Source organism: Halomonas sp. 328, assembly GCF_015645095.1.
GTDB lineage: Bacteria > Pseudomonadota > Gammaproteobacteria > Pseudomonadales > Halomonadaceae > Bisbaumannia.
On record NZ_JADOTW010000003.1, the window covers coordinates 1 to 115,343 of the forward strand.

Genomic DNA, 115,343 nt, shown 5'->3' on the forward strand with positions numbered 1-115,343 from the left:
CTCAAGACCCAAACCGAATATCGGCCACAAACCGCCTGATGGGATGTTTGTGGCCGGTCAGGAGAGATGGTATCTAGCCGTGCCCCCTGTCCAACGCCCCCTGCCATTGGGCAGGGGGCACGAACGGACACCACCACGCTCTACTGCATACCGTGCCGAAACCAACCTTGCCCCTCCCAGGCTGGGAAATACCTACCGGGAACCGTTGCCGTTAATCAGCGTTTGATGGCCCGATAGACCTGGAAACGGCGGTCGTCGGCGAGGATCTCGAAGCCGCCGAAGCTGGCCTCCAGCAGGTCGGGATAGGGCAGGAAGGCATTGGCCACCAGCCACAGCTCGCCCCCGGGCGTGAGATGCTCCGGCGCCTCGCGAATCAGCCGCCCCGCCGGCCCATAGTCGATGGCCCGCTCCTGGTGGAAGGGCGGGTTGCTGATGATGCGCTCGAAGCATGCCCCCTCGGGAAGCCCCGAATAGACGTCCCCGGCCACCACCTCCCCGACCAGGTCGTTGGCGGCCAGGCTGCGCCGGGTCGCCTCCACCGCGAAGGCGTTGATATCGGTGGCACTGACCCTGGCTCCGCGGCGGGCCAGCCAGCAGGCCAGGATGCCGTCGCCGCAGCCCATGTCCAGGACGCGCAAGGGGCCCTCGGGCAGGCGCAGCGCCAGGGTCTCCAGCAGCAGCCGGGTGCCGTCGTCCAGCTTGCCATGACCGAAGACCCCCGGATGGCTATGCAGGGTCAGCCCCTCGGCCTCGAGGGTCTGCCAGGCCAGGGCCGGGTCGAGAGCCACCCGCCCCACCCGGGTCTCGAAGAGGCTGCAGCGCCGGGCGCTGTCGCGCTTGCGACAGCCCAGCCCCAGGGCCGCCAGCACCTTGAGCACCCGCTTGATGCCGCCGTTGTTCTCCCCCACCAGCCACAGGGGGGTGCCCTCGGGCAGGCGCTGGCAGAGCGACAGCAGCCACCATTCCCCCAGGGCATGGCTCTTGGGCCAGAACAGCACCGCCCCCGGCACCTCGCCCAGGGGGGCGGTCGAGAAGGGGTCATGGACCACGCCACCCCGGGCGCGCCAGTCGGTCGACTGGGCCGCATCGCCACTGAGCAGGGCGGCGTCTCGCGGGGTGAGCCAGGCGTCCCGGGGCGGGGCCACCCAGAGCCAGTGGCGGTGGTCCTGCTCCTGGCGTTCGAGCAGTTGGCAGACGGGGGTCTCGGCGGGCATGGCGGTCACTCGGGTTTGTGCAGGGTATAGAGCAGGTAACGCCCCAGGCGCCAGTGGGGCTCGACGTCGCAGTAGCGGCGCTCCAGCGCCAGCAGCTGCTTCAGCTGCGCCTCGTCGGGATGGCGCTCGCGCAGGTAGTCGTGGAAGACGCGGATCCCCGCCACGGCGGTGATCTCGAGCCCCCGGGCCTCGGCCCAGGTGGCGATCTGATCATGGGTCAGCGGCGAGATGGGGGTCAGGCGCCGGCGCCGGCCGGTGCCCTCCAGGCGGTCCGCCAGGGCCTTCTCCAGGTTGCCCTTGACCACATTGGAGAAGCGCAGGGCGTCCCGGTTGAAGACCATCAGCGACAACTGGCCGCCGGGGGCCAGCAGGCCCGCCAGGGTGGCCAGGGCCGCCTCGGGGTCGGCCAGCCACTCGAACACCGCATGGCAGACGATCAGCGGCCAGGGCCCCGGAGCCGCCTCGGGCAGGCGCTGCAGGGGCTCACGCAAGAAACGTACCGACTGCCCCGCCAGGGCCTGCCGGGCCCGGGCCAGCATCTCCTCGGCGGGCTCGGCCAGGGTCACGTCGTGGCCACGCGCGGCGAACCAGGCGGCCATCTGCCCCAGGCCACCGCCCACGTCGAGCAGCGGCTGGCCGCCGAGCTCGAGCTGGCGGGGCAGGCAGTGATCGAGCAGCGCCAGGCGCAGGGCGCCGCGGGGCGAGCCATAGAGGCCGGCGGAGAACTTCTCGGCCAGGCCCTCGAAGTGGCGATCGCCATCGGCGGAGAGGGGCGCGTCGCTGGGCAAGGTGGCAGTTCCTGAGGTCAAGGGGGTGCCCATTCTATCCGCTGTGCGGCTCGCGGCGAACCTTAGGCTCTGTACGAAAACTGCCTGCGCTCGCCCATACGGCGTTAAAAATCGGCTCAAAGTACTCATTTACACCGCGTAAACTCCGTCTTTTCGCCGATTTTTGCCTTGTCTGGCCATCGCTCGCCGACTTTTCGTACAAAACCTAGGAACGACCGGCGCCTCCGGCCTCCTGGTCGCTCTCGGGGCGCGGCTCAGGCCGCACCTCCAGCGGCAGGCGCGCGGCCCAACCCACCTCCCGCTCCAGTTGGGCGGCGAACTGCAGCAGCCGCCGTTCGCCGCCCATGGGGCCCAGGCACTGCACCCCCACCGGCAAGCCCTGCGGGGTGATATGCAGGGACAGCGACATGGCCGGCTGGCCGGTCAGGTTGGCTAGCTGGGTAAAGGGCGAATAGCGCAGCGACTCCCGGGCCAGGGACTCGAGCCCACCCGCCCTGAGCGCCAGGGCAGCGGCGCCGGGCAGCGCCAGCAGGCCCATCAGCGCCTCCCGCCAGCGGCTCGGATAGAGACTGCCACGCAATGGCGGTGGCCCGCTGAGCACCGGCATCAAGAGCAGGTCGAAGCGGCAATGGAAGGCGCCCATGGCGCGCCCCAGGGTGTTCCAGTGGCGCTTGGCCAGCTCGTAATCCCGGGCCTTGAGGTGACGGCCGAGACGGGCGATGGCACGGGTGGCCGGCTCGATGGCCAGCCGCGACTCACGCATGCCGGTCTGCTCGGCGATCCACGCCAGGTCGGCACTCAGGTGTCCCAGGTAGAGGGTCAGGTAACTATGGGCCAGGGCCGCGCCGTCCACCGGCGGATCGCACCACTCCACCCGATGGCCCAGGGCCTCGCAGCGCCGGGCCGCGGCCTCCACTGCCTCGCGCACCTGGGGATGCAGCTCGCCACCGAAGGGAGCACTGAACGGCTCGCCCAGGGAGACGGCGATGGTCAACGGTTCCGGGGCACGCTCCAGGGCGGCCAGGAAGCCGCTCTCGTGGCGCACCGGGTAGGGTCCCCCTTCGTCCATGCCATTGATGGCGTCGAGCAGGGCGGCACTGTCGCGCACGCTGCGGGTCAGGGCATGCTCGACCACGGCCCCCTGCCACACCTCGCTATGGGCGGGGCCTAGCGGCACCCGGCCCCGGGAGGGCTTGAGGCCGAAGAGGCCGCACTGGCTGGCGGGAATGCGAATCGAGCCGCCGCCATCGCCGGCTCCGGCCAGGGGCACCAGGCCCGCCGCCACCGCCGCCGCGGCGCCACCGCTGGAGCCCCCCGGCGAGTAGTCGCGCCCCCAGGGGTTGACCGGATGGGGAAAGGCCCTGGGCTCGGTGATCCCCATCAGCCCCAGCTCCGGGCAACCGCTCTGGCCGAGGATCACCAGGCCGGCCTGGCGGAAGCGCTTGACCAGGGTCGCGTCTGCCTCGGGTCGCCAGTCGGCCAGGGCGGCGCTGCCGAAGCTCAGCGGCTCATCGGCCAGGCCCATCAGCAGGTCCTTGGTCAGGAAGGGCACGCCGGCGAAGGGCGAGCGGGGTTCCACCTCGTCGGCCTCGTGACGGGCTCGCTCGTAGCGCCGCCGCACCACCGCCCCCAACTGGGGGTTATCGAGGTCGATGGCGGTGCAGGCTGCCTCGAGGACCTCCTCGCGACTGACCTCGCCGCTGCGTATCAGGGCCGCCAGCCCCAGGCCGTCATAACGGCGGTACTCATGATCCTTCATTGCCCTTTCCTTGCCTCTGCCCAAGCCATCAGCATGATCAAATGGGCCCGACGATCAAGTCGTTATCAAAAAAAACACCGAACAACATTAAAGCTACAATGACATACCGCCGATAACACCCTATCCCCGACTCAGGCCATTGCATTACCCAGGGAGAGACCTCTTGAGCCCATTCCACGGCGACCTCGGCACGCTGCTCGACTTCCCCAGCCTGGCGATCTGCATCAGCGAGGGCGATTCCCTCGGCGGCCGGCTGGCCTACGTCAATCACGCCTTCGAGCGCTTGACCGGCTATGCCCGGGAGGAGCTGCTGGGTGGCCGTTGCCCGCTGCTGGATACCGGTGTCCTCGAGGAGGCGCATCGCCAGGCCCTGACCAAGGCCCTGCGCGACGGCCGCCCCTTTACCCTGACCCTGGCCTGCCAGCGTCGCGACGGCGACCTCTTCCATAACGAGCTGAGCCTGTCGCGCTTCTGCCTGGGCGATGGGCGTCGCTACCTGATCGGCATCCATCGCGATGTCAGCCAGCGCGAGGCGCACCAGAACCGCCTGGAGCTGGCCCAGGCGGTGTTCAACAACACCCATGACGGCATCCTGGTCACCGATGCCGAGAAACGCATCATCGACACCAACCCGGCCTTCACCGAATTGACCGGCTATACCCGGGAAGAAGCCCTGGGCAAGAAGCCCAACCTGCTCTCCTCCGGCAAGCACGACTCCGGCTTCTACGAGAGCATGTTCGCCGCGGTGGAGAGCCGCGGCTACTGGAGCGGCGACATCTGGAACACCCGCAAGGATGGCAGCCAGCTGATCGAGAACACCACCATCTCGGCGATTCGCGACGAGAGCGGGAAGATCGCCAACTATATCGGGGTGTTCCGCGACATTACCCAGCGCCGCCTCAACCAGGCGCGCCTCGAGCGCATGGCCAGCTACGACCCCCTCACCGGGCTCTTCAACCGGGAGCACTTCAATACCCTGCTGGAGAGCCAGCTGGCCAGCCTGGAGTATACCCAGAGCGGCCTGGCGGTGCTGTTCCTCGACCTGGATGACTTCAAGCCGATCAACGACAGCTTCGGCCACGCCTGCGGCGACGAGCTTCTGATCGAGATCAGCCGCCGCCTCAAGCACCTGATGCGCGCCAACGACCTCACCGCCCGCTTCGGTGGCGACGAGTTCGTCATCGCCCTGACCGGCCTGGGTACCGCCGACAAGGCCGCCAAGGTCGCCGAGAAGGTGATGGACGAGATCATTCGCCCCTATCAGCTCGACAATGGCGAACTGGTCAAGGTCTCGGTCTCCATCGGCATCGCCTTTACCTCGAGCCACGAGATCAGCGCCGCCCAGTTGCTGGACGCCGCCGACGCCGCCATGTACGAGGCCAAGCAGCAGGGCAAGAACCGCCTCGCCTTCGCCCGCGATCTGGCATGGCAAGCCGAGAGCCAGGACGCCTACACCCTGGTCAAGGCGGCCTTCGAAGGCGGACAGATCGAGCTCTTCTTCCAGCCGATCCTGTCGCTGCATCGCCAGTGCATCATCGGCTTCGAGGCCCTGGCCCGTTGGCGCCACCCGAAGAAGGGCGTGCTCGGCCCCCAGCATTTCATGGACGTGATCACCCAGTCGTCGCTGAGCCTGCCCTATGGTCGCTGGCTGATCGACGAGGCAGCCCGGGTCGCCAAGCGCTTCCATGCCGCGGGCCATGCCATTTCCATCGGCGTCAACCTCTCCCAGGACCAGATCGAGACCGGCGCCATCGTCGAATCCCTGGCCTCGGCGCGTCACCGCCACGGCCTGACCCACCCCTTCCTGGTCGCCGAGGTGCTGGAGTCGACCCACTTCCATGACCTGGACCTGGCCTGCGGCCTGCTGCAGGAAGCCCGCAGCCTGGGGGCCCAGATCGCCCTGGACGACTTCGGCTCGGGCATCTCCTCCATCACCTATGTGAGTCAGCTACCGCTCAACACCCTCAAGATCGATCGTACCGTGACCCGCCATGCGGAGACCCGGGAGGACCGCCGCCAGTTCGTCAGTGGCATTATCCGCATGGGACACGCCATGGGGCTCCAGGTACTGGCCGAAGGCATCGAAAGCGAGGAGCAACTGAACACACTTCGCCTGCTGGGCTGCGACCTGGCCCAGGGCTTTCATCTCGGCCGCCCCATGGCGGAGAACGAGATCGTCGCGCGCTACCTGGCCCCGGAGACACCGCCGCGCTTCGCCCTCGAGGCGGAAAGTGGCACCCCCTCAAGGGTTTAACTCCCCGCCGGGGAGCCGTATAATCCTGGCGGCTCGCCCCCATAGCTCAGCTGGATAGAGCGATCCCCTCCTAAGGGATAGGTCTCAGGTTCGAATCCTGATGGGGGCGCCACGCCACCCCGCCTGATGAGACTCGTCGCGCCCCATCGGCTTCTCTGCCGCTCCGCTGGACACCGGAGAGACACCACGAGCGCTCGGCACGATCACCGTGGTGCCTCCCGATCTACTCCGCCGCCGCCACCTGCACTCCATTGCGACCCAGCCGCTTGGCCCGGTAACTGGCGGCATCGGCCCGCGTCAGGGCCTCGCCCATCCCCGTGTCTCCCGGCTCGAAGCTCGCGACCCCGAGGCTCAGGGTGATCGAGTAGCGCCGCCCCGCTTTCGCCACCGAGACCCCGGCGGCGGCCCGCCGCAGGGCCTCCGCCAATGGCAGCGCCTGGGACAGGGCACAACCGGGCATCAGCACGGCAAACTCGTCACCGCCGAGGCGCGCCACCCAGTCACTGCGGCGCACCGCCCCCGTTACCGCCCCGGCCAGGCGCCTGAGCAGCTCATCGCCCAGGGCATGGCCGCCCTCGTCATTGATCGGCTTGAAATGATCCAGGTCGAAGAGGATCAACACCGTCGACACCGATTGGTTGCGCCAGTCACTCCAGGCCTCCTCCAGGCGGCGCTCGAAGCCGCGCCGGTTGAGCAGCCCGGTCAGGGGGTCGTGCTCGGCCTCCCAGCGCTGCTGGGCCTCGATCTCGCGGCGCTCGGTGATGTCCTTGACCATGCCCACGAACCCCAGCAGGCGCGAGTCGATCTTCACCGCCGTGGCATGCACCTCCAGCCATAGCACGCTGCCATCGGCCTGGCAGAAGCGGCATTGCCGCAGGAACTCCTCGCCACTGCCCAGGGTATGGCGCCACAGGTCCAGGGCATCCTGGCGCTCCTCGGGGTGCAGATTGGCATGCCAGGGCGCGGTCGACTCGGCGCCGTGCCCCACCAGGCTGCGCAGCGCCGGGTTCATATAAGTGGTTTCGCCCGCCGGGTCGGCGACGAAGATACCGGTGGGGGTCGAGCCGAGCACCGCATCCAGGAAAGCCTGGCGCTCCTTGAGGGAGGCATGGGCCATCGAGCGCTCGCCCTCCACCCGATTGAAGGTGACGGCCACCCGGCGCAGCTCCTCCATGCGGCTATCCAGGACGACCCGGGAGCGCCGCTCCTCTCCCACCTCTTCGATCTGCTGCTCCAGTTGTCGTAGCGGCGCCAGCACCCGACCGATCCGCCACCACATCAACGGCAACATGACCAGCACGGCGACCAGTCCGCCCCACCCCAATTGACGAATCAAGGCCTGAGGGGCCGCCTCCATCTCCCGCTGGGGGAGGTAGACTCCCACGATCCAGTTCGCCGGCCAGATCTGCCGATAGGCCTGCAGGGACATCTCGTCGCTGATCAGGGGGGCATAGGCGATACCCTCCCAGCCGTCCAGGGCCAGGTCGGCCCAGGGCGCCTGCTCGGGCCCCGGCACCCGCTGCAGCACCAGCGCCGGGTCGGGGTGAAAGAGGATGGTGCCCGAGGCGCTGGCCACGGCGGCGAAACCGTGCTCGCCGAGGCGAATCCGCCGTAGCCGATCGAAGAGACTGCCCCGGTTCAGGTTCACCAGGCCGCCGAGAATGCCCTGGAAGTGCCCATCGGCATCGTGCAGGGGCAGCGTCATCATTACCAGGGTTTCGCGGCTGGCACGCCCCTGGAAAGGCTCGCTGATATAGGGGTACCGGGAATGGCGAGGCAGGCGGAAGAAGTCGCGCTCGGCAAGGTCCAGGCCGACACGCCCCGGCACCTCCGGCCAGTCGGCGATAATCTCGCCCTCGGCGCTCGACACCACCAGGCCATCGAACCAGGCCAGCAGGGCATCGTTATGGCGCAGCTCCGCGCGCAGCTCGCTGTGCGTCTGCGACGCTTCCAGCAGGGGCGCCAACCGCTCCAGGGCGGCGATACGCTTGCTCACCTCGGCGGAGAGGTCATCGGCGATCAATTCTGCCTCATAGCGCAGATGGGTCGCATTGAGCTCCTGGACCAGGTCGCGGCCCAGCTGCCAGCCGAAGGCCAGCACCCCCACCAGGACCAGCCCCCAGGTCGTGGCCAGGCCCAACAACAGGCGCCCCCTCAGCGACCCCAGTCCCCGCCGTATGGCGTTCCACCCTCTCGACAGCATCCCTTCTCCCTGATATCGGCCCCGGAGGGAATATCGTCCGAAGGCGGATTTTCCTTAGCGCCTCCGGCTAACGCTTGCGAGAAAACAGCCTACACCGCCCTCCCCCCGACACCCAGCCATGGCGGCGGCCAGGCGCCACAAAAATAGACACTAATTTGTAAACACTACCATGGTCTTTGTGTCACAAGGTTGTTATCAACGCCACCTACCGATACCTTCACCAGCTGGCGAAAAGGTTATTCGCAGAAATATCGTGGATTTCCGGCGTCATGACATCACATAACAAGAGCTGCCCCAAGGCAGTAATGACACGCAAGCAAAACAAGGAATCAGACGTGACGACTCGCAACAAGTTCAAGCAAGCCAGCCTCTTCTCCGCCGGCGCCCTGGCCCTGGCCATCGCCGGCGCCTCCCAGGCCTACGAGATCCAGGCCGGCGACACCACCGCCAATATCTACGGCTATGCCAAGCTCGACCTGATCTATGACGTGGACGTGGAGCTCGGCAATACCGTCAACCGCAGCAATATCCTGCTGGATGATGAGGCCGCCCCCGAGGGCCACACCACCCTTCACGCCTACCAGAGCCGCCTGGGCTTCACCACCGCCACCCCGGCCGGCGGCAGCGAGCTCAAGACCACCATCGAGGGCGACTTCTTCGGTGGCGGCGGCGGCAGCTTCCGCCTGCGCCACGCCTTCGGCGAGTGGAACGGCCTGCTGGCCGGTCAGACCTGGACCAACTTCGGCGGCTTCCTGGGCATGAACCCCACCATCGACTTCACCCCCCAGCCGGGCCTGGGCAACGCCGGCCGCCAGGCCCAGCTGCGCTACACCGTGGACGGCTTCTCCGTGGCCCTGGAGGATCCGGATAACCTGGGTGGTGCACCGATGGCCACTGGCGCCAAGACCACCCTGCCCGACCTGACCGCGCGTTATCAGAATGGCGTGGATGGCTTCAACTACGCCGCCTCCGCGGTGCTGCGCCGCCTGGAATATGACACCACCGGCACCACCGACATGAAGGACAGCGCCTTCGGCTGGGGCCTGGCCCTGGAGGCCAGCGCCCGGCTCGCCGAGGGGGTGACCCTGCGCGGCTCACTGACCCATGGCGACGGTATCGGCGGCTACCTGGAAGGCAACCCGGCCGCCCCCGCCTACTTCGACCCCAACACCGGCGACCTGGAGACCATTCGAGCCACCGGTGGCACCCTCGGCATCACCGCCACCGCCGGCCCCGGCGATATTACCCTGGGGTATGGCGTGGCCCGGGCCAGCCTGAGCGATGCTCAAGCCGCCGGTGCCGTAGCTGCCGGTGACAACAAGCAGTTCGAGGCCATTCACCTGAACTACCTCTGGTCGCCGATCCGCAACGTCACCTACGGCATCGAAGCGGGCTACCATACCCGCGAGGTGGTCGATGGTCGCGATGGCGACGCCCTGCGCCTGCAAGGCATGGTGCAGTACAACTTCTAAGGCGCAACACTCCTTACGAAGCGGACGACCTCGATCTTGGCCCCGGCAATCGCCGGGGCTTTTTGGTTCCAAGAGCAAGGAGAGGCAAGGAGCAAGGGGGAAGCCGCATCAATCCCAGGGGATCTCCCAGGGTGCGGGTGCCCGCGATCCGCATGAAGCCATGGCGCGGCCAAAGCCAGCGCCTGGCTTGGCAAGGCTGCTCGGGTGGTAGAAGCCTGCGTCAGCAGCGGTCCGTCGTATCGGCGATTGATGGGTTGCCGAGGTATCGAATCGCCAGACGCCGGACCGCCAAGACGTCAAATCGCCGGCTAAAGCCTGCTCCTACAATAGCTTGCCGGAGGTTGGCCATGTCGTGGCTTCACTCTGATCCGCGAAGAGCCCAAAAAATACCGTGGAAATCCGCGGTCAGACGCAAAAAGGACAGGCACAAAAAAGCCGGCCCCGAGGGGCCGGCTTCTGTCGGTCTAGCGGTAGGCGACTTCTTAGAAGAAGTAGCGGGCACCGGCCAGAACGTAGGTGTCTTGATCACGCTGGTCAGCTTCGTTGATCTCGACGAAGGTGTCCATGTTGCTGGAGACCTGGTAGTAGGCACCGAACGCGTAGGCGTTGCGGTTACGCTCGCCGGACGGAGTCTCGACGCGGAAGTAGTCGGCGGCGAAGGTCAGCTCGCCCAGGCTAACGGTGGTACCCAGGCCATAGACCTCGGTGTCCAGGTCGCGCTGGTTATCGATACCGATACGGGCGCTGACCATATCGTTAAAGGCGTAGGAAGCGGTACCGCCGAAACGGGTCTTGTTGCTGGTCTGAACCTGCTCGGTACCCTCAACAAATACGGGGTCAGGTACCGGATCGCCGTTTGCGTCAAGCAGGTCAACTTGAACCAAGGCATCGATATCAGTCACCGGAGACGGCTCGGCCCAGCCAGCGGTCAGGGTCAGACCAGAGACTTCGTAGCTTACGCCACCCTGGGTGCGGACCTTGCTGCCATCCAGAGCGTCATTGTCGTTCTGGCTGTAGTGCTTGGCCGCCACGAAGGCCTGGAAGCCTTCCAGGTTCGGGGTCAGGTAGGCGATGGAGTCGCCGCGGGCGTTGAAGTCGCCAGCGGTCATCTCGGCGCCACGATCGATATAGTAATCGAAGGCGGTTACGACACGGCTGTTGTAGAGGCTGTTGAAGTTACCGGCCATCACGGTACCGAACTGCTGGCTCTCGACACCGATATAGCTGTTGCGCACTTCGGAGAAGCCGCTGTCGGTATCCTGCTCGTCGCCGGTGAAGCGCCACTCGACATAACCGAAGGCACGCAGATCCTGGCTGATCTGGTTGGAGCCGGACAGGTGCAGACGAGAGTAGATGTTGCGGAACTCGGAACCGGAATCCTTGGTGGCGCTACCGTCGGTGTTGGAGACGCCGACGGCGATACGGCCGCCCAGGTCCAGACGGGTGCCGTCCTGGTCGTAAACGGTGGCGGCCTGAGCGGCGGCAGCGGAGAGGCCCATGGCGCCGGCGATGGCAGTCGCTAACAGAGTCTTTTTCATCTCGATATGTCCTTACTAGCTTACTGTTTCGATCGTTACTGCGTATGCAGTCGGCTTTCCCGGTGCCCGGCTAAGCTAGTCTTGCCAGCCTTCCGTAGCGGCCACCTGAGCAAGCCTTGTTATAGTCCAATGCTCGCAGGGGAAACCTTATACCGGGAATTTAGAGAACGCAACAAGAAAAAACACTGTTTTCCTATCGCTCATTCGCGGATCACGGAACTTCGTCACTCCGTCGGGGTCATCCTGCGCACCCGGCCCATCATAGCCTGCCGGCGGCCCATGACAAGCCCATGACGCTCAACGCTGTATTAGAGGGGGCTGCGACCCTGGGTCGCACCCGGGGAAGAGAGACTAGCGACCGTGCCTCTAGCGGCCATGCTTGGCCAGCAGCGCATCCAGCTTCTGGGCCAGGCGCGCCTGGGGATCGGTCTCGCCCTTGCCGCTCTCCGGCTCGGCCGACGGGGTCTGAGGAGCAGTCGCCGACGGCGCCGCTTGCATAGACCGGTCCCGGGACGATGCTTGCTTCTCCGCGCGCGGCTTGGCTGCCTTTCCTTTCCCGGCCTTGCCCGCCGCCTTGCCGCCCTTGCGCTTCTCCTTGAGGAAGGTCTCGAGCTGGCGATGGGCATAGCGGGCCTCGCCCTCGGTCACGGTCCCGGCGGGCTCGCCATCCAGCCCCACCCGCTGGGCCTCGGCCCGTACCGCCTTGAGGTAGCGAGGCAGATGCACATAGCAGGCCAGGGCCCGGCGCACCAGCTTCTCCGGCCAGGGCTCGCGAGCCATCAGCTCCTCGTGGATCCCCACCTTCAGCGGCCGGGTATGGCCCTTGAAGAAGGCCTGGGGATAGCGTTGATACCACTGGGTCAAGAGCGCCTGGGGGGATGGCGCCGTCTCGATGGGGAGGGACTCCTGGGAGGGAAGGGACTCCTGAGAAGCCAGCGACTCTTGAGAAGAGCGCGGCTCCGGGGAAGAGAGCGCCTCCTGAGAGGAGAGGGGTTCCTCGGAAGAGAGCGGCTCCGGGGAGGACAGCGGCTCCGGGGAAACGGAAACTTCCCGATCCGCCGGCGCCGTCTGCGGCGGCATCGCTGCCTCATTCTTTTCGCTAGGCTCCGGGAGACGCGGGCGGCGCCCAATCAGCGCCGCCAGCCCCTGACTGCGGGGGACACCCGTGCCGGGCCGCTCGGCCTCGAGGCGCTCGCGCAGGGCCTGGTTTTCCGCCTCCAGGCGCCGATGCCGCGCCTCCAGCTCGGCGATACGCCGCCGCGCCGCGCCGAGTTCATCGAGCCGCCGCTCGACCTGACCTTCCAGTGCCGCCAGCAAGTGTCGATTCGCTTCGCTGCTCAAGGCGCCCCCTCCCTCGGTGTCATGCCTCTGCCAAGTCTGTGCCAGCCAGGCCGCGGTGACAACTTTCCGCTCAACGGCGCCGATAGGCCACGAAGTCATAGCTCGGCTGCCCCTCCACCGGGGTACCGGCCACCCGCTGCGCCTCCTCCCAGTCCACCGCGGGCAGTTCGGGGAAGTGGGCATCGCCCTCTACCCTCAGGTCCACCTCGGTAAGGTAGAGCCGCGAGGCGAAGGGCAGCGCCTGGCGATAGATCTCGCCGCCCCCCATCACCATGATCTCCTCGGCACCTTCCAGCAGCGCCTGCTGCTCGGCGAGCTCCAGGGCACCGGCCAGGTCGTGGCAGACCCGCACCCCCGGATGGGCGAAGCCGGCATCCCGGGTCACCACGATATTGAGGCGCCCCGGCAAGGGCTTGCCGATGGACTGGAAGGTCTTGCGCCCCATGACCAGGGGCTTGCCCTGGGTCATGCGCTTGAAGAACTTGAGGTCCTCCGGCAGGTACCAGGGCAGCTGGTTGTCCACGCCGATGACCCGGTTGCGGGAGAGCGCGGCGATCATCGCCACCGGCACCTGAAAAGCATCGGCCTGGCTCATACCGCCACCTCCGCCTTGATATGGGGGTGGGCCTCGTAGCCCTCGATGCGAATGTCCTCGAAGCGGAAATCGAAGAGTTCCTCGACCTCGGGGTTGAGCCAGAGCCGCGGCGCCGCCAGCGGCTCACGGGTCAGCTGCAGCTCGGCCTGCTCCAGATGGTTCAGGTAGAGGTGGGCATCCCCCAGGGTATGAATGAACTCCCCCGGCTTCAGGCCACACACCTGAGCCACCATCTGGGTCAGTAGCGCGTAACTGGCGATATTGAAGGGGACCCCCAGGAAGATATCGGCGCTGCGCTGATAGAGCTGACAGGAGAGACGCCCCTCGGCCACGTAGAACTGGAAGAGGGCGTGACAGGGGGGCAGCGCCATCTCGTCCACCTGGGCCGGGTTCCAGGCAGAGACGATCAGCCGTCGGGAGTCGGGGTTATGGCGAATCTGTTCGACGACCCTGGCGATCTGGTCCACCGAGCCGCCCTGGGGGTCGGGCCAGCTGCGCCACTGGTAGCCATAGACCGGCCCCAGCTCGCCGTTGGCATCCGCCCACTCGTCCCAGATGCGCACCCCATGCTCCTTGAGGTAGGCGATATTGGTGTCGCCGGCCAAGAACCACAACAGCTCATGGATGATCGAGCGCAGGTGGAGCTTCTTGGTGGTCAGCAGGGGGAAGCCGCGGGACAGGTCGAAACGCATCTGGTGGCCGAACAGGGAACGGGTGCCGACACCGGTACGGTCGTGCTTCTCCACGCCCTGGTCGAGCACCTGGCGCATCAGATCGAGGTAGGGCTGCTCCAGGGCAGCGGCTTGCGAAGCGGTCTCGGGGGTCACGGCGATTCCGACGGTCAAGAAGTGGTGGACGCTATTCTACACACGCTGGAGAAGCGTTGGGAGATGCCTCCCTGGCTTGGGGCGCATGGGGAGGGAGGCTCTCGAGGTGTCGGCATGTCGGCTAAATCGCTCGACGCCCTGCCCTTACGCCACCGGGTTTTCTTCCAGCTTCAAGCTTCCGGCTTCCAGCTCCCCTGAAAGGGGGTCAGGGCGTGGGCTGGCGCCGCGACCAGAGCATCAGCGCCGCGCCGGCAAGGATCATCGGCAGCGTCAGCAGCATGCCCATGGTGACCCAGCCGAAGGCGATAAAGCCGATATGCGCATCCGGCAGGCGCACGAACTCTACGCTAAAGCGGAAGAGGCCATAGAGGGCGAGGAAGAGCCCCGAGATCAGCCCGCGGGCGCGGGGTTGGGCGGAGACCCACCACAGCACCACGAACAGCACCAGGCCCTCCAGCAGCGCCTCATAGAGGGCCGAGGGATGGCGTGGCTCGGGCCCCATGCCGGGAAAGGGCATGCCCCAGGGCAGGGACGTGACCCGGCCGGGCAGCTCGCCATTGATAAAGTTGCCGATGCGTCCGGCGCCCAGGCCGATGGGCACCAGGGGAGCGATAAAGTCGGTCAGGGTAAAGAAGGCGAGCCCTTTCTTGCGGGCGAACAACCAGGCCGCCAGCAGGACGCCGATCAGCCCCCCGTGGAAGCTCATGCCGCCGTCCCACACCTGAACGATCCACAGCGGATTCTCCAGCCACCGGTCCATGCCATAGAAGAGCGCATAGCCCAGGCGCCCCCCGAGCACCACGCCCAGGGCGGCGTAGAAGAGCAGGTCACCGATATCGTCCCGCGTCAGGCCCAGACGGGAAGCGCGGCGACAGCCCAGCCACCAGGCGGCCACGAAGCCGACCACATACATCAGCCCATACCAGTGGATGGCCAGAGGGCCCAGGGAGATGGCCACCGGATCGATGGCGGGATAGTTCAGCATGCAACATCCTATGGCAGATCGAGGAGAGAAGGCGTTGTCGGTGACGAGGATACCCAAGGGTGCCGCCGGCAAGCGACGCCTATTGATTCCCGAGGCGGCGGATCGTTCCCCGGCCCCGTTCGGAGCGGCGGACCGAAGCCGCCTCGGTCAGGATCACGAGCCCTGCTCGCGGACGCTGGCCGGCAACCAGCGGCGGACCAGCTCGATCAGGCTGTGGGGGCGGTAGGGCTTGGCCAGATAATCGTCCATGCCGGCTTCCCGGAAGCCCTGGCGATCCGCCTCGCTGGCATTGGCGGTCAACGCCACCAGCACGCTGGGCGGCTCGCCACGCCGCGCCTCATGCTCGCGCCAGCGACGACTCGACTCCAGGCCATCGGGGGCCGGCATATAGATATCCATCAACACCAAGTCGAAGCGCTGCTCACGCTGCAGCGCCAGGGCTTCCTCACCGCCGCTGGCGGTCACCACCCTCAGCCCCTCGCCCTCCAGCACCTGGCGGGCCAGCATCACATTGACCGGTCCGTCATCGACGATCAGTACCTGGGGGCGAGGCTCCACCGGCGACGGGGTCGCTTCGGGGGGCGGCAGGCTGCCATCCACCAGGCTGGCCAGGAGGTCGGAGAGGCCCTGCAGCCGCGATTCGAGGGCACTCCCCTCCTCGCCCATCTCGCCTCGGTAGTTCTCCAGCGTCTCCAGTAGCGGCACCAGCTCCTGCTGTAGCTGCTGGAGGTAGCCCGCCTGCAGGCTGGCCTCCTGGCGGGCGCGATCCCGGGCCTGAGTCAGTTGGGCCAGGCTGTGGCGTTGTTCATCCAGGTCTTCCAGCAGCCCCAGGCTGAACCCCTGGCCATCCTCCAGACGGATCAGGCGAAACTCGCGCCACCCCTCCTTGGCCAGGGGCAGACGCACCCTCAAGTCCGTTTCGGCGCCTTCCGCATGACGCAGCACATAGCCCAGCTCCAGCCCCTCCAGGGCGCTCCGGGGGCGCCCGAGCAGCTGCTCCAGGGGGCGGTTGACCTCCAGCAGGGTACCCTCATGGGCAAGGAAGGCGGGGTGGGCCAGGGACTCCAGCATGGCCTCGAGTTGCGGCCGCTGAGAGAGGCGCTCCAGCAGGCGTTGCTGGGTGTCGAGAAGGCCATGCAGGCGCGATTCGATGCCCTCGTCGGGGTCTCGTGCCGGTAGCAGGCGCTGATTCTTCAGCCGCGACGGCAGCGAGCTATAGACGTTCCGCAGCAGGTGCTCGAGCTGATCGCAAGGCGCCTCGAAGCCCAGCTCCCATTGATGCAGGCGCCGCTGGAAGAGCAGCAGGAAGGTCACCAGGACCAGGGCGGAGCCCAGCAGCAGGGCCCCCACCGTCAGCATCAGCAGGCCGAGCCCCCCCTCGGCCCGCCAGACCATCAGCCAGGCCAGCAGGCATAACAGGACGAGCCCCGCCTCGGCCGCCAGGCAGGGCCAGAGCGCCGGCCAGACCAGTCGCTTCCAGAGCACTCCCTTGCCAGAATCGAGTCGCATCCCTACCCCTGTCGTCATTCACCGATGAAGTGAGTTTACTGCCCAGGCCACGGCCTGTCATGGTCGCGCCGGGATCCCTGCGACCATGACTTCCCCGCCATCGCCTCCGAGGATAAGGTAGCAAGCATGTGCCTAATCGCCCTCGCCCATCATCCCGATGCCCCCCACTGGCTGCACCTGGTGGCCAACCGGGACGAATTTCATGACCGCCCCAGCGCGCCCCTGGCCGACTGGCCCGACGCCCCGCAGGTTATCGGCGGCCGCGACCTTCGGGCCGGCGGCTCCTGGTTGGCCCTGCACCGCCGCGGCCGCCTGGCCACGGTGACCAATGTGCGCGACCCGGCCCTGGTGGTTCCCCAGCGGGCGCCGAGCCGTGGCGAACTGGTCCACCAGGCCCTGACCTGCGACGACCCGGAAGCCTGGCTGGGGCGGCTGGCCGCCGGCGAGGCCTGGCGCTATGCCGGCTTCAACCTGCTGGTGGCGGAGGGGCGGCGCCTCTGGCACCTGCACCGCAGCCGCCATGCGCTGACCCTGAGGCGCGTCACCCCCGGCCTGCACGGTCTCTCCAATGCCGACCTCGACACCCCCTGGCCCAAGCTGCTGGCGACCCGACAGGGGCTGGCCGAGAGCCTCGACGCCGGCACCTGGCCCGACGGCGCCCTCGCCGCCATGGGCACCCCCCGGGAATATGACGATGCCCGGCTGCCCGATACCGGCGTCGGTCGCGAGCTGGAACGCCGCCTCTCCGCCGCCTTTATTCGCGGCGAGACCTACGGCACCCGCGCCACCACCTGGCTGCGCTGGCACCGTGACGGTGGCATGGAAATCGCCGAGCGGCGCTTCGGGCCCGGCGGGCGGGCAGAGGGAGAGAGCCGTCGTGACCTGCAGCTGGCCACCTGACTCAGGAGTATCGGCCGTCGCACCCGGGACTTGAGGTCAATCCTTGGGGGGCAGCAGATGGGTCAACTGCCAGGTTTCGAGGCGCTGGTTGAGCAGGCTACGCACCTCGGCGGGGCTGGACAGCGTCAGGGTCTCGGCCACCAGGGCCTGGGCATCCTTCATGGAGACACGACGGATGGCCGCCCGCACCCGGGGCAGGCTGGGGGCATTCATGGACAGCGCCACGAAGCCCATGCCCATCAGCAGCAGAGCACCGGCCGGGTCGCCGGCCAGCTCACCGCATACCGAGGTGGGCATGTTCAGCGCCGCCGCCTCATCGGCCAGCCGCGCCAGGGCCGCCAGCACTGCCGGATGGCAGGCATCATAGAGATCCGCGACCCGAGGGTTGTTGCGATCCACCGCCAGCAGGTACTGGGTCAGGTCGTTGCTGCCCACCGAGAAGAAATCGACCCGCTGGGCCAGGGCCTCCAGTTGATAGAGGGTCGCCGGCACCTCGATCATCACCCCGACCCGTGGGCGCGGCACCACCACGCCCTCCTCGGCCAGCTCGTCCCGGGCCCGATCGAGCAGCCGCAGGGCATCGTCCACCTCGTCCACATTGGTGATCATCGGCAGCAGGATCTGCAGGTTATCGAGGCCCTGGGAGGCGCGCAGCATGGCCCGCAGCTGCACCATCAGCACTTCCGGGTGGTCCAGGGTCACACGAATGCCCCGCCAGCCGAGGAAGGGGTTGGCCTCCTCGATGGGAAAATAGGGCAGGTCCTTGTCGCCACCGATATCCAGGGTGCGCATCACCACCGGCAGGGGCGCGAAGCTCTCCAGTTGCTCGCGATAGAGGCGGGTCTGCTCCTGCTCGCCGGGGAAGCGCTCGGTGATCATAAAGGGCACTTCGGTGCGATAGAGGCCCACCCCGCTGATACGCGGCTTGAGGGAGGCCACCGCATCCACCGCCAGGCCGGTATTGACCATTAGCGGCATGACGTGGCCATCCGGGGTCTCGCTGGGCAGGTCCTGCTCGTGCTCCAGCACCTCGGCCAGGGCCAGCTCCTCGTCGATCAGGGTCTGATAGTGGCTGCGCATCTCGCTGCCGGGGCGCACGATCAGCCGACCGCGGTGACCGTCCAGCACCACCGGGCTGCCATTGAGCCGCGGCAGCGGCAGATCGACCATGCCCAGCACGGTGGGAATTCCCATGGCCCGCGCCAGGATCGCCACATGGGAGGTGCTCGAGCCGCGCACCGCCACCAGGCCGGCGAGCTTCTCCCGAGGCACCTCCCCGAGGCTCGCCACGCTGATCTCGTCGCCCACCAGGATGGTCCGGGCGGGGTAGGAGTCCGGGGTCTGGGGGCTCTCCTCCTGCAGGTGGGCCAGGACCCGGCGCCCCAGGTCACGCACGTCGGCGGCCCGCTCGCGCAGGTAATCGTCATCGACCCGCTCCAGGTACTGCACATGGCGGCGCACCACGTCCGCCAGGGCCCCCGGGGCCCACTGCCCCTCGCGAATGCGCTTGACCACCTCCTGGCCCAGGGCGGCGTCGCTGAGCATCTGCTGGTAGACCTCGAACAGCGCCAGCTCCTGGGCGCTGATGCGGCTGGCCAGGCGCTCGCCGGTGGCGCGAATCTCGTCGCGCACCCGGTAGATGGCGTCCTGCAGGCGCTTGATCTCGTACTCGGTATCGGTGGGAATCAGGTCGGGGACGCTGTCCAGGTCGGCGGGGGGCATGATCACCCGAGCCTCGCCGATGGCCATCCCCGGGGAGGCGGCCACCCCGGTGAAGACCGCCTGGCCGTCGGCCCGGGCGGGACGACTCAGGGTGCCGGTGACCAGGGCATGGGCCAACACCCCGGCCAGTTGGGCGGCCATGGTGACCAGGAAGGCCTCGTCGCCCTCGTCATAGCGACGCTTGTCCTGCTGCTGCACCACCAGCACGCCGAGCATGCGGCGCTGGTGAATGATGGGCACGCCGAGGAAGCTGGAGAAACGCTCCTCGCCGGTCTCCTCGAAGTAGCGATAGGCGGGGTGGGCCGGCGCGTCCTCCAGGTTGAGAGGCTCCTCGCGCTGGCCGACCAGCCCCACCAACCCCTCTCCCAGACGCAGCGCCACATGGCCCACCGCCTGGGTGCGCAGGCCGATGGTCTCCATCAGCACCAGGCACTCCTGCTCCGCATCATAGAGGTAGAAGGAGCACACATCGGTACGCATCGCCTTGCGGATACGGCGCACCATGGTCGACAGGGCCGCCTCCAGGCTGCGGGCCCCGTTGACCTCCTGAACGATGCGGCGAAGGACGTCGAGCATAGCGTATCTTCTTGTAATGATTGAAATGGTTGAGGTTCGGTCGAGCCCCTCCGCGACTAGTCGCCCATCACGGCCAGGCGCTGGACACGCGGCGCCAGTTCACGCAGGGCCCGCCGATACACCTCCCGCTTGAAGGGCACCACCTGCCCCAACGGATACCAGTAACTGACCCAACGCCAGCCATCGAATTCCGGCTTGGGCGTGCCATCCATGCAGATCCGGCTCTCCTGGCAGCGCATCTTCAGCAGGAACCACTTCTGTTTCTGGCCAATGCATACCGGCCGAGAGTTCGTTCGTATCATGCGTCGTGGCAAGCGATAGCGCAGCCATCCTCGGGTACAGGCCAGCACCTCGACATCGGCCGCCGTCAGGCCGATTTCCTCTTCCAGTTCCCGATACAGGGCCTGTTGCGGAGTCTCGTTTGCCTTGATGCCTCCCTGGGGAAACTGCCACGCATTCTGTCCTACCCGACGCGCCCAAAGCAGCTGGCACTGGCGGTTGACAATGATAATGCCAACGTTGGGCCGAAAGCCGTCAGCGTCGATCACGGACATCACCTTATGAATTCACTATGGCAGCCATTCTTCCACAAAGCCGGAAAGCGCATCAATAAGGCATTTACGGGCGGCGCAAGGGGTGGTCGCCTCGACGAAACACCCGGGGACTCCGGCCCGCCTCGGCGATCGCCGGAAAGCCACGAAAGACGCGGGCCGCCGGAATGGCGGCCCGTCGAATAGGGATGGAGGAAGCCGGTCGTTGTGGCCGACTAGAGAGCCGGTAGAACCCGGCGGCCATCACTCCCGCAGGCTGATAATCCGCCAGCCGCGACGCTCCGCCTCGGTGCGCAGGGTCTCGTCCGGGTCCACCGCCACCGGGTGTTCGACCTTCTCCAGCAGCGGCAGGTCGTTGTGCGAATCGCTGTAGAACCACGCATCCTCGAGGCCGAACTCCTTGTCCTCGAGCCAGGCCTCCAGGCGCACCACCTTGCCCTCGCGATAGCTGGGTACGCCGGACACCTTGCCGGTATAACGGCCGTCGAGCACCTCCGGCTCCACGGCGATCAGCTCATCCACCCCCAGCCGCTCGGCGATGGGGCCGGTAATAAAGCGGTTGGTGGCGGTGATGATCAGCAGGGTGTCGCCCCGGGAGCGATGGCGGGCCAGCAGCTCCTCGCCCTTGGGCAGGATATGTGGCTCGATCTTGCTGGCCATGAACTGCTGATGCCAGGCCGCCAGCTGCTCCGGGGTGTTCTCGGCCAGGGGCTTGAGGGCCACTTCGAGAAAGGCCGCCATATCCAGGGTGCCGTTCTCGTAGTCACGCAGGAAACGGTCGTTGGCCTCGCGGTAGCTGACCGGATCCACCGCCCCCTGCTCCAGCAGAAATTCGCCCCAGGCATGGTCGCTGTCGATGCTCAGCAGGGTGTTGTCGAGGTCGAAGATGGCCAGGCTCACTGCGTTCCCCTCTCAGTCGGCGCCTCAGGCGCCGCGGTTGGTGGTCGAAAAGCCCCCGATTATGGCAGAGATCCCCCGATGGGGGGAGCCGGCGCCCCGGGATCACGCCGATAGCCATCATCAGGCATACCCCATACAAAAGTTTTATATTGCACCGCACAAACCCTGGCCCACCAAAGAAAACAGCTCAAGTAATTGTTATTTATAGATAAAAACCAATAAACCCAGCCAAAGCTATTCCTTATGCCCGCCACCACACCCATAAAGTCTAGCTTTGGCATGGATTCTCTTTGCCGCCAGAATGGCTATAATGCCTGCATCGATTCGTCGAGCCTGCCGATGGCCAACCTAGGCGGCAGGCCAGGGCCTCCGGGCAATCCCTGGAGGGTGACTCCCGCACCAGGCAAGCGAGAACCTCCCATGTCCACACCGACCTATGACGTTCTGATCGTGGGTGGCGGCGTCTCCGGCACCGCCCTCCTCTACGAGCTGGCGCGCTATACCGACCTCAAGGCCCTGGGCCTGGTCGAGAAGTATGACCATGTGGCCATCGTCAACTCCCATGGCCGCAACAACAGCCAGACGATCCACTGTGGCGATATCGAGACCAACTACACCCTCGAGAAGGCCAAGGTCACCAAGCGCACCGCGGGCATGGTGGTCAACTTCGCCACCAAGCTGGCCCCCGAGCAGCGCGACAAGATCGTCTACCAATACCCGAAGATGGTGCTGGGGGTGGGCGAGAGCGAGTGCGACTTCCTGCGCCAGCGCTTCACCAAGTTCCAGGCTCTCTTCCCCAAGATGCGTCTGCTGGAGCGGGATGACATCGCCGAGCTGGAGCCCAAGCTGGTGGAGGGACGCCGCCCGGAGGAACCCATCGTGGCCATGGGTTCCACCGACGAATACACCGCGGTGAACTACACCACCCTCTCCGAGGCCTTCGTGGAACAGGCCCAGCAGAGCGCCCAGGAAAAGGGCGCGACCTGCGACGTGCATCTCTCCACCGCGGTGGAGTCGATCACCCAGGGCGAGGACAAGCTGTTCCGGGTCAAGACCCCCAACAAGGGCACCCTCACCGCTCGTTACGTGGTGGTCAGCGCCGGCGGTCACTCCCTGCTGTTCGCCCACAAGATGGGGTACGGCCTGGACAAGTCCTGCCTGCCCATGGCCGGCTCCTTCTACTTCACGCCCCAGGTGCTCAACGGCAAGGTCTACACCGTGCAGAACGAGAACCTGCCCTTCGCCGCGGTGCACGGCGACCCGGACGTGCTGGTGGAAGGCAAGACCCGCTTCGGCCCGACGGCCCTGATGCTGCCCCTGCTGGAGCGCTACAACGGCAAGACCTTCTTCGAGTTCCTCAAGGTGCTGCGCCTGGACCGCAACGTCGTCAAGGCCCTCTGGGACCTGATGAAGGTGCGCGATATCCGCCGCTATATCTTCAAGAACTTCCTGTTCGAGGTGCCGGTGCTGCGCGAGCGCCTCTTCCTCAAGGACATCAAGAAGATCGTGCCCAGCCTCACCGTCCAGGACGTGACCTTCGCCAAGGGCTTCGGCGGGGTGCGCCCGCAGCTGATCGACAAGGAGAAGCAGAAGCTGGTGATGGGCGAGGCGAAGATCAACCCGGGTACCGGCATCGTCTTCAATATGACGCCCTCCCCCGGCGGCACCAGCTGCCTGGGCAACGCCGAGAAGGATATGTACCTGGCCCAGGAGTTCCTCGGCTTCAATGTCGACAAGGAGGCCTTCGAGCGCGACCTGCTCACCGGCGAGATCCCCCTTACCGACCTGGAGCGCCCCGAGGCCCACTCCCTGATGTAGACCGAACCGCCTCGCATCATGACGACGCCCCGACCATTTGGTCGGGGCGTCGTCGTTATCAGCGGGCGAGTCGGAGCGGCGAGCGGTGGCTCAAGGCGAGAGCCGAGCCGCGGCCTGGGAGGCCGGCGGCGGCGAGTGGGCGGCATGCAGCCGCTCGATCAGCTGATCTTCCAGGGAGAAGCGTTCGCCGAGCCCCTTGGCCAGGCGGTCGAGCCAGGCCGGCAGCCGGGACAGGTAGTGCTGGCAGCGACTCGGGGTAGAGTAGTCTTCATCGAAGGCCAGCACCAGCTCGGTGGACAGCTCCAGGCGCTGCAGCAGCTTGTCGGCCAGGGCCAGGGCGTCGTGGTCGTGGAAGGCCCTGGCCTCCTCGCGCAACTGGGGGTAGATCTCGAAGTGGCCGGCGCTGATATAGTCCATCAGCAGCTCGCTGAAGGCATCGATCTGACTCTTCTCCACCGCGTCCAGCTCGGCGTCACAGGCCTCCTTGAGGTCCATGAAGGTGACCAGCAGCTCGCGGCGCTGATCCAGCCAGCGATCGATCAGTCGGTGTACCCCGCCCCAGCGCTCCAGGGCCGTCTTGCACTCTTCCAGCATGGCTCTTCCCTCGCGACTCTCGGCTCGCCATCCAGACTCACCCGAGTCGAGGCGAGTGTCAATGCCCCGGCGTGAACACCATCAACCAACGCTCGTTTGTGGTCGAGTCAATCGCTCCGAAGGCCGCGCCACAGCAGCCCCAGGGGCGCCAGGGCCAACACCAGGAAACCGATCAGGGTCCAGCCCGGCAGGGAGATCCCCCACCACAGGAAGTCGATCTCGGCGCACTCCCCGGAGCCGGAGAGCACCATGGCCAGCACCTCCTGGAAGGGCAGCACCTCCATCATATAGTCGAGGCCGGGGCCGCAGCTGGGCACCTGGTCCGCCGGCAGCGACTGCAACCAGAGATGGCGCCAGGCCACCCCGATGCCCCCCAGCACCGCCAGCAAACCCAGGCCGCCATAGGCGAGCCGGCCGCCGCGGCCGGCGGGGTTATGAAGCGCCGCGGCGGCCAGCACCAGGGCCACGGCCAGCACCGCCACGCGCTGGAAGATACATAGCGGGCAGGGTGCCAGGCCGGCCAGGTGCTCCAGCCCCAGGGCCACCGCCAGCATCAACACACAGAACGCGAGCCCCGCCAGGCTCCAGCGGCGGGGACTCCAGGTCGCAAGGGTCGCCATCATCGGCTCAGGATTCCTTTACTGGGTCGGCGCCCCCTCCACGCGAGGGGGCAAACGCAGGGTCAGACCACGGGGGTACCGCGGGGTTCACGGGCCAGGGCGAAGTAGCGCCCCAGGAAGTCATCGAAGGAGCCATCATCGGCGGCCTCGAGCTCCCGCTGCTGGCGATGGGAAGTCTCGCCGAGCTCGGTGAAGAGCGCCTCCCGGGCCGGGTCCATGGCCTCGTCACGCCATTGAGCCGCCTGCTCCCGGGCCAGCGCCAGGGTCGCCTCGACGAAGTCGTCGCCGCTCGCCTCGAGCAGGCTCAGCAGTTGTCCCGCCGGGGTCTGGGCGGAGTCTCGCAGCCGCGGCGCCAGGGCCTCCAGGGCCTCGGCATGGGGCGAGCCGCCCTCCTGGGCATCGAGCAACTCGGCCACCTGGCCCAGTTCGGCGAAGATCGCCTCGGCACACTCCGCCAACTGACGCTCCACGCCATCGAGGTAGAGTCGCGCCTCGGGGTCGCGGCCGCGCTCCACGACCAGGCGGCGATTGTCGTCCAGGTGGTCGCACTCGGCATCGTCGATCCAGGGGCTCTCGGAGAGCAGGCACCAGAGCATGAAGGTGTCGAGGAAGCGCATCTGGGTGGCGTCGATGCCCAGCGGCAGGAAGGGATTGAGGTCCAGGCAACGGATCTCGATATATTCGACGCCGCGGGCCTCCAGGGCCTGGCTGGGAGTCTCGTCCTGACGAGCGACCCGCTTGGGGCGGATATCGCTGTAGTACTCGTTCTCGATCTGCAGGATATTGGCATTGAGCTGCTGCCAGCCCTCCCCCGTCTTGACGCCCAGGGCCTCATAGGCGGGCCAGGGGGTGGCGATGGCGTGGCGCAGGGTGCCCACGTAGTTGGAGAGGGAATTGAAACAGATCTTCAACTGCGCCTGCACCTTGTTCTGATAGCCGAGGCCGGACATGCGCAGGCTGGTGGCATAGGGCGAGAGCAGCGTCGCCTCGCCGTGGCGGCGCAGCCCCAGTTCCTGCGGGGCCTCGCGGCCATCGAGGAAGCTCTTATCGAAGGCCGGCGAGGCGCCGAACAGGTACATCAGCAGCCAGCTGTGGCGACGGAACTGGCGAATCAGCCCGAAATAGCGGCTGGAGCGGTAGTCGCTCAGGGCCTGCCCCTCGGCGCCGTCGATCGCCTGCAGCTGCTGCCAGAGGGTATCGGGGAAAGAGAGGTTGTAGTGCACCCCGGCGATCGCCTGCATGATGCGCCCGTAGCGCACGTCCAGTCCCTTGCGGTAGACGTGCTTCATGGTGCCCACATTGGAGTGCCCGTAGTCGGCGATGGGAATGCTGGCATTGCCCGCCAGCCGCGAGGGCATGCTGGCCGGCCAGATCAGCTCGTCGCCGAGCTCGCGATAGCTGAAGCGGTGCAGGTCGGCCAGGAAGTCCAGGGCATCCTCGGGGCGACAGGTGACCGGCGTGATGTACTCCAAGAGCGCCTCGGAGTAGTCGGTGGTGATGTGCGGATGGGTCAGCTTGGACCCCAGGCCCCGCGGGTGCGGCGTCTGGGCGATGCGCCCGTCGCCCTCGACCCGCAGCCCCTCCTTCTCGATGCCCCGGCGAATGCGCCCGATCAGCCCCTGGCGGGCCGGTCCCTTGAGCCGTCCGATGACGGTTTTGAGTTGCTCGGACAAGATCAACACCCCATGTCATGGGAGGCGGCCGAGCCGCCTCGAATATCGTTGGCAAGCGCTGTGATAGCCCTGGTGCCCTGAGCTCAGCTTAGCCCTTGTCGCGGGCCTTCAGCAGGGCCGCCCCCAGGGCACCCATCGGCTGGCTATCGCCGCCGCTCGACTGGCGCTGCGGCTTGCCGCCGCGCCCCTTGCCGCCATACCCCTTGCCGGCCGGGCGCTCGCCGCCGCGGCGCGGCGCCTGGCTGTTGTCCTCGCCGGGCTGGTCGTCGAGACGCATGGAGAGGCCGATACGGGCGCGCTCCAGGTCCACGCTCATCACCTTGACCTTGACGATATCGCCGGCCTTGACCACCGAGCGCGGATCCTCGACGAACTTGTCGGAGAGCGCCGAGATATGCACCAGGCCGTCCTGATGGACGCCGATATCGACGAAGGCACCGAAGTGGGTCACGTTGGTGACGCTGCCCTCGAGGATCATCCCCGGCTCCAGGTCCTTGAGGGTCTCGACCCCCTCGCGGAACTCGGCGGCCTTGAACTCGGGACGCGGGTCGCGGCCCGGCTTGTCCAGCTCCTTGAGGATGTCGCTCACCGTGGGCACCCCGAAGCGTTCGTCGGCGAAGTCGGCGGGCTTGAGCGACTTGAGGGTGGCACTGTCGCCGATCAGGCTGGCCACCTGGCGGGCGCTGCGCTGGGCGATGCGCTCCACCAGGGGGTAGGCCTCCGGGTGGACGGCGCTACCATCCAGGGGGTTGTCGCCGTTCATGATGCGCAGGAAGCCGGCGCACTGCTCGAAGGTCTTGGGTCCCAGGCGGCTGACGTCGAGGAGCTGCTGGCGGCTGGCGAAGGCGCCCTCGGCGTTGCGGCGGGCGACGATATTCTCGGCGAGCGCCGGGTTGAGGCCCGCCACTCGCGCCAGCAGGGCACTGGAGGCGGTGTTGAGGTCCACCCCCACGGCGTTGACGCAGTCCTCGATCACCGCCTCCAGGCTCTTGGAGAGCTGCAACTGGGAGACGTCGTGCTGGTACTGGCCCACGCCGATCGACTTGGGCTCGATCTTGACCAGCTCGGCCAGCGGGTCCTGCAGGCGCCGGGCGATGGAGACGGCACCGCGGATGGTGACATCCAGGTCGGGCAGCTCCCGGGAGGCATACTCCGAGGCGGAGTAGACCGAGGCGCCGGCCTCGCTGACCATCACCTTGGCCAGGCGACGCCCGCTCAGGCGCTTGACCAGCTCGCCGGCCAGCTTGTCGGTCTCGCGGCTGGCGGTGCCGTTGCCCACGGCGATCAGCTCGACGTCATGCTTCTCCACCAGCCTGGCCAGCTCGGCGAGGGAGGCATCCCAGGCGTTGCGGGGGGCATGGGGGAAGATGGTGGCCTGTTCGAGGAACTGGCCGGTGGCATCCACCACCGCCACCTTGCAGCCGGTGCGCAGGCCCGGGTCGATGGCCAGGGTCGCCTTGGGGCCCGCCGGAGCGGCCAGCAGCAGGTCCTTGAGGTTGGCGGCGAAGACCTCGATGGCGGCCAGCTCGGCGCGCTCGCGCAGCCGGCCCATCAGCTCGGTCTCCAGGTGGGTGTAGAGCTTGACCCGCCAGGTCCAGCGCACCACCTCGGCGAGCCACTTGTCGGCGGCACGGCCCTCATCGCGAATCTCGAAATGCCGGGCGATGGCCACCTGGGCCGGATGCAGCGGCGCCTCGTCCTCGCCGGGCAGCTTGAGGGCCAGGCTCAGCACCCCCTCGTTGCGGCCACGGAACATGGCCAGGGCGCGGTGGGAGGGCACCCGGGCCAGGGGCTCGTCATGCTCGAAGTAGTCGGAGAACTTGGCGCCCTCGCGCTCCTTGCCCTCGAGCACCCGGGCGCTGAGCAGCCCCTCCTGCCAGAGCCGCTCGCGCAGCCGACCGACCAGCTCGGCGTCCTCGGCGAAGCGCTCCATGAGGATCTGCTTGGCGCCATCGAGCGCCGCCTTGGCGTCCTCGATGGCCGGCGTCTCACCTTCCGCTGGGCGAAGATAGCGGGCGGCCTCGATTTGGGGGTCGAGCTCGGGGTTGGCCAGCAGGGCATCGGCGAGGGGCTCGAGGCCCGCTTCCCGGGCGATCTGCGCCTTGGTGCGGCGCTTCTTGCGGTAGGGCAGGTAGAGGTCTTCCAGGCGCTGCTTGGTGTCGGCGGCACGGATCAAGCCGGCCAGCTCGTCGGTGAGCTTGCCCTGCTCGTCGATGGCGGCCAGCACCGCCTCGCGGCGCTCCTCCAGCTCGCGCAGGTAGCGCAGGCGCTCCTCCAGGTCACGCAGCTGGGTATCGTCCAGGGCCCCGGTCACTTCCTTGCGGTAGCGGGCGATAAAGGGCACGGTGGCGCCGCCGTCGAGCAGTTCCACGGTGGCCGCCACCTGCTGGGGGCGGACCGCGAGTTCCTCGGCGAGGCGGGCGATGATCTTGGCGTGTGCGTCCATGAAATCCTTGACGTTCCAGCGGCGAAAGATCGCGTCAAGGTATCATAATGGCGCCCGAGTCGGGAGCCTTGCCGCCGGGATCGTTAGGAAACTACCTTCACGACGACGGCCCTATGCGTCTGCCCCGGTCGGCGGAGTCGACGTAGGGCGGATTGGCGCGCCCACGGCGAGGCGCATCTCGTCGGAGGCGCCTTCGACTTATCCGACCTATGCGGCCGCGGCGGGAACGAAGCGCAATGCCAGGCCGTTATTGCACCAGCGCAGGCCGGTGGGCTCGGGACCGTCAGAGAAGACATGGCCCTGGTGCCCCTTGCAGCGGGCGCAGTGGTACTCGGTGCGCGGCCAGATCAGCTTGTAGTCCACCTGGGTCAGCAGGTGCCCCTCCACGTGCTCGAAGAAGCTCGGCCAGCCGGTACCGGAGTCGTACTTCATGGCGCTGGTAAAGAGCAGCAGGTCGCAGCCGGCACAGCGGTATTCCCCCTCGCGCCACTCGTCATCGAGGGGGCTGGAGTAGGCCGGCTCGGTGCCGTGGTCGCGGAGGATCTCGAATTGCTCGGGGCTCAACCGCTCCCGCCACTCGGCCTCGCCGAGCTCGAGGGGCGCGATGTCCGGCGAGGCCGAGAGATCGAGGCGCGGCCGGGCGTTGGCCAGGGCGGGAAAGAGACCCACCAGGCCACCGGTGCCCAGGAAGCCCAGAAAATGACGTCGTTTCATGGTGCCTCTCCTTCGACAAGGTAACCAGGATACGCGGGAGACCCCGGTACGGATGCATAACAAAACGGGGAAGGCTGGCGCCCTCCCCGTTTATGACCCCGGCCTCAGGACCGAGGTTCGACCTCTGATTGCGGCGCGCTTAGCCCTGCTGCGGGCCGGCGGCGATGATCGCCGGATCGACGCCGGCGAACTTCTCGAAGTTGGCCACGAACTTGGCTACCAGCGCCTGCATCTGCGCCTGGTAGGCGGCCTGGTCGTCCCAGGTCTGGCGCGGGTCGAGCAGCTGGGTGTCGACGCCGGGCACCGCCACCGGCACCTCCAGGTTGAGGCCATCGATGCGCCGGGTCTCCACGTCGCGCAGGGCGCCGGACTGGATGGCGCTGATGATGGCGCGGGTGGTGGGAATGCTGAAGCGCGAGCCGCCCTGGCCGTAGGCGCCACCGGTCCAGCCGGTGTTGACCAGGTAGACGCGGGCGTCGTTGGCCTTGACCCGCTTGATCAGCAGGTCGGCGTACTCGCGGGCCGGGCGCGGGAAGAAGGGGGCGCCGAAGCAGGTGGAGAAGGTCGCCTCGAGGCCAGCGGAGGAGCCCATCTCGGTGGAGCCCACCTTGGCGGTGTAGCCGGAGAGGAAGTGGTAGGCGGCAGCCTCTTCGGAGAGCACCGAGACCGGCGGCAGCACGCCGCTCATGTCGCAGGTCAGGAAGATGATGGCATTGGGCTCGCCGGCACGGTTCTCGGGCACCCGCTTGTCGATATGCTCCAGCGGGTAAGCGGCCCGGGAGTTCTGGGTCAGGCTGTCATCGGCGTAGTCAGGGCTGCGGCGGTCGTCCAGGACCACGTTCTCCAGCACGGCGCCGAACTTGATGGCGCGCCAGATCACCGGCTCGTTCTTCTCGGAGAGGTCGATGCACTTGGCGTAGCAGCCGCCCTCGATATTGAACACCGTGCCCTCGCCCCAGCCATGCTCGTCGTCGCCGATCAAGAAGCGCGCCGGGTCGGCGGAGAGGGTGGTCTTGCCGGTACCGGAGAGGCCGAAGAAGAGGCAGGTCTGACCGTCTTCGCCAACGTTGGCGGAGCAGTGCATGGGCAGGACATCGGAGGCCGGCAGCAGGAAGTTCTGCACGGTGAACATGGCCTTCTTCATCTCGCCGGCGTAACGCATGCCGGCGATCAGCACCCGACGCCCGGCGAAGTCGAGAATCACGCAGGCCTCGGTGCGGGTGCCGTCACGCTGCGGCTCGCAGACGAAGTTGGCGGCGTTGAGGATGGTCCACTCGTCACGACGCGCCGGGTTGTAGGCCTCGGGACGCACGAACATGGTGCGACCGAAGAGGTTCTGCCAGGCGGTCTCGGTGTGCATGCGCACCGGCAGGTAGTGCTGGGGGTCCGCCCCCACATGCACCTCGGAGAGATAGTGCTCGCGCTCACCCAGGTAGGCCTCGACGCGGGTCCACAGCGCCTCGAACTTGTCGGCATCGAAGGGACGGTTGACGCTGCCCCACTCGATCTGGTCGCGGGTGGACGCCTCCTCGACGATAAAGCGATCCGCCGGCGAGCGCCCGGTGCGCTCCCCCGTCTTGACGACCAGGGCGCCATTGTCGGCCAGCTGCCCCTCGCCGCGCCGCAGGGCCTGCTCGATCAGCTCGGCACTGCTCAGGTTGGTGAAGACGCGGGGGGTGGCGGACGATACGGCGCTTGCGGCTTGGGTGGTGGTCATGTCGGTGTCCTGGGCCATGCGGCCTATTCTCTCTCGTGGGTCGTAGCAACGACAGGTGGGCTGCCTGCCCGGCACCCTGGACGCTGGAGCGCCTCTATTTCGTGCCGGGCCGCCTGTAAAGGGGACTCATTATGACAAAAACTGATGCGTGGACAAAGGCTCTCATTCGCCGAATTTCATGTAGTTTTACTACTACATATCGACCGTTATTCGCATTTAAAACACCGCCCGCCAGAAGGCCGCGGAGGGCGGTGATCGTGGATCGGAAAAGCTCGCGCTCAATGCACCGTGGGCGGCGGTGCATCGGGTGCCTCGATCAACCCTTCCACCTCGGCGGCGCCGAAGCGGTAGCGGGTATGACAGAAGTGGCACTCGGTCTCGATGGCCTGTTGTTCGGCGACGATCTCGCGCAGCTCCTCGGCCCCCAGGGAGAGCAGCGACTGGGCGATCCGCTCCCGGGAACAGGTGCAGCCGAAGCGCAGTGCCTTGGGCTCGAAGACCCGCACCGTCTCCTCGTGATAGAGGCGGTGCAGCAGCTCATGCTGCGCGAGGCCCAGCAACTCCTCGTCACGCACCGTATCGGCCAGGTGCACGGTACGCTCCCAGGCATCGGGGTCGTGGGGGCGACCGTCGTCGGGCAGTTGCTGCAGCAGCAGGCCAGCGGCCTGCTGGCCATCGGCGGCCAGCCACAGCCGGGTGGGCAGTTGCTCCGACTGGGCGAAATAGGCCTCCAGACAGGCCGCCAGGCTGGCCTCCTTGAGTTCGACGATGCCCTGGTAGCGACGCCCCTCCCGGGGGTCCAGGGTGATGACGATATGCCCCTCACCCAGCAGTTCGCGGAAACCGGCGGCCGCGTCGGGCAGGTCGGCCCCATCGGCCAGGCGGGCGATGGCGCGCAGCTCGCCGCCGGGGTTGGACTCCGCCATCAGCAGGGCCAGGGCGCCCTGGCCACGCACCTCCAGGCTCAGGGTGCCATCGAGCTTGACGGTATCGGTGAGCAGGGCCACCGCCGCCAGCATCTCGCCCAGCAGACGCCGCACCGGCGCCGGGTAGGCCTGCTTGTCGAGCACCTCGGCATAGGCCGCCTCCAGGGAGACGATCTCGCCACGCACCTGGGTATCGTCGAAGAGAAAACGCTGAATCTGATCGGTCATGATGGGGGGTGGTCCTTGAAACGTCGAATATCCCGGCGCTGCTTCTTGTCGGGGCGCTTGAGGGGGTGCTGCATGGCCTGGTTGGTCAGGCGCCGGGCCTCGGCCTCCCGCTCGCGACGCGCCTCGCTCTCGGCGGTCTCGCGATAGAGGGCGCGCGCCTCGGGGGCACCGCGGCGCTGGTCGGAGAGCGCCAGCACCTCCACTTCCCAGGCATCCCAGCCCTGGGGCACGCGAATCAGGGCACCGACCTCCACGCTCTTGCTGGTCTTGGCCCGGTCGCCGTTGTAGTGCACCTTGCCCCCTTCGATGGCCTTCTTGGCCAGGGCGCGGGTCTTGAAGAAACGCGCCGCCCAGAGCCACTTGTCGAGTCTTACGCTGTCCATGGGGCCTCCTTATGCCTGCGGCGGGCGCTCAGCGGGCAGGATAGTGGCGAAGCGATCCAGGGCGATAAACTCCTCCAGCTCGCGCTCCGGCTTGCGGCTGTCGGGCTGCTTGATGCCCAGCAGGTGACGAATGCCGAACTCCCGGGCGCTCTCCAGCACCATGGGGTTGTCGTCGATAAAGAGGGTGCGGGCCGGATCGAAGGGCTCCACTTCCTGGAGTTCGAACCAGAACTCCTGGGCCTCCTTGGGCACGCCGAGATCCGCCGAGGAGACGATGGCATCCAGGTACTCCTCCAGGCCGGTCAGCGGCAGCTTGAGTTCGAGGCTTTCGCGGTCGGCATTGGTGGCCAGCACCACCCGGGGGTGGGCCTGCTTGAGCCACTTGAGGAAATCCAGGGCATCGCCGCGCAGGCCGATCAGGTGCTGCACCTCGCGCTTGAGGGCGACGATATCGACCCCCAGCTCACGGCTCCAGTAGGCCAGGCTGTACCAGTTGAGGGTGCCCTGCTCGCCGATGATCCGCTCGCGCAGCTGGTGCTGGCTGGCCTCGTCCAGACGGTGCAGCTCCCCGTAGCGGCGCGGCAGGTGCTCCAGCCAGAAGTGGCTGTCGAAATGCAGGTCCAGCAGGGTGCCGTCCATGTCGAGCAGGACGGTATCGATGGCTTGCCAATCGATCATTGGCCTTGGGCTCCACGCTCGGATATAGGATGTTATTGTACAAAATCCCCCCGCCCCACGCATCGCCCCCACGGAGTCTCCATGTACCCCAGCAAGCCCCGCATCCTCTCCCAGCGCGAAGTCACCCGCAGCCGACTGTTCCGGGTCGAGGAGCTGGAGCTGCGCTTCAGCAACGGCGAGGAGCGCCACTTCGAGCGCCTGATGGGCAGCGACCAGGGGGCGGTGATGATCGTCGCCATGCCCGACCCGGAACATGTGCTCTTGATCCGCGAGTACGCCGCCGGCTTCGAGGACTATGTGCTGACCCTGCCCAAGGGGCTGGTGGACCCGGGCGAGGATATCGTCACCGCCGCCAACCGCGAGCTGATGGAGGAGTGCGGCTTCGGCGCCAACAATATCGAGCCGCTGGTGGAGCTCTCCCTGGCCCCCAACTACATGCGCCACCGCATGCAGGTGATGCTGGCCAGCGACCTCTATCCGCAACGCCTGCCCGGCGACGAGCCGGAGCCGCTGATCGTCGAGACCCACGCCCTCGACGAATTGCCGGCGCTGCTGGCCCGGGAGGACTTCCACGAGGCCCGGGCCATCGCCGCCCTCTATATCGCCCGGGACCGGCTGCGCGCCGAGCAAACCCACCCGCTTACCTGGTAGATCGACTCTCGACTGCCGCGACCATCGAATCGCTAAGGGGCGCCCCGAGCCTCGGCATCGGCATCGGCATCGGCATCGGCAGGCTAACCTAGAGGCTGACCCAGCGCCGCTGGCGATGGCTGGTCAGCCCCGCCTCCAGCAACGCCATCACCGCGATGGCCTCCTCCCCGCTGACCGGCATGGGGCCCTCTCCGCGCAGCGCCGCGGTCACCCCCTGGTAGTAGGCGAGGTAGTCTCCCGGCAGGCTGGGGTGCTCCCGGGAGACCAGGCCGCCCGCCTCCGCCGCCAGGCAGAGCCGCCCCGGCGCATCCTGCCCCCAGCCGGGGCTCGGCGAGTCACCGGCCTTGAGACGCTCCTCCTGGGGGTCGAGACCAAACTTCACGTAGCTGCCCCGGGTGCCATGCACCCGCCAGCGCGGCGTCTCCTCCGCCACCAGGGTGCCCGCCTTGAGCTCCACGCTGAGCCCCTCGTAGTCGAGCAGGGCGGTGAACTCGTCATCGACCCGGGCGCCGTCGCGGCGTGACGCCAGGTCGAGGAGGATCGCCCTGGGCTTGCCGAAGAGCACCAGGGCCTGATCCAGCAGGTGCGGCCCCAGGTCGTACCAGATGCCGCCGCCGGGGCGCGGCGACTCCCGCCAGCGGTCACGCACCTCGGGACGGAAACGGTCGAAGCGCGACTCCACCCGGGTGACCCGGCCCAGCGTCTCGTCCGCCAGCAGCGCCTCGAGGGTCAGGAAGTCGCTGTCCCAGCGGCGATTATGGAATACCGACAGGCTCTTGCCCTGTGCCTCCGCCAGGGCCTCGAGGGCCCGGGCCTCGGCCAGGTCCAGGGTAAAGGGCTTGTCCACCACCACGTGCTTGCCCGCCTCCAGGGCGGCCCGCGCCAGGGGATAGTGGGTCTCGTTGGGGGTCGGAATCACCACCAGGTCGATCTCCTTGCGGGCGAACAGCGCCTCGGGATCGGCCTCCACCGCCACCGCGGGCAGGGCCGCATTCACCTTGGCAGCGTCGCTCGTGGCCACCGCGGCCAGGGTCAGACCCGGCGTGGCCTGAATCAATGGGGCATGGAAGACCTGGCTGGCGAAGCCATAGCCCACCAGGCCGACCTGTATCGTTTCAGTCATAAATGCTCCTCCCGTCGGCGGCTTATCGCCGCTTGCGTGATCGATATCATAAAAGGATCAAAGAATGGTCATCCACCCCGCCCGGGAGTCACCCATACTGAATGGCGCTGGCTCATTCATCCAAGGCAAGGAGGATAACGATGTGCTGTGAACTGGAAAGCCTGGAAGCGATGGAGTTCTGGTACGCCATCGAGTGCGAATGGCAGGCCGAGGCCGAGAACCGGGCCCCCGAGGCGCCCCTGGATCGCGCCGCCTGATTCCGAGCGAGTCCCGAATCGCAAGACCCGCGCCGAGGCGCGGGTCTTTTTTCGTCGGGCGGATCAATCCAGCTTGGAGAGATCGCGTACCGCGCCCTTGTCGGCGGAGGTGGCCAGCAGCGCATAGGCCTTGAGCGCCGCGGAGACCTTGCGGTCACGCTGGATGCTCGGCTTCCAGGCCTCACTGCCCTTGGCCTCCATCGCCGCCCGGCGCGATGCCAGCGCCTCGTCGGAGAGCTTGACGTCGATGCTGCGGTTGGGGATATCGATGCGGATGATATCGCCCTGCTCCACCAGGCCGATGGCGCCACCCGCCGCCGCCTCGGGGGAGACGTGGCCGATGGAGAGCCCGGAAGTGCCACCGGAGAAGCGCCCGTCGGTGAGCAGCGCACACGCCTTGCCGAGCCCCTTGGACTTCAGGTAGCTGGTCGGGTAGAGCATCTCCTGCATGCCCGGGCCGCCCTTGGGGCCCTCGTAGCGGATGACGACGACGTCGCCCTCCTTCACCTTGCCTTCGAGGATATGCGCCACCGCCTGGTCCTGGGACTCCACCACATGGGCCGGGCCCTCGAAGACCAGGATGGAGTCGTCGACCCCGGCGGTCTTCACCACGCAGCCGTCCACGGCGATATTGCCCTTGAGCACCGCCAGGCCGCCCTCCCGGGAGAAGGCGTGTTCCAGGTCGCGGATGCAGCCGGTGGCACGGTCACCGTCGAGGCTCGGCCAGCGGGCGCTCTGGGAGAAGGCTACCTGGGTGGGCACGCCACCGGGGCCGGCCCGGTAGAACTCCACCACCTCGGAGCTGGGGTTGCGCATGATGTCCCACTCGTCCAGGGCGGCCTTCAGGGAGTCGCCGTAGACGGTGGGCACCCGGGTATCGAGCACGCCGGCGCGGTCCAGCTCGCCGAGGATCGCCATGATGCCGCCGGCCCGGTGCACGTCCTCGATATGGTACTTCTGGGTGTTGGGGGCCACCTTGCAGAGCTGGGGCACCTCCCGGGAGAGACGGTCGATATCGGTCATGTCGAAATCGACCCCGGCCTCCTGGGCGGCGGCCAGCAGGTGCAGGATGGTATTGGTGGAGCCGCCCATGGCGATATCCAGGGTCATGGCATTCTTGAATGCCGCCTTGGCGCCGATGGCCCGGGGCAGCAGGTGCGCCTCCTCCCCCTCGTAGTAGCGCTTGGCCAGTTCGACGATGCGATGACCGGCGGTCTCGAAGAGGCGGCGGCGGTCGGCGTGGGTAGCCACCACGGTGCCATTGCCCGGCAGCGCCAGGCCCAGGGCTTCCATCAGGCAGTTCATGGAGTTGGCGGTGAACATGCCGGAGCAGCTGCCGCAGGTGGGGCAGGCACTGCGCTCCACCTCGGCCAGGGTCTCGTCATCGACGCTGTCGTCGGCGGCCATCACCATGGCGTCCACCAGGTCGAGGCCGTGATCGAGGAGCTTGGTCTTGCCCGCTTCCATGGGCCCGCCGGAGACGAAGATCACCGGAATATTGAGGCGCATGGCGGCCATCAGCATCCCGGGGGTGATCTTGTCGCAGTTGGAGATGCATACCAGGGCGTCGGCGCAGTGGGCGTTGACCATGTACTCGACGCTGTCGGCGATCAGGTCGCGACTCGGCAGCGAGTAGAGCATGCCGTCGTGGCCCATGGCGATGCCGTCGTCCACGGCAATGGTGTTGAACTCCTTGGCCACCCCGCCGGCCTTCTCGATCTCGCGGGCCACCAGCTGGCCCATGTCCTTGAGGTGCACATGGCCCGGCACGAACTGGGTAAAGGAGTTGGCCACGGCGATGATCGGCTTGTGGAAGTCGTCATCCTTCATGCCGGTGGCACGCCACAGGGCGCGGGCGCCGGCCATGTTGCGACCGGCGGTGGTGGTGCGGGAACGATACTCGGGCATGGTGTCCTCTAGATAGTGCTGCCGGCCGTACCGGGAGGCGGTCGGCCGGTCGAATCGGTGTCCAGTCCCCCGATTTTGTCATGAGCCCGGGCATCAAGCCAGCGCCCCGCCTTTTCGAGCTATCCCCCGTTGGCAGCCCGGGGCTACCCTGGGGCAGGCCCCGGTGGCCGGACCCTCGCAAAGACGCTGTGAATCCATCCATGGACGCTCGACTTTTTCGTCCCTGAAAAAGACGCTTTGCTCCGACCTGTCCCCAGCGCCCCTTAGCCACTCAAGCGTTATTCGCTCCAGGGCGTCAGGCGACCGTCCACCAGGGCCAGGCGGCGCTGGGCCAGGGCCTCGATATCCTCCCGGTCGTGGCTGACCAGCAGCACCGCCACCCCCGCCTGCTGCTGGCGCTTGACCAGGGCCCAGAGGCCCTGGCGATTGGCATGATCGAGGCCGGTAAAGGGCTCGTCCAGCAGCAGGATAGGCGCCTGGCGCAGCAGCGCCCGGGTCAGGGCCACCCGCTGGCGCTGGCCGCCGGAGAGCTCGCCGGGCAGGCGCTCCTCGAGGCCCGCCAGGCCGACCTCGGCCAGGCCATCGCGGATGCGCCGGCGCTGGGCGGCGTCGAGTTTGAGATTGGCCGCCAGCCCCAGGCCGATATTGGCCCATACCGGCAGGTGATCGAAGAGGTTGTGCTCCTGGAAGACCGTGGTGATGCCCCGCTCCCAGGGCGGCAGCCTGAGCAGGTCACGCTCGCCCCAGCGCAGGCCGCCGCTGGCGGGCTCCAGGAAGCCCGCCAGCAGGTTGAGCAGGGTGCTCTTGCCGGCCCCGGAGGGCCCCTCCAGGGCCAGGCATTCGCCGGGGGCCAGGCGAAAGCGGAAGCAGAAGTCCGGCGTTTCCCCGGGTTCACAGCGGTCGTAGTGAAAGATCAGATCATCGCAATGGAGCATGGGAAATGCCTAGGGTCGAAACGGGTAGCGCGGGCGGCGCCGGCTCAGGGCGTCGAGCAGGCTGAAGACCAGCACCACCGCCATCAGCAGCACCAGGGCGGTGGCCGCCGCGCCCTGCCAGCGATAGCCGCCCAGCTGCTGGAAGAGCAGCATCGGCAGGGTCGGCGCCGCCGGGCTGCCGAACAGGGCGATGACGCTGAAATCGCCCAGCGAGAGGGTCATGGCGTAGGCCAGGGCCAGGGCCGCGGGGCGGCGTAGCCGCGGCCAGACCAGCCAGCGCAGCCGCGCCCGGCCATGGATGCCGAACTGCTCTGCCAGGCGCTCCTCCGGGGCCGAGAGGCCGGGAATGGCGCCGCGCAGCACCTGCATGGCGAAGGGCAGCGCCATGAAGCCGTTGACCAGCACCACCAGGGCATAGCCGTGCCAGCCGGCGCCGAGGGAGGGGCGCAGCAGCAGGAAGAGGCCGGTGCCCAGCACCAGGGCCGGGATCACCAGGATCAGCTGGCCGCTGCCCTCCATGGCCAGGGCGGCGAGACGCGAGCCGCGCCGCCTGAGCGCCTCGGCCCCGGCCAGCAGCGCCAGGGCCAGCAGCAGGGAGAGGCCCCCGGCGCCCAGCGCCATGGCCAGGCTGCGCAGCGCCGCCGGCCACAGGCTTCCCCGCCCCGGCAACTGCGGCAGGCCATAGAGGCCGGCCAGGGTCACCGCCGCCAGCGGCGGCACCAGCAGCAGGGTCAGCCCCAGCAGCCAGAGCCCGTCATGCAGCCGCGACACTCCCAGGGCGTCGCGACGCCACCAGCGCCCGCCGGGCAGGCCGCTGCCGGCGGTGGGCACCAGCCGCGGCGTGCCGCCCCGGGTCAGGGCCACCAGCCACAGGCTCAGGCAGAGGGTCAACTGGGTCAGCGCCAGCAGCGCCGCCAGGGCCAGGTCGTGGTCGAACTTCAGCGCCTGATAGAGGGCCACCTCCAGGGTGGTGGAGCGAGGCCCGCCGCCCAGGGTCATGACGATGGCGAAACTGGTGAAGCAGAGGGTAAAGACCAGGGCCGCCAGGCGCGGCAGCAGCGAGCGCAACCGGGGCCACTCCAGGGTGCGCCAGATGGCGCCCCGGGAGAGGCCCAGCTGGGCGGTGAGCCGCCAATGGGCCGCCGGCGCCGTCTCCAGGGCCTGCAGCATCAGCCGCGCCGAGAGCGGCAGGTTGTAGAAGACATGGGCCAGGACGATGCCCGAGAGACCGTAGAGGTAGTCCGCCCGGGTGGCGGTCAGCCACTCCCAGAGCGGCGCCGCCCAGCCCTGGCGACCATGCACCGCCACCAGGCCGAACAGGGCGATCAGGGTGGGAATCACCAGCGACAGCTCCATGGCCCGCAGCAGCAGGCGCCGCCCGAGGAAGCGCGGGCGCCGCGCCAGGGCCAGGGCCACCGGGATGGCCAGCCCCACGGCCAGCGCCGTGGAGAGGGTCGCCTGCCAGAGGGTGAAGCGCAGGATGCCGGCCAGCCAGGGCTCCCGCCACAGGTCGCTGATCGAGAGTGCCGGCGCCTGCCAGAGCAGCGCCGCCAGGCTGGCCAGCCCCAGCCCGGCCACCGCGGCCAGGGCCAGCCAACCAGCCGCCAGGGCCAGCGGCGAGGCCCGCCTAGCGACTGCTGGCATTAAGCCATTCGCGAATCCAGGCGCGGCGATTGTCGCGCACCTCCTCCGGGGTGAAGGTGAGGCTCGCCGGCTCGATCAGACGCCCGAAGACCTCGGGAAGCTCGTCGCCCAGGTCGATGGCCGGGTTCATCACGTTGCCCAGGGGGATATGGCGCTGGAAGTCGGGGGTCAGCATGAAGCGCAGGAACTCCCGGGCCAGCTCGGGCTCGGTGCTGCGCTTCAGCAGGGCGGCGGTCTCCACCTGCAGGTAGTGGCCCTCGGCGAACTCGGCGGCCTGGTAGCGCTCGCTCTCCTCCACCGCCATATGGTAGGCGGGCGAGGTGGCGTAGGAGAGCACCATGGGCGCCTCGCCGTTCATGAACAGCGAGAAGTAGGCCTGGCTCCAGCCCGGGGTGACGGTCAGCACCCGCTCGTTGAGGCGCTCCCACGCCTCGGGCGCCGCGTCGCCATAGACCTGCCTGATCCACAGCAACAGCCCCAGGCCGGTGGTGCTGGTGCGCGGGTCCTGGATGATCACCTGGACGTCGTCCGGGGCCTCCAGCAGCTCGGCGAAGCTCGCCGGCGGGGTCGCCAACTGCTCGGTATCGTAGACGAAGGCGAAGTGGCCCCAGTCATAGGGCAGGAAGGTGTCGTCCTGCCAGTCGATGGGCAGGGCCAGGGCCGAGGTATCGACCCCATGGGGGGCCAGCAGGCCCAGCTCCCGGGCCTCGGCCATCAGGTTCATGTCGAGGCCCAGCACCAGGTCGGCGGCACTGCCCTCGCCTTCCAGGCGCAGGCGCTGGAGGATATCCACCCCGCCGTCGAGGGCGACGAACTCGAGGTCACAGCCGCCGCACTGGGCCTCGAAGGCCGCCTCGATGCCCGGTCCCGGGCCCCACTCGGAGACGAAGGAACCGTAGGTGTAGACGGTCAGGGTGCGCTCGTCCGCGGAGACCGCTCCCGCCACGAGTCCGAGCGCCAGGGCTCTCAGGGTGATGTTAGGTTTCATTGGCAACCTTGTTGAGTCATGTCTGCGCCGCTGCGCGGCGAATCGCTCGGCACAGCCGGGCTCCCACGGGGCAGCGGCGAGCGCCGGGTCAGCCGAACACCACCCTGGCCACGTCCCGGTAGCGCTTGGCGAAATGCACCGTCAGCCCCGCCTTGAGCGAGCGCCGGGTCAGCCGAACACCACCCTGGCCACGTCCCGGTAGCGCTTGGCGAAGTGTACCGTCATCCCCGCCTTGAGGTAGTCGGGCAGCTCGTCATAGTCGCGGCGGTTGGGCTCCGGCAGGATCACCTCATGGATCTCGCTGCGCCGGGCGGCGATGATCTTCTCGCGGATGCCGCCCACCGGCAACACCTGGCCGGTCAGGGTCAACTCCCCGGTCATCGCCAGGGGTCGGTCGATGGCCTGGTGACGGGCCAGCGAGAGCAGCGCCGTGGTCATGGTCACCCCCGCCGAGGGGCCATCCTTGGGGGTCGCCCCCTCCGGCACATGCAGGTGGATAAAGGCATCGTTGAAGAAGTCCGGGTCGGCACCATACTCCCCCAGGTGCCCCTGCACATAGCTATAGGCGATATTCGCCGACTCCTGCATCACCTCCCCGAGCTTGCCGGTGAGCTTGAAACCCCGGGCCAGGGCGTGCACCTTGCCCGCCTCGATGGGCAGGGTGGCACCGCCCATGGCGGTCCAGGCCAGCCCCGTGACCACCCCTTCGCCCTTGAGCACCTTCTCGCGGCGGAACAGCGGCGCCCCGAGGAATTCCTCCAGGTTGTTCACCGAGACCTTGACGCTCTGCTGGCCGTTTTCCAGCAGCTTGACCGCCGCCTTGCGCACGATGCGGTGCAGCTGCTTCTCCAGCTGGCGCACCCCCGCTTCCCGGGCATAGCCCTCGATCACCTGCTTGAGGGCCGCATCGGTGAGGTTGATGCGCTTCCTGGGGATCTTGTCGCGCTTGAGCAGCTTGGGCCAGAGGTGGTGCTTGGCGATGGCCAGCTTCTCCTCGGCGATATAGCCGGAGAGGCGGATCTGCTCCATGCGATCGAGCAAGGGCCCGGGGATCGAGTCCAGGGTGTTGGCGGTACACACGAAGAGTACCTTGGAGAGGTCCAGGCGCACGTCCAGGTAGTGATCGAGGAAGTCGACGTTCTGCTCCGGATCGAGCACCTCGAGCAAGGCCGAAGCAGGGTCGCCCTGGAAGGACTGGCCCAGCTTGTCGATCTCGTCGAGCATGATCACCGGGTTCTGGACCTCCACCTCCTTGAGGGCCTGCACCAGCTTGCCGGGCATGGCGCCGATATAGGTGCGCCGGTGGCCCTTGATCTCCGCCTCGTCGCGCATGCCGCCCACCGAGAAGCGGTAGAACTCGCGGCCCAGGGCCTCGGCGATGGAGCGGCCGATGGAGGTCTTGCCCACCCCGGGCGGGCCGACGAGCAGCAGGATGGAGCCGCCCACGTCGCCCTTGAAGGTGCCTTCGGCGAGGAACTCGATGATCCGCTCCTTGACGTCCTTGAGGCCGTCGTGGTCGCGATCCAACACCTCCCGGGCATGGGCCAGGTCCAGGTTGTCGTCGCTGGTGACGCCCCAGGGCAGGCTGGTCAGCCAATCCAGGTAGTTGCGGGTGGTACCGTACTCCGGCGAGCCGGTCTCCAGCACCGAGAGCTTGTCGAGCTCCTCCTCGATGCGGGTCAACACCTTGGGGGGCACCGTCAGTTCCTCCAGGCGGTCGCGGAAGGTCTCCACGTCGTTCTCGCGATCGTCCTTGGAGATACCCAGCTCGCGCTGGATCACCTTGAGCTGCTCGCGCAGGAAGAACTCCCGCTGGCGCTCCTGCATCTTGGCGTTGACCTGCTCGCTGATCTCGCTCTGCAGCTGGGCCACCTCGATCTCCTTGTGCAGCAGCGGCAGCACCTTCTGCATGCGTGGCAGCACCGGCAGGGTCTCGAGGATCGCCTGCAGCTCGCGGCCCTTGGCGGAGGTGATGGCGGCGGCGAAGTCGGCCAGGGGGCCCGGCTCATGGGGGCTGAAGCGGTTGAGGTAGTGCTTGAGCTCCTCGCCATAGAGGGGGTTGATCGGCAGCAGCTCCTTGATGCCGTTGATCACCGCCATGGCGTAGGCCCGGGCCTCGTCGGCCTCGGCGTCCACCGGCTCCTTGGGGTAGCTCACCTCCACCAGGTAGGGGGGCTTGCGGGAGAGCCAGCGCTGGATGCGAAAGCGCTTCAGGCCCTGGGCGATGAACTGGATCTGGTTATCACCCTGCTCCACCTTGTGCATGCGCACCGTGGTGCCGATCTCGGGAAAATGCTCGGGGGTCAGCTCCTCGAGGTCGGTCTCGTCGACGAAGGCCAGGCCCACGGCGTGGTGGGGGGTCTTGCCGACCCGCTCGATGGTCTCCTCCCAGCGCGGACGATGGATCACCAGCGGCTGTACCTGGGCGGGGAAGAAGGGTCGATTATGGATCGGCAGCAGTTAGATACGCTCGGGCAGGCTATCGCCGCTGGGCACCATGGCGTGGGAGGGCTCCTCCCCCGCCTCATCGCCCGCTTCGGCGTCGATGTCGGCGCCCTCGACGCCATCGACAATCACGTTCTGCCGCTCATCATCATGCTCTCTCATGATCCATCCTGTCTCCGGGGTCGATGACCAGTATGGCAACAGGAATGCGGGCGGCTAACACAAACTTCAAGGCGACCCCCAGCCGACACAACGACGAGGGGCGCCCGAAGGCGCCCCTGTGACTGGCCGGATACGGCACTCGCCGAGGCGAGTCTTACCAGGGGGAGCCCATCAGGGGTTCACCGTTGAGGTAGGGCTCGCCGGCCCGCAGCTCGAACTCCAGCTCGCGGCTATCCAGCGGCAGGCCCAGCATCATCGCCAGGGTCGTCGGTACCGGGGCGGCGCGCAGGTAACCGTCGAGGCGACGCTGCAGCTCGGCGGCGCCGCTGGGACGGGCCAGCTCCTCCAGGCTCAGGGCGGTGATCCCCTCGCCGTCGAAGGTCAGCTCGCCTTCGCCCTGGGTCTCGATGCCCAGCATGCGGCTATTGAGGTCGAGTTCGGTGAGCACCAGGCGCGGCGACTCGGCCAGCAGCCCCAACAGATCCGGGAACCAGGATTCGAAGAGTGCTTCCCACTCGGCGGGTGTCAATTGCTCCAGGTCGCCGTCGCGGCGTTCCAGCTCATCCATCAGGCTCTCGTAGAGGCGCCAGGCGGCGTCGGCATCGAGGCGCTCCAGGGACAGCGCCAAACGGCCGGAGGCCACCGGTTGGTTGTCCATCTGTGCCTCCTCCAGGGAGAGCCCCAGGCTGACGTCGAGGTGCTCGCGACCGAGCCGGACATCGCTGGTATAGCCCAGCCCCTGCAGGTGCAGGGCCTGGCCGCTCCGCTCCACGAAGCGCAGGCTCTCGAACTGCATGGCATCCTGCTGATGGAAGAGACGCCCTCCCTCGCTGTAGCGGTAGTGGCTATCCAGGGTGGTGGTGCCCACCGCCAGGCGCCCCTCGGTGGCGGTCAGCCACCAGGGGGCGACCTCGGCCTTCAGGGTCAGGTCGCCGCGCTGACCGCTCAGGGTCGCCGACACGCCCCGGAAGTCGAGGCGCCAGTCCCCCTCGTCCCACTCGAAGCTGGCCAGTTCCAGGCTCGCCTCCAGGGTCTGGCCCAGGGTCTGGAAATCGGCCACCCAGCGTGGCGTGGGCAAGGCCGGCAGCTCGCCGAAGGCCTCACGCAGCTCCTCGGCGATCTCATCACTCAGGGCCGCCTCGGCGTCCCCCTCGACCCGCGTGCTGAGGATGCCGTGGTTGGCCCGATAGGGCACCGTCATCCGCCAGTCGTCGCCGATCAGGGGCCGCAGCAGCACCTCGCCGGAGGAGTGGAACCAGCCCCGCTCGCTGTCCAGGCGCTCCGCCCGGACATTGCCCTGGCGCTCCAGGTTGGCGAGGCTCGCCATCAGCTCCCGCTCGAAGATGGCACTGGATACCGCGTGGCCGGCGAGATAGCCGCCACCGATGATCACCACGGCCCCCAGGGCCAGCACTCCCTTGCGCATAGGTCGTTTACTCCTTATGAATTATCGGGCTAGTAGAGCCACAGCCAGAGATGGATGGTACCCCAGGCATAGATCCCGGCCATGACGTCGTCGATCATGATGCCGAAGCCCCCCGCCACGCGACGGTCGGCCCAGCGGATCGGCCAGGGTTTGAAGACATCGAAGATACGAAAGACGATAAAGCCCCAGAGCGCGGCTTCCCAGGAAAAAGGCACCGCAGCCATGGTGATCCAGTAGCCGACGAACTCGTCCCAGACGATCCCGGAGTGGTCGTGGACGCCCAGGTCGTTGGAGGTCTTCTCGCATAGCCAGACCCCCACCACGAAGGTCACGGCGATGATCATCAGGTACCAGGTCAGCGGCAGGTCGGCCATCAGCCAGTAGAAGGGAATCGCCGCCAGGGTACCGAAGGTGCCGGGGGCCCAGGGCACCGCCCCGCTGCCCAGCCCAAAGGCCAGGAAGTGGGTGGGACGGCGCCAGACACTGGCCGGCGCCCGGTTCATTTCCGACCTCCCGGGAAATGCTGCCAGCCCGCCGCGCCATCCTGGGTCACGCCGCGCAGGCCGGGCGCCGCCTCGCAACGCCCGATTACCGTCAGCGGCAAGGCCTGCTCGGCCAGCCGACGCTGGGCCTCGGCGAGATGCGCCGGGGGAATCGCCAGCAGCAGTTCATAGTCGTCGCCGCCGCCGAGCGCCGCCTGCTGGGCCGCTTGCGGCCCCAGGGCCTCCACCAGGCCCTCGCCCAGGGGCAAGGCCTCGGGCTCCAGGGTGGCGCCGACACCGGAGGCCTCGAGCAGGTGGCCGAGATCGGCCAGCAGGCCATCGGAGAGGTCGATGGCGGCACTCGCCAGGCCGCGCAGGGCCAGGCCCGCGGCCACGCGTGGCCGAGGCAGCAGATAGGCGCGCAACAGCGGATGATCGAGGTCGCGCTCGCCGGCCTGCCAGGCCGCGAGGCCGCCATGGGCGCCGCCCAGGCTGCCGGTCACCGCCAGCAGGTCGCCGGGACGGGCGCCACCGCGGCGCAGCGCCTCATCGGGCGGCACCTCACCATGCACGGTGACACCGATGGCCAGTTGCCCGCGGGTCACGTCGCCGCCCACCAGGCTGATCTCGGCGGACTCGCAGAGCCCGTGAAAGCCGGCCGCGAAGTCCGCCAGCCAGGCGTCGTCGGCCTCGGCCAGGGTCAGCGACATCAGGCACCAGCGCGGCTTGGCGCCCATGGCGGCCAGGTCGCTGAGGCTGACTGCCAGGGCGCGATGGCCGATGGCCTCAGGGGGCGCCGCGGCGGGGAAGTGGACTTCGGCGACCGAGGTATCGACGCTGACGGCGAGCAGCTGGCCCGGGGACGGTGCCAGCAGGGTACAATCGTCGCCCACGCCCAGCACCACCCCGGCGTCCCGGGCGGGTCGCTGGAAGTGGCGGGCGATCAATTCGAATTCGCTGGGCGCGGCGATGGCTGGGTGATATCGCATGGGCGAGGCACCTCAGCGGCGGGCGCGGACCTCGGCCGAGCGCAGCCGCCCGGCCAGCTTGTCGAGGATGCCGTTGATGTACTTGTGCCCATCGGTGGCGCCGAAGGACTTGGCCAGCTCGACGCCCTCGTTGATCACCGCCCGATAGGGCACCTCGAGGCGCCGGGAGAGCTCATAGGCGCCCAGGCGCAGGATCGCCAGCTCGATCGGATCCACGTCCTCGATACGCCGATCGAGCAGGGGCGCCAGGCTGGCGTCCAGGTCGGCCTGGAAGCGCACCACGCCTTGCATCAGCTCGTGGAAGAGCGCCAGGTCGGCGATCTCCATGACCTTGTGCCAGTTCTCGTGATCCTCCAGGTCGTCGTCGGCCACCTGGCTGCGGAACTCCGCCTCCACGGTGGTGATCGACTTGCCGGTCAGCTGCCATTGATAGATGCCCTGCACCGCCAGCTCGCGGGCGGCGCGACGGCTCTGCTGAGCCTTGGAGGGCGGACGCTGGCCGCCGCGGGGTGCGCTCATGCCTCACCCCCGAAGCGCTTGAGCAGGGAGACCATTTCCATGGCCGCCATGGCCGCCTCGGCGCCCTTGTTGCCGGCCTTGGTGCCGGAGCGCTCGATGGCCTGCTCGATGGAGTTGACGGTCAGCACGCCGTTGGCGACGGGGGTATCGAACTCCAGCTGCAGGTTGCCGAGCGCCGCATTGCAGCCACCGGCCACGTACTCGAAGTGAGGGGTGCCGCCGCGGATCACCGCGCCAAGGGCGATCACCGCATCGGGACGCACCACCTGCAGGGCGCGCTTCACCGCCAGCGGCAGCTCCCAGGCCCCCGGGACATGGACGATATCGATATTGTCGGCGTCCACGCCGTGCCGAGTCAGGCTGTCCACGGCACCGTCCACCAGGCTGTCCACCACATGGTGGTTGAACCGGCCTACCACGATGACGTAGCGGCCATCGACATCGGTGAAACTGCCTTCGACTTGGGAGATCGCTTGCATGCTTGCATTCCTGCTTGATCGCTAGTGCGCCCGAGGCGCCCAACGGCGGGCCCGAGGCCCGCCCCTATTGAAGAGTCGGCGGTGACGGGGGCTCAGGGGCCGACCCGATCCACCACTTCCAGATCGAAACCCGACAGGGCCGAGAACTTCCACGGCGAGCTGAGCAGCCGCATCTGCCCCACGCCCAGGTAACGCAGGATCTGCGAACCGGTGCCGATGGTCAGGTAGTTGCCGGCGCCATCGGAGTCGCTGGTGCGCGGCGCCCGCTTGCGCTCCAGCAGAATATCCAGCTGGTCCTTGAGGTCCTGGTGGGGGCGGCCATCGTCGAGCAGCACGAAGACGCCGGCCTCGGCGGCAGCCACTTCGGCCAGGGCCGCGCTGGCGGTCCAGCTCTGGCTCTCCGGCTTGGCCAGGGTCAGGAGGTCGCGCAGGGTATCGGCCAGGTGCACCCGCACCGTGGTGGGGGTGTCCGGATGGGGACGCCCCTTGACCAGGGCCAGGTGGTGGGCGCCCTGGATGCTGTCGCGGAATACATGCAGGCTCAGCTCGCCGAAGGCGGTGGTGACCGGGGTCGCCTCCAGGTGCTCCACGGTATGCTCGTTGTGGATGCGATAGTGGATCAGATCGGCGATGGTGCCCATCTTGATGCCGTGCTCGGCGGCGAAGCGCTCCAGCTCCGGGCGCCGCGCCATGCTGCCGTCCTCGTTCATCACCTCGCAGATCACGCCGCAGGGCTCGAGGCCGGCCATGGCGGCCAGGTCACAGGCCGCCTCGGTATGGCCGGCACGGCGCAGCACGCCACCGGGTTCGGCCATCAGCGGGAAGATATGCCCCGGCTGGACGATGTCCTCGGCCTTGGCATCGCGGGCCGCGGCCACCTGCACGGTGCGTGCCCGGTCGGCAGCGGAGATCCCGGTGGTCACGCCCTCGGCGGCCTCGATGGAGAGGGTGAACTTGGTGCCGAAGCCGGAGCCGTTGTCGCTGACCATCAGCGGCAGCTTGAGGCGCTCGCAGCGCTCCCGGGTCATCGGCAGGCAGATCAGGCCACGGGCGTGCCGCGCCATGAAATTGATATGCTCGGCCTCCACCTTCTCGGCGGCCATGATGATATCGCCTTCGTTCTCGCGATCCTCGTCATCCATCAGGATGACCATCTTGCCCTGGCGAATGTCCTCGACCAGGGCCTCGATGCTGGCCAGCCCGGTAGCGGGCTCGGCGGCCTGAGCGGCGGACTCGGGGGAAGCCGAATCCTGGGAAGAGTGCGCCATGGGATCTCCGAATAGCTAGGGATGCCGGGCGTCGCCACCAGGCGACGGTTGCGTTGCCAAACACCAACGCCCGCATCGGGTCGGCGCTCAGGGTACCTTGGTCGAACGCCAGGCGCTAGTGGTTGGCCACCCATACAGGCCGCTAGCCGGCCATCTGCCAAAGCGCCCTTGGCGCTCAGGGGCTCTCTTGGGTCGAACGCCGGGCGCTAGTGGTTGGCCACCCATACAGGCCGCTACCCGGCCATCTGCCAAAGCGCCCTTGGCGCTCAGGGGCTCTCTTGGGTCGAACGCCAGGCGCTAGTCCAAGGCCGACCGTCACCGACCGGTGAAACTCGTACCAAAGCGCCCTTGGCGCTCAGGGGCTCTCTTGGGTCGAACGCCGGGCGCTAGTGGTTGGCCACCCATACAGGCCGCTACCCGGCCATCTGCCAAAGCGCCCTTGGCGCTCAGGGGCTCTCTTGGGTCGAACGCCAGGCGCTAGTCCAAGGCCGACCGTCACCGACCGGTGAAACTCGTACCAAAGCGCCCTTGGCGCTCAGGGGCTCTCTTGGGTCGAAGGTTTGATTGCGGCCTTGGGTCGGGCGGTAATCCGCCAGTCCTGGCCGATGGCGCGGATATCGAGGATCTCCAGGGGGCGCTGCTGGGCCATGCGCTCCAGGCCCGGCAACTGGAACAGCGGCCGCGCCTCGCCGCCCAGCAGGGTCGGCGCCATAAAGAGCTGCAGCTCGTCCACCAGGCCGGCATCGAACATGGCCCCGGCCAGCGTTGCCCCCGTTTCCAGGAGCACCTCGTTGCTCTCCTCGACGCTGGCCAGGTGATGCAGCAAGGCGTCCAGATCGACCCGGCCACCCTCTCCCACCGGCAGCACCAGCACTTCGGCGCCGGCGGCCTCCAGGCGCTCACGCCGCTCGACATCCTCACTGCAGGTGGCCACCAGGGTCCGTCCGGGCTCGCGCAGGCAGGCCGCCGCCTCGGGCAGCCGCAGCCGGGAGTCCACCACCACCCGCAGTGGCTGACGCTCGGCGATGGCCTCGGCGTCCTCGAGCCCCAACTGGTCGGCGCGCACCGTCAGTCGCGAGTTATCGAAGATGATCGACTCCACCCCGGTCATCACCGCGCTGGACCGGGCGCGCAGGCGCTGCACGGCGGCGCGGGCCTGGGGGCCGGTGATCCACTGGGACTCGCCGGACGACATGGCGGTGCGACCATCCAGACTCATGGCCATCTTGAGGCGTACGAAGGGGCGGCCCTCGCTCATGCGACGAATAAAGCCCGGATTCAGGCGCCGGGCCTCGGTCTCCAGCAGGCCGCTGGCCACCTCGACTCCCGCCTCGCGAAGAATGGCGAAGCCCTGCCCCGCCACCCGGGGGTTGGGGTCCTGCATGGCGGCCACCACTCGAGCCACGCCGGCCTTGACCAGGGCCCGGGCGCAGGGGCCGGTGCGCCCCTGGTGAGCGCAGGGCTCCAGGGTCACGTAGGCGGTGGCCCCCCGGGCGGTGTCACCGGCCGCCCGCAGCGCCAGGATCTCGGCATGGGGCTCGCCGGCGCGGCGGTGGAAGCCCTCGCCCACGCAACGACCGTCCTTGACCAGCACGCAGCCGACGCGGGGGTTGGGGTGGGTGGTATAGCGACCGCGCCGCGCCAGGGTCAGGGCGCGGGCCATCCACTGCTCGGGGGTCGGCGTCGTCATGCAACTCCTTGGGAACGTCAGTCGTCGTGGGGCGAGAAGTGGGGTTCCTGGGCCAGGCGATCGATCTCGGCACGGAACTCGTCGAGATCCTGGAAGCGGCGGTAGACGGAGGCGAAGCGGATATAGGCCACCTGGTCGAGACGCTTGAGGGCCTGCATCACCTCTTCACCGATATCCCGCGCCTGGATCTCCCGCTCGCCCCGGGCACGCAGCCGCTGGCGAATCCGCTCCACGGCGGCCTCCATGGACTCGGCGCTGACCGGGCGCTTTTCCAGGGCCCGCAGCATGCCGGCGCGCAGCTTGGCCTCGTCGAAACTCTCCCGGGAGCCGTCCGTCTTGATCACCCGGGGCATCACCAGCTCGGCGGTCTCGTAGGTGGTGAAGCGCTCGCCACAGGCCGCGCACTGGCGACGGCGACGCACCTGGTCGCCCTCCACCACCAGACGGGAGTCGGTGACCTTGGTGTCATGGGCACCGCAGAAGGGACAATGCATGGCTGGGTTCCGGGATTTACTATGGGCTGGGTTGGGTCCTATTGTAGCGACTCGCCGATACCTCGCCCAGCCACCATCACCGGAGTCACCATGTCACTTCGCGCCTGCCTACTCGGCCTTCCGCTACTCGCCACCAGCCTCGCCCTGGGAGCCGACCCACTGCCCGCCCCCATCGCCGCCCTGGAACGCCAGGGCCTGACCATCCATGGCAGCTTCACGGCCCCGGGCGGCCTCACCGGCTATGCCGGCAGCTACCAGGGACGGGAACTCGCCGCCTACCTGCTGCCGGATGGCGAGCATGTGATCGTCGGCACCCTGCAGGACGGCGAGGGCAATGATCTCAGCGCCGCGCCCCTGGAGCAGCTGGTGCGGGCGCCCCAGGATGCCCAGACCTGGGCGGAGCTCGAGGCCAGCACCTGGATCGCCGATGGCCGCGACGACGCCGAGCGCATCATCTACACCTTTACCGACACCCGCTGCCCCTACTGCGACGCCTTCTGGGAGCAGACCCGCCCCTGGGTCGAGGCCGGCCAGGTGCAGTTGCGCCATATCATGGTGGGGGTGCTGAGCAGCCAGAGCCCCCGGGAAGCGATCGCCCTGCTGGCCAGCGACGACCCGGCCGCCGCCCTGGCGGCCCACCAGGCCGGCGCCGAGATCACGCCCCTGGAGCGACTGCCCCGGGCCCTGGAAGAGGCCCTCTACGAGAACCAGCAGTTGATGCACGGCCTGGGGGTGATGGCCACGCCCAGCAGCTTCTACCACCACGGCGACCTGGTGGAACTGGCCCAGGGCCTACCCGCCGAGGACGAGCTGGAGCGGGTGATGGGCGGCCCACGCCCCTGAGCGCCCCGGCGTCAGTGGGTGTCTGCCTGAATCCTGACCGAGATCATGTCAAGGCGAGCCATTCGCCCCCTCCGGGATGCTAGGATGCCCACTTCACGACCCCACCTGATCCAATAGAGAGCAAGGGGCGCCGCTGGGGCGCCTCAATACAATGACAACTTCTTCCTCATCCCCTACCGATAGCGGCGCATCCAGGGAACGGAACACGGCGCTCTTCGGTGTCCCGCAACTCGCCATCCTCGGCCTCACCCTGTGGATCCTGCACCTGCTGGCTCGCGAGCATTTTCTGCTCTTCCATACCCTGGTGGAGCTGAGTCGCGTGGTCATTCTGGGCGGCATCTTCGTGCTCGCCTGGCACACCCGCCACTGGACGTGCCAGGGCCTGCTGCGCATTCTCGGCATGGCGGCCGTGCCCATCGCCGGCCTCGAGCTGCTTCACGCCCTCACCTACCGCGGCATGGGGATCTTCCCCGAGGATGCCAACCTCCCCACCCAGCTATGGATCGGCTTTCGCTACCTGGAGGCGGCCGCCTTCCTGCTGGCCGCCTGGTGGTGCGATCGCCGCGTCAATGCGGGACGCGTGCTGGCCGGTTTCAGCGCCGCCGGCCTGGTGATCGGCACCCTGATCTTCTCCGGGCGCTTTCCAGACAGCTTTATCGAGGGCCAGGGCCTCACCGACTTCAAGATAATCAGCGAGTACCTGATCATCGCGGTCTTCGCCGCCAGCATGCTGCTACTCCATCGCCGCCGCCGGCGGCTGGATCCGGGCATCTTCCGGCTGATGCTCGCCGCGCTTCTGTGCGGGATCCTCAGCAGCGCGGCCTTCACCCGTTATGCCGATGTCTTCGACATGGCCAACGAGGTCGGCCACTACTTCCTGCTGATCTCGGGCTATCTGGTCTATCGCGCCATCCTGGTGAGCGGCCTGGTCGCCCCCTACCGGCTGCTGTTTCGCAGCCTCAAGCGCAAGGAGCAGCAGCTCGAGACGATGGTGGCCGAGCGCACTCACGCCCTGCGCCACACCCAGGCCCTGAACCAGGCCTTCTTCGAACACTCTCCCGCCGCGCTTTGCCTGACCGATACGCAAGGGCGCCTCACCCTCACCAACCCGGCCTTCGAGGCGCTGCTCGACCACTCCCACGAGGAAGGAGACGGCAGGCGACCCACTCAGTCTCTGGCCGACGCTCAAGCCACCCCCTTCCTCACGGGGGCCCTACAGTGCCAACGGCAGCGAGCCCCGCACTTCTGCCGGCATGAGCTGATGATCGACGGCCAGCCGCGCCGGCTCGAAACGGTGCACTTCCCACTGCTCACGCCGGATGGTGAACTGGCCGGCAGCGGCACCATCGCCAGCGATGTGACCGAGCAGTGGGCCGCCCGGCAACGCATCGAGCAACTGGCTCGCTTCGATGAGCTGACTCGGCTACCCAACCGCACCCACTTTGCCGAGCTGGCCCGGGAACGCTTGGCGGCGTCCTCCTCCCCCGCCCTGGCACTGATCTATCTCGACCTGGATCACTTCAAGTTCATCAACGACTCCCTCGGCCACGAGATCGGCGACCAGCTGCTCCAGCACCTGGCCCGGCGCCTCGAGGCGCTGGCGGGCGCCCTCGGCCCCCTCTGCCGCCACGGTGGCGACGAGTTCCTGATGCTTATCGACCAGGAAAGCGCGGCGCAGCTGCCGCCATTCCTGGCCAGCCTGCTGGAGCGGATCGCCGCCCCTCTGACCCTGGAGGGCCACGAGCTGACCACCACCGCTTCGGTCGGCGTGGCCCGCTACCCCGATGACGGCGAGTCGCTGACGGCCCTGCTGCGTCACGCCGACATGGCCATGTATGCCGCCAAGGCCGACGGCCGCAACACCTGGCGCTGCTTCAGCGCCGACCTCGAGGCCCAAGCCCAGGAACGACTGGCCCTGCTCGGCCGGCTGCATGGCGCCCTGGCCAACGGCGAGCTGCGGCTGGACTACCAGCCGCAGTGGACCCTCGCCACGCGCCGGCTCATCGGCGCCGAGGCCCTGCTGCGCTGGCATCACCCCGAGCTCGGCGAGGTCTCGCCGGCCCGATTCATTCCCCTGGCCGAGGAGAGCGGCCTGATCGTCACCCTCGGCGACTGGGCCCTCGAGCAGGCCTGCCACCAGGCCGCGGCCTGGCACGCCCAGGGCCATGCCGACCTGGTGGTGGCGGTCAATCTCTCGGCGGTCCAGTTCCAGCGCGGCGACCTCTGCCACAGCGTGGCCCGGGCCCTCGAGGCGTCGGGGCTGCCGGCCGCCTGCCTGGAGCTGGAGCTGACCGAATCGCTCTTCCTGCAGGACCACGAGGCCCTGCACCGAACCCTCGAGGGCCTTAAGGCGCTGGGCGTCAAGCTGGCCATCGACGACTTCGGCACCGGCTACTCCAACCTGGCCTACCTGAAGCGCTTCGCCGTGGACAAGCTGAAGATCGACCGCTCCTTCATCGCCGACATGGACACCGACCCCGAGACCCACTCGATCGTGCAGGCGATCACACAGATGTCCCATGGCCTCGGGCTGAAGGTGATCGCCGAGGGTGTCGAGTATGAGGGCCAGGCCGAGCGGTTGGCGCGGCTGGCCTGCGACGAGGTTCAGGGCTTCCATTTCGGCCGCCCGATGAGCCCGCAGGCCCTGCTGGCCCTGGCCGAGCGGCGCCCCCTCGCCGACCGGGTTCCCGCCCCATAACGCGCGCTCCCCGCCGGCAGGCCGGCGGGGAGCGGTTCAAGGTAGGCTGAACGAACGAAGGAAAGGATCAGCCCCGGGAAGGAATCACCCGGGCCAGGTACCAGCCCGCCAGCATGGCCAGCACCATGGCCAGCAGCGGGGCGCTCAGGCCCGCAAGGGAGGCAAAGGCCGGCCCCGGGCAGTAGCCGGAGAGGCTCCAGCCCACCCCGAACAGCGCCGAGCCCCCGATCAGGCGGGCATCGAAGTCACGCCGGGTCGGCAACTGGAAGGCCGTGCCCAGCAGCGGCGCGCCGCGACGCCATACCAGCCGGTAGCCGATAAAGGTGGTGGTGACCGCCCCGCCCAGCACGAACATCAGGGTCGGATCCCAGGCCCCGGCGATATCCAGGAAGCCCAGCACCCGGGCCGGGTCGGTCATGCCGGAAATGGCCAGCCCCAGGCCGAACAAGAGCCCGGCGAGATAGCCCATCAAGGCCTTCATAAGCCACCTCCCACCAGATGCCGCACCACATAAACGGTGATCATGGCCACCACCAGGAAGGTCAGGGTGGCCAGCAGCGAGCGGGGCGAGAGCCGCGACAGGCCGCAGACCCCGTGACCGCTGGTGCAGCCACTGCCGAGGCCGGTGCCGAGGCCGACCAGCAGGCCGGCGACCAGCATCAGTCCCACGCCTCCCGCCGGGGCGCCGATCACCTCGCCGGGGGCCCCGGCCACATTGCCCAGGCCGCCGCCGAGGGCCATCACCAGCAGCGGGCCGCTGATCAGCCCCAGCAGGAAGGTCAGCCGCCAGGCGCTGTCTCCCTTGGGGCGCTCGAAGGCCAGCCCGGAGAGAATGCCGCTGATGCCGGCAATTTTCCCCAGGCTACCCATCAACCAGGTGGCGGAGAGGCCGATCAAGATGCCCCCCAGCAGCCCCTGCAGGCTTGCCATCCAATCCACGTCGCTACTCCTTCGTTATCTCATTGATCGAGGTCGCCGCCCCGAACTCACTTGTTCGACGACTTGCAGGTAGTGATGCCCAGCAGCGGATAGAGGGGGCAGAAATTGACCAGGCCGGTGATCAGTGGCGCCAGGCCAATCCAGGCCCAGGCACCGAGGGTGCCGGTGATGGCCAACCCCACCAGCACGGCCCCCACCACGATACGCGCCAGCTTGTCGACACCGCCCACATTGCGTTTCAGGTTCATGGTCATTCTCCGTCTTGGTTAGAGGTCGTTGGAGGCCTTGGCCGGGCAGGCGATGGCGCTGTCGACGCCATCCCCATGCAGCGCCCGCCAGGCATCATAGGTACTCAGGAAGACTCGGCCGGTCAGGGCGCGATAGAAGTCGGTCTGGGCCAGACGATCCATCACCGGCCCCTTCACCTCGGCCAGATGCAGGGTCACGCCGGCGTCCTTGAGGCGAGTGTTGATCGCCTCCAGGCTCTCCAGAGCCGAGGCGTCGATGCCATTGACCGCCTGGCAGGCCAGCACCAGATGCTCCAGGCCCGGCTGGCGAGCCGCCAGGGCCATCACGGTATCTTCCAGGAAGCGGGCATTGGCGAAGTAGAGGCTCTCGTCCACCCGCAGGATCACCAGGTGCGCATCGGTCTCGACCCGATGGCGCTGCACGTTGCGAAAATGCTCGCTGCCCGGCACCCGCCCCACCACGGCGCTATGGGGCCGGCTGGTGCGATAGAGATGCAGGGCCAGGGAGAGCCCCACCCCCGCCAGGATGCCGCTCTCCACCCCATGCAGCAGGGTCACCGCCAGGGTCGCCAGCATGGCCAGGAAGTCGCTGCGCGAATAGCTCCAGGTGCGGCGCAGGGCGCCGAAGTCCACCAGCGACAGCACCGCCACGATGATCGTCGCCGCCAGGGTGGCGATCGGCAAGTAAGCGATCAGCGGCGTCAGCAGCAGCGCCGCCAGGCCGATGCCGAGGGCGGTGAAGGCCCCCGCCGCCGGGGTTTCCGCCCCGGCATCGAAATTGACCACCGAACGGGCGAAGCCGCCGGTGACCGGCATACCCCCGCTGAAGGAAGCGGCGATATTGGAGGCGCCGAGCCCCACCAGCTCCTGATCCGGGTCGATGCGCTGGCGGCGCTTGGCGGCCAGGGTCTGTCCCACCGAGACCGACTCCACGAAGCCGACGATGCTGATCAACAGCGCCGCCACCGCCAGTTCGCGCCATAGGCCGAACTCCAGCCCCGGGAGGGTCAGCGGTGGCAGCCCCGCCGGCACCGCGCCCACCACGGCGACGCCCCGCTCGTCGAGGCCCAGTCCCCAGGTCAGCAGGGTGGTGACCGCCACCGCGGCGATGGGCGCCGCCTTGGTCAACAGATCCGCCGGCCGCTCGGCCACCCCCAGCCCGATCAGGGCCGGCTTGAGCCAGCGTCGGGCGGCATAGAGGAAGGCCAGGGTCGAGGCGCCGATCAGCAGGGTCGGCCAGTGGGTCGCCGGCAGTGCTGCCGCCAGGCTGCCCAGTAGCGGCAAGAGGCTATGGCCCATGGCCTCCACGCCCAGCAGATGGCGAAGCTGACTGGCGGCGATGATCAGCCCCGAGGCGGTAATAAAGGCCGAGATCACCGGATGGCTCAGGAAGTTGGCCAAAAAGCCCAGGCGTGCCACCCCCATCAGGGTCAGCATCAGTCCGGACAGCAGTGCCAGCACCAGGGCCGCCCCCAGGTACTCGGGGCTGCCCTGGGGCGCCACCTGGCTCACCGCCGCCGCGGTCATCAGCGACACCACCGCCACCGGCCCCACCGCCAGGGTGCGGCTGGTACCGAAGATGGCATAAATCACCAGCGGCGCGATGCTGGCGTAGAGCCCCACCTCGGGTGGCAGCCCCGCCAACATGGCATAAGCCAGCGACTGGGGAATCAGCATGATGGTGACGATCAGTGCCGCCAGCAGATCACTGGCTAGGGTCTGCCGGCGATAGTCAGGCAACCACTGCAGGATCGGCAAGTAACGCTTGGGGGACATGGCTCAGCCCTGGCGTGCGGCGGCTTCCAGCAGCGCCCGACGATCTTCCAGGTCGTGACCAGCCTTGCGAGCCGCGGCAAGCAGGACCGCCAGGTCGCAGCTCGGCTGCTGGCTGCGGGCATGCGCCCAGAGGTGGGTGGCACGACGCCCCGTCCGGCAGAAGGCCACCAGGGGACGCGGCAGCTTGGCCAACGCCTCGGCGAAGGCGGCGATATCCTCGTCGCTATAGTCGCCGGGAGTGACCGGGATAGCGCGCCACTGGATGCCCAGGATAGCGGCCCGGGCCTGCATGGCCTGAGCATCATGATCTGCGGCCTCACCGGGACGGCGATTGCAGATCACCGACTTGACGCCGCGACGGGCCAGGTCATCCAGATTGTCGACCGACAGGGCCGGGGCTACCCAGAGGCCGGGTTCCAGCTCATGAAGTTGCATCATGACACCTCGCGTCAAAAGCGGTTGATAGGCACCTTGAGGTAGACCTGATCATTGTCTTCGGCAGGGGGCATCTCGCCGGCACGCATATTGACCTGCACGGAAGGAATGATCAGCCGCGGCATGCCCAGGGTGGCATCCCGCTCGGTACGCATGCGCACGAATTCGTCCTCTTGCACGCCCTGATGCACATGGATGTTATGGGCGCGCTGCTCGGCCACGCTGGTCTGGTGCTGGTATTCCTCACGCCCCGGTGCCTTGTAATCGTGGCAGAGGAAGAGGCGGGTCTCCTCGGGCAGCGACAGCACCTTCTGGATGGAGCGATAGAGGGTGCGCGCATCACCGCCGGGGAAGTCGCAGCGGGCGGTACCGTAATCGGGCATGAAGAGGGTGTCGCCGACGAAGGCGGCATCGCCAATCACATAGGTGAGGCAGGCCGGGGTATGCCCCGGGGTATGCAGGACACGCCCCTCGAGCTGACCGATGGTAAAGGTATCGCCCTCCTCGAAGAGGCGATCGAACTGGCTACCATCGCGGGCAAACTCAGTGCCGGCATTGAAGGCCTTGCCGAAGATCTCCTGCACCTCGGTGATCCGCGCACCGATGCCGGTCTTGCCCCCCAGGGCCTCGTGCAGGTAGGGCGCCGCCGACAGGTGGTCGGCATGCACATGGGTCTCGAGGATCCACTCCACCGTCAGGCCCCGGCCCCGCACGAAGGCGATGATCTCGTCGGCGGAGCGAACATCGGTGCGCCCGGCGGCGTAGTCGAAGTCGAGAACGGAGTCGAGAATGGCACAGGCCTGACTCTCCGGGTCCTGCACCACATAGCTGAAGGTGTTGGTGGGCTCGTCAAAAAACGGGGTAACAATGGGGTTGCGCATGGAAGCACCTCTAAACGTCTCGCGCCATTCTTGAAGGCTAACAGATTTTAAGTTTTAAGCATATTCCTTTTTTGCATAACCAGTTCTCTTGTTTGGCCAGGCGTTGTGCCCATGACCAGCCAACCAGGGTGCCTTCCTTGGCAAGGGAATACTCACGACAGCCTCCCCTCTCCCTGAATCGTTGCCGGTCGGGGTCTCCCCCGACGGGCCCCCCTCTTAGAGGGTCTTCTTGCTGAAGTACCAGTCGGTGTAGTCGTAGCCTTGACCCTGGCGCGCCTCAGCTTCGGCATCGGTGGCAGGCGGCGGCACGATCACCGGCTCACCCGGCTGCCAGGCCTCCGGCGTGGCGACTCCATGAGCATCACTGGTCTGGAGTGACTTGACCAGACGCAGCACCTCATCGATGGAGCGACCATTGCTCATGGGGTAGTAGATCATTGCCCGCAGGATGCCCTGGGGATCGATCACGAAGGTGGCACGCACCGCCGAGGTGTCGCTGGCGCCGGGCTGCACCATGCCGTAGGCATTGGCCACCTTCATGTTCAGGTCGGCGATGATCGGGAAGGGGATCTCGACGCCGAAGTTCTCCTTGATGCTACGCGTCCAGGCGATATGCGCATGGACTCCATCGATGGAGAGGCCCAGCAGCTCGGTATCCGCAGCCTTGAACTCTTCGGCACGACGCGCGAAGGCCATGAACTCGGTGGTGCATACCGGGGTAAAGTCGGCGGGGTGAGCGAACAGCACCAGCCACTTGCCCTTGTAGTCACTCAGGGACTTCTCGCCCTGGGTGGTCTTGGCGGTGAAATCGGGTGCCGGCATGTTGAGCTGCGGCATGGTGACGCTGGGTTGAGTCTGGTTTTCCATGAAGGTCTCCCATCGTTGATCAAGTGTGACTGGGTGGGCATCGCGCCCTGACTACGGTTATAAATTTATTCCAATAATGAATATACCACCAATCGGCATTCCCTATCCTGCGGATAGCTTTTGCAAATCTTTGTTTTAAATAAAAAAAGCCGAGCCACGGCATTACCCGGGCTCGGCAAGGTGGAATCTTTTTCCTGCGGAACGCAGATCCTAGCGAGGTTAGAAGCTGTACACCGGGATAGCCGGGGCGCGCATCATCTCGGCGATGGGGCCCGGGGCGGCCACACCGACGCCGTCCTTCAGGTCGGACGCCTCATGATCGGTATTGGGCAGGAAGATGGCACAGACCTCGACGTTGGCACCGTGGTTCATCAGCATGCCCAGCAGGGCCTCCGGCACCACCTCGCCCGCCGGATTGGCTGGCGGCGTGGCGATCGTCTCGGGGCTGGCGTAGCCCTCTACGGCCAGCTCGCCGGCACCATCGCAGAGCAGAATGTGCAGCTCGGTGCCCTGCTGCTGCATGGCATTGGAGAGGATCATCGCCATGCCCTGGGTATAGAGGGAATCGCTGGTCAGAATCACCAGGGCACGATCGGACTCGGCATGCTCATGGTCGTCGGCCATGGCCAGGCTGGCCAGGCCCAGGGAAGGAATGGCCGCGGCCAGGGCGAAGGTCTTGCGTGACAGCATAGGAAGGTCTCCCATCGGTGATGACCCCGGGCTCGCCCTTGGGAGACGGCCCGGCTTATGGATGCAGCAATTGCATAACCTTAGATCACAAGGGCATGAGGCGTCCTGCGGCACACCGCCGCAGCGCGACCAAAGCCTCACAAGGGACGTCCTGGCCATAGCTGGGCCGCGGGGTATCTCCACCCAGGGCCGGTGTAAACACCGCAGGCCGGCCCGCGAACTGCGGGTCGGCCTGTGGGTAGTGATATGGCAATCGAGTGATTCGGCCTAGAGCAGGCTGTCCTCCATGGACATCTCACTCTCGCCACTGCCACCAATATCGATGGTGAAGCTACCCTCGACGAAATCGCCGTCGCCATCGGTGGCACGCACCGTGGTCTCGAGCTGGAAGTCGGGAATCTCTTCACGCTCGTACAGGGAGATCGACTTGATCCGGAAACCGTTATTGTCATTGTCGAGATCATGGAAGAGGTAGACTTCGTGGAAGGACTCCCCAGGCAGGAAATCCAATACCAGGGTGTTGCTGCCCTTCGGCAGGGCCAGGCCTTCGAACACCTCCTCGGCGACGAGGTTGCCATCGCTGTCATAGGCAACCATTCGGACGCTGAAGGTGGTATTGGGGCCCGTCCCGCCGTCGATAACCAGTTGCACCCCCTCGACCTCCTTGGTGATACCCGCCGTGAAGTCCTCATAGACGCTGAACTTCAGCTGCTCACCCGGATCCATCTGGTTGTCCTTGAGCCCGATGCCCTTGCTGCTGATATTGACATCGTCAGCGGTGTCACCGGGATCGGGGAGGTTACCCTGGTCGTACTCTTCCACGGCATCGCCGTCGAAGTTCGTCGACAGGAAACCATCGAACACCACCGTGGTTGTCCCCAGCTCACCCTGCACGATCTCGAGCTCCTTCGGCCCGCCCGGCGTGACCGACCCGAAGTCCAGTGGATTCAGGATCAGCGGCGCATCCTGGAGGACCTCGAAGAGATAGCTGTTCACGGAGTCGAGAGTGAGTCGGAACAGCTCTCCATCCGCGTTCGAGTAGACAAGCTCCGTGCCATCGGCGGACAGTACCGCGGTCACCTCACCAAGGATGGTGTCATTAGGCAGCTCCGTGTAGTCGGTGATCACGAAGCTCTTCGCGCCGTCGTTGCCGTAGTCGAGGAAACCGCTGTCCGTGTCCGTTTGCCCTACTAGGAAGGCCACCGAGCCGTCCTCGATGTCACGCTCGAACTCGGGTTCATCGTCGAGGAAAACGAAAGCCCCGGAGATATCGACAGGATCGGAGTTGACTTCGTCACCGTCGGCGTCCATCGCCGTCGCGGTCAAGCCGATCGTACCCGAGGCGAGCGTTACCTGATCATTCGGATCATTGACCCCCGGGTGAACGAGCGCCCGGCTCTGGGTAAGCGTGACCTCGCCGCTTTCCGTGTCGACACTAATGCGAATCACCTCGACCGCGTCGCCTTCTACCATGATCGAACCGACGATGTCCCCATCTTCATCGAGAGCGAGCATCACCGCTTGACCGGTCAGCGTATCCACCAGACCGCTCGATGCGTTGAGCACCGAGAGTGAATAGCTGAGGCCACCGCCATCGGCCGGACCGTCGGCGCCGAAGCTCACGTCGAATAGCACGGAGAAGTCGGCGCTGTCGCTATCGATGATATCGCTGTCGTCCGTCTCGAGCGGATCTACCGTGTCCCCACTGAGAGCGATGGTCGGAACATCATCCACGACGTCGATCATCAGGGAGCCGTCGATGGAGTCGCCGTCCTTGTCGGTGACCCGGTAGCCGATGCTAAACGTCTGGGTGTTCTCGCCGTCTCCCGGGGCATGCATCACCGGACTGTTCTGGGTCACGGTGTAATTGCCGTCGGCATCGACGGTAAGTGTCAGTACCACCACATCGTCCTGCTTGATCTGCAGGTCGTCGCCATCGAGCACATAGCTGAAACCGGCCGGTGCGCCGGTGGTCAGCCATTCGATACTACCGGCCCCATCCGCGCCGAAGTCGTGGGCGAGTGTACCGGTGGTGTTCACGGGCTCGAAATCCTCCTTATTTCCGCCCTCCAGGGCGCCGTCGTCGAGCTCCACGGTCAGGTTGTCGCCCACCGAGGGCCCGTCATCATAGAAGAGCAGCGAGGCAAGCGCCGCGTCACTCTGCTCCTCGGTACCGGCGATGGACACGCCACCAAGACTAAACCTGGCGTTCCCCGTGCCACCGTTCTCTACCACGAAGCGGTTATGGTCGCCATCGGTCTCGAAGGTGATAACGTCGTTGTTTCTTATGCCGGTAACCGTCACAGCGCCATTGGAATCCGTGGTAGAGGCCGCCACCTCGCCGTTGACATAGACGGCGGTGATCGTGATGACGCCATCGTTGGTAATCCCCGGAATAAAGTCGGCTCCCAGCTCGACCTCCGTATAGAGCGCGGTAATCTTGACCGTCGCGGTGGTATTCCCCGGGCCCACCTTGACGATGGTCACCGAGCCTTCCGTTGCCGAATGCAGATCATCGAACAGGATGTTGGCCGTGTCGCTCGCCTCGGGCCCGCTCAGATTGGGAACCAGGTAGTCCGGGTTCATTCCCAGGACATAGGTGATCACCAGCCCCTCGCCGGCGTTGATATTATTGCTGTTGGCGGCAAGCGAGGTGGGCTCGTTGCCGGCCTTGCTGCTGTTCACGGTCTCGCCTTCGGTGCGCCCGGTGACGACGATGGCCACCCCATCGGCTTCGCCGAAGGCCATAAAGTCATTGTTCCCCGAGGGGGCGCCATCGAATTCGAAATCGAGTGAGCCCTCCACGGTGACATGGACGTAAAGGCCTGCCAGCTCAACAAAATCATCGGGATCCGACGAGTCGCCGTGCTCCATGGGCAGATAGCCCAGGAGGTAGACGTCGGACGAGAGGCCGTCCTCGCTTGGCACGATCACCGCGATAAAGGCGATATTTCCCGATGCCGTGGTACCGATCAGCACCTTGCCATCGTCCTCGGTGCTGAGTGTTACCGCTTCGTATTCACCGGACTCGGGGTCGAGCGCCATCAGGTTGCTTTCGACGCCATCGAGCGAGGTACCCTCCTCGTCCGCCGCCCAGCCGATGGTGGAGAACCCGTCCGGGGTGCTGATCATTCCCTCCTTGTGGGACAGGTTGGCGGGCTTGCCGAAGTCATAGCCGGGAAACAATGCTGCTAGTTGCGCGGCCCAGTCTTCCTCGACAGCAATTTCATCCTTGTCGGCCTGTACGCCTGGGGTTTCATCTATCGATATCGAGTCCGTGATTTCCAGGAGGTCTTCTGACATGATTTGTTCCCCCTAACCGTTCAGTGCGTTTATACGCCCGCCCTCTGATCCGCGGCCTTCCCGGAGTAAGGCTTACCCCACTCTGGATGGCCACTTATTCCTTCCTGATTGCCCGGGCCGGCATGTTGGCGATCGGCCCGATGATATCGCGCCATAAAGGGGTCCGATCACTCATATAAAAATTAGCCAATCCACCGCAAATGACTTATCAATTACACAAGAAAACAGAACCAATTACCTGCTATCGCAAACATGAGAAAAGCCATTAAGAAACATGGCCATATATTGGACTAACTCACACTCAAGGTATGAGTTTTCTCATACTCCGAAGCGCGGGCCCTTCGGGTGCTCTTGCTGACGCTCGTTTACTCGACCTCGATGGTCGCGTCTCGACCGATCTGGCCAGGCGCATGGCGCCGTATAGGCTGGATAGACCGAAGACGCATTCCATCAGGCTGGACGCGAGAGTCATTGAGTCGCGGGAAATAGGCGCGGGTTATTCCGAGTAGCGGCGCTTTTGAAGCGGAGGCGGGGCACCCAGGTGGCGGCGGGTCCAGTTGATCGCCTGACCACGGCTATGCACGTCGATCTTGCGGAAGATATTATAGAGGTGCGACTTGACGGTATGCTCGCTGACGAAGAGCCGGTCGGCGATCTCCATATTGGTGGCCCCGGCACCGAGCAGGCCGATGATCTCCAGCTCACGCTGGGTCAGGCCACAGGTGGGACGATAGACATTGAGCTGGCGCTGCCGGTAATACTCCAGCAGTCGCGCCATCAGCGAGCGCGACATCCAGGGCTTGCCTTCCCGCAGCAGGGTCAACCCCTTGCAGATCAACTCGAGGCTGTCGCTGCGATAGAAGATGCCCTGGAGATGCATGCTGGAGAGCAACTCCACGGCATGGGCCTCGTCACGCAGATTGAAGGCGGCCAGGAACACGCCGGGCAACTCGGCGACCCGGAGTCGCCAGGCATGCAGGTCCGTTTCGTCCAGATGATCGATATCCAGCAGGATCAGCAGCCGGCTCTCGCCGTGGGGCCGACCGACCATCCGCGGTGCCCGTAGGGTCACGGCGCACTCCAGTTGACGATGCAGGTAGTCGGCGAACAGCTGGGACTGGGGCGTCGACTCGGTAATCAGGTGAATCGGTGGGTTCTCCAGCAACATACTGCGGTATCTCCCTTCCTTGTCATGCCCGGTGGAGGGACTACTCCTCACGAATGGCCCGGGCCAGCATATCGGTCATCGGCTTGGTGATATAACTCACGAAGGTCCGCTCCCCGGTACGAATCATCACCTCGGCCGGCATGCCAGCGAGCAACTGCATTTCGTCGCTCATCTTCTGACGCCCCTCATCGGTCACCCTCAGTCGCACGCGGTAGAAGCGCACGCCCGTGGCCTCGTCCACCTGGCTGTCGGCGCCGACGAAGATCACCTGCCCCGCGATGACATGGGTCGAGCGCTGGTTGAAGGCGGAGAAGCGGATCTCCGCCGGCTGGCCAGGATAGAGCTGGTCGATATCGCGGTCCGGCACCCTGGCCTCGATCAGGAAACTGTCGTCGACGGGCACGATATCCAGCAGCGGATCGCCAGAGCGAAGCACGTCACCCACCGAGTGCACCCGGCGCTCCACCACGATGCCCGCCACCGGGGCCATCACCCGGGTACGCTCCAGTTGCTCCGTCAGCGCGATGCTCTGCTCCTGGGCCTCGGAGGCGAGGCCCTGGGCCTCGCGCAACTGCTCGCCGATCTCGCGCCGATACTCTTGCACGCGAACCTCGCGCTGCAGGCGGTTCTCGCTGATCCCGGCGCCCAGTCGGCCGATCTCGGCACGGTGACCGGCAATCTCCCGGGAGAGTTCCAGCAGGTCCCGCTCCAGCTCACGCATCCGCTGATTGCCAACCAGCCCGCGGCTATGCAGGCTGCGCAGATCGGCCACCTCACCGCGCAGTGAGGCGGCTTGCCGCTCGCCGAACTGCACCATCTCCTCGAGCCCCGTGATCTGGCGCTGCATCTGTTCGACCTGGGAGTCCAGTGCCTCCAGGGTGCCGCGCAACGACTCCCGCCGGGCGGCGAAGAGCGCCTGTTGCACGGCCAGTACCTCCTGGACTCTCGGTAGATCGCTCCCGGTCAGTTCCCCGGGGAAGGCCAACGACGTGTCCCCCCGCTGCTCGGCCAGCAGCCGCAGCTCGGTGGCCCGCCCCACCAGGTAGCGGGCGCGCACCATCTGTAGCTGGGTGCGCACCCGGGTGTCGTCGAGGACGACCAGCGGCTGCCCCGCCTCGACGCGATCACCATCGGCAATCAGGATGTCACGAACGATCCCGCCCTCGAGATGCTGCACCGTCCGCCGGAAGCTTTCGACCGTCACATGGCCAGGCGCCACCACGGCCACCGCCAGGTTGGCGCTGAAGGCCCAGCCGCCGAAGCCCCCCAGCGCCAGCAGCAGCACCAGCAACCCGAGATAGAAGTAGCGACGGTAGGTGACCGGGACGCGCTCCTCATACTCGCCCTCGAGCACCGGGGCCTCCAGGGCCGGTAACTTGCCCTGGCGCGGACGCGTAGCCCCGCCCTCGTCACTGGCCGACTGGCGCATCACCCTGCCCTCCCATGACCTTGCCAGCACTGGCAGGATGGACCGCGACCATCCGCCCCCTCGCCGCCTGGGCGACGGCTCCCTGGGGGGCCGTCTTGCCGGCCAGGCAGGCCATCACTTCCTCACGCGGGCCGCTGAGCTGGACCTGCCCTTCACGCAACACCAGCAGGGTGTCCATGCCTTTCAGTACGCTGACCCGATGGCTGATCACGAACAGGGTCACCCCCTCGCGCTTGAGGGCCACCATGGCGGCACGCAGGGCATGTTCCCCGCGGTCGTCGAGGCTGGCATTGGGCTCATCGAGGACCACCAGCACCGGGTTGCCATAAAGGGCCCGAGCCAGGGCGATACGCTGACGCTGGCCACCGGAGAGACCGGCACCACCGGGGCCGATCAGAGTGTCGTAGCCTTCGGGTAACGCCAGCACCATCTCGTGGACCCCCGCCTTGCGGGCGGCGGCGACCACGGCCTCGGTATCCACCTCGCCGAAGCGGGCAATATTCTCGGCGATACTGCCCTCGAAGAGTTCGATATCCTGGGGCAGGTAGCCGATATGGGGGCCCAGCTCCTCGCGATTCCAGCGGGTGATATCGGCCCCATCGAGGCGAACCGTGCCGGCCAGCGGCGGCCAGATACCCAGCAGCACCCGGGCCAGGGTCGACTTGCCGGCAGCGCTGGGGCCGACGATACCGACATGCTCGCCGGCTCGTACCGCCAGTTGGATGCCACGCAGGGTCGGTACCAGCTCCCCGGGCGGCGCCGCGGTCACGCCCTCGACACGGACGTCACCCAGCGGCGCAGGCAGGGACATGCTCTCCTCCTCCTCGGGAATCGTCTTCAATAGCTCGTCGAGGCGGCCATAGGCACCACGGGCCGCCACGACGCCCTTCCAGGTGGCGATCAGGCGATCGATGGGCGCCAGGGCACGGCTCATGATGATGGCACCGGCGATCATCATCCCCGGCGTCATCTCGGCACGCAGCACCAGCCAGGCCCCCAGCCCCAGGATCAGCGACTGGGCCAGCAGGCGCAGCACCCGGGACGCGCCCCCCAAGGCCTCGCCACGGTCGTTGGCTCGGGACTGCTCGACCAGGGAGTGCCGGTGGCGACGAGACCAGCGCCCCATGATGCCGGGCAGCATGCCCATGGCATGCAATACCTCGGCATTACGCAGGTTAGCGGTGGCCAGTTCCCGGGACTTGATGTGCTCCCCCTGAGCCCCGGCCAGCAGCGGCTGGGTGAGCTTTTCGGCGACCACGGCCAGGGTCAGCAGCAACAGGCCGGAACCCGTGGCAAAGAACCCCAGCCAGGGGTGGAAGAGAAAGAGCACCGCCAGATAGATGGGCACCCAGGGCGCATCGAAGAAGGCCAGCAAACCATTGCCGGCCAGGAACTGACGCAGGGTGGTGAGGTCGTCCACCGGCTGGGCCGATGCGCTCCCCTTGCCGAGCAGGCTACGGCGGAACATGGCTCGATAGAGGCGCTCGTTGAGCAGGGCATCGAGGCGATTGCCGATACGCACCAGCATCCGCGAGCGCACCAGCTCGAGAAGCCCCATGACCGCGAAGAGGAAGACCACCACCAGGGTCAACATCAGCAGGGTCTCGCCGCTGCGGGTCGAGAGCACCCGATCGTAGACCTGCAACATGTAGATGGCGGGCACCAGCATCAACAGGTTGATGAACAGGCTGAAGAACCCCACCGACACGAAACCTCCGCGGCAGACGCCTAGCGCCTGCCGCAGATTCGACAACGGCTCTTGACTGGCCATGCGGGGTCACCGGAGCGAGCGTGGCTCGAGTACGAGTAAACTAACGCCACAAAGGGGACAATCTTCCTTACGTTAGTCCCGCTCCCGGAATTTCACCAGTCCCTCCCTGAGCCAGAAAATTTCTTAATATTCAGCTTGCTAAACAAGGGCGAACGACTATTTCAATGTTCCCAAAGCCTTGCGGCTACAGCTCGATCTTCTCCCCATAAACGGGGATCTCGGCCTCGATGTCGGCCTCGGCCAGGGCCGCCTGCAGCGCCTGCTGGGCACCGGGCTCTCCATGCACCAGATAGAACCGCGGCTGGTTGCGGAAGGCCCCGGCCCAGGCCAGCAGTTCGCTCTGGCCGGCGTGGGCGGAGAAGCCGCCGATGGTATGCACCCGCGCCTTGACCGGCACCTCCTCCCCCAACAGCTTGACCCGCTCGGCCCCATCCACCAACTGGCGCCCCAGGGTGCCGGCGGCCTGGAAGCCGACGATCACCACCCGGGTGGCGGGCTTGGCCAGGTTGTAGCGCAGGTGGTGGATGATCCGCCCGCCGTTGCACATGCCCGCCCCGGCGATGATGATGGCGCCGCCATGGATGCGGTTGATGGCCATCGACTCTTCGACGCTGCGGGTCAGACGTAGCCCCGGCAGGTACTGGCTGGGGTCGCCCTGGGCGGCCACGTTGAGTACCTTGAGGTCTTCCCGGTTCAGCGACTTGCGCTTCTTCTGGTAGAGCTCGGTGACGCGAATCGCCATGGGGCTGTCGAGGAACACCAGCTGCTGCTTGAGGCGCCCCTCGTGGTGCAGCACGCTGAGGTGATAGAGCACCTCCTGGGTGCGCCCCACGGCGAAGGCGGGAATCAGCACATTGCCACCCGCCTCCTGGGCCTCTTCCAGCACCCGGGCGAACTCCTCCAGGGTCTCGTCGAGGGGGCGGTGATCGCGATCACCATAGGTGCTCTCCATCAACACCACATCCGCCTCGAAGACCTTCTCGGGATCCTCCATCAGCACCGAATCGGGGTTGCCCAGGTCGCCGGAGAAGACCAGGCGCCGCTGACGCCCCCCGGACGGCACCGTCAGCTCGACGATCGCCGAGCCGAGAATATGGCCCGCGTCCCGGTAAACCAGGGTCACCCCTCCTGGCAGGTGCACCGGCTGGCCATAGGGGTGGGGTTCGCACTGGGCCAGGGCCTGTTCCACGTCATCCTGATCGTAGAGCGGCTCCAGCAGCGGCTTGCCGGCCTTGTGGCGCCAGCGGTTCTCCCATTCGATGTCCTTGGCCATCACGAAGGCCGCATCCACCAGCATGATCTCCAGCAGGTCGCGGGTGTCACGGGTACAGTGGATCGGCCCCCGGTAGCCCTCGCGCACCAGCTTGGGCAAGAGCCCCGCATGATCCAGGTGGCCGTGGGAGATCACCGCCGCCGAGAGCTTGGTGGCCAGGGCGCCGAAGGGCCTGGCATTCTGAACGTCCGCCTCACTTCCCCCCTGATGCAGGCCACACTCCAGCAACAGGGCGTGGTCGCCGCCCCCGTCGTCCGCCACCTCGAGCAGGTAGCGCGAACCGGTCACCTCTCCCACCGCACCGAGAAACGTCAGTGTCGCCATGGCGTTGGGTCTCCTTAAGCCGCCGCTTTGCCTTCAGCATATCGGAGATAGCGCGACTCCACCTGGCTTCAGGACAACGCCGTGGTCAGGGCCCGTAAACGCCACGCCCCGCGCCGTCGATAACGGCGCGGGGCGTGGTAACTGCGGGACGACGGTTTGCCGCCGTCGCCCCTCGCCTTGGGCGAAACCGGGCTTAGCGGTAGACCGGGCTTATTTGTACACCGGGAACTCGCCGCAGACCGCCTCGACCTTGGCCTTGACCTCGGCCTCGATGGCGCTGGTGTCTTCACCCTTGGCCATGGCGTCGAGGATATCGCAGATCCAGCCGGCCAGCGCCTGGCACTCGGCCTCGCCGAAGCCGCGGGTGGTCACCGCCGGGGTGCCGATGCGCAGGCCGGAAGTGACGAAGGGGCTCTGGGGATCGCCGGGCACGGCGTTCTTGTTGACGGTGATATGGGCACGGCCGAGGGCAGCGTCCGCGTCCTTGCCGGTCAGGCCCTGCTTGATCAGCGACAGCAGGAAGAGGTGATCCTCGGTGCCCCCGGAGACGATCTCGAAGCCGCGCTCGATAAAGACGCCGGCCATGGTCTGGGCGTTCTTGACCACCTGCTGCTGGTAGGTCTTGAAGGACGGATCCATGGCTTCCTTGAAGCAGATCGCCTTGGCGGCGATGACGTGCTCCAGGGGGCCGCCCTGGCCGCCCGGGAAGACCGCGGCCTGCAGCTTCTTCTCGATCTCCTCGTTGCCTTCGGCGGAGAGGATCAGGCCGCCGCGCGGGCCGCGCAGGGTCTTGTGGGTGGTGGTGGTGACCACATGGGCGTGGGGCAGCGGGGTCGGGTAGACGCCGGCGGCCACCAGGCCGGCCACGTGGGCCATGTCGACCAGCAGGTAGGCGCCCACCTCGTCGGCGATCTCGCGGAACTTGGCCCAGTCGATGATCTGGGAGTAGGCGGAGAAGCCGGCGATGATCATCTTCGGCTGGTGCTCGCGGGCAAGCTTGGCGACTTCGGCGTAGTCGATGCGGCCGTTCTCGTCGATGCCGTACTGCACGGCGTTGTAGTGCTTGCCGGAGAAGTTGGGCTTGGCACCGTGGGTCAGGTGGCCACCGGCGTCCAGGCTCATGCCCAGCACGGTATCACCCGGCTTGACCAGGGCCTGGAAGACGGCGCCGTTGGCCTGGGAGCCGGAGTGGGGCTGAACGTTGGCGTAGCTGGCCCCGAACAGCTCCTTGGCGTAGTCGATGGCCAGCTGCTCGACGATGTCCACGTACTCGCAACCGCCGTAGTAACGCTTGCCGGGATAGCCTTCCGCGTACTTGTTGGTGAGCTGGGAGCCTTGGGCTTCCATCACCCGGGGGCTGGCATAGTTCTCGGAAGCGATCAGCTCGATATGGGCCTCCTGGCGCGCGACTTCCTTCTGCATCGCGTCGAAGAGGGCATCATCGAAACCGGCAATCTGCATGTCACGAGTGAACATCGGCGAGGGTCCTCGGTAGGCGGTAAACTCGAAGGCGCCATGATACCCCAGCCTCGACGGCCTTTCACATGAAAGGCCGTCATGGGCGACTCGATAATTTCTCACTTTCGCTTTAGCGCAGCTAAAGGTTCGACCGCCTCGCTCAGGTCTCTCCCAACAAGCCCAGGCTGGCCATGGGGGCCTCCCGGCGCAGCCCGCGGGAGAGGAAATGGCCAATGGCGCCGATCAGCAGGGCGCCGCCGAGGGGCAGCAGCAGCCAGAGCTCCGGGTGCAGGCGTGGCGGCAAGTCGAACCAGAGCGCATAGAGCCCCGCGGTGGCCAGCTCCGCCATCAGGGCCCCCATCAGGCCGCTGGCCAGGCCGAGGATGGCGAACTCGGCGCCCTGCACCCGCGAGAGGGTGCGCGTTCCGGCGCCGAAGACCCGCAACAGGCCCCCCTCGTGGGCGCGTACGGGGCGGCTGGCGGTCAGGGCCGCGTAGAGCACGCTGACCCCGGCCAGCAGCACGAAGACCAATACCAGCTCCACCGCCCGGGTCACCTGGGTCACCAGCTCGCGTACCTGGCCGAGGATGGCGTCGATATTGAGCAGCGAGACGCCGGGGAAGTCGTGCACCAGGGTGCGCAGGGTCTCGCCCTCGCCGCTATCCAGGTGGAAGGCGGTGATATAGCTGTGACCGAAGCGATCCAGCACCCCCGGCGGGAAGATCACGAAGAAGTTGGGCCGGAAGCTGTCCCAGTCCAGGTTGCGCAGGCTGGCCACCCGACCACTCACCGCCTGGCCGCCGATGGTGAAGGTCAGGGTATCGCCGAGGCCGAGCCCCAGGCGCTCGGCGAAGCCGTCCTCCAGGGAGATCGGTACCGGCGCCCCAGGGTCGGGCTCGGCGCCGAACCACTGGCCGGCCACCAGGCGATTGCCCTCGGGCAGGGCCTCCTGCCAGGTCAGGTTGAGCTCGCGACGCAGGGCGTTGTCGCCGCGGGCCTCGGCGGGTACCGCCTCCCGGGGCGGGGCGCCATTGATGGCGGTCAGGCGCCCGCGCACCATGGGGTAGAGGGTAGTGCGCTCGTCGGCCCGGGCGTCCAGCACCTCGACGAAGGGATCCCGTTCGGCGGGCTGGATATTGATGGCGAAGTAGTTGGGCATCTCCTCGGGCAACTGATCCTGCCAGGTGGAGAGCAGATCGCCGCGTACCAGGGCGATCATCGCCATGGCGAAGAAGGTGACCGCGAAGGCCAGCATCTGGCCCAGGCTGGCCTGGCGACGCCGCGCCAATTGGCGGCCACCCAGGCGCAGCGCCTGGCCCCAGCCCCCCTGCCCCGCCGGCATCCGCCCAACCAGCAGCAGCACCAGGGCCAGCAGCCCCCGGCCCAGCCCCCAGAGCAGGGTCAGCATCACGCCGCCCCCCAGCAGCAGGCCGATGGCCAGGCCGAGGTCGCCGGAGTAGAGCCACAAGAGGCCGCCAAACACCAGGCTGGCCACCACCGCCACCAACCAGGCCGCCGGCGGCAGGGGATCGAGCTCACGGCGCAGCACCTTGAGGGCGCTGACTCGCTTGAGACGCAGCAGGGTCGGGCCGGCGAAGCCCACCAGTACCGCCAGGGCGGTGAGTACGCCGAGCAGTAGCGGCAAGGGACCCGGTGCCGGCAATGTCAGGGGCAGGAAGCTCGTCAGCAGACTCAACAGCAGCGCCTGGCCGGCCAGGCCCAGCAGGGCCCCCAGCGCCGAGGCGGCCAGGGCCAGCCACAGCAACTGCAGGGCGAAGAGGCGCGTGAGTTGGCGCTGGGTGGCGCCGAAGCAGCGCAACAGGGCCGCGGTATCCAGGTGGCGGTCCACGTAGCGGCGGGTGGCCATGGCCACCGCCACCCCGGCCAGCAGCACCGCCGCCAGGCCCGCCAGGCTCAGGTAACGCTCGGCCCGCGCCAGGGCGTTGCCGAGGCCGGGACGGTCGATGCGCACGTCGCGCACGCGCACGCCATCGCGACGCAGCCCCTCGAGCAGCGAGTCGAGACCGCTCAGGGCCTCGGGCGGTCCGGCGGCGAGCAGCTCATACTCGACTCGCGAGCCCGGCTGCACCAGGCGGGTCGCCGCCAGGTCGTCCAGGTGCATCATCAATCGCGGATTGAAGTTGCCGAAGCCCGCCGACTGGTCCGGTTCACGCTCCACCAGGCCGGTCACGGTCAACTCCGTCTCGCCGATCCGCACCCGGTCGCCCAGCTCTGCCTCGAGCAGCAAGGCCAGGCGCGGGGCCAGCCAGGCCTCGCCGGGGGCCGGCCCCCGGGCCAGGGTCTCGTTGCCGTCGCCGCGATCCACCAGCACGCGGCCGTAGTGCGGATAGACGCCATCCACCACCTTGAGGCTGGCCACCTGGAAGGCGTCATTCAGACTGACCATGGAGACCAGTGCCACCTGATCACTGAGCGTCAGTCCGGCCCGTTCCAGGGTCCGGCGCAGCTCGGGAGCGAAGGGCTCGCCCTGCTCCAGTACCAGGTCGCCCCCCAGCAGCTGGCCCGCCTGGCGAGTCAGGCCACGATCGAGGCGATCGAGGAAGAAACCGATCATGGTGGAGGCCGCCACCGCCAGCATCAAGGCCAGGAAGAGCGCGCGGACATCGGCGGCACGCAGGTCGCGCCAGAGCCCCCGGGCGGAGAAACGCAGGGCCTGGGCCGCACCTTGCCGCGGCAGGGTCGCCGCCCGGCTCATGCCTCCACCTCGTCCAGGACGAGAGGCTCCAGGCGGCCATCGACCAGGCGCAGGGCACGCTGACAGCGCCGCGCCAGGGCATGGTCATGGGTCACCAGCACCAGGGTGGTGCCGGCCTCCCGGTTGAGCTGGAAGAGCAGGTCGATGATTCGCGCCCCGGTGGCCGGATCCAGGTTGCCGGTGGGCTCGTCGGCGAACACCAGCTCGGCGCCGGTGACGAAGGCACGGGCAATGGCCACCCGCTGCTGCTCACCGCCGGAGAGCTGCTTGGGCAGGTGAGCGAGGCGCTCGCCCAGGCCCACCCGTTCCAGCCACTCCCGGGCGCGGGCCTCGCCATTGCCTTGCGGTGACAGCTCCAGGGGCAGCAGCACGTTCTCCAGCGCCGTCAGGGTCGGCAGCAACTGGAAATTCTGGAACACGAAGCCGACACGCCCGGCGCGCAGGGCCGCCCGACCATCCTCGTCGAGCTCTGCCAGCGACTGGCCGAACAGCGCCAGGTGCCCGCTGCTGGGGGTATCCAGGCCCGCCAGCAGGCCCAGCAGGGTCGACTTGCCGGCGCCGCTCTGGCCGAGAATCGCCACGCTCTCGCCGGGGAACACCTCGAGGGCCAGATCACTCAGAATGGTCAAGTGACGCTCGCCACTGTCGACCCCCTTGCCAAGGCCGTCGGCGTGTAGAATCGGTGAAGCGGTCATCGCAGGGTCAGACGAGGAGTACGACATGATCGAGGAATTCCCTATCGGTTGGCGGCGCAAGAAGCCAGTCTGCCATGCCGCAGCCCCCCGGCGGTACCTGGTCGCCTGGACGCTTGGCCTGTGGCTACTGATGGCCGGCGCGGTCGGTGCCGAGGCGCAACCGCGCCTGCTGGTGCTGGGAGATAGCCTGAGTGCGGCCTACGGCATCGAGGCGAACCAGGGCTGGGTCGCGCTGCTGGAGCGGCGCCTGGAGGGCCGCGCCGAAGTGATCAACGCCAGCATCAGTGGCGAAACCAGCGGCGGCGGCGCGGCGCGGCTTCCCGAGTTGCTGGGACAGCACGCCCCCGATATCGTTCTGCTCGAGCTGGGCGGCAACGATGGCCTGCGTGGCTTGCCGCCCCGTCAGCTCGAGGCCAACCTGACCCGCATGATCGAGGCGAGCCAGGCCGCCGCGGCCGAGGTGCTGCTGCTGGGGATCGATATTCCCCCCAACTATGGCCAGGCCTACCGGGACGCCTTTACCGGCGTTTTCCACCGTCTCGCCGACGACCATGACCTACCCCTGGTGCCCTTCCTGTTGGAGGGGGTGGCCCTGAATGGGGCCCTGATGCAGGCCGATGGCATCCATCCCAACGCCGAGGCTCAGCCGCTTATCCTGGATAACGTCTGGCCGGCCCTGGAGCCGCTGCTGGAGGCCGACCTGGCCCGGGCCACGGATTAAAGCTTACCCGTCTGCTGCCGATATCACGGGGTTAGACGACCCGTGACTGGACTTTACCCATGGCCCCGCCGCCGCACTCTTCATTACGCTGCTCGCGTCGCGGCCTGCTCGGCGGCGGCCTGGCCCTGCTGGCCACGCTCGTGGTCGGCGGCTGGTCGAGTTCGGCCCAGGGCAATTTCAACCCCAGCCAGCTGCGCCTGGTCATGCGCAGCCGCTACGGCGGCCAGGGCAGCGCGATCCTGGAGGAGTGGTTCGCCCTGCTCGAACGCCTGGCGGACCAACCCTTGCCGACGCAGCTTCGCGACACCAACGACTTCTTCAATCGCCGCATTCGCTGGGTGGACGATATCGACAACTGGGGCCAGGAAGACTTCTGGGCCACGCCACTCGAGACCATGGGCCAGGGGCAAGGCGACTGCGAGGATTACTCCATCGCCAAGTACATCACCCTCAAGCGCCTTGGGGTCCCCACCTCACAGTTGCGGATGATCTATGTTCGAGCACGCCTCGGCCGTAGCCAGATTACCCAGGCCCATATGGTGCTCGGCTACTACGAGACGCCGGCCAGCGAGCCCTTGATCCTCGACAACCTGGTCCCCTCGATCACCCCCGCCTCCCAGCGGGTCGACCTGGACCCCGTCTTTAGCTTCAATAGCGAGGGCTTATGGGCCGGCGGCTCGACACAATCGCGCGCCAATCCGGTACAGCGCCTGTCGCGCTGGAGCAGCGTGCTGACCCGAATGCAGGAGCAGGGGTTCCTATGACGTCATCCCCGACCATCACACCAACCGTCGCCGTCTCAGCGCGACACCTCGCCAGGGAGTAGGCCCCATGTCATTGATAAAACAACTGTGGCTGACCGTACTGACCATCCTGCTGCTGACCCTGGGCGGCAGCCTGGCGGTGGGGCTGACGGTGCTGCGGGATTACACCGAGCAGGAAATTCGCGTCAAGAACAGCGATAACGTCAATGCCCTGGCGCTCTCCATGAGCCAGCTGGACAAGGATCCGGTGATTATCGAGCTGTTGATGGCCGCCCAGTTCGATACCGGCCATTATCAACTGATCGAACTGCACGCCCCGGACGGCGAGCTGATCGCTCGACGCGAGTCCGATGGCCGCATCGATAGCGTGCCCGGCTGGTTCGTCGACCTGGTGCGCTTCGATGTGCCGCCGAGCCAGGCGGTGATCCAGAACGGCTGGCAGCAGTACGGCACCCTGAGCCTGCAGAGCCACCATAGCTTCGCCTATCACTCCCTGTGGCGCGGCGCCCTGCGGCTGATCGCCTGGTTCGGCCTGGCCGCCCTGGTCGGCCTGCTGCTCGCCGGCTGGATCGTGAAGACCATTCGCGGTCCGCTCGAGGCGGTGATCGCCCAGGCCCGGGACATCGGCGCACGGCGCTTTACCACCAGCCCGGAGCCGCGCACCCGCGAGCTGCGCCAGGTGGTGCGGGCGATGAACCAGCTTTCCGCCTCGGTGGGCCAGATGCTGAGCGTGGAGAGCGAAAAGCTCGACAAGCTGCGCCGCCGGCTCCAGCAGGACGACGCGACCGACGCCCTGGTTCGCGAGGCCTTTATGACCCAGCTTGCGACTCATCTGGAGAGCGATGATGAGCGCGCCAACGGCAGCCTGGCCCTGGTGCGGCTGAGCCAGCTTGCCGACGTCAACCAGCGGCTGGGGCGAGCGCAGACCAACGAGCTGCTCAAGCGCCTGAGCCAGGGCCTGCACAAGATCGCTCTGGCCCAGGGGGGCGGTGTCGTGGGTCGCCTCAATGGTGGTGACTTTGCCCTGCTGATTCCCGGCGGCGAAGATGGCGACGCACTGGCCAAGGCGCTCGGCGCCGAGCTGGAGGCCCTGCGACTCGGCGAAGCCTCGATCAGCCTGAGGCTGCCTTCGGCCCTGTGCCACTATGCGCCGGGGGACACCATCAGCACGCTGATGGCCGGCCTGGATGGCGCCCTGGCCGCCGCCGAGACCCAGGGTGACCTGGGGCAGCAATGGGTCGAGACCCGGCGCAGCGATCTGCTCTATACCAACCACGCCGACTGGCGCCACGCCCTGGAACAGGCCATTGCCCAGGGCCCGCGCCTGGCCAGCTTCCCGGTGATCGATGCCGAGGGGGCACTGCTGCACCAGGAGTGCCCCTCCCGCCTGCATCTCGAGGGCGAGTGGCGAGCGGCGGGCACCTTTATGCCCTGGATCTCGCGCCTGGAACTCTCCACTACGCTGGATCTGGCCGTGGCCAAGGCCGCCGTCGAGGCCATCGGCCGCGATCATTGCCCCCTGGGCATCAACCTGTCGCCGGCCTCGATTCGCGATGCCCGCTTCCTGAGCCAATTGATTACCTTGCTCAAGGCCCACCCGAAACAGGCCAGGCAGCTCTGGCTGGAGTTGCCGGAGTCCGCAGCCCTGCGCGACCTGGAGCGCTTCCGCCTGCTGTGTCGTGAGCTTCGGCCCCTGGGTTGCCACCTCGGCCTGGAACACGTGGGCCGTGAATTCAACCGCCTCGGCGAGCTTCAGGACAGCGGGCTCTCCTACCTCAAATTCGACCGCAGCCTGGTGCAAGGTATCGAGGCCAGCCCGGAGCAGCAGACCATCCTGCGCGGCATGGCCACCCTCTGCCATTCATTGGGCATCCTGGCCATCGCCGAAGGCGTCGCCAGCGACGCCGAGTGGCAAACGGTGCTCGAGCTCGGCCTGGATGGCGTCACCGGCCCCGGCGTGCGCCTGGCCGAATGACCCAAAAGCACATCGGGTGCGCAAGCGTCAGCCAGCGCACCCGATAAGCCACCTGGAGGATAACGTCAGATCACGTCATCCTCGCTGCCCATCAACCCCACATCATTGATGCGCCGACGCAGGCTCTGGCGCGTCACCAGCTTGTCCCTGGCCGCATCCGGCAGATCGGTGAAGCGGATCACCCCTTTGTCCATCAGCAGATGAATCACGTCTTCGAGCACCCGGACGAAGTCCAGGTCCGAGCGGGTCAACTCGTCCTCTCCCCCCGTCACGCCGAGAAACTCCCTGAGTGCCATGTCACGACTCTCCACGGCCTCCTGGCACTCATCATCGCGTCGCTTGCTGACCTTGATAATGGCGCCATCGTCATCACGCTTGACATACATGGCAAGGACTCCAATAAAAAAACCGCCCGGCATGGCCGGGCGGAAACCTTAGGTAATAGGCGGCATCGATTCTATCACTGATCGATATTCAATTGACCACTGGCGAGCATCTTGGCGACCAGATCCTCACCATCACTGGCACTGAAATCGCTGAAGGCCTTGCCTTCCAGACGAATTACCTGATCGGCATTTTCCTTGTCGCCCCCCAGGCCGCCTTGAGAGTTGAGGTAGAGCACCGTGTCTGCTCCCTCCTCTTCGGCGACGATATAAGCGCTGAGATCGACGGCATCCTCTTCCCCTTGGAGCAGGTCAGCGATATCCAGCACGTTCTCGCCATTGCCGAAATCCTTGACCACATCGATGGCGGGAGCATTCACGACCCCTTGGTCACCCTCCTGCCAGAGGAAGATATCATCGCCATCGCCACCGATCAGGATATCGTTGCCGGCACCACCGATCAGGATATCGTCGCCGTCGCCACCTGACAGAGTGTCATCACTATTCGTTCCCTGTACCCACTGATCACCGGACTCGGTCACATAGCCAATAGGCTTGACGGAGAATTCCGAACCACCGCTGGAATTACCATCGAAGGCGATATAACTAAAGGCCTCGTGACTGGTGATCTCCACGCGACCATTCGTGGAAATGACCACTTCCGGATTGCCAATTCGCTGGCCATCGCTATCGAAGAGTGAGTAGGTCGCCCCATTCAACTCTCCCTTGATTGCAAAGGTCATGCTACCCATTGGCTGCTCGAATTTGAACAGCAATGCCTCATGGCCATCGATCATATTAGGATTATCATTATTCCCATTTGACTTGTGATCGACCCCGTAATAGCCATCTTCATCCTGTGTCCAGCCCTTGGTAGAGCCACTTCCCTCCATAGCGTTCTCTTGCAGGCGGCCACCTTTGCCATTATTGGCATAGGTACCAGCATTGCCATTGCCACCACCATTGCCGCTAGTGTGAGCCGCGACACCGGCAATGATAGTGTCGACTGTCGGCGACTCGAAATCATTGGCCGTGGTCACTAGCAAAGTATCGCTATCGCCAGTTCCCAAATTTCCCGCAGCATCGGCATAGGTTTCTGAGGCAATACTGGCGACAGCATCTGCTCCGGGGTTTCCGGTAGCAACGACTATTCCGGTCCACACGGTGGCATCGTCAGCATCTTGCTCCAGATCACCCACCAGCTCCAGACCATCCAGGGCAAGCAAATTAGCCACATCTTCGGCGGTCAGTGGCTCTCCGCTTGCCACATCATGAGCCACCTCACTGAAGTCGATGGTGATCGAGGTCGTTTCTCCGACGACCAGCGGCGCCCCTTCGTCGCCCAGCTCCACCTTGACCGCCGGGGCAACGGCGTCGATGGTACCGGTGTCGGTGGCACTGTCGCTATTACCCGCCGCATCGGTCACCGTGGCGGTGACGCTGACTTCGATGTCGCCGCCATTCAGGTCGGTGACGGTGACCACCAGGCCGTCGTCCAGCATGGCCAGGGTGACGTCGCCGTTGAACAGCTCGTTACCTTTGCCATCCACCACGACCAGGGTGTCGCCCACCTGGGTGCCTTCACCCAGGGTGACGGTGGCGCTCACGCCGTTTTCGATCGCCTCTTGATTGTAGACACCACTCTCCCCGCCCCCCTGAAGAGCAACGGATACGTTCGGTGACTCGGGCTGCGGATCGGGCTCGGGTTCCGGCTCCGGCTCGGGCTCCGGTTCGGGCTCGGGTTCCGGTTCGGGCTCAGGCTCGGGCTCGGGCTCGGGTTCCGGTTCGGGTTCCGGTTCGGGTTCCGGTTCCGGTTCCGGTTCCGGTTCGGGCTCGGGTTCCGGCTCAGGCTCAGGCTCAGGCTCAGGCTCAGGCTCGGGTTCCGGCTCGGGCTCGGGCTCGGGCTCCGGTTCAGGCTCGGGCTCGGGCTCGGGCTCGGGCTCGGGCTCAGGCTCCGCATCGGACTCGGGGGCCTGCTCGTCCAGAATGGCGCCATCCGCGGCATTGAATTCAACGGGATCGTCAACCTCCTGGACACCACCAAAGGCCAGCTCGCCTCCCGGGGTCTCTTCGGCAATTCGCGCCAGGCGCACGAAGCCGTGCCCACCGTCGGCCCCACCACCGGCGCCAGCCCCCGCGGCGGTGGCATCCAACAGCTCGAGTAGGTCACCTTCACCTTCGTCCAGGGCGGCGAGCAGGGCCTCCAGCTCGGCATCCTGGACGCTGCTGGCTTCTGCATCCGGAGGCGTCGAGGCATCTACCTCGGGAGTCATGGCAACTTCCTGGCCACCATCGATGTCCAGCGGTGCCAGGCCGTCCTGGAAGTCGAGCCGCACGCTGCCATTGTCGGAGGTGACCAGCACCTCGCCGTCACGCAGGGTGTCGCCGACGCTGAGTTCCCGCAGGTTGCCGCCGGCGTCCCGCGCCCAGGCCTGACCGGTGATCGATAGGATGGTAGGCATTGCCATAATGAGTTTCCCTTTGCGTAAGCCTTGATCGCTCCAGACGGGCCGGAATGATCCCTTTATTAGTCATAAAGGATGCTATGCGAGGCGCAGAGGGAAACCTATCGTACCGATGGCCTAGATGGCCGTCGGTACGAGGGAAGGAGCCATCAGGAGTCGACGGCCTCCGATTGGGAGAGGCGCAGCACCAGTTGCATGCGGTCGCGCACTTCGAGCTTGCGGAAGATGGCGCTGAGGTGGGATTTGACGGTGCGATCGCTGATCTCGAGGCGCCGAGCGACCTCCTTGTTGCTCTGCCCATCCGCCACGGCCAGGGCCACGGCGCGCTCCCGCTCGGTCAGTCGCTCGAGCCACTCCTGGCTGGCCCGGGATGCGCCCCCCATGGCGCGGAAGCTGGAGCCGACGACCCGGGAGAGCAGCTCGGGGCCGACCCAGAGTCCCTGATGGGTGACCACGGTGGCCGCCTGGCGCAGCACGTCGACATTGGCCAGGGCATGCACATAGCCTCTGGCGCCCGCCTCCAGGGCCTCGAGCCCCTGGGCCTGATTGGGCTGGTAGGAGAGCAGAATCACCACGGCACCGCGCTGACTCCACTGCCGTACCCATGACGGCCACGCTTCGACACGCTCGGAAACCCAGACCAGGTCGCCGGCGCCGATGCGCAACCGGAGCGCGTCCAGCGTGCCGCGCTCGCCGCCCGGAAAGGCAGCCTGCCAGCGCGGTAGCGTCTCTTCCCCACGAACCACGAAAAGTGTCTTTTCCATGTACTTACCTTTCGGATAGGGCGTTGCCAGCGCCACGCAAGATCGGCTTGAGCAGGTATTCCAGCACGCTGCGCTTGCCGGTGATCACATCCACCTGGGCGGTCATGCCGGGAATGACTGCCAGCTCGCGGCGGCCGAACCCGGCCAGGCTCTCCTCCAGCGCACGCACCCGGACCAGGTAGAAGGTGTTGTCGTTATCGTCGGTGATGGTGTCGGCGCTGATATGCTCGAGTTCCGCCTCGAGCCCCCCATAGATGGCGAAGTCGTAGGCGGTGAGCTTGATGGTGGCCGGCTGACCCGGCCGCAGGAAGGCGATGTCCTGGGGAGCGATCCGCGCCTCCACCAGCAGCAGCTCGTCCTCGGGGACGATCTCCACCACGTCCTGGCCAGGCTGGGCGACGCCTCCTAGGGTGTTGATATGCAGCCGCTGTACCACGCCATCGACGGGGGAGCGGATCTCCGCCAGGCGTACGCGATCCTGCAGGCCGGTGCTCGACTCGTCCAGGGCCGATAGCTCGCCGATGGCCGTGGCCAGCTGATCGCGCCATTCGCCGCGCTTCTCCAGCACCACTTCGCGCAGCTGGGCTTCGGCCTCTTCCACCGCCGCCTCCAGCCTGGCCACCTGGGAACGGGCCTGATTGCGCTCGCCGCTGACCCTCGAGACCTCCCGCTCGAGGCGCAGCACCTCCACCTCGGAGACGGCCCCGGCCTCCAGCAGCGGGCGCGTCAGGTTGAGCTCGCGACTGGCCATGCCGAGCTCGCGGTTCGCGGTATCCAACCGCGAGCGCGCCTCGTTCAACTCTTCCCGGCGCTGTTCGAGGCGCTCGCGGGCGATGCCCTGCGCCTCCCTCAGCTCCTCGCGGCGACTCTCGAACACCTCCCGCTCACGCTCGACGATCTCCGGCGCCTCGGCCAGCAGCTCCGCCCCGGGCATAAAGGCACTGCCGCTGGCCAGGGCCTGCAGCCGGGCAATACGCGCCTGCAGGGCGAGCGCCTGGGCGCGGTTCTCGCGGAAGTTGGAGACGAAGCGAGTGGGGTCGACCCGCATCAGCAGTTGCCCCGCCTCGACGTGCTGCCCCTCGCGTACCAGGATCTCCTGCACCACGCCGCCATCGAAGGATTGCACCTTCTGTAGCTGCGAGGAGGGGATCACCCGCCCCTGCCCCCTGGCCACCTCGTCGAGCTGGGCGAAGAAGGCCCAGACGCCGACCAGTATCAGTGACAGGAAGACGACATAGAGTAGCCCGCGGGCGCGCAGCGGCTCCTGCTGCAGGCGCGCCCAGTCGGCATCGCTGGCCCAGTCACGGTTGAGGTGCAGCGAGGAGACGCCCCGGGCGAAGAGGCGATCGATCAGCGGGCGCATCGGCTTGCCGGCGCGTTGAGAGACGCGGCCGATGGCTTCGAAGCCCTTCTGCTCGGCGGAGGGGGTCTCGCTCATGCGCCGGCCCTCCCGATCTGACCACTACGCAGGGCGGCCAAGACCTTCTCCTTGGGCCCATCGGCGACCACCTTGCCGCCATCGATCACCACGATGCGCTCCACCAGAGACAGCAGCGAGGTACGGTGAGTCACCACCACCAGGGTCTTCGCCTTGGCAAACTCACTCAGGCGCTGCTTGAAGGCCTCCTCACTGGCATGGTCCATGGCACTGGTCGGCTCATCCAGCAGCAGCACCTGAGGGTCACTGACCAGGGCGCGGGCGATGGCCACCGCCTGACGCTGCCCGCCGGAGAGTCGCTGGCCATGCTCCCCCACCGGCAGGTCCACCCCCTGGGGGTGGCTATTGACCAGCGGCGCCAGGCCACTGATCTCACAGGCCTTGAGCAACGCCTCGTCGTCCACCCCCTCGCTGCCACCGCCGGCGACGATATTCTCGCGCAGGGAGCCGAAGAAGAGGTCGACATCCTGGGGCACATAGCCGATATGCCGACGCAGCTCGATGGGATCGAACTGGCGAATATCGACCCCATCCAGGGAGAGCGACCCCGCGGTGGGCTGATAGAGCCCCAGCAGCAGCTTGTTGAGGGTCGACTTGCCGGAGCCGACCCGCCCCAACAGGGCCACCTTCTCGCCCGGTTGGATCGACAGCGACACGTCCCGCAGCGCTTCCCGCTCCTCGTCCGGGTAACGCAGGCTGACGCGCTTCGCTTCCAGGCCCCCCTGCACCACCGGACGGGAGATAAAGGTCTTCTCCTCGGGGCGCTCCACCGGCGTCTTCATCACCTCGTCCAGCGACGACAGCGCCGTGGAGGATTGGTGGTACTGGGCCAGCAGGGCGGCGGCCTGACTGACCGGCGCCATGGCCCGGGACGACAGCAGGTAGGCGGCGATCAGCCCCCCCTGGGAGAGGTCGCCGGCGATGATCAGATAGACCCCGACGATAATGACGGCTACCGCCACGGTATGCTGGGCCCACAGCGCCACGCTGGAGACCGAGGTGCTGATCAACCGTAGCTGGGCGGAAGTGCGCGACAGGTAGGCGGTGGCCTTTTCCCAGATCGCCTGCAGGCGACTCTCGGCACGCAGCGCCTTGACCGTCTCGAGGCTGCCCAGCGACTCCACCAGGGAGGCATTGCGCTGGGCGCTGACCCGCCAGGTGGTTTCCGACAGCTCATGCAGCTTGCCCTGGGCCGCCAGGGCGTAGAGCAGCACGAAGACGATGCCCACCAGGATGGGAATCACCAGGGGCACGCCGATCACCGCGATGATCGCCACGAACAGCAGCACGAAGGGCAGGTCGACCAGCCCCACCACCGTGGCCGAGCCGATGAAGCTACGCACCGACTCGAAGGATTGCAGGGTCGAGGCGAAGGAGCCGGTGGAGGCCGGCCGCCCCTCGAGGCGCATGCCCAGGACCCGCTGCATCAGGCTCGCCGAGAGCTTGACGTCGGCGCGGCTGGCGGCCAGGTCGACGAAGGCCGCCCGCAACAGCTTCATCACCAGGTCGAGACAGAGCACCAGGAAGATCCCCGCGGAGAGCACCCAGAGGGTCTCCGTGGCCTGGTTGGGCACCACTCGGTCGTAGACATTCATCACGAACAGCGGCATGGCCACGGCGAAGAGGTTGATCAGGATCGAGCCGAGAATCACGTCTCGATAGAGGCGGCGATTCTCGGCGATCACGCTCCAGAACCAGTGCCCCTTCCGCTCCCGCTTGACCCGGCTGCCGCGGCCATCGAAGCGGAACTTGGGACGCACATAGATCAGTTGGCCAGCGTAGCGGGACTCTAGCGTCGACAGCGTCAGCCGCACGCTGGCGTCGCCCAGCTCCGGGTAGAGCACCTCTGCCACCCCGGCCTCGAGATCCAGCGCCACCAGCACGCAGGCGCGGCCCGGCTCCAGCAATAGAATCGCCGGCAGCAGGTCGGTATTGATCTGCCCCAGGGAGGCACGGGCATGACGCGCCGACAGCCCCGCCCGGGTAGCCGCCCGGGGCAGTACCCCCGGCGTCAGCTTGCCCGCCTCCAGGGGCAAGCCGGCCACCAGGGCCGTCTCGCTGGTGTCGTGGTCATGGGCCCTGGCGATGATCTGCAGGCAGCCCAGCAGATCATCCTGGGCGGGTGCCCGGGGCGCCGCTAGTGCGTCTTTGGCATCCGTGGTCACTGAGGCATGTCCCTAGCTATCTGGGTGACACTGCCTCGACCGCGCTATCGCAACACGGCCGAGGCGGCGATCCGTCACTCGCCGAAGGTAATCTCGACGCGGCGGTTCTGGCTACGCCCCGCGGCGGTCTCGTTGCTGGCCACGGGACGACTGGCGCCATGCCCGCGGGTTTCGATCAGGCCGGCGGAGACGCCGCGTGAAACCAGGAAGTCGGCCACGCTGTCGGCGCGCGCCTGGGAGAGCGGCTGGTTGATGGCATCGCTGCCGGTGCTGTCGGCGTGGCCATCGATCCGGATACGGCCGATATCGGTGCGCTCACGAATCTGCGTCGCCAAGCGGGCCAGCTCTTCCCGCGCCGTGGGGCTGAGCTCGGCGCTGTTGACGGCGAAGAGGGCATCGGCGCTCAGGGTAATATCCGGCGCATAGGCCTCGCCCATGGGCGAGATATCGCCGATCAGTTCTTCCAGGGTCAGGCCGGTCGGGGCCTCGACCGGGCAGAGGCTCTGCGGGTCGAGACGGACGCCCTCGCTGGAGAGTTCGGCCAGGGTGGGGATCTGCTCGCTCATCAGCCCCAGGGTCGGCATCAGGCGCCCCATGGAGGCCAGGGTACGGGCATCGGCGATGGCCACGTCGTACTGCGCATTGACGTAGGCACGGCTGGCCTCGAAGTACTCGTTCTCGCTGTCCAGCACGTCGAGCAGGGTACGCTGGCCGATATCGAACTGCTGCTGGTAGGCACCGCGGACCCGGTCAATGGACTGGCGATGCTGGTTCAGGTGCGTCAGCTGCTCGCGCAGGCGGCGGGTGTCGTTGTAGGCGATCTGGGTGGTCTGGCGCACGTTGGTGCACTCCAGGTCGCGCAGGCTGTGCGCCTCATCCACCAGGTCGCTGGCACGGCGGAAGCTGGCCAGGTCACTGCCACCCCGGTAGAGGTTCATGCTGGCCACCAGCTCCACGGTCTGGCTGTCGCGGCGCCCGGCCACATCGCTCAGGTTATTGGTGCCGGCGGTGGCGCGGAAATCGAGGCGCGGCTGGAAGGCCGAGCGGGTGCCCTGCTGTTCGGCGCGGGCCGCCTCGATATTCTCGATGGCGGCATGGAAGGCGGGATTGCCCTCGTAGGCCAGTTGCACCGCCTCATTGACGGAGGCCGGCAGTTCCGCCTCGAAGGAGGGAGCCGGTGCCAGGGAGTCCGCCGGCAGGCTGCCCACCAGGCGCAGATAGCGAGCGCTGACATCGTGCAGGTTGGAGGCTTCGGTAATCAGGTTGGACTCGGCCAGGGCCAGTCGACCGCTAATCTGTTCCAGGTCGACACGGCGGCCGGCACCGGCCATGACCCGCTGCTCGATCTGCTCGAAGACCTCCAGGTGCTTGGCGTAGTTTTCCCGGGCCAGCGCCACCAGCTCGCGGAAGCGCCGCACGTCCTGGTAGGCCCGGGTCACCTCCAGGGAGACCTCTTCACTGGCGCTGAGCAGCTCGTAGTAGCGCACCAGCTTGGCCCGGTCGAGGCGTTCCACCTCACTGCGGGTGGCGAAGCCGTCATAGATCATCTGGGTCAGGGAGACCTCGGCGAAATCCGAGTTGAAGCTGCCTCGGCCATCGCCCTCGCGGCTTTCCCGCCCGACACCGGCGGTGACATCGACACTAGGCAGGTAGCCACCCCGCGCCACCCCCACCTGGTTCTCGGCTCCCAGGAAGCCGTGGTAAGCGGCCTGGACCCGAGGGTTGGTGGTCAGTGCCTGCTGGGCCACCTCGCGCAGCTGGGCACTGCTGGCCTGGGCCCAGGCCACGGAGGAGAGTCCGCCCAGCACCAGGCAACTGGAGGCCAGGGCGGTGGCACGGGCAAGCGGGGACAGGCGCATAGCGGAAATGGAGCGCAGGCCGGAAGGCAGCGTCATCGAGAGTTCTCCCTGTAATCTCGACGTTTCACCGCATCGTGCGGCGACACGTCCTTGTTGGTTATAAAGTTATTGCTTAAGTAGCTGCCACACCCCGCTAGAAAGGCAAGGCGAGGGGGCACCAGAGGGAAACGAAATGTAACAAAATGGTTATTATTAGAAAACCCTTTATCCCTGATATCTTCGTTTACTTCGCGTGTAAACGAATATCATGCTGAGTTCATGGGGTTATCAACAGCATCAATAGCGAGCGGACCCGGGCGACACCGGTCACAAGAAATTACCCTGCCTTACATAACTCTATCGGCGGTCTCGCCGATAACTTTAATTCACGGCGCCTTCTGCCACTGCTGCAGCCCCAGGCCGGCGAGGATCAGCACCAGTCCCGCCAGGGTGGAGGGCAGGATCGGCTCGCCGATAATGAAATAGAGCAGCAGCAGCGAGACCGGCGGCGACAGGAAGATCAGCAACGATACCTTGGCGGTGCGCGATACCTTGCGCACCGCCAGCTGCCAGAGCACGAAGGCGATACCCATCTCGAAGAGCCCCACGTAGACGCCGGCGGCCAAGCCCACCTGACTAAAGCCCGTGAAGCCGGGCCCAAACCAGAGAATCAGGGTCAGCACCGGCAATGCCACGCTGAAGTTCTGCCACTGGGCTACCAGGGCGGGCCGGGAATCCCGGGCGTTGAGCAGCCAGTAGAGGGCCCATAGCAGGGTCGAGGCCAGTGCCAGCCCCACTCCCCAGGCATCGGCGAAATCGACCCGCAGGATGGCGCCGCGGGTGGCGATCACCCAGACCCCGGCATAGGCGATCAGCCCCGCCAGCAGGTCGACGCGGGTCAGCCGCTGACCGAGGATCGGCACCGCCAGGAAGGCCATGGTCAGCGCCCAGGTGTAGTTGAGGGCCATCGCCTCCTGACCCGGCAGGCGGTCGTAGGCGGCGAACAGCACCAGGTAGTAGGCCACCGGGTTCATCAGCCCGGCCCAGGCGGCGGTGCGCCAGCCGCGGCCCAGGGCCTGGGACAGCAGCCCCTGGCGCAGCATCAGGGCCCCCAGCACCAGCCAGGAGACGCCCACCGCCAGCCAGATCAGCTCCAGCGGCGACATCTCGCCGAGCGCCACCTTGAAGGCAGTGGCCACCGTGGACCAGAGGGCCACCGCCCCGAGGCCATAGAGCATGGCCTGACGATCCTGTGTCATGCGGGTCTCCTTCCCTGAGGGGTATCGGCAATGGATCAGCGGTCGATGTGGCCCAGGTCGCGGTCGGGGTCGAGGCGATCGCGCACCCGCCGCTTGAGCTCCTTGCTGTCGGGGAAGCCGCCGTCCCGCTTGCGCTCCCAGAGCGAGGCGTCGTCGTAGAAAATCTCGAAATAACCGCCGTGGGAGGGTACCAGGGCGACCTCCTCCAGTTCTTCACCGAAGGTGGAGAGCAATTCCTGGGCCAGCCAGGCACTGCGCAACAGCCACTGACATTGCGTACAATAGTGAATTCTAATTCGTGCCATTCCATGCCTTCCCTTGTCGCGAGCGGGCATCATAGCAGCCTCGCTGGGGACGAGCCCATGGCACGCCGAGCGGAGACGCCCATGGCAGAGATCAGCCAATCACGCCTCTATGAGTGGCTCACCGGCGACGACGATAGCCGGATGTGTCAGGACATCCCCGATGCGGCCTGCACCGCCCAGCCACGCAATGGCCCCCGCCACCTCTGGGCGGCGCTCGGCAACAAGCTGGCCGATGAACTCTCCAGCGCCCGCCTGGTGCTGCCCTGGCTATTGGGAGTGATCGGGGCGCCGCTATGGATGGTGGGCCTGCTGGTACCGATCCGCGAGGCCGGCGCCCTCTTGCCGCAGATCTTCGTGGCCGGTTTTATCCGCCTCAAGCCCCGCCGCAAGTGGGTGTGGGTAGCCGGTGGCCTGATCCAGGCCGGGGCGGCCCTGGTGCTGGCCCTCCTGGCCCTGCGGGGAAGCGGCGGCTGGGGCGGCGCCCTGGTGCTGGCGACCCTGGTGGTGCTGTCGCTGGCCCGGGGCCTCTCCTCGGTGGCCACCAAGGACGTGCTGGGCAAGACCATCGCCAAGCAACGCCGCGGCACCCTGATGGGCTGGAGCGGTAGCCTGGCCGGCGGGGCGACCCTGCTGGCCGGGGCCATCCTGATGCTCTTCGACGAACGCCCCGGCGAACTGGCCCTGGCCATCCTGCTGGTGGTGGCGACCCTGGGCTGGGGCCTCAATGCGCTGTGCGCGGCGCGCATCGAGGAGGCCCCCGGCGCCGTGGAGGGGGGCCAGAATGCCTGGGAGAGCATCCGCCAGGGCCTGCATCTGCTGCGCGATGACCGCGCCTTCCTGCATTTCAACCTGTGCCGTGCCCTGCTGCTGGCCAGCGCCCTGGCGCTGCCCTATATCGCCCTGCTGGGCCAGCGCCAGAGCGGCGCCGAGCTGGGCGGCCTGGGCATCCTGGTCGTGGTCTCGGGACTCGCCGGCCTGGTCGCCAGCCCCCTCTGGGGCAAGCGTGCCGACCGCTCCAGCCGCCGAGTGATGGGCGAGGCGGGCCTGGGCACCCTGCTCTGCTGCCTGGCCGCCGCCCTGGTGCCCTGGCTGCCCGAGGCCCTGGCGACCAGTGTCTGGCCCTATGCGCTGATCTATGGCGCCCTGGTGGTCGTGCATGCCGGAGTCCGCCTGGGGCGCAAGACCTACCTCATCGACATGGCCGGCAGCGACAACCGCGCCCTCTATGTGGCTCTCTCCAATACCCTGACCGGGGTGCTGATGCTGGCGGTAGGCGCTATCATCGGGGGCCTGGCCCAGTGGCTCGGCACCCAGGCCCTGCTGCTGGTGCTGGCACTGACCGCCCTGGGCGCCGCCGCCAGTGCCCGGCGGCTACCGGAAGTGGAATAACGAGAGTCCCTATAGCGGCCGGCGAGCGTTGCAAAGCGCGAACCGCCTGGCCATGATACGCAGACACCGGCCGACCCGGTGATTCATGGGTCCCCCTAAGGAAACCCCCCGGATGAAACGACCGCACATGATCAGCCCGGAACTGCTGGAACGCATCGTCGATGCCTCGGAGGATGGCATCGTGGTGGCCGAGCAGGAAGGTGACGAGAACATCCTGATCTACGTCAACCAGGGCTTCGAGCGCCTCACCGGCTACAGCGCCGACGAGATCCTCTACCAGGATTGTCGCTTCCTGCAGAACGACGACCGGGACCAGCCCGCCCTGGACAAGATCCGCCAGGCGCTGGCCGACGGCCGCCCCTGCCGCGAGGTACTGCGCAACTACCGCAAGGACGGCACCCTGTTCTGGAACGAGCTGTCGATCACCCCCGTCTACGACGAGGATGATCAGCTCACCTACTATATCGGCGTGCAGAAGGACGTAACCGAGCGGGTCGAGGCCCAGCAGGAGCTGGAGCGGCTCAAGGCGCAGCTCGAAAAATGAGCGCTACCTAAAGTTGTCCCTCCCCTCTTGCCCTGCCGAGCCACTGGCGCTATAAGGCGAGTCAGGCGCCAGCATGGCGTTGGAACCGCCCGGGGCGACCCCGGGCGCTATGGCCACCGGGTCATGGGAGGGCATCGCATGAGCCAAGAGTACCGAGTCGACGACAGCCTCGCCGACGAGCAAGATTTCCTCGACGCCGTCAATGACGACAACTTCGGACGCAGCCCACGCAGCAGCCGGGCCGATACCCTGCGCGCCCGCCGCCGAGTGGAGAGCCTGCTGGAAGAGCGTCGCCTGCGCCGAGCCATCGAGGATGACTGGCTCTACGACGAGGAAGAGTAGGTCACCGCAGGTCGGAGTCGCGTGCCTGCGGCGAGCGCCTCCGACAGCTGGCGTCAGGCCGGATGCGCCTTCGGCGTATCCGGCCGACACCGCTACCCCAGCGGTAGCGTGACCGGCAGCCCCCAGATCAGCAGGGCCCCCATTCCCAGGATCAGCGGCAACAGCAGCCAGCGCAGCAGCGTTTCCACGCCTTCCAGGCCATCCAGGCCGCGCATCAGCCGCCCGTTCCAGTACTGTCGCGCCTCACGCCAGCGCTCGTTGTACCGGCGCAGTGCCGCAACCCCGCGATTCAGCTCGTCGCGTCGCCGCCGCAGGGGGCCCTGGGCCAGCCACCAGAGATCCCCCGGCCGCCAGGTCGCCATCGCCGCCTCCACGGCGGGGTGCCGCCCCAGCAATTGCTGGATGGCCACCAGTGTCAGGATCACCCCCAGCACCACCGGCCACAGCAGCCCCCAGAGCTCGACCCAGGGCGGCAGACGTATCGCCTCGGGCAGCACCAGCCAGACCGGCAGCAGGGTGGCCGCCACCAGGCTCCCCAACCAGCCGGCCAGCATGGCTCGGGAGGCCGGCTCGGCCTCCTCCTCCACCGCCTGCTGCCAGTCCCGATAGAGGCACCAGAGGGTCCGCGCCATCAGCAGCGTGGTGCCCACCGCCGCCCAGCTCAGCGCCAGGGCCAGCCCCGTCCAGCCCCCGTCATAAAGGCCCGACTTGATCATCCACTTGGTGGGCAGGCCGCTGGCCAGGGCACCGGCCAGGGCCCAGGCCGGCAGGGCCAGGCCCGCCCCCACCAGCCAGAAAGGCAGCCGCGGCGGGTGCTGGGCGATGCCCACGCCGAGGAAGAGCGCCCCCTTGTTGAGCCCGTGATGAGCGGCGAAGAGCAGCAGCGCCGGCAGCAGGGCGGGCCAGAGATCGGGACTGTGCAGGGCCGCCCCGGTCAGCGCCGCCAGCATGCCCAGCTGGCTCACCGTGGAGTAGGCCAGCACCGCCTTGGCCTGGCTCATGAAGAGCCCGTAGAGGGCCGCCAGGAAGGCCCCCAGCAGTCCCAGGACGATCATCAGGTTGCCCGGCAACGGCAGGGCCACCAGCCCCAGGGGCAGGGTCTGCCACCAGCCCCAGACCCCGGCCTTGACCATCACCCCGCTGAGCACGGCGCTGGCCGGGGTGGGCGCTACCGGATGCGCCAGGGGCAGCCACGGATGCAGGCCCAGTACCCCCGCCTTGACGCCGAACCCCAGCCACAGCAGCAGCACCATGGCGAGGCTTCCCGACTCGGCCAGTCCCTGACGCAGGGCCGTCAGGGTCAGGGCCCCGCTCTCCCCCGCCGCCCACAGCAGCCCAGCGAGGATCAGCCCCTCGCCGACCAGCGCCAGCAGCAGATAGGCCCGGGCGCCGCGGCGGGCCCCCTCGTCCCCCTGATGCAGCACCAGGCCGAAGGCGGCGAAGGTCATCAGGGCGAAACCCAGGTAGAAGCTGGGAATGTCCTCGGCCAGCAGCAGCAGCAGGTTGCCGGCCAGGGTCAGGCTCCAGAGTCGGGCGAAGCGGCTCCGATGAGGATCCTCGGGGGCGAGATAGCCCCAGGCATAGCCCCCGGCCAGGGCCCATAGCAGGGCGCTCATGGCCAGCAGCGGCCGCCGCGTCTCATCGAGCAGCCACTGCCCCCCCAGCAGCCAGGCCTCCAGGCCCAGCTCCAGGGCCGGGGCCCAGAGCGCCAGGGCCAATGCCGGCAAGGGCCCGCTCAGCCAGGCCAGGGTCGCCAGGCGCCGCTCGCACAGGCCCGGTAGGGCCGCCACCAGCAGCGGCCAGGCCACCGCGGCGGCCAGGCCCCAGGGCATCAGCATCGTCAGGCTCATGGGAAGTACTCCCCGCCGGCTACCCGGCCCGCCCAGTCCAGGGGGCTATAGGGCAGCCCCGCCAGTAGCCCCGCCAGCAGGCTGAACAGCCCCGTGGCCAGGGCCGGGCCCCAGAGCCAGGCATGGGTCTCGAAACGCCCCAGGCGTCGTGCCTGGGGCCAGGCGGGATCCGCGGCGGCCTTGAACCAGAGCCGATACATCGGCGGCAGGAAGTAGGCGGCATTGAGCAGGCTGCTGGCCACCAGCACGGCGATCACCCAGGGCGAGTCGGCGGCCACCGCCCCCATGCCCAGGTACCACTTGCTGATAAAGCCCGCCAGGGGCGGCAGGCCGATCATCCCCAGGCCCCCCAGGGTGAAGGCGAGGCTGGTCAGGGGCATGCGCCGCCCGACCCCGTCCAGCTCGTCGATACGGTGGATACCCAGCTCCTCGGCATAGTTGCCGGCACAGAAGAACAGCGTCACCTTCATCAGCCCCTGATGGAGCAGATGGACGAGGCCAGCGAGGGTCCCCAGGGGCCCGAAGAGGCTCACCCCCAGGACGATATAGGCGACCTGACTCACCGTGGAGAACGCCAGGCGGCGCTTGAGGTCGCTCTGGGCCAGGGCGCGCAGGGAGCCGTAGAGGATGGTGAAGGAGGCGGCGACGGTCAGCCAGCCCAGCAGCCCCAGGGTGGCACTGAAGGCGATGCCATAGACGTCATAGACCAGGCGCACGATGCCGAAGGCCCCCGCCTTGACCACCGCCACCGCATGCAGCAGGGCGCTGACCGGCGCCGGCGCCACCATCGCCTGGGGCAGCCAGCCATGCAGGGGCACCAGGGCCGCCTTCACGCCGAGGCCCAGCATCAGCAGCAGGAAGATCCCCTTCAGGGTCGGATGATAGGCCTCGTCCAGCTCGCTCAGGCGCAGCTCGCCGAAGGTCAGCTCCCCGGCCAGGGCCTGCAGCCAGACCACCCCCAGCAGCAGCACGAAGCCGGCACTGACCGTATAGCGCAGGTAGATGCGTCCGGCGGCTAGCGCCGCCGGGGTCCCGCGATGCACCACCAGCGGGTAGGTGGCCAGGGTCAGCAGCTCGTAGAAGATCAGGAAGGTGAAGAGGTTGGCGGCCAGGGCGATGCCCAGGGTGCTGGCCACGCAGAGGCTGAAGAAGCCGAAGAAGCGCCGCCGGTTGGGCGACTCCTCCAGGTAGGCCACCGCATAGAGGGTGGTAAAGAGCCACAACAGGGAGGAGAGGCCGGCGAACATGATGCCCAGGGGATCCGCCACCAGGTGAACGCTGAAGCCCTCCATCACCGGCAGATGGAAACGATACTCCAGGCCCTGGGCCAGGCCCCAGACCATCCAGGCCACCAGGGCCAGCTTGAGCAGCGCCGCCCCCAGGTTGATGGTGGTGCGCGTGCGGCGGGCCCGCTCCGGCAAGAGAAAGATCACGGGTGCCGCCAGCAGCGAGGTGGCCAGGGTCAGCAGCAGGATCAGGGTACCGCTCATGGCAGCCCCCCGCCCTGGACCCAGGCGACGGGCCAGCCGGCGATCAACCCCAGGAAGAGCGCCGCCAGGGCCAATCCCAGGGGCACGATATCCAGGTGGATCGGCACCCGGCGGCAGGGGGGGGCCTCGCCTCGGGTAGTGAAGCAGTAGGCGAAGACCCGGAACACATAGGCGGCACTCAGCAGGCTACCCAGCCCCAGCAACAGCAGCCATGACCACTGGCCGGCGGCCAGGGCCGACTCCAGCAGCAGCCACTTGGCGGTAAAGGCGCCGCTGGGTGGCAGGCCCATGATGCTCACCCCCGCCACGCCGAAGACCAGCAGCGACAGGGGCAGCTGCTGCCCCACCCCGGTCAATCCTTTCAGGTCACCGCATCCCATGGCCAGCACCAGGTTGCCGGCGGCCATGAACATCGCCGCCTTGGCCAGGGCATGGGTGATGAAGAGCAGCCAGGTGGCCTGCCAGGCCAGTTGGCGGGCCCCCTCCTCGGCGCTGGCCATCAGCGGAAAGAGCAGCAACAGGTAGCCCATCTGGGAGACGGTGGAGTAGGCCACCACCTTCTTGAGCGTCGCCTGGCGCCAGGCCAGCAACCCGCCCCAGAGCACCGCCGCGGCCCCCAGCCAACCGAGCAGTTGCAGGCTGGGGGACGCCGCGGGGCCGAGTTGCCACCATAGCTTGATCAACAGGAAGAGGCTGGCCTTGATGATCAGCGCCGAGTGCAGGGCGCTGACCGGGGCCCAGGCCGCGGCATGGGCGGGGGGCAACCAGGTGTGCAGCGGAAAGACGCCGGCCTTGACCAGCAGGCCGGTGCTCAACCCGGCCAGGGCCAGCCAGCGCCACTGGGGCTCCTCCGCGGAGGCCTGGGCCAGCAGGGCGAAGTCGAGATGGCCGTAATGGCGGTAGAGCAGCAGCGCCGAAGTCAGGATCAGCGCCGAGCCGCTGAGGCTGGCCATCAGGTAGTAGAGACTCGCCCGGCGCGACTCCCGGGTGCCAGGCAGCCACATCAGGGCCACCGCGCAGAGCCCCAGCCCTTCCAGGGCCAGGTAGAGGGTGAGCAGGTCCGAGACCAGCCAGATCAGCGTCAGAAACCCCCAGACCGCGGCCAGCAAGGGCCACAGCCAGCGGCTGCGGCCAGCGGGCACCCCATGCTCGCGCAGGTGACCCCGGGCATGCCAGGCCACGCCTGCCACCAGCAGGGTGGTCAGGAGGATCAGCAGCCCGGCGAGTCCCTCGCTGGGCCAGGCGGCGGGACTCAAGGTCGCTGCCGATTCATGGCCTGTTCGAGCAACGCCTCGGTCTCGTCACCGGGCCCCCGGCGGAGCAGATCCATCACCTCGTGATAGAGGCAGAGCCGCATCTTGCAGGAGGCGCAGAAGACCGCATCGTCGGGATTCTTGACCCTGGAGACGCGCACGCGGTGGCTCCCACACTGGGGGCAGGCGACGGGGAGGCGAAAATCCTCCGAAAGATCACTCATCTAGCGTCCTCCTTGTGGCTACCCTGGGAGCCTGTCGGACTTAACACTGATCTACTGCGAATCCCGGGCTTCCGGCCAAATTTATCGATCCATTTCGTTAAATAGCTCGCTATTCGCCTCAATCGATCGATAAATTTGACTCGAAATCCGTAACTCTCGTGACGATCGGCTAAGCCCGACAGGCTCCTAGCAGTCTTCGGGGTGATCGCCAGAACTTCAAGGGACGCTACCAACGCAAGGCGCGACTCAGAGGCGCTGGAAGACCAGGCTCAGGTTATTGGCGGGCATCTCGACGACCCGGCTCAGGGCGAGGCCATGCCGCTGCGCCTCCGCCTCGACCGCCGCCAGGTCGCGGATGCCCCAGGCCGGGTCGCGGCGCCGCAGGTCGGCATCGAAGGCGGCATTGCTGGGCGCGGTATGGGCACCATCCCGCTTGAAGGGGCCGTAGACGAAGAGCACGCCATCCGAGGGTAGCCGGGCGCCGGCCTCGGCGAACAACGCCTGACCGGCGGCCCAGGGGGAGATATGCAGCAGGTTGATGCATACCAGGGCCGTGAACTCGGCCACCGGCCAGGGGCGCCGGGTCACGTCCAGGGCGATGGGCGCCAGCAGGTTGTCGGGGCCTTCGGCGTCGCGCCAGGCGGCGATGGAGGCCCTGGCCTGGGGGCTAGGATCCGAGGGCTGCCAGACGAGCCCGGGCAGGGCCCGGGCGAAATTCAGGGCATGCTCGCCGCTGCCGCTGGCCAGCTCCAGCACCCGCCCCCGCTCGGGCAGCACATCGCGCAGCACCGCCAGGATAGGCGCGGCATTGCGCGCCGCGGCGGGGCTCACCAGGCGGGCGTCGCCGCCGGCGCCCAGGTCGGGGTCGAGACTATCCATGGGGGCTCCTGACGGTCTGTCGGGGTTCGCTAATCACAGTCCCAGCTTCTCGGCCACGTAGTCGGCGTCCTTGTCGCCGCGACCGGAGAGATTGATCAGAATGTGCTGGTCCTTGGGCAGGGTCGGCGCCACGCGCATCGCCCAGGCCACCGCGTGGGCGCTCTCCAGGGCGGGGATGATCCCCTCCACCCGCGACAGGGTCAGGAAGGCCTCCAGGCACTCCTCGTCGCTGGCGCTCTGGTAGTCGACCCGGCCGATCTCCTTCAGGTAGCTGTGCTGGGGGCCCACCCCGGGGTAATCGAGGCCCGAGGCGATGGAGTGCACCGGCATGGGGTTGCCGGCCTCATCCTCCAGCACATAGCAGCGCATGCCGTGGATCTCGCCGGGTTTGCCCAGCGTCAGGGTGGCGGAGTGGCGCGGGGTATCGAGGCCCTCGCCGGCGGGTTCCACTCCGACCAGATGCACCGCGTCGTCCTCGAGGAAGGCGGTGAACATGCCGATGGCATTCGAGCCGCCACCCACGCAGGCGGTGACATGGTCGGGTAACTTGCCGTGGCGCGCAAGGAACTGCTCGCGGGCCTCCCGGCCGATGATCGACTGGAAGTCGCGGACCATCTTGGGGAAGGGATGGGGCCCCACCACCGAGCCGATGGCGTAGATGAAATTCTGGGGATCCTTGAGGTACTCCTCGAAGGCGCTGTCCACGGCATCCTTGAGGGTCGCCGTGCCCCGGGTCACCGCCACCAGCTTGCAGCCGAGGATCTTCATCTTGGTGACGTTGGGGTGCTCCTTCTCGATATCCACCTGGCCCATATGGATCTCGCAGGGGATCCCCACCAGGGCGCAGGCGGTGGCCAGGGCCACCCCGTGCTGGCCGGCACCGGTCTCGGCGATCACCTTGGTCTTGCCCATGAACTTGGCGAGCAGCGCCTCGCCCAGGCAGTGGTTGATCTTGTGAGCGCCGGTGTGATTGAGATCCTCCCGCTTGAGGTGGATCTGGGCGCCGCCCAGTTTCTCGGAGAGGCGCCGGGCATGGAAGATCGGGCTGGGCCGGCCCACATAGTCGGCGAAGAGGCTGGCCAGCTCCTGCTGGAAGTCCTTGCGCTGGCGGATCTCCTCGTAGGCGGCATCGATTTCGTCCATCACCTGCTTGAGGTGAGGCGGCACCAGCTGGCCGCCGAAGTCGCCGAAGAAGCCCCGGGCATCGGGCATGTCGTGGGTCAGGGAAGAAGCCATGGTGCCATCCTGCTGAGAGAACGAGGAATTTCCCCTTAATTTGCCCTAGCCAGGGGGCCACGTCGAGCCCACCTTCGGCGCACAGGCCCCGCTGGGTCAGGCGGCGGCGAGTCGCTCTCCCAGCCAGGGTCCGATATCCGCCACCTGCTGGGGACACAGCGAATGCGGCATGGGGTAGCTGCGATAGTTGACCGCATAGCCCATGGCCTCCAGGCGCGCGGCGCCGGCGCGCCCCAGGGCCTCCGGCACCACCGGGTCCTGGGTGCCGTGGTGCACCTCGATGACCAGGTCGCGGTTGGCCTCGCTGGGGGTGAGGCTATCGGCGGTGGCGAAGTAGGTGGAGAGCGCCAGCAGCCCGCCCAGGGGCTTGGGGTAGCTGAGCGCGGCCTGGTAGGCCACGGCACCGCCCTGGGAGAAGCCGGCGAGGATGATGCGGCGGCTATCGATGCCGGCGGCGATCTGGTCGTCGATCAGCGCCTGCACCCGGGCCGCGGAGGCCAGCAGCTGGGCCTCGTCGACGCGGCGATCCAGGCTCATCTCGAGGATGTCGTACCAGGCCGGCATCACCATGCCGCCATTGATGGTCACCGGCAGGCGCGGCGCATGGGGCAGGATAAAACGCACCGCCCGCTCCGCCGGTAGCTGCAGCGCCGGCACCAGGGGCTCGAAGTCGTGGCCATCGGCGCCCAGGCCGTGGAGGATGATCACGCAGCTGTCGGCGGGACGGCCGTCGCGGGGTTCGATAATCAGTTCGCCGGGGTGGCTCATGGTCGGGCTCTCGCAGGGTCGAAATCACTGGTCGCTACCCTACCCCAAGCGCCGCTGGCTGGCCATGGTCCTCGCAGCGCCGCGGCTCGGGGATATCCTGGGGGCAGGCCGTCGCGGGGCGCTGTGAACCCCTCCCTGGGCGCTACTTTTGCCGTCCATGGCAAAAAACCCCCGCTCCAACCTGCCCCCAGCGCCCCTCAGCCATGCCCCAGCTTGTCGCCTTACTACTGAGTCAAAATGGCCAGATCAAGGGTGTCAGGGTCAGTACCACCAGGGCGGTCAGCAGGTTGAGCAGGCCGCCGACGCGCAGGAAGTCACCGAAGCGGTAGCCGCCGGGGCCGTGGACCATCAGGTTGGTCTGATAGCCGATAGGCGTCAGGAAGCTGGCCGAGGCAGCGAACATCACCACCACCACGAAGGGAATCGGGTTGACCCCCAGGCTCTCGGCGCTGGCCATGACGATGGGGAAGGTGATCACCGCAGCAGCATTGTTGGTGACCAGCTCGGTGAGCAGGGCCACCAGCAGGTAGGCCCCGATCAGCAGCAGCCAGGGGTTGCCATCCGCCAGGCCCAGCCCCGCCTGGGCCAGGAAGGCAGCGGCCCCGGTCGTCTCCAGGGCGGCCCCCAGGCCGAAGGAGGCGGCGATGGTCAGCAGCACCTGGGTATCCAGGCCACGGCGAGCGGCGCCGATCGAGCAGCAGCCGCTGAGCACCGACAGGGCCGCCCCCAGCATGGCCGCATTGAGCATGCTCATGGCGCCGGTGGCGGCCAGGGCCACCACCCCGGCGAGGATGCTCCAGGCCAGCCAGGCCTTCTCGTGGATGGGCCGCGCCGCGCCATTGACCTGGCTGATCAAGAGGAAGTCACGGGACTGGCGATGGCGCTCGATAAAGGGCGGGCGCGCCTCCAGCAGCAGCACATCGGCGGGTTGTAGGCGGATCTGCCCCAGGTTGCCGGCGACCCGCTCGCCGTTGCGGCACACCGCCAGCACGGCGGCACCGTAGAGGGTACGGAAGTGGCCGTCGCGGATCCGCTGGCCGATGAACTGGCACTGGTTGGAGACCACCGCCTCCACCAGGCGGCGCTCCTTGAAGTCCTTCTGCAGGCTCGACTGGCCCTGATGGGAGGGCATCAGGCCGCGGATCTGCTGCAGCTCCACGGCACCGGCGGAGGTACCGGCGAAGATCAGCCGGTCATTGCCCTTGAGCTTCTCGCCGGGGCCCACCACGCTGACCACGTTGCCCTCCCGCTCGATCTCCACCAGGAACAGCTCCTGGAGGTGGCGCAACCCCGCCTCCTCCACCGTCTTGTCGACCAGGGGACCGGCGGGATCCACCGCCATCTCGATGGTGAACTCGCGGGGATTCTCGAAGGCCTCGGCGGCGCCACGCCGCGCCGGCAGGAGGTGGCGCCCCACCAGCAGCAGGTAGGCCAGGCCGACGATGGCCACCGGCACGCCCAGCCAGGCGATATCGAAGAGCCGCAGCGCCAGCTCCGGGTAGCGGTCGGCCAGCAGGCCATTGACCACCAGGTTGGTGCTGGTGCCCATCAGCGAGATGGTGCCGCCGAGAATGGAGGCGAAGCTGAGCGGCATCAGCAGGCGATTGGCGGGAATATTGAGGCGCCGCCCCCAGCTGATTACCGCGGGAATATAAGTGGCCACCACCGGGGTGTTGTTGAGGAAGCCGCTCATCGCCGCCACCGGCAACAGCAGCCGCCCCTGGGCGCGGGCCTCGCTGCGCGGCCGCCCCAGCACGTAGCGGATGATCAGGTCGATGCCGCCGGTCTCGCGGATGCTGGCCACCAGGATATAGAGGAAGGCCACGGTGAACAGGGCGCTGCTGGAGAAGCCGGCCAGGGCCTGGTCGGGCTCGATCACGCCGAGGGTCAACAACAGGATGACCGCCCCCAGGAGAATGATATCGGGGCCGATCCGGCTCAAGGCCATCAGGGGAAAGACGGCACCGACGACGGCCAGCGCGATCCAGGCATCCAGGGACATGGAGAATCCAATAGAACCAGCAAAGGCCCCATTGTGACGGCCACCCGCTATAGCGAAAAGTTATTTCTAGAAATTTATCTATTCGATAAAGGGATAAAAACCCGGATGCCGCCCACGAAAAAGGCCCGCCGAAGCGGGCCTTTTTTCGACCGCCGGAGCGGTCACATCGAGGCGATCAGCGCTTAGCCGATGACCTTGATGTTGGAAGCCTGGAGGCCTTTCTTGCCCTGGGTGACGTCGAAGGAGACCTTCTGACCGTCTTGCAGAGTCTTGAAGCCGTCGGCTTGGATCTCGGAGAAGTGAGCGAACAGGTCGTCGCCGTTGTCGTCCGGAGAGATGAAGCCGAAGCCTTTGGTGTCATTGAACCACTTAACGGTACCAGTTGCCATGATCGAATTCCTCGAAGTAGCAGATGTTTAACCGGGAATTACCCGAGACGAGTGGGTAAAACAAGGAGAAGTACACCAGGCTACCGAAACGCATGAAACGACTTTCGATGACAACTGACGCTATTCGACTTGCTAACCAACTGGACGCAGGATGCGCTTTCGGGCCGCCCGAGTCAAACAGTTTTTTCATTCGCCCGCAGGGTTTTCGCTTCAGCCCCGCGCCAGGGCCGCCACCAGGGGCGCATCCCGGCCGTAGGGGTCGGGGTGGAAGATCACCTCGCCCTCCAGGTCGGGGAAGGCCGTCCAGTAGTAGAGGTAGAGCGGCATGGGCCGGGCCAGGTGCAGGGTCTGGCTCTGGCCGCTGGCCAGGCGGGCGCCCAGGTCGGCACGGGTGCCGGTATCAGCGAGCAGCTGCTCCACCAGTCGCCGCACCCCTTCGACCCGAATACACCCCGAACTGACCAGCCGTTGATCGCGCCCGAAGAGCCCCCGTCCCGGGGTGTCGTGCAGGTAGACCGCATGGCCATTGGGGAAGCGCAGCACCATCTGGCCGAGGGGGTTGGCGGGCCCCGGGGCCTGGCGCAGCATCACCGCCCCGGGGTTTTGCCAGTCCACCGCCAGGGGGTCGAGGGGCGTGCCGTCCGGAGCCAGCACGCTGAACCCCTGGGCCTCCAGGGCCAGCGGGTCCTCGCGCAGCAAGGGCAGCTTGTCCTCGCGGAAGATGGTCGGCGGCACCGTCCAGCTGGGGTGCAGATCGAAGTGGGTCAGCCGCGAGGCCAGCAGCGGCGTGGCCCGTCGCGGCTGGCCGACGATCACCCGGGTCCGCCAGGCCTCGCCGCCGGGACGCCGGTAGTCCAGGGTCTGCCCCGCCACATTGACCAGCACGTGGGCCTCGGCCAGGGTCGGCAACAGCCAGCGGGAGCGCTCCAGGTTGAGGCGCAACTGCTCGAGACGCCGCGAGACCGGCACGTTCAGGGCCTCCCGGGTCCGCGGCCCCACCACCCCATCGTCGTTCAGGCCATGGCGACGCTGGAAGCGGCGTACCGCCGCCACCAGGGCATCGTCGTAATGCAGGGATTCGAACTCGGCGGGGCGGGCTCGGGCGGCCAGCTCGCCATAGACTCCCGCGTCCGGGACCAGCACGCCGAGCTCCCCCGCCGCCGCCAGTCGCTCGCGCAGCCGGCGTACCTCTTCGTGGCGCTCCCCCGGGCGCAGCGGCTGGGCGCGGGGCGGCAGGCTGGCCCAGCCCCCCAGGGCGTCGAGCCGCCGATGCTCCACCAGGGCCTGGCGCAGCTGTTCGTAGGCCGGGTACCGGGGACGCGCCAGGGCCAGTGCCTCCTCCACCCGCCCCGCGGCCAGGGCATCGGCGACCCGTGGCCAGGGCAGGCTCGCCTCGACCAGGGGGATCTCCCAGCGGGGATCGAGGCGCCGCGGGTCGACGCGGCCCCGGGACAGGTCCTCCAGGGCCCGGGACAAGGCCTGGCTGGCCTCTTGCGCCAGGCGCTCGCGGGCGGCGGCGTCCGCCGACACCAGGGCCCGGAAGGCCTCGCGCCACTCGCCGGCCCGGTAGTGGGCCGGGGTCAGGCCATCGTCGACCAGCGTCGCCAGGGCGCGATCGAGCGCCTCCAGCGATGCCTCGTCCTGCCAGAGCCGCCGGCCCTCCAGGGCCGCGTCGAGGGGAGTGAGCGAGGCACCGCCTCGCGCCTCCCCCGGCGATGGCGCCTGGCCAGGGGTCGACCTCTCCTCACCCTCCTGGGCCATCAGCGGCAGGGCCAGGCATGACACCATCAGCGCAACCGCCAGGCCGGCCGCCCGACGGGTTCGGAGCCCGAGTCGAGGGGCCGTGGAATCGCCCCGGTTGGTGAATGCTCGCTTTATGGTCATACTTAGGCCCGTCCGCTGGGAGTCATCTTGAGTGTATCGCCCGGCGGCCCGGATCGAAACGCAGGAGCCCACAACAATGACGCACGATGCGCCATCCGCTTCGCCTGGCCGCTCGCTGGGGCGGCTGAGCGGCCTACTGCTCTCGGCGGCCCTGGCCGCGCCCGCCCTGGCCGGCACGCCGAGTGAGCCCTTACCCGCCTTCCCCGGCGACCGTTCGCTGAGCGAGACCCTCAAGCGCCTGGCCCCCGACGCCGATGCCCGGGTGCTCGAGCGCGCGGCCCAGGCCTGGAACTGCGCTCGCCCCGACGCCGAACGGCTGGCGGTGATCGACTTCGCCCGCTCCGCCAACCAGCCGCGCCTGTGGGTCTTCGACCTGGCCGAGCAACGTCTGCTGTTCGAGGAACTGGTCTCCCACGGCCGCGGCACCGGCGACGAGGAGGCGCGCTGGTTCTCCAATGTGCCGGAGAGCCACCAGTCGAGCCTGGGGCTGTTCCGCACCCTCAACAGCTACTACGGCAGCAACGGCTATTCATTGCGCCTGGAGGGGCTGGAGCCGGGGGTCAATGACCTGGCCTACGAGCGGGCCATCGTGATCCACGGCGCCGACTACGTCAGCGAGGAGTTTATCGCCGCCAATGGCCGGCTGGGGCGCAGCTTCGGCTGTCCGGCGGTGCGCCAGGAGGTCACCTACCCGCTGATCGACAGCATCAAGGAGGGCCAGTACCTGTTCGCCCACTACCCGGACGACGACTGGCTGGAGCACTCCGATTACCTCGCCTGCACCCCCTCGCTGCGCCTGGCCCAACGCATCGACGTGGGCGGCATGTCCCTGGCCACGGCCTACACCGCCCGGGAGGACTTCCCGGGCACGGCGCCTGCCAGCGGGGACTGGCTGAGTTACCATGTCTCCTCGTCACAGGAATAGGAACGAGGGGCATGGCGGTACTGCTGTTCAAACTTCGGGGGGTCCCGGAGGACGAAGCCGAGGAAGTACGCGAGCGTCTCGCCGCACACGACTTCGCGACCTACGAGACCCAGGAGGGCTTCTGGCGGCTGGGGGAGCCGGCCATCTGGCTACGCGACCCCGAGCAGTTCACGGCGGCCCGTCAGGTGATCGAGGCCTACCAGGCCGAACGCGCCGAGCTGCTGCACCGGGAGCGGGAGGCCCAGCGGGCCCGGGGCGAGGCGGACACCCTGGGGCGCCGCCTCGTCCGGCAGCCGCTGCGGCTGCTGCTGTTGGTCGCCGGCGCCGGGGCCATCCTGGCGCTTAGCCTGTGGCCCTTCCTGAGGCTGGGGTAGTTACTGGGTCACGTACTTGAGGATCTCCACCACCTGGTCGGTGCTGGTGCACCAGCCCATGGCGGCGGCATCCACCTCCTTGAGGGGGTGAACGATCTCTTCGCTGTGCAGGGTCACGTAGGGCTTGCCCAGGGCGGCGCAGTAACCGGCATCGAAGGCGGCATTCCACTGCTTGTACTTATCGCCGAAGCGCACCACCACCAGGTCGCTCATCTCGATCAGGGTCTTGGTGCGAATGGCGTTGATCTTGGACGACTTGTGATCGCGCCAGAAACCCTCGCTGGCCGGGCCCAGGTGGTCGCCGGCGGCATCGCTGGCGTCGTGGTCGGTCACCGCCGAGGTGAAGGTGATATCCAGGCCCGCGGCGGCGGCGCCCCGCTCGATCTCCTCGCGCCAGTCGGTGTGGATCTCGCCGGACAGATAGACGGTAAAGCTCATGGGATTCTCCAGGTCACGGTGGTCGAGCCACTAATCGTACACAAAAAATGTATACATTGCAGGCTGCGACAAGCCACCGCAGACACGGAGCACCATTCGGGGCCGGCGGGCCTTGTTCCCCATGACGGCGCTGGCTAGCCTCAAGGGTTTACTCTGCCTGGACACAATAACATCATGCACCCCCAACGCCGCGCCCTGCACGACGAGCTGCACTCCCGCCCCTCCATCGACCTGCCAGGCTCGGCGCTGGTGCATCACTATGCCCTGCTGGACGAGGAGGGAGCGATCGGCCAGGCCCTGCTCGAGCGGCTGGCCGGCGAGCATGGCGTGCCCGCCGACCACCAGGCGGCCCAGCATATCCTCGCGGTGGACGGCATGACGCTGAAGTGGGAACGCCATACCGAGTTCCTGACCCTGACCCTCTACCGCCCGGCGCCGCCGGGCGAGACCCACTGGCCCGCCCCGCCGGAGGTGCTGGAGCGACTGCTCGCCCCCCATCGCGAGGCGATCATCAACGCCAGCCTGGTGCGGGTAGAGGCCCTGGCGCACTGGGCGGGCGCCCCCTCGGCCTACGGCTTCCGCGGCACCGCGGCCTCCCGGGTGGCGGGGGGTGCCGCCAGCGTGTGGAGCGACTTCCACCTCAGCGAGTGCGGTGTCAATCGCCTGCTGGTGGTCAACGAGCAACTCAACGACTTCCGCCTGGGGCGCACGGTACGCCGCCTGCTGGAGATCGAGACCTACCGCATGATGGCCTCCCTGGCGCTGCCGCTGGCCAAGTCGCTGAGCGGCGAGCTGCAGGCCCAGGAGCAGGCCCTGGCGGAGCTGACCCACCGCAACGCCCAGACGCCCCGGGGCGATACCCGGCCGCTGCTGGAGGAGGTCAGCGCCCTCTCGGCACGGATCGCCCATACCTGCTCCCGGGCCCGCCAGCGCTTCAGCGCCACCGAGGCCTATGCCAGCCTGGTGGCGGAGCGCATCGAGGAGTTGCGCGAGAGCCGCATCGACGATCGCCAGCGCCTGGGCTATTTCATCCTGCGTCGCTTCCGCCCCACGGTGCGCTACTGCACCGCCACCGACCAGCGCCTGGTCAGCCTGGAGCAGCGCCTGGCCCACCTGGGCGACCTGCTCCAAGCCCGCGCCCAGGTGGAGATGGAGGCCCAGAACTCGGCGATCCTGCAGAGCCTCAACGAGCGCGCCAGCCGCCAGCTGGCGATCCAGCGCGCCGTGGAGGGGCTCTCCTTTATCGTCCTCGGCTACTACATCCTCAGCCTCTACAAGCTGGGGGTGGAGAGCATCAGCGCCCTGGTGCCCCATGACCCGCGCCTGATCAGCCTGCTGCTGGCCCCGCTGGCCCTGGCCCTGCTGATCGGCGTGGCCCTGCATATCCGCCACGTCCGGAAGCACTCCAAGTCGCCTTAGCCGGCCTCGGCCTGGGGCGCCTGTTCACAGTGCCGCCGCTCCAGCCGCGCATAGAGGTACTCGGTGAAGAAGCCGTGCATCAGGAAGCGCTGGCTCAGGTTCCAGGGGCCCACCAGGTAGAGGGGGTGCTTGTTGTAGGCCAGCTCGGCGAGCTGGGGCTCGTCGATCAGGGCACCGATGCGCAGGGCGATGGACTGGTCCAGGTTGAAGCCGTTGATGGCGTCCCGGTACTCCTCCCGGGTCAGCAGCAGGCAGAACAGGCACATGAAGAGCGCATGGGCGCTCTCGAAATCGAGTACCTGGGTACGCCGGGGGCGGATCTCGAACTCGAGCTCGCCCAGGGGCCGCCAGTGTTGCCAGCTTAGCGCCCGGCCTGCCGCCGGCTCGTCGCCTGCTTCGGCCCGCGCCGCGCCCAGCGCCTCGATACTGCGAAACAGCGCCTGGTCGTGCTCGACGAAGCTCGCCTCGCGCATCTCGGCGATGCGTTGCGGGTAGAGGGTCACCGGCGCCACCCGGCCCGGGGCGACGTTATCGATCAGGAAGTTGAGCAGGTTCGACTCGGTGGCGAAGTGGCGCAGGATCAGGCGGTTGGCTTGGGGGCTGACGAAGTGGGTGCAGAACCAGCAGATCAGCCGCTGCAGCAGGCCATGGGCGCGGAACTGGGGCAGTGGCAGGCGCTTGAGGAACCACACCAGATGCAGCAGCACCGCCAGCACGCCCTGGAGGATCGGCCGCAACCACCAGCGGGTGGGATTGGCCAGGTCCTCCAGCCATAGCCGCCGCGCCTCCGGGTCGATGGGCAGCGCCTCGTCCTGGGCGATGGCGCGCAGATAGGGGCTTAGCGTTGCCTTCTTGGATGGCCTAGTCACAGGGCACCTCCTCCAGCTGCAGGGCATGGCTCGAGATGGTGGGCCACCAGGTGCGGCCAGCACACGAATTCAGCCTAGTCACAGGGCACCTCCTCCAGCTGCAAGGCATGGTGTAGCGGGCCACCAGGCGCCGCTAGCCCACGGGTTGGCCTAGTCACAGGGCACCTCCTCCAGCTGCAAGGCATAGAGCCGGGCCACCACCCGGGCGGTCCTGAGGATCGCCTCGGGCGCCTCCGGGGTCTGGCAGACCCGGTCGATCAGGCCGTAGAGGGTGGCCAGGTGATCGTCGTCATGCTCGCCGTGATAGCGCATGAAACGGGTGTAGCCACCATCGCCACCGGTGGCCGCCTCGACCCGGGCCGCCCAGTCGCCGGCCATCTTCTGACCCAGCCCCTCGATGATCCACATGGCACCGACCAGGTCCGTCGGGTTGGGCTGACCCGCGCGATACATCATAAAGGCATGCAGCGCCTCGCTGCCGATATTGCGCGGCGCCGCCTGGATCTCGGCCAGGTCGCCGCCGGCGGCCACATAGTCCTGCTCCAGCAGCTCGTAGTCGCGATGCTCGTCCCGGGCATGCTGGATCACCACCGAGCGCAGGTCGGCGTGATGGCGGTCGAAGCTCGAGGCGCAGCGACTGATCCAGCGGGCGCCCTCGATCACCTGCTGGCGCAGGTTGAGCAGCAGGGTGCGGTACTCCGCCAGGCTCAGCTCGCCGCGGTCGAGGCGCTGGATCAGCGGCAGGCGGCCCAACTGGCGTTCGAAATCGAACCAGACCCGCATCAGGCCCTGCAGGCAGGCCTGGCCGGCGGGGGTGGTAATCAGGGTCTCTTGCATGGGGTTCTCTCCAGGTAGGGGAATCAGGCATCCACCACGGTCAGCTGCATATAGGCGGTATTGAAGCGACCGCTCTCCGGCACCATGCACAGGATCCGCTCCCCGGGTTGGGGCGTACGGGTGCGCAGGAACTCGTCGAGCATGATAAATAGCGAGGCGCAGCCGGTATTGCCGCGCTCGTAGAGGTTGGTGTACCACTTCTCCTCCGGGATCATCGCCCCGGCCTGGGTCAGCATCTCGGCGATGCGCCCGCGGAAGTGGTGGGAGGAGTAGTGGCAGAGCAGGTGATCGACCTCGTCGACCGCCACCCGCCCCTCGTCGATCAGCCGCAGCAGGCCATCCACCCCCAGCTTGACGATATTGTCGAGCAGCCGCACGTCCTGGCGCAGCAGCAGGGCCCCGGCCGCCTCCGCCTCGGCGTAGGTGGCGAAGTCCTGCCAGGTGCGCCCATCGGGGGCCTGGCCCACGCTCATGCACAACGGATAGGCATCGGCATGGGAGTAGCCGCGAATCCAGTCGATGCGCAGGCAGCGGCCCCGGGGCGCGCCCTCCAGCAGCAGGGCCCCGGCGCCGTCGGAGAGCATCCAGCGCAGGAACTCGGCATTGAAGTCGGGCTCGGCCCCCGCCGCCTCGAAGCGGCTCGCCTTGAACAGCCGCGAGGCCAGCTCGCTGGCCACCACCAGGGCGCGACGATGCTCGCCGGCGGCCAGCGACAGGAAGGCGGTCTTCAGCGCCATCATGCTGCTGGAACAGATGCCGTGGCTGGTATGCAGCTCCACATCGCCGAGCCCCAGCGCCGCCTGCACCTGGCTGCCGAAGCCCGGCAATACCAGGTCGCCCTGGCTGGTAGCCACGCTGAGCAACCCCAGATCGCGCTTGCCCAGCCCCGCCGCCTCGAGACACATCCGTCCCGCCCGGGCCGCCATCTCGGCATTGCCGATGGTGGTGCGGTGTTCGGCGTCGATGGCGTAGTGACGCCGTTGGATACCGTTGGCCTTGAGGATGCGCGCCTTGAGGCGACTGGGCTTGCCGTTGACCCGCCCCAGCACCGCCTCGATCTGGTCGTTGTCCACGGCCGGGCCCGGCAGGTGATGACCGCTGCGGGTGACATAGACACTCATGAGGATGTCCTCTGCTTGAGGGCATAACGCAGGCAGCGCAAGTTCTCCTCCAGATAGGGGAAGCCGCACAGCAGCGCCATGAACCCGAGATAGAGCGGCAGGTACCCCTCGCCGCCATGGGGGCTGGCCAGGAGCTCCAGGGCCAGTTGGCCCTGCCATTGCAACTGGACCAGATCGAGCACCACCGGCCAGTTGATGATCAGGATCATCGCCAGCATGTAGAACGGCAGGGTCGCCAGGTAACTATGGGCATGCATCTCCCACAGGCTGATCTCGCGACGCGGGGCCGCATAGTGCACGTCCCAGTGGGCCACCAGTTCGTGGAGCACCCAGGCCACCAGGCAGATCAGCAGCACCAGCACATTCACCCGGAACAGCAGGCAGAGCAGGATGGGAATGCCCACCTGCAGGCCCATCAGGGAGTGCATCAGCGACTCCTTGAGCCCCGAGGTGGCCTCGATACGCGTCGCCCGGTGGCAGCACCAGTCGACGAAGCCGGCAATCCCCCACAGGGGCAGGAAGAGATAGAGCAGCGCATTGATCAACAGCGACTGGGTATCCATGGGACTCGTCTCGGTGGCGAAGAGCAAACAATCGTTTTAAGAAACACTGTTCGATAACTAGTGTAGCCAAAATCTCGAGCCTGGCAAGCGGCATCGTCGTCCTGTCTCGACAGCCCCGGGCCATTCGCTGGACGCCCCCGATCATTCCCCCAAGGGCCTATCCAGGCTGGTGGCGACCAACCAAGACGCCACTCGATGAAAAAAATCTTCGGCCTGCATCCAGTCGTCGTCTCTCCGCGTAACCAGGAAGGCACCCATCATTTGCCACCCTCGGCGGATGGGTCTTATCCGGATAGCAAGGAGAGAATGATGATGAAGCTAGTGACAAGCGCCTTCGCGACCGCCGCCCTGCTCACCGGGGCCGCCCTGGCCCAGGCCGGCATGCACGGCGACATGCACCCGGAAGTCTGGGCCGATGACCAGTCCGTGGCCGGCGGCACCGTCTCGGCGGAGAAGGTCATGACAGACCGCAACGGCTGGCTGGTCGTCCACCGCACCGACGAGAGCCACACCCCCGGCCCGGTGGTCGGCTACTCGCCCCTCAAGGAGGGCGAGAACCTCGATGTAACCGCCATCCTCACCGAGGAGGTCGCCGCCGGCGATCACCTGATGCTGATGATTCACAGCGAAGAGGGCGGCATGCATACCGGGATCTTCGAATACACCCTGGGCGCCTCGGAAGACGGCCCGATCCGGGTCGATGGCGACCTGGTGATGACCGTGATCACCGCCCAGTAAGCCCTTCGGCGGGGCCTTCCTGGCCCCGCCTGATGTCCCCTCCCGCGCCACACCCTCCCCTCCCGGCCCCGATCAAGGCAGTGGTCAGGGGAGTCCTGTCGGGCGGCCCCGACGGGCCACCTCGACAGTCTGGCTTGACAGGGTGACTTGACAGGGTGACTTGACAGGCTAATGTTCCTTATATAGAACGTTCGTTAAAAGGAACAGTCGAGGCCACTCCTCATGGACAAGCTCGCCCTCGGTACCCTGGGCCAACACCTGCAGTCCCTGCGCCTGGCCCAGGGCTGGTCGCTGTCGCAGCTGGCCGCCGCCGCCGGCATCGCCAAGTCGAACCTGTCGCGCCTCGAGCAGGGTAACGGCAACCCCACCCTGGACACCATCTGGCGCCTGGCGGTGCAGCTCAAGGTGCCCTTCGGCACCCTGGTCGCGCCTATCGCCGTGCCCCTGGGCGAGGATGGCGTCGAGGTGCGCCTGCTCGACCAGGGCAAGGACCGGCCCCAGGTCGACGCCTACTGGATGCGCTGCGCGCCCCATACCACCCGCCTCGCCGAACCCCATACCCCCGGCGCCCGGGAGTCTCTGACCCTGATCAGCGGCCACCTGGAGGCCGGGCCGGAGGGCGATACCCGGCACCTCTCGGCCGGCGACAGCCTGACCTTCGCCGCCGACCGCCCGCACCTCTATCGCACCGGAGACACCTGGGCCACCCTGCTGCTCAGCGTCGTCTATTACGAGGAGACCCCCCGATGAATCTGGATGCCACGACCTCGCCAGGCCGCCCCTGGCTGGCCGGCATGCGCGAAGCCTTTCCGCTGCTCGGCGGCTATGTGCCGGTGGCCATCTCCTTCGGGCTGATCGCCACCCAGGCCGGCTTCACCCCCTGGGAAGCGGTGGTGATCTCCACCCTGGTCTATGCCGGCGCCTCCCAGTTCCTGTTCGTCGGCATGATCGCCGCCGGGGCGCCCCTGTGGCTGGTGGTGGCCATGACCCTGCTGATCAACCTGCGCCATGTGGTCTACGCCCCCAACCTGGCCCCCTGGCTGACGCCCAGCCGCGGCTGGCCCTGGCTGATGCACGGCCTCACCGACCAGGTCTTCGCCCTGGCCCATGCCCGATTGCCCCAGTTGCCGGCTTCCCAACGCCTCGGCTGGTTCGGCGGCGCCGCCCTGCTGGCCTGGGCCAGCTGGATCGGCGGTACCGCCCTGGGGGCCCTGGCCGGCGGCGAGCTGGTGGCCCGCTGGGCGCTGATGGGCGAGATCCTGCCCTTCGCCCTGCCCGCCCTCTTCCTGGTGCTGGTGGCGCCCCGCTTCACCTCCCGGCGCTGGAGCCTGGCGCTGGGGCTGACCGTCCTGGTCGCCCTGGGGCTGACGATCCTGGGCTTCACCAACCTGGCGATTCCCCTGGCCGCCGCCTGCGGCGCCCTCTGCTTCCAGGTCGTCAAGTTCGCCCCCGCCAGGCAAGAGCACGCAAAAGGAGACCGCCATGAGTAGCGCCCTGTGGATCGCCGTCCTGATCTCGGCGCTGGGCACCCTGCTAATGCGCCTGCTGCCACTGCTGTGGATGCAGCGCCGCCTGGCGCGCCAGGCCGGCGGCGACGGTCCCGAGGCCATGCCCCAGTGGCTGAGCCTGCTCGGCCCGGTGATGATCGCCGCCGTCTTCGGGGTCTCGCTGATGCCGGTGACCCCGGGGCTGCTCTCCTGGGTCGCCACCGCCACCGGCGTGCTGGCGACCCTGGTCGTCTGGTGGCATAAACGCACCCTAGGCTGGCCGGTGGCCGCCGGCGTGGCGGCCTATGGCGCCGTGGTGATACTGGCGGCCCTCTTCCCCACGCCATAACGTCCTGGAGAGCCGTTCTAGCGAGCCGTCCACGCGAATCGACCTAGCGAGTGGACAAAGAGCATCGAAGCAGAGGATCCCATGACCGCCCTCACCCCACGCCGCCCTATCGGCAAGCGCCCGGCCCTGCTGCCGACCCTGCTATTGGCCCTGCTGCTGGCGACCCCGGCGGCCGCCAGCTGCCCCCTCGAGTCGAACGCCGACCTGGCCACCATCAGGGGCCTGGGCGACGGGCCGGCGCTTCCCGCCGGCCGCGAGGTGATCGCCGAGGGCGTGGTGACCGGCGCCTTCCTCGGCCGCGACCGCCTCGATGGCTTCTACCTGCAGCAGGCCACCGAGCGGGGCCCCGTCGGCCTCTTCGTCTACCTGCCCCGGCCAACGCCGGAGATGGCGGCGCAGATCCTCCCGGGCAGCCACCTGCAGCTCCACGCCCGCACCGGCGAGCACCGCGGCCGCCCCCAGCTGCAGCGGGTCGAGCGGATCGCGGTCTGTGGCCGCGACCGGCTGCCCGAGCCGCAGGCCCTGAGCTGGCCCCTCGATACGGCGACCCTGGAAGCCCACGAGGAGCTGCTGGTCACCTTTCCCCGGGCCCTGACCGTCACCGGTAACCATGAGCTCGCCCGCTACGGCAGCCTGACGCTTGCCGCCGAGCGCCTGTTCCGGCCCACCAACGCCCCCGATGCGGCCCAGGAGCGCGCCACCCTGCTGCTGGACGACGGCAGCCACCGCACCTTCCCGAGCCCCATCCCCTACCTGAACGACGCGGGCACCCGCCGCGTCGGCAGCCGGGTCGAGGGACTGACCGGGGTGCTCACCCACGCCTTCGACGCCCACCGGCTGCACCCGACCCAGGCGCCCGCCTTCACGGACGCCAACCCCCGCCCGGACGCGCTGCCGGCGCCGGGGGAGCGGCTGCGGGTGGCCACCTTCAACGTCGAGAACTACTTCACCACTTTGGGCCGACGCGGGGCCGCCAATGCCGAGGAACTGGAGCGCCAGCGGGCCAAGCTGGCCGCGGCGGTAGCCGGCCTGAATGCCGATATCCTCGCCCTGGTGGAGGTGGAGAACGACCCGGCGGCCCTCGCCGACCTGATCGAGCAGCTCGGCGAGCGCACCGGGGTGCGCTATCGCGCCGTCGGTGGCAGCGCCGACCGGGGCTCCGATGCCATCAAGCTGGCCCTGATCTACCGGCCGGACCGGGTGGAGGCCGTGAGCGAGCTCTATGCCGACAACCAGCGCACCCACCACCGCCCGCCCCTGGCGGCCTTCTTCCGCGACCGAGAAGGCGGGGCGCCCTTCGGCGTGGTGACCGCTCACTTCAAGTCCAAGACCGGCTGCCCGTCCCGGGGCGATATCGATCAAGGCCAGGGCTGCTGGAACGAACGCCGGCTGGCCCAGGCCCGGGCCGTCGCCGCCTTCCTCGAGCGCCTCGCCGCCGCCGAGGGGCATCAACGCCTGCTGCTGATCGGCGACCTCAACGCCTACGGCGCCGAGGACCCGATCCGTGCCCTCACGGAGGCGGGCCTGGTCGACCTGCTGGCCCGGGAGCTGCCGCCGGAGCGCCGCTACTCCTATGTCTTCCGGGGGGAGTCGGGCTACCTGGATCATGCCCTGGCCAGCCCCGACCTGGCCGCGGCCGTGGCGGCGGTTCGCCCCTGGCCCATCAATGCTGACGAGCCCGACTTCCTCGGCTACGACGGGCCGGAGAGTGCGGCGCCCCACTTCCGCCCCGACCCCTTCCGTTCCTCGGACCATGACCCGATCGTGGTGGACCTCGCCCCCGAGGCGATGAGGTAACCCGGGGCGCCGGAGGAGTGCGATAAAGGGAGAGGGACAAGAGCGGGCGTGGAAAGAACGTGCGCAAGGTGCCGAGAAAAGGGGTGCAATGGCGGCTATTTACGGTTAGATAAGGAGACAACAAGGACAATTCCGCCCCAGCGAGGACGCCCATGGAGCCACTGTCGGACGCCACCGCACTCCCCGAAAACCAGCGCCCCTGGGCGCGCCACTACGGCGCCATCCCGGCCGAACTGGCGCCCCCGGAATACCCCAGCCTGGCCGCGCTGATCAGCGCCAGCGCCGAGCGCTTCGCCGATCGGCGCGCCTTCACCAGTTGCATGCCCAACGGCATGAATGGCGCCTTGAGTTACGCCCAGGTCGACGAGGCTTCCGACGCCTTCGCCGCCTACCTGCGCGTGGGGCTCGGGCTCGCCCCGGGCAGCCGGGTCGCGGTGCAGCTCCCCAACTGCCTGAGCTACCCGATCGTGGTCTTCGGCATCCTCAAGGCGGGCTGCGTGCTGGTGAACACCAACCCGCTCTACACCGCCACGGAGATGACCCACCAGTTCCGCGACAGCGGCGCCGAGGCGCTGGTGATCGTCGATCTCTTCGTCGACAAGCTGCCCGAGGTGCTGCCCCACACCGCCATCCGCCAGGTGGTGGTGACGAGCCTCGCCCAGGGCTTCCCCCCCGTGGTGCGCCAGGTGGTGAAGGCGGTGCTCAAGTACTGGAACCGGGTGATTCCCCCCTGCCCCGTGGAGGCCACCGCCCTCGGCGAGGCGCTGGCCGAGGGGCGACGCCTGAGCCAGGGCGTGACGGTGAAGGATTACTGGCGCGACCTGGGGCCGGAGAGCCTCGCCGCCCTGCAGTACACCGGCGGCACCACCGGGGTCGCCAAGGGCGCCATGCTCAGCCACGGCAACCTGCTCGCCAACGTGGCCCAGATCGAGGCCATGGCCGGCTCGCATATCAGCGACGGCGAGGAGTGCGTGCTTACCGCCCTGCCGCTCTATCATATCTTCGCCTTCTCGGTGAACCTGCTCGCCTTCTTCAAGCACGGCGCCCACAACGTCCTGGTGCCCAACCCGCGGCCGATCCAGAACCTGCAGCGGGCCATCGAGAACTACCCCGTCAGCTGGATCAGCGGGGTCAACACCCTCTTCAATGCCCTGCTCAACGAGGAGTGGTTCACCCTCTACCCGCCGCGCCGGCTGCGTGCCGCGGCGGCCGGTGGCACGGCCCTGCATGCCGCCGTGGCCGAGCGCTGGGAGAAAGTCACCGGCACCCCGCTGGTGGAGGGCTACGGCCTCACCGAGAGCTCGCCGGTGATCAGCTTCAACCCCCTGGTGGGGACCCGCAAGCCGGGCAGCATCGGCATCCCGGTGCCGGGCACCGAGGTCCGCCTGGTCGATGAGGGCGGCGCGCCGGTGGCCCAGGGCGAGCCGGGGGAGCTTACCGCCCGCGGGCCCCAGGTGATGCAGGGCTACTGGCAGCAGCCGGAGGCCAGCGCCGAAGCCCTCCGCGACGGCTGGCTGCATACCGGCGACGTGGCCGCCATGGACGAGGACGGCTACCTGCGCATCGTCGACCGCAAGAAGGACCTGATCCTGGTCAGCGGCTTCAACGTCTACCCCAACGAGGTGGAGGACTGCATCGCCCTGCTGGACGCCGTGCAAGAGGTGGGTGTGATCGGCGTGCCCGACGCCGATAGCGGCGAGGCGGTGCGAGCCTATATCGTCACCCGCGGCGAGCTCGATCCCGAGACGGTGAAGGCCCACTGCCGGAAGCACCTGGCCCGCTACAAGGTGCCCAGGCAGGTCGAATTCGTCGACGACCTGCCCAAGAGCCCCATCGGCAAGGTGCTGCGCAAGGACCTGCGCGCCGACTACCTCAAGGATCATCCACAAGCCACCGACGGGAGCCCCGCATGCTGAGCCCACTCGAGGAAACGCTGCTGGCCATCATGATGGCCGTGATCATGCTGGGCATGGGGTCGTCGCTGACCTTCAAGGACTTCCGCATCGCCATGCGTCACCCCCAGGCGATCGGTATCGGCTTCGCCTCCCAGTACCTCTTTATGCCGCTGCTCGCCTTCCTGATCGGCCGCGCCCTGCAACTCCCCCCCATCCAGGCGGTCAGCCTGATCCTGATGGGCTGCGTGCCCGGCGGCACCACCTCCAATATCTTCGCCTACTTCTCGAGGAGCCTGCTC

97 protein-coding genes, 1 tRNA gene and 1 pseudogene (1 of these 99 running past the window's edge) are annotated in these 115,343 nt (G+C 67.4%); 24 read left to right on the forward strand and 75 right to left on the reverse strand.

The genetic code is table 11. The features are described from left to right. Positions 1-215: 215 nt before the first annotated feature. From IHD13_RS01670 to IHD13_RS01680, 3 genes are all read right to left on the reverse strand, one after another. Positions 216-1,214 carry a methyltransferase gene (locus IHD13_RS01670; protein WP_195859306.1) on the reverse strand — a complete coding sequence of 333 codons (999 nt, stop codon included), beginning with the start codon at positions 1,212-1,214 and terminating at the stop codon, positions 216-218. Between the two features lie 5 nt (positions 1,215-1,219). Next, positions 1,220-2,035 (reverse strand): methyltransferase domain-containing protein, encoded by an 816-nt coding sequence (locus IHD13_RS01675; RefSeq protein WP_195859307.1) that lies wholly within the window; start codon positions 2,033-2,035, stop codon positions 1,220-1,222. Positions 2,036-2,207: 172 nt separating this feature from the next. Further along, a complete protein-coding gene (locus IHD13_RS01680; protein ID WP_195859308.1) occupies positions 2,208-3,761 on the reverse strand; it encodes an amidase in 1,554 nt (517 codons plus the stop codon). Between the two features lie 163 nt (positions 3,762-3,924). Between IHD13_RS01680 and IHD13_RS01685 the strand changes: the two genes are divergently transcribed. Together IHD13_RS01685 and IHD13_RS01690 are read left to right on the forward strand one after the other, a co-directional pair. Further along, positions 3,925-6,015, forward strand: coding sequence for a putative bifunctional diguanylate cyclase/phosphodiesterase (locus IHD13_RS01685; RefSeq protein WP_195859309.1), 2,091 nt, complete (start codon positions 3,925-3,927; stop codon positions 6,013-6,015). A 35-nt stretch (positions 6,016-6,050) separates the two neighbouring features. Next, positions 6,051-6,127: transfer RNA gene (locus IHD13_RS01690), tRNA-Arg, on the forward strand. Positions 6,128-6,238: 111 nt separating this feature from the next. Here IHD13_RS01690 and IHD13_RS01695 read toward each other — a convergent pair. Further along, positions 6,239-8,218 carry a sensor domain-containing diguanylate cyclase gene (locus IHD13_RS01695; RefSeq protein WP_195859310.1) on the reverse strand — a complete coding sequence of 660 codons (1,980 nt, stop codon included), beginning with the start codon at positions 8,216-8,218 and terminating at the stop codon, positions 6,239-6,241. A 335-nt stretch (positions 8,219-8,553) separates the two neighbouring features. Here IHD13_RS01695 and IHD13_RS01700 point away from each other — a divergent pair, with 335 nt between their 5' ends. Continuing rightward, positions 8,554-9,690, forward strand: a complete 1,137-nt coding sequence (locus IHD13_RS01700) for a DcaP family trimeric outer membrane transporter (protein ID WP_326838298.1) — start codon at positions 8,554-8,556, stop codon at positions 9,688-9,690. A 482-nt stretch (positions 9,691-10,172) separates the two neighbouring features. Here IHD13_RS01700 and IHD13_RS01705 read toward each other — a convergent pair whose 3' ends face one another. The 6 genes from IHD13_RS01705 to IHD13_RS18395 all read right to left on the reverse strand — a co-directional run bounded on the left by IHD13_RS01705 (position 10,173) and on the right by IHD13_RS18395 (position 16,485). Next, the gene (locus tag IHD13_RS01705; RefSeq protein WP_195859311.1) at positions 10,173-11,228 is read right to left on the reverse strand and encodes a porin; all 1,056 of its coding nucleotides are present in this window, start codon (positions 11,226-11,228) and stop codon (positions 10,173-10,175) included. A gap of 366 nt (positions 11,229-11,594) precedes the next feature. Further along, positions 11,595-12,569, reverse strand: coding sequence for a ProQ/FINO family protein (locus IHD13_RS01710; protein WP_230086072.1), 975 nt, complete (start codon positions 12,567-12,569; stop codon positions 11,595-11,597). Positions 12,570-12,639: 70 nt separating this feature from the next. Further along, positions 12,640-13,164 (reverse strand): dihydrofolate reductase, encoded by a 525-nt coding sequence (locus IHD13_RS01715; RefSeq protein WP_195859312.1) that lies wholly within the window; start codon positions 13,162-13,164, stop codon positions 12,640-12,642. Continuing rightward, positions 13,161-13,934, reverse strand: coding sequence for a thymidylate synthase (locus IHD13_RS01720; RefSeq protein WP_230086090.1), 774 nt, complete (start codon positions 13,932-13,934; stop codon positions 13,161-13,163). The genes IHD13_RS01715 and IHD13_RS01720 overlap by 4 nt, the downstream gene beginning before the upstream one ends. Before the next feature lie 262 nt (positions 13,935-14,196). Continuing rightward, on the reverse strand, positions 14,197-14,976 hold the full coding sequence (gene lgt, locus IHD13_RS01725) for a prolipoprotein diacylglyceryl transferase (RefSeq protein ID WP_195859314.1): 780 nt from the start codon (positions 14,974-14,976) through the stop codon (positions 14,197-14,199). 153 nt (positions 14,977-15,129) lie between these two features. Further along, the gene (locus IHD13_RS18395) at positions 15,130-16,485 is read right to left on the reverse strand and encodes a response regulator (RefSeq protein ID WP_195859315.1); all 1,356 of its coding nucleotides are present in this window, start codon (positions 16,483-16,485) and stop codon (positions 15,130-15,132) included. Between the two features lie 126 nt (positions 16,486-16,611). On the opposite strand from IHD13_RS18395, the gene IHD13_RS01735 reads away from it, so the two are divergent. Further along, positions 16,612-17,385: an NRDE family protein gene (locus IHD13_RS01735; protein WP_195859316.1), complete on the forward strand. Its 774-nt coding sequence runs from the start codon at positions 16,612-16,614 to the stop codon at positions 17,383-17,385. 36 nt (positions 17,386-17,421) lie between these two features. On the opposite strand, the gene ptsP is transcribed toward IHD13_RS01735, so the two are convergent. The 3 genes from ptsP to IHD13_RS01750 form a co-directional block, all read right to left on the reverse strand. Beyond that, entirely contained in the window at positions 17,422-19,683 is a 2,262-nt protein-coding gene (gene ptsP / locus IHD13_RS01740; protein WP_195859317.1) for a phosphoenolpyruvate--protein phosphotransferase, read from the reverse strand. A 56-nt stretch (positions 19,684-19,739) separates the two neighbouring features. Continuing rightward, entirely contained in the window at positions 19,740-20,231 is a 492-nt protein-coding gene (locus IHD13_RS01745) for an RNA pyrophosphohydrolase (protein WP_195859318.1), read from the reverse strand. A gap of 246 nt (positions 20,232-20,477) precedes the next feature. Then, positions 20,478-21,134 (reverse strand): HAD family hydrolase, encoded by a 657-nt coding sequence (locus IHD13_RS01750; protein WP_195859319.1) that lies wholly within the window; start codon positions 21,132-21,134, stop codon positions 20,478-20,480. A gap of 420 nt (positions 21,135-21,554) precedes the next feature. Here IHD13_RS01750 and IHD13_RS01755 point away from each other — a divergent pair, with 420 nt between their 5' ends. Then, positions 21,555-22,952 (forward strand): FAD-dependent oxidoreductase, encoded by a 1,398-nt coding sequence (locus tag IHD13_RS01755; RefSeq protein ID WP_195859320.1) that lies wholly within the window; start codon positions 21,555-21,557, stop codon positions 22,950-22,952. 90 nt (positions 22,953-23,042) lie between these two features. Here the strand turns inward: IHD13_RS01755 and rsd are convergent, their stop codons facing one another. The 9 genes from rsd to yrfG form a co-directional block, all read right to left on the reverse strand. Then, positions 23,043-23,546, reverse strand: coding sequence for a sigma D regulator (rsd, locus tag IHD13_RS01760; protein ID WP_195859321.1), 504 nt, complete (start codon positions 23,544-23,546; stop codon positions 23,043-23,045). Between the two features lie 107 nt (positions 23,547-23,653). Continuing rightward, the gene (locus tag IHD13_RS01765) at positions 23,654-24,169 is read right to left on the reverse strand and encodes a disulfide bond formation protein B (RefSeq protein ID WP_230086076.1); all 516 of its coding nucleotides are present in this window, start codon (positions 24,167-24,169) and stop codon (positions 23,654-23,656) included. Between the two features lie 59 nt (positions 24,170-24,228). Further along, positions 24,229-25,839, reverse strand: a complete 1,611-nt coding sequence (gene gshA / locus IHD13_RS01770) for a glutamate--cysteine ligase (protein ID WP_230086077.1) — start codon at positions 25,837-25,839, stop codon at positions 24,229-24,231. 88 nt (positions 25,840-25,927) lie between these two features. After that, on the reverse strand, positions 25,928-28,285 hold the full coding sequence (locus IHD13_RS01775; protein WP_195859322.1) for a Tex family protein: 2,358 nt from the start codon (positions 28,283-28,285) through the stop codon (positions 25,928-25,930). A 207-nt stretch (positions 28,286-28,492) separates the two neighbouring features. After that, positions 28,493-28,999 carry a peptide-methionine (R)-S-oxide reductase MsrB gene (msrB, locus tag IHD13_RS01780; protein ID WP_195859323.1) on the reverse strand — a complete coding sequence of 169 codons (507 nt, stop codon included), beginning with the start codon at positions 28,997-28,999 and terminating at the stop codon, positions 28,493-28,495. Positions 29,000-29,138: 139 nt separating this feature from the next. Beyond that, positions 29,139-30,716 carry a phosphoenolpyruvate carboxykinase gene (locus IHD13_RS01785; protein WP_195859324.1) on the reverse strand — a complete coding sequence of 526 codons (1,578 nt, stop codon included), beginning with the start codon at positions 30,714-30,716 and terminating at the stop codon, positions 29,139-29,141. 278 nt (positions 30,717-30,994) lie between these two features. After that, on the reverse strand, positions 30,995-31,870 hold the full coding sequence (gene hslO / locus IHD13_RS01790; protein ID WP_195859325.1) for an Hsp33 family molecular chaperone HslO: 876 nt from the start codon (positions 31,868-31,870) through the stop codon (positions 30,995-30,997). Beyond that, the gene (hslR, locus tag IHD13_RS01795) at positions 31,867-32,253 is read right to left on the reverse strand and encodes a ribosome-associated heat shock protein Hsp15 (protein ID WP_195859326.1); all 387 of its coding nucleotides are present in this window, start codon (positions 32,251-32,253) and stop codon (positions 31,867-31,869) included. Before hslR ends, hslO begins: the two co-directional genes overlap by 4 nt. Before the next feature lie 9 nt (positions 32,254-32,262). After that, positions 32,263-32,931, reverse strand: coding sequence for a GMP/IMP nucleotidase (gene yrfG, locus IHD13_RS01800; protein WP_195859327.1), 669 nt, complete (start codon positions 32,929-32,931; stop codon positions 32,263-32,265). 81 nt (positions 32,932-33,012) lie between these two features. Here yrfG and nudE point away from each other — a divergent pair, with 81 nt between their 5' ends. Continuing rightward, positions 33,013-33,582 carry an ADP compounds hydrolase NudE gene (gene nudE, locus IHD13_RS01805; protein WP_195859328.1) on the forward strand — a complete coding sequence of 190 codons (570 nt, stop codon included), beginning with the start codon at positions 33,013-33,015 and terminating at the stop codon, positions 33,580-33,582. Between the two features lie 88 nt (positions 33,583-33,670). Here the strand turns inward: nudE and IHD13_RS01810 are convergent, their stop codons facing one another. From IHD13_RS01810 to nrdR, 14 genes and pseudogenes are all read right to left on the reverse strand, one after another. Continuing rightward, on the reverse strand, positions 33,671-34,705 hold the full coding sequence (locus IHD13_RS01810; protein WP_195859329.1) for an oxidoreductase: 1,035 nt from the start codon (positions 34,703-34,705) through the stop codon (positions 33,671-33,673). 320 nt (positions 34,706-35,025) lie between these two features. Then, positions 35,026-36,870, reverse strand: a complete 1,845-nt coding sequence (gene ilvD, locus IHD13_RS01815; protein ID WP_195859330.1) for a dihydroxy-acid dehydratase — start codon at positions 36,868-36,870, stop codon at positions 35,026-35,028. Positions 36,871-37,148: 278 nt separating this feature from the next. Further along, positions 37,149-37,805, reverse strand: a complete 657-nt coding sequence (locus IHD13_RS01820; RefSeq protein WP_195859331.1) for a thiamine ABC transporter ATP-binding protein — start codon at positions 37,803-37,805, stop codon at positions 37,149-37,151. A 9-nt stretch (positions 37,806-37,814) separates the two neighbouring features. Then, positions 37,815-39,449 carry a thiamine/thiamine pyrophosphate ABC transporter permease gene (thiP, locus tag IHD13_RS01825; RefSeq protein ID WP_195859332.1) on the reverse strand — a complete coding sequence of 545 codons (1,635 nt, stop codon included), beginning with the start codon at positions 39,447-39,449 and terminating at the stop codon, positions 37,815-37,817. After that, the gene (gene thiB / locus IHD13_RS01830) at positions 39,433-40,437 is read right to left on the reverse strand and encodes a thiamine ABC transporter substrate binding subunit (RefSeq protein ID WP_195859333.1); all 1,005 of its coding nucleotides are present in this window, start codon (positions 40,435-40,437) and stop codon (positions 39,433-39,435) included. Before thiB ends, thiP begins: the two co-directional genes overlap by 17 nt. Before the next feature lie 168 nt (positions 40,438-40,605). Then, positions 40,606-43,044, reverse strand: a pseudogene (lon, locus tag IHD13_RS01835) (endopeptidase La). A 154-nt stretch (positions 43,045-43,198) separates the two neighbouring features. Next, the gene (locus IHD13_RS01840) at positions 43,199-44,470 is read right to left on the reverse strand and encodes a DUF945 family protein (RefSeq protein WP_195859334.1); all 1,272 of its coding nucleotides are present in this window, start codon (positions 44,468-44,470) and stop codon (positions 43,199-43,201) included. Between the two features lie 29 nt (positions 44,471-44,499). After that, positions 44,500-44,973, reverse strand: coding sequence for a phosphatidylglycerophosphatase A family protein (locus IHD13_RS01845; protein WP_195859335.1), 474 nt, complete (start codon positions 44,971-44,973; stop codon positions 44,500-44,502). Then, complete coding sequence (gene thiL, locus IHD13_RS01850) at positions 44,970-45,941, reverse strand: thiamine-phosphate kinase (RefSeq protein ID WP_195859336.1); 972 nt, start codon at positions 45,939-45,941, stop codon at positions 44,970-44,972. The genes IHD13_RS01845 and thiL overlap by 4 nt, the downstream gene beginning before the upstream one ends. A 12-nt stretch (positions 45,942-45,953) precedes the next feature. Next, positions 45,954-46,460, reverse strand: coding sequence for a transcription antitermination factor NusB (nusB, locus tag IHD13_RS01855; RefSeq protein WP_195859337.1), 507 nt, complete (start codon positions 46,458-46,460; stop codon positions 45,954-45,956). Then, entirely contained in the window at positions 46,457-46,939 is a 483-nt protein-coding gene (ribH, locus tag IHD13_RS01860; protein WP_146804564.1) for a 6,7-dimethyl-8-ribityllumazine synthase, read from the reverse strand. Before ribH ends, nusB begins: the two co-directional genes overlap by 4 nt. A 92-nt stretch (positions 46,940-47,031) precedes the next feature. Further along, a complete protein-coding gene (gene ribBA, locus IHD13_RS01865; RefSeq protein WP_195859338.1) occupies positions 47,032-48,207 on the reverse strand; it encodes a bifunctional 3,4-dihydroxy-2-butanone-4-phosphate synthase/GTP cyclohydrolase II in 1,176 nt (391 codons plus the stop codon). Positions 48,208-48,742: 535 nt separating this feature from the next. Beyond that, positions 48,743-49,897 carry a bifunctional diaminohydroxyphosphoribosylaminopyrimidine deaminase/5-amino-6-(5-phosphoribosylamino)uracil reductase RibD gene (ribD, locus tag IHD13_RS01870; protein ID WP_195859339.1) on the reverse strand — a complete coding sequence of 385 codons (1,155 nt, stop codon included), beginning with the start codon at positions 49,895-49,897 and terminating at the stop codon, positions 48,743-48,745. A gap of 17 nt (positions 49,898-49,914) precedes the next feature. Then, entirely contained in the window at positions 49,915-50,391 is a 477-nt protein-coding gene (gene nrdR, locus IHD13_RS01875; protein WP_195859340.1) for a transcriptional regulator NrdR, read from the reverse strand. A 90-nt stretch (positions 50,392-50,481) separates the two neighbouring features. Between nrdR and dsbG the strand changes: the two genes are divergently transcribed. Beyond that, positions 50,482-51,234, forward strand: a complete 753-nt coding sequence (gene dsbG, locus IHD13_RS01880; RefSeq protein WP_195859341.1) for a thiol:disulfide interchange protein DsbG — start codon at positions 50,482-50,484, stop codon at positions 51,232-51,234. Between the two features lie 151 nt (positions 51,235-51,385). Continuing rightward, positions 51,386-53,932: a bifunctional diguanylate cyclase/phosphodiesterase gene (locus tag IHD13_RS01885; RefSeq protein WP_195859342.1), complete on the forward strand. Its 2,547-nt coding sequence runs from the start codon at positions 51,386-51,388 to the stop codon at positions 53,930-53,932. 67 nt (positions 53,933-53,999) lie between these two features. On the opposite strand, the gene IHD13_RS01890 is transcribed toward IHD13_RS01885, so the two are convergent. The 16 genes from IHD13_RS01890 to IHD13_RS01965 form a co-directional block, all read right to left on the reverse strand. After that, entirely contained in the window at positions 54,000-54,413 is a 414-nt protein-coding gene (locus tag IHD13_RS01890) for a DUF6691 family protein (protein WP_195859343.1), read from the reverse strand. After that, the gene (locus IHD13_RS01895; protein ID WP_195859344.1) at positions 54,410-54,871 is read right to left on the reverse strand and encodes a YeeE/YedE family protein; all 462 of its coding nucleotides are present in this window, start codon (positions 54,869-54,871) and stop codon (positions 54,410-54,412) included. The genes IHD13_RS01890 and IHD13_RS01895 overlap by 4 nt, the downstream gene beginning before the upstream one ends. Positions 54,872-54,918: 47 nt before the next feature. Next, positions 54,919-55,119 (reverse strand): YgaP family membrane protein, encoded by a 201-nt coding sequence (locus IHD13_RS01900; protein WP_442786557.1) that lies wholly within the window; start codon positions 55,117-55,119, stop codon positions 54,919-54,921. An 18-nt stretch (positions 55,120-55,137) separates the two neighbouring features. After that, positions 55,138-56,895: a SulP family inorganic anion transporter gene (locus tag IHD13_RS01905; protein ID WP_195859345.1), complete on the reverse strand. Its 1,758-nt coding sequence runs from the start codon at positions 56,893-56,895 to the stop codon at positions 55,138-55,140. A gap of 3 nt (positions 56,896-56,898) precedes the next feature. Then, positions 56,899-57,333 (reverse strand): TIGR01244 family sulfur transferase, encoded by a 435-nt coding sequence (locus IHD13_RS01910; RefSeq protein WP_230086078.1) that lies wholly within the window; start codon positions 57,331-57,333, stop codon positions 56,899-56,901. 11 nt (positions 57,334-57,344) lie between these two features. Beyond that, positions 57,345-58,211 (reverse strand): MBL fold metallo-hydrolase, encoded by an 867-nt coding sequence (locus IHD13_RS01915; protein WP_195859346.1) that lies wholly within the window; start codon positions 58,209-58,211, stop codon positions 57,345-57,347. Positions 58,212-58,427: 216 nt separating this feature from the next. Beyond that, complete coding sequence (locus IHD13_RS01920) at positions 58,428-59,078, reverse strand: peroxiredoxin (protein WP_195859347.1); 651 nt, start codon at positions 59,076-59,078, stop codon at positions 58,428-58,430. A 219-nt stretch (positions 59,079-59,297) separates the two neighbouring features. After that, the gene (locus tag IHD13_RS01925; protein WP_230086080.1) at positions 59,298-59,768 is read right to left on the reverse strand and encodes a hypothetical protein; all 471 of its coding nucleotides are present in this window, start codon (positions 59,766-59,768) and stop codon (positions 59,298-59,300) included. A gap of 267 nt (positions 59,769-60,035) precedes the next feature. Then, on the reverse strand, positions 60,036-63,071 hold the full coding sequence (locus tag IHD13_RS01930; RefSeq protein ID WP_195859348.1) for a DUF5801 repeats-in-toxin domain-containing protein: 3,036 nt from the start codon (positions 63,069-63,071) through the stop codon (positions 60,036-60,038). A gap of 496 nt (positions 63,072-63,567) precedes the next feature. Then, complete coding sequence (locus IHD13_RS01935; RefSeq protein WP_195859349.1) at positions 63,568-64,239, reverse strand: helix-turn-helix transcriptional regulator; 672 nt, start codon at positions 64,237-64,239, stop codon at positions 63,568-63,570. Positions 64,240-64,279: 40 nt separating this feature from the next. Further along, positions 64,280-65,668, reverse strand: coding sequence for an HlyD family type I secretion periplasmic adaptor subunit (locus tag IHD13_RS01940; RefSeq protein WP_195859350.1), 1,389 nt, complete (start codon positions 65,666-65,668; stop codon positions 64,280-64,282). Next, on the reverse strand, positions 65,649-67,439 hold the full coding sequence (locus IHD13_RS01945; RefSeq protein ID WP_195859351.1) for a type I secretion system permease/ATPase: 1,791 nt from the start codon (positions 67,437-67,439) through the stop codon (positions 65,649-65,651). Before IHD13_RS01945 ends, IHD13_RS01940 begins: the two co-directional genes overlap by 20 nt. Positions 67,440-67,623: 184 nt before the next feature. Further along, on the reverse strand, positions 67,624-69,036 hold the full coding sequence (locus IHD13_RS01950) for an MBL fold metallo-hydrolase RNA specificity domain-containing protein (protein WP_195859352.1): 1,413 nt from the start codon (positions 69,034-69,036) through the stop codon (positions 67,624-67,626). A 210-nt stretch (positions 69,037-69,246) separates the two neighbouring features. Continuing rightward, positions 69,247-70,512, reverse strand: coding sequence for a serine hydroxymethyltransferase (gene glyA, locus IHD13_RS01955; protein ID WP_195859353.1), 1,266 nt, complete (start codon positions 70,510-70,512; stop codon positions 69,247-69,249). A gap of 142 nt (positions 70,513-70,654) precedes the next feature. Continuing rightward, complete coding sequence (locus IHD13_RS01960; RefSeq protein ID WP_195859354.1) at positions 70,655-73,210, reverse strand: ABC transporter permease; 2,556 nt, start codon at positions 73,208-73,210, stop codon at positions 70,655-70,657. Beyond that, on the reverse strand, positions 73,207-73,932 hold the full coding sequence (locus IHD13_RS01965; protein ID WP_195859355.1) for an ABC transporter ATP-binding protein: 726 nt from the start codon (positions 73,930-73,932) through the stop codon (positions 73,207-73,209). Before IHD13_RS01965 ends, IHD13_RS01960 begins: the two co-directional genes overlap by 4 nt. 103 nt (positions 73,933-74,035) lie before the next feature. Here IHD13_RS01965 and IHD13_RS01970 point away from each other — a divergent pair, with 103 nt between their 5' ends. The 3 genes from IHD13_RS01970 to IHD13_RS01980 all read left to right on the forward strand — a co-directional run bounded on the left by IHD13_RS01970 (position 74,036) and on the right by IHD13_RS01980 (position 77,365). Beyond that, positions 74,036-74,626 carry an arylesterase gene (locus IHD13_RS01970; RefSeq protein WP_230086094.1) on the forward strand — a complete coding sequence of 197 codons (591 nt, stop codon included), beginning with the start codon at positions 74,036-74,038 and terminating at the stop codon, positions 74,624-74,626. 59 nt (positions 74,627-74,685) lie between these two features. After that, positions 74,686-75,390 (forward strand): transglutaminase-like cysteine peptidase, encoded by a 705-nt coding sequence (locus IHD13_RS01975; protein WP_195859357.1) that lies wholly within the window; start codon positions 74,686-74,688, stop codon positions 75,388-75,390. A 67-nt stretch (positions 75,391-75,457) separates the two neighbouring features. After that, the gene (locus tag IHD13_RS01980; RefSeq protein ID WP_195859358.1) at positions 75,458-77,365 is read left to right on the forward strand and encodes an EAL domain-containing protein; all 1,908 of its coding nucleotides are present in this window, start codon (positions 75,458-75,460) and stop codon (positions 77,363-77,365) included. Positions 77,366-77,430: 65 nt separating this feature from the next. Here the strand turns inward: IHD13_RS01980 and IHD13_RS01985 are convergent, their stop codons facing one another. The 8 genes from IHD13_RS01985 to IHD13_RS02020 all read right to left on the reverse strand — a co-directional run bounded on the left by IHD13_RS01985 (position 77,431) and on the right by IHD13_RS02020 (position 87,982). Then, a complete protein-coding gene (locus IHD13_RS01985; protein ID WP_195859359.1) occupies positions 77,431-77,751 on the reverse strand; it encodes a tryptophan synthase subunit beta like protein in 321 nt (106 codons plus the stop codon). Between the two features lie 74 nt (positions 77,752-77,825). After that, positions 77,826-80,216 (reverse strand): retention module-containing protein, encoded by a 2,391-nt coding sequence (locus IHD13_RS18400; protein ID WP_195859360.1) that lies wholly within the window; start codon positions 80,214-80,216, stop codon positions 77,826-77,828. A gap of 146 nt (positions 80,217-80,362) precedes the next feature. Then, positions 80,363-80,977 carry a response regulator transcription factor gene (locus IHD13_RS01995; protein WP_195859361.1) on the reverse strand — a complete coding sequence of 205 codons (615 nt, stop codon included), beginning with the start codon at positions 80,975-80,977 and terminating at the stop codon, positions 80,363-80,365. Between the two features lie 4 nt (positions 80,978-80,981). Further along, positions 80,982-82,415: an HlyD family type I secretion periplasmic adaptor subunit gene (locus tag IHD13_RS02000; protein ID WP_195859362.1), complete on the reverse strand. Its 1,434-nt coding sequence runs from the start codon at positions 82,413-82,415 to the stop codon at positions 80,982-80,984. Next, the gene (locus IHD13_RS02005; protein ID WP_326838300.1) at positions 82,412-84,580 is read right to left on the reverse strand and encodes a type I secretion system permease/ATPase; all 2,169 of its coding nucleotides are present in this window, start codon (positions 84,578-84,580) and stop codon (positions 82,412-82,414) included. The genes IHD13_RS02000 and IHD13_RS02005 overlap by 4 nt, the downstream gene beginning before the upstream one ends. Positions 84,581-84,654: 74 nt before the next feature. Beyond that, positions 84,655-86,475 carry a TolC family outer membrane protein gene (locus IHD13_RS02010; protein WP_195859363.1) on the reverse strand — a complete coding sequence of 607 codons (1,821 nt, stop codon included), beginning with the start codon at positions 86,473-86,475 and terminating at the stop codon, positions 84,655-84,657. Positions 86,476-86,804: 329 nt separating this feature from the next. Continuing rightward, positions 86,805-87,677 carry a DMT family transporter gene (locus IHD13_RS02015; RefSeq protein ID WP_195859364.1) on the reverse strand — a complete coding sequence of 291 codons (873 nt, stop codon included), beginning with the start codon at positions 87,675-87,677 and terminating at the stop codon, positions 86,805-86,807. A gap of 35 nt (positions 87,678-87,712) precedes the next feature. Further along, complete coding sequence (locus IHD13_RS02020; RefSeq protein WP_195859365.1) at positions 87,713-87,982, reverse strand: SelT/SelW/SelH family protein; 270 nt, start codon at positions 87,980-87,982, stop codon at positions 87,713-87,715. Between the two features lie 81 nt (positions 87,983-88,063). Here IHD13_RS02020 and IHD13_RS02025 point away from each other — a divergent pair, with 81 nt between their 5' ends. The 3 genes from IHD13_RS02025 to IHD13_RS02035 all read left to right on the forward strand — a co-directional run bounded on the left by IHD13_RS02025 (position 88,064) and on the right by IHD13_RS02035 (position 90,257). Further along, positions 88,064-89,371 carry an MFS transporter gene (locus IHD13_RS02025; protein ID WP_195859366.1) on the forward strand — a complete coding sequence of 436 codons (1,308 nt, stop codon included), beginning with the start codon at positions 88,064-88,066 and terminating at the stop codon, positions 89,369-89,371. Between the two features lie 112 nt (positions 89,372-89,483). Then, complete coding sequence (locus IHD13_RS02030) at positions 89,484-89,915, forward strand: PAS domain S-box protein (RefSeq protein WP_195859367.1); 432 nt, start codon at positions 89,484-89,486, stop codon at positions 89,913-89,915. A gap of 138 nt (positions 89,916-90,053) precedes the next feature. Then, complete coding sequence (locus IHD13_RS02035; protein ID WP_146802566.1) at positions 90,054-90,257, forward strand: PA3496 family putative envelope integrity protein; 204 nt, start codon at positions 90,054-90,056, stop codon at positions 90,255-90,257. A gap of 92 nt (positions 90,258-90,349) precedes the next feature. On the opposite strand, the gene IHD13_RS02040 is transcribed toward IHD13_RS02035, so the two are convergent. The 10 genes from IHD13_RS02040 to IHD13_RS02085 all read right to left on the reverse strand — a co-directional run bounded on the left by IHD13_RS02040 (position 90,350) and on the right by IHD13_RS02085 (position 102,136). Next, the gene (locus IHD13_RS02040; RefSeq protein WP_195859368.1) at positions 90,350-92,107 is read right to left on the reverse strand and encodes a complex I subunit 5 family protein; all 1,758 of its coding nucleotides are present in this window, start codon (positions 92,105-92,107) and stop codon (positions 90,350-90,352) included. Further along, the gene (locus tag IHD13_RS02045) at positions 92,104-93,597 is read right to left on the reverse strand and encodes a complex I subunit 5 family protein (protein ID WP_195859369.1); all 1,494 of its coding nucleotides are present in this window, start codon (positions 93,595-93,597) and stop codon (positions 92,104-92,106) included. The genes IHD13_RS02040 and IHD13_RS02045 overlap by 4 nt, the downstream gene beginning before the upstream one ends. Continuing rightward, complete coding sequence (locus IHD13_RS02050; RefSeq protein WP_195859370.1) at positions 93,594-94,853, reverse strand: complex I subunit 5 family protein; 1,260 nt, start codon at positions 94,851-94,853, stop codon at positions 93,594-93,596. The genes IHD13_RS02045 and IHD13_RS02050 overlap by 4 nt, the downstream gene beginning before the upstream one ends. Further along, on the reverse strand, positions 94,850-95,074 hold the full coding sequence (locus IHD13_RS02055) for a hypothetical protein (protein ID WP_195859371.1): 225 nt from the start codon (positions 95,072-95,074) through the stop codon (positions 94,850-94,852). Before IHD13_RS02055 ends, IHD13_RS02050 begins: the two co-directional genes overlap by 4 nt. Positions 95,075-95,320: 246 nt before the next feature. Then, on the reverse strand, positions 95,321-95,953 hold the full coding sequence (locus IHD13_RS02060; protein ID WP_195859372.1) for a DUF938 domain-containing protein: 633 nt from the start codon (positions 95,951-95,953) through the stop codon (positions 95,321-95,323). Between the two features lie 33 nt (positions 95,954-95,986). After that, entirely contained in the window at positions 95,987-97,189 is a 1,203-nt protein-coding gene (trpB, locus tag IHD13_RS02065) for a tryptophan synthase subunit beta (protein WP_230086081.1), read from the reverse strand. 96 nt (positions 97,190-97,285) lie between these two features. Then, positions 97,286-97,957, reverse strand: a complete 672-nt coding sequence (locus IHD13_RS02070) for an alpha/beta hydrolase (RefSeq protein WP_195859373.1) — start codon at positions 97,955-97,957, stop codon at positions 97,286-97,288. A 232-nt stretch (positions 97,958-98,189) separates the two neighbouring features. Beyond that, the gene (locus tag IHD13_RS02075; protein WP_195859374.1) at positions 98,190-99,959 is read right to left on the reverse strand and encodes an SLC13 family permease; all 1,770 of its coding nucleotides are present in this window, start codon (positions 99,957-99,959) and stop codon (positions 98,190-98,192) included. Positions 99,960-100,141: 182 nt separating this feature from the next. Further along, positions 100,142-100,348, reverse strand: coding sequence for a cold-shock protein (locus IHD13_RS02080; RefSeq protein WP_010629501.1), 207 nt, complete (start codon positions 100,346-100,348; stop codon positions 100,142-100,144). 210 nt (positions 100,349-100,558) lie between these two features. Next, positions 100,559-102,136, reverse strand: coding sequence for a L,D-transpeptidase family protein (locus tag IHD13_RS02085; protein ID WP_195859375.1), 1,578 nt, complete (start codon positions 102,134-102,136; stop codon positions 100,559-100,561). 172 nt (positions 102,137-102,308) lie between these two features. Between IHD13_RS02085 and IHD13_RS02090 the strand changes: the two genes are divergently transcribed. After that, positions 102,309-103,157, forward strand: coding sequence for a murein L,D-transpeptidase catalytic domain family protein (locus IHD13_RS02090; protein ID WP_195859376.1), 849 nt, complete (start codon positions 102,309-102,311; stop codon positions 103,155-103,157). Between the two features lie 11 nt (positions 103,158-103,168). Beyond that, complete coding sequence (locus tag IHD13_RS02095) at positions 103,169-103,531, forward strand: DUF6164 family protein (RefSeq protein ID WP_195859377.1); 363 nt, start codon at positions 103,169-103,171, stop codon at positions 103,529-103,531. Here IHD13_RS02095 and IHD13_RS02100 read toward each other — a convergent pair whose 3' ends face one another. Beyond that, positions 103,532-103,969 carry a YtoQ family protein gene (locus IHD13_RS02100; RefSeq protein ID WP_195859378.1) on the reverse strand — a complete coding sequence of 146 codons (438 nt, stop codon included), beginning with the start codon at positions 103,967-103,969 and terminating at the stop codon, positions 103,532-103,534. It abuts the gene before it with no gap. Positions 103,970-104,143: 174 nt separating this feature from the next. On the opposite strand from IHD13_RS02100, the gene IHD13_RS02105 reads away from it, so the two are divergent. Beyond that, positions 104,144-105,388 (forward strand): DUF3422 domain-containing protein, encoded by a 1,245-nt coding sequence (locus IHD13_RS02105; RefSeq protein ID WP_195859379.1) that lies wholly within the window; start codon positions 104,144-104,146, stop codon positions 105,386-105,388. Here IHD13_RS02105 and IHD13_RS02110 read toward each other — a convergent pair. The 4 genes from IHD13_RS02110 to IHD13_RS02125 form a co-directional block, all read right to left on the reverse strand. After that, positions 105,385-106,257 carry a DUF6999 family protein gene (locus tag IHD13_RS02110; RefSeq protein ID WP_326838301.1) on the reverse strand — a complete coding sequence of 291 codons (873 nt, stop codon included), beginning with the start codon at positions 106,255-106,257 and terminating at the stop codon, positions 105,385-105,387. The genes IHD13_RS02105 and IHD13_RS02110 overlap by 4 nt on opposite strands. Positions 106,258-106,407: 150 nt before the next feature. After that, positions 106,408-107,094, reverse strand: coding sequence for an iron-containing redox enzyme family protein (locus IHD13_RS02115; protein WP_195859381.1), 687 nt, complete (start codon positions 107,092-107,094; stop codon positions 106,408-106,410). Between the two features lie 23 nt (positions 107,095-107,117). Further along, entirely contained in the window at positions 107,118-108,215 is a 1,098-nt protein-coding gene (locus IHD13_RS02120; RefSeq protein WP_195859382.1) for a beta-ketoacyl-ACP synthase III, read from the reverse strand. Continuing rightward, positions 108,212-108,778 carry a diguanylate cyclase gene (locus IHD13_RS02125; RefSeq protein WP_195859383.1) on the reverse strand — a complete coding sequence of 189 codons (567 nt, stop codon included), beginning with the start codon at positions 108,776-108,778 and terminating at the stop codon, positions 108,212-108,214. Before IHD13_RS02125 ends, IHD13_RS02120 begins: the two co-directional genes overlap by 4 nt. Before the next feature lie 312 nt (positions 108,779-109,090). Between IHD13_RS02125 and IHD13_RS02130 the strand changes: the two genes are divergently transcribed. From IHD13_RS02130 to IHD13_RS02160, 7 genes are all read left to right on the forward strand, one after another. Further along, complete coding sequence (locus IHD13_RS02130) at positions 109,091-109,516, forward strand: DUF7282 domain-containing protein (protein WP_230086082.1); 426 nt, start codon at positions 109,091-109,093, stop codon at positions 109,514-109,516. A 222-nt stretch (positions 109,517-109,738) separates the two neighbouring features. Next, positions 109,739-110,266 carry a helix-turn-helix domain-containing protein gene (locus IHD13_RS02135; RefSeq protein WP_195859385.1) on the forward strand — a complete coding sequence of 176 codons (528 nt, stop codon included), beginning with the start codon at positions 109,739-109,741 and terminating at the stop codon, positions 110,264-110,266. Then, positions 110,263-111,006: an AzlC family ABC transporter permease gene (locus tag IHD13_RS02140; protein WP_195859386.1), complete on the forward strand. Its 744-nt coding sequence runs from the start codon at positions 110,263-110,265 to the stop codon at positions 111,004-111,006. Before IHD13_RS02135 ends, IHD13_RS02140 begins: the two co-directional genes overlap by 4 nt. Beyond that, positions 110,999-111,352, forward strand: coding sequence for an AzlD domain-containing protein (locus IHD13_RS02145; RefSeq protein WP_195859387.1), 354 nt, complete (start codon positions 110,999-111,001; stop codon positions 111,350-111,352). Before IHD13_RS02140 ends, IHD13_RS02145 begins: the two co-directional genes overlap by 8 nt. An 81-nt stretch (positions 111,353-111,433) precedes the next feature. Then, complete coding sequence (locus tag IHD13_RS02150; protein ID WP_195859388.1) at positions 111,434-113,149, forward strand: ExeM/NucH family extracellular endonuclease; 1,716 nt, start codon at positions 111,434-111,436, stop codon at positions 113,147-113,149. Positions 113,150-113,301: 152 nt separating this feature from the next. After that, complete coding sequence (locus IHD13_RS02155; protein ID WP_195859389.1) at positions 113,302-115,065, forward strand: AMP-binding protein; 1,764 nt, start codon at positions 113,302-113,304, stop codon at positions 115,063-115,065. Further along, a protein-coding gene (locus IHD13_RS02160; RefSeq protein WP_195859390.1) for a bile acid:sodium symporter crosses the window boundary here: on the forward strand, positions 115,059-115,343 show its 5' portion. It continues 627 nt past the right edge of the window; 285 of the gene's 912 nt are visible here — the first part of the coding sequence; the start codon lies at positions 115,059-115,061; its stop codon lies beyond the right edge, outside the window. The genes IHD13_RS02155 and IHD13_RS02160 overlap by 7 nt, the downstream gene beginning before the upstream one ends.

Coding starts and splice junctions, on each gene's coding strand:
- IHD13_RS02115 (WP_195859381.1), bottom strand. CDS start 107,094: ATGCAAGAGACCCTGATTACCACCCCCGCCGGCCAGGCCTGCCTGCAG.
- IHD13_RS01775 (WP_195859322.1), bottom strand. CDS start 28,285: ATGGACGCACACGCCAAGATCATCGCCCGCCTCGCCGAGGAACTCGCG.
- IHD13_RS01755 (WP_195859320.1), top strand. CDS start 21,555: ATGTCCACACCGACCTATGACGTTCTGATCGTGGGTGGCGGCGTCTCC.
- IHD13_RS02030 (WP_195859367.1), top strand. CDS start 89,484: ATGAAACGACCGCACATGATCAGCCCGGAACTGCTGGAACGCATCGTC.
- IHD13_RS02060 (WP_195859372.1), bottom strand. CDS start 95,953: ATGGATAGTCTCGACCCCGACCTGGGCGCCGGCGGCGACGCCCGCCTG.
- IHD13_RS02090 (WP_195859376.1), top strand. CDS start 102,309: ATGACGCACGATGCGCCATCCGCTTCGCCTGGCCGCTCGCTGGGGCGG.
- IHD13_RS01715 (WP_195859312.1), bottom strand. CDS start 13,164: ATGAGCCAGGCCGATGCTTTTCAGGTGCCGGTGGCGATGATCGCCGCG.
- IHD13_RS01765 (WP_230086076.1), bottom strand. CDS start 24,169: ATGATGGCGACCCTTGCGACCTGGAGTCCCCGCCGCTGGAGCCTGGCG.
- IHD13_RS01985 (WP_195859359.1), bottom strand. CDS start 77,751: ATGTATGTCAAGCGTGATGACGATGGCGCCATTATCAAGGTCAGCAAG.
- ribD (WP_195859339.1), bottom strand. CDS start 49,897: ATGACGACGCCGACCCCCGAGCAGTGGATGGCCCGCGCCCTGACCCTG.
- IHD13_RS02070 (WP_195859373.1), bottom strand. CDS start 97,957: ATGAGCCACCCCGGCGAACTGATTATCGAACCCCGCGACGGCCGTCCC.
- IHD13_RS02120 (WP_195859382.1), bottom strand. CDS start 108,215: ATGAGTGTCTATGTCACCCGCAGCGGTCATCACCTGCCGGGCCCGGCC.
- IHD13_RS01965 (WP_195859355.1), bottom strand. CDS start 73,932: ATGTCGTACTCCTCGTCTGACCCTGCGATGACCGCTTCACCGATTCTA.
- IHD13_RS02135 (WP_195859385.1), top strand. CDS start 109,739: ATGGACAAGCTCGCCCTCGGTACCCTGGGCCAACACCTGCAGTCCCTG.
- IHD13_RS02155 (WP_195859389.1), top strand. CDS start 113,302: ATGGAGCCACTGTCGGACGCCACCGCACTCCCCGAAAACCAGCGCCCC.
- IHD13_RS02035 (WP_146802566.1), top strand. CDS start 90,054: ATGAGCCAAGAGTACCGAGTCGACGACAGCCTCGCCGACGAGCAAGAT.
- IHD13_RS01900 (WP_442786557.1), bottom strand. CDS start 55,119: ATGAACCTGAAACGCAATGTGGGCGGTGTCGACAAGCTGGCGCGTATC.
- trpB (WP_230086081.1), bottom strand. CDS start 97,189: ATGGCTTCTTCCCTGACCCACGACATGCCCGATGCCCGGGGCTTCTTC.
- IHD13_RS01705 (WP_195859311.1), bottom strand. CDS start 11,228: ATGAAAAAGACTCTGTTAGCGACTGCCATCGCCGGCGCCATGGGCCTC.
- IHD13_RS01970 (WP_230086094.1), top strand. CDS start 74,036: ATGGCCGGCGCGGTCGGTGCCGAGGCGCAACCGCGCCTGCTGGTGCTG.
- ribH (WP_146804564.1), bottom strand. CDS start 46,939: ATGCAAGCGATCTCCCAAGTCGAAGGCAGTTTCACCGATGTCGATGGC.
- ptsP (WP_195859317.1), bottom strand. CDS start 19,683: ATGCTCGACGTCCTTCGCCGCATCGTTCAGGAGGTCAACGGGGCCCGC.
- IHD13_RS02055 (WP_195859371.1), bottom strand. CDS start 95,074: ATGAGTGATCTTTCGGAGGATTTTCGCCTCCCCGTCGCCTGCCCCCAG.
- IHD13_RS02010 (WP_195859363.1), bottom strand. CDS start 86,475: ATGACGCTGCCTTCCGGCCTGCGCTCCATTTCCGCTATGCGCCTGTCC.
- IHD13_RS01945 (WP_195859351.1), bottom strand. CDS start 67,439: ATGGCCAGTCAAGAGCCGTTGTCGAATCTGCGGCAGGCGCTAGGCGTC.
- IHD13_RS18400 (WP_195859360.1), bottom strand. CDS start 80,216: ATGGCAATGCCTACCATCCTATCGATCACCGGTCAGGCCTGGGCGCGG.
- lgt (WP_195859314.1), bottom strand. CDS start 14,976: ATGCTGAACTATCCCGCCATCGATCCGGTGGCCATCTCCCTGGGCCCT.
- IHD13_RS01845 (WP_195859335.1), bottom strand. CDS start 44,973: ATGAACCGGGCGCCGGCCAGTGTCTGGCGCCGTCCCACCCACTTCCTG.
- IHD13_RS02125 (WP_195859383.1), bottom strand. CDS start 108,778: ATGGATACCCAGTCGCTGTTGATCAATGCGCTGCTCTATCTCTTCCTG.
- msrB (WP_195859323.1), bottom strand. CDS start 28,999: ATGAAACGACGTCATTTTCTGGGCTTCCTGGGCACCGGTGGCCTGGTG.
- IHD13_RS01840 (WP_195859334.1), bottom strand. CDS start 44,470: ATGCGCAAGGGAGTGCTGGCCCTGGGGGCCGTGGTGATCATCGGTGGC.
- IHD13_RS18395 (WP_195859315.1), bottom strand. CDS start 16,485: ATGCGACTCGATTCTGGCAAGGGAGTGCTCTGGAAGCGACTGGTCTGG.
- nusB (WP_195859337.1), bottom strand. CDS start 46,460: ATGAGCGCACCCCGCGGCGGCCAGCGTCCGCCCTCCAAGGCTCAGCAG.
- rsd (WP_195859321.1), bottom strand. CDS start 23,546: ATGCTGGAAGAGTGCAAGACGGCCCTGGAGCGCTGGGGCGGGGTACAC.
- IHD13_RS02085 (WP_195859375.1), bottom strand. CDS start 102,136: ATGGTGTCATGCCTGGCCCTGCCGCTGATGGCCCAGGAGGGTGAGGAG.
- hslR (WP_195859326.1), bottom strand. CDS start 32,253: ATGGACAGCGTAAGACTCGACAAGTGGCTCTGGGCGGCGCGTTTCTTC.
- IHD13_RS01820 (WP_195859331.1), bottom strand. CDS start 37,805: ATGCTCCATTGCGATGATCTGATCTTTCACTACGACCGCTGTGAACCC.
- nudE (WP_195859328.1), top strand. CDS start 33,013: ATGTACCCCAGCAAGCCCCGCATCCTCTCCCAGCGCGAAGTCACCCGC.
- IHD13_RS01995 (WP_195859361.1), bottom strand. CDS start 80,977: ATGGAAAAGACACTTTTCGTGGTTCGTGGGGAAGAGACGCTACCGCGC.
- nrdR (WP_195859340.1), bottom strand. CDS start 50,391: ATGCATTGTCCCTTCTGCGGTGCCCATGACACCAAGGTCACCGACTCC.
- IHD13_RS01675 (WP_195859307.1), bottom strand. CDS start 2,035: ATGGGCACCCCCTTGACCTCAGGAACTGCCACCTTGCCCAGCGACGCG.
- IHD13_RS01890 (WP_195859343.1), bottom strand. CDS start 54,413: ATGAAGGCCTTGATGGGCTATCTCGCCGGGCTCTTGTTCGGCCTGGGG.
- glyA (WP_195859353.1), bottom strand. CDS start 70,512: ATGTTCACTCGTGACATGCAGATTGCCGGTTTCGATGATGCCCTCTTC.
- IHD13_RS02095 (WP_195859377.1), top strand. CDS start 103,169: ATGGCGGTACTGCTGTTCAAACTTCGGGGGGTCCCGGAGGACGAAGCC.
- IHD13_RS02140 (WP_195859386.1), top strand. CDS start 110,263: ATGAATCTGGATGCCACGACCTCGCCAGGCCGCCCCTGGCTGGCCGGC.
- dsbG (WP_195859341.1), top strand. CDS start 50,482: ATGTCACTTCGCGCCTGCCTACTCGGCCTTCCGCTACTCGCCACCAGC.
- IHD13_RS01785 (WP_195859324.1), bottom strand. CDS start 30,716: ATGACCACCACCCAAGCCGCAAGCGCCGTATCGTCCGCCACCCCCCGC.
- IHD13_RS01930 (WP_195859348.1), bottom strand. CDS start 63,071: ATGTCAGAAGACCTCCTGGAAATCACGGACTCGATATCGATAGATGAA.
- IHD13_RS02000 (WP_195859362.1), bottom strand. CDS start 82,415: ATGAGCGAGACCCCCTCCGCCGAGCAGAAGGGCTTCGAAGCCATCGGC.
- IHD13_RS01910 (WP_230086078.1), bottom strand. CDS start 57,333: ATGATGCAACTTCATGAGCTGGAACCCGGCCTCTGGGTAGCCCCGGCC.
- IHD13_RS02020 (WP_195859365.1), bottom strand. CDS start 87,982: ATGGCACGAATTAGAATTCACTATTGTACGCAATGTCAGTGGCTGTTG.
- IHD13_RS01735 (WP_195859316.1), top strand. CDS start 16,612: ATGTGCCTAATCGCCCTCGCCCATCATCCCGATGCCCCCCACTGGCTG.
- IHD13_RS01920 (WP_195859347.1), bottom strand. CDS start 59,078: ATGGAAAACCAGACTCAACCCAGCGTCACCATGCCGCAGCTCAACATG.
- IHD13_RS02100 (WP_195859378.1), bottom strand. CDS start 103,969: ATGAGCTTTACCGTCTATCTGTCCGGCGAGATCCACACCGACTGGCGC.
- IHD13_RS02145 (WP_195859387.1), top strand. CDS start 110,999: ATGAGTAGCGCCCTGTGGATCGCCGTCCTGATCTCGGCGCTGGGCACC.
- IHD13_RS01810 (WP_195859329.1), bottom strand. CDS start 34,705: ATGACTGAAACGATACAGGTCGGCCTGGTGGGCTATGGCTTCGCCAGC.
- IHD13_RS01975 (WP_195859357.1), top strand. CDS start 74,686: ATGGCCCCGCCGCCGCACTCTTCATTACGCTGCTCGCGTCGCGGCCTG.
- IHD13_RS01680 (WP_195859308.1), bottom strand. CDS start 3,761: ATGAAGGATCATGAGTACCGCCGTTATGACGGCCTGGGGCTGGCGGCC.
- IHD13_RS01960 (WP_195859354.1), bottom strand. CDS start 73,210: ATGAGCCGGGCGGCGACCCTGCCGCGGCAAGGTGCGGCCCAGGCCCTG.
- yrfG (WP_195859327.1), bottom strand. CDS start 32,931: ATGATCGATTGGCAAGCCATCGATACCGTCCTGCTCGACATGGACGGC.
- IHD13_RS01905 (WP_195859345.1), bottom strand. CDS start 56,895: ATGTCCCCCAAGCGTTACTTGCCGATCCTGCAGTGGTTGCCTGACTAT.
- IHD13_RS01935 (WP_195859349.1), bottom strand. CDS start 64,239: ATGTTGCTGGAGAACCCACCGATTCACCTGATTACCGAGTCGACGCCC.
- IHD13_RS01980 (WP_195859358.1), top strand. CDS start 75,458: ATGTCATTGATAAAACAACTGTGGCTGACCGTACTGACCATCCTGCTG.
- IHD13_RS01720 (WP_230086090.1), bottom strand. CDS start 13,934: ATGCGCCAGGTGCTCGACCAGGGCGTGGAGAAGCACGACCGTACCGGT.
- IHD13_RS01695 (WP_195859310.1), bottom strand. CDS start 8,218: ATGCTGTCGAGAGGGTGGAACGCCATACGGCGGGGACTGGGGTCGCTG.
- thiP (WP_195859332.1), bottom strand. CDS start 39,449: ATGCCAGCAGTCGCTAGGCGGGCCTCGCCGCTGGCCCTGGCGGCTGGT.
- IHD13_RS02045 (WP_195859369.1), bottom strand. CDS start 93,597: ATGAGCGGTACCCTGATCCTGCTGCTGACCCTGGCCACCTCGCTGCTG.
- hslO (WP_195859325.1), bottom strand. CDS start 31,870: ATGACCGATCAGATTCAGCGTTTTCTCTTCGACGATACCCAGGTGCGT.
- IHD13_RS02040 (WP_195859368.1), bottom strand. CDS start 92,107: ATGAGCCTGACGATGCTGATGCCCTGGGGCCTGGCCGCCGCGGTGGCC.
- IHD13_RS01885 (WP_195859342.1), top strand. CDS start 51,386: ATGACAACTTCTTCCTCATCCCCTACCGATAGCGGCGCATCCAGGGAA.
- IHD13_RS01940 (WP_195859350.1), bottom strand. CDS start 65,668: ATGCGCCAGTCGGCCAGTGACGAGGGCGGGGCTACGCGTCCGCGCCAG.
- IHD13_RS02080 (WP_010629501.1), bottom strand. CDS start 100,348: ATGGCAACTGGTACCGTTAAGTGGTTCAATGACACCAAAGGCTTCGGC.
- IHD13_RS02025 (WP_195859366.1), top strand. CDS start 88,064: ATGGCAGAGATCAGCCAATCACGCCTCTATGAGTGGCTCACCGGCGAC.
- IHD13_RS02150 (WP_195859388.1), top strand. CDS start 111,434: ATGACCGCCCTCACCCCACGCCGCCCTATCGGCAAGCGCCCGGCCCTG.
- IHD13_RS01915 (WP_195859346.1), bottom strand. CDS start 58,211: ATGCGCAACCCCATTGTTACCCCGTTTTTTGACGAGCCCACCAACACC.
- IHD13_RS02015 (WP_195859364.1), bottom strand. CDS start 87,677: ATGACACAGGATCGTCAGGCCATGCTCTATGGCCTCGGGGCGGTGGCC.
- IHD13_RS02130 (WP_230086082.1), top strand. CDS start 109,091: ATGAAGCTAGTGACAAGCGCCTTCGCGACCGCCGCCCTGCTCACCGGG.
- thiL (WP_195859336.1), bottom strand. CDS start 45,941: ATGCGATATCACCCAGCCATCGCCGCGCCCAGCGAATTCGAATTGATC.
- IHD13_RS01950 (WP_195859352.1), bottom strand. CDS start 69,036: ATGGCGACACTGACGTTTCTCGGTGCGGTGGGAGAGGTGACCGGTTCG.
- ribBA (WP_195859338.1), bottom strand. CDS start 48,207: ATGGCGCACTCTTCCCAGGATTCGGCTTCCCCCGAGTCCGCCGCTCAG.
- IHD13_RS01925 (WP_230086080.1), bottom strand. CDS start 59,768: ATGCTGTCACGCAAGACCTTCGCCCTGGCCGCGGCCATTCCTTCCCTG.
- IHD13_RS01670 (WP_195859306.1), bottom strand. CDS start 1,214: ATGCCCGCCGAGACCCCCGTCTGCCAACTGCTCGAACGCCAGGAGCAG.
- ilvD (WP_195859330.1), bottom strand. CDS start 36,870: ATGCCCGAGTATCGTTCCCGCACCACCACCGCCGGTCGCAACATGGCC.
- thiB (WP_195859333.1), bottom strand. CDS start 40,437: ATGAAACCTAACATCACCCTGAGAGCCCTGGCGCTCGGACTCGTGGCG.
- IHD13_RS02105 (WP_195859379.1), top strand. CDS start 104,144: ATGCACCCCCAACGCCGCGCCCTGCACGACGAGCTGCACTCCCGCCCC.
- IHD13_RS02075 (WP_195859374.1), bottom strand. CDS start 99,959: ATGTCCCTGGATGCCTGGATCGCGCTGGCCGTCGTCGGTGCCGTCTTT.